Here is a 115,343-nt window from a genome sequence, read left to right as displayed (position 1 = left end):
GCGTTGATGAAACTAACAAACGTTTCGATGATATAGGATATAAATACATAGATTGGAATGGACTAATTGGAGATGCTGAAGGAAAGCCTAAATCTAAAGAACAACTGCTTAATAGATATAGAGAAACCTTTAAGAATCAGCAAAAATTAGTGCTACTAATGCACGATACATATGGAAAAGAAAATACTGCTGAGGTTCTCCCTGAGATAATAGCAGATTTAAAAAATAAAGGATATGAGTTTAGAACATTAAAATAATGTACAAGCTATAAGTAGGGAGCGCAGTATTGTGCATCTCTACTTTTCTAGTTTTATATATAGGGTTCATATACCAAAACTTAATTCATACTCAATCTATATTAAAAGCTCTGATAATTTTCAGGAACGTACAAATTAAGATGAGAGATGGGAACCCTTTAAGATGTACTGCTTCAATTTGAGATTTATTTTTAAAGCTCATAGATCTTGATGATTAAATTTTAAGATATAAATTCTAGTACGAGATGGACATCTATATGTTATAATCACACTAACATATATTGTATTTAGATTATGCTTTTTTGAATTAAGTGGTTATGCAGGAGATGCTATATGAGCAGTTATTAGAATTAAATGATTTTGTTTGAATTTAATTGCATATATGTTTATTTATAGTCACTTATTATTTATATAGGATGGTGTAGGTATGTCAAAAATATTATTGGTTGAGGACGAAGATAGCATAAGAGGTTTTCTTAAGATAAACTTTGAAAGAAATGATTATAAGGTAATAGAAGCTAATAACGGTGAAGAAGGAATAAGATTGGCACTTTTAGAGAAGCCTGATGTAGCCATATTAGATGTTATGCTTCCAGGAATTGATGGGTTTAAGGTATGTGAGAGACTTAGAAAAGAATACCCTAATATGGGAATAATTATGCTCACTGCAAAAGGGCAAGACATGGATAGAATTATGGGACTAGAATTTGGCGCTGATGATTATGTAGTTAAGCCATTCAATCCTATGGAAGTAACATTAAGAGTTAGAGCACTACTAAGAAGAATGGATGAAAAAGTAGACAAGAGTGATGGAGATAAATTGATTTTAGAACCTTTTGAAATGAATCTATACTCGCAAAAACTTTCTAAAAAACAGATAGAAATCGATGTTACCCCTAAGGAATTTTTACTTATGAAGATATTCCTTGAAAACCCAGGTAAGGCATTTAGTAGAGATGAACTTTTAAATTTAGTATGGGGTGTGAACTTTTTCGGTGATCCTAAAATAGTTGATGTAAATATAAGAAGACTTAGATCAAAGATAGAAGATTCGGCATCTACCCCAAGATATATAGAAACAGTATGGGGAACTGGATACAGGTGGAAGAAATAGGAGATGAAATATGACTAGTATTAAGACCAAAATTACTATAAACTTTCTTGTAGCAGTTTTCGTTACTGTAACTCTTTTAGAAGTACTATTCATATTCTTTCTAAGAAAGTATTACTATGATAATACTGAAGCTTTGTTATCAAATCAAGTAAAGACTTCTGCTGACTTTTACAATAAGTATTTTTCTTCTTCATCATTAGTTGAAAATATTTATGATAATGTAGATGTTTTTTGGAAACAAACTAATGCTCAAGTTCAAATACTCGACGATAAAGGAAAGTTACTAATGGACTCCTTAGGAGTTAAAGAAGGAGATGTAATTGATACTGCAGATGTAAGAAAAGCTACTAAGGCAGGTCAACAAGGTAGATGGATAGGTAAGGTTTTTTATGACAAAAATGAAGTAATGGCAGTTTCATATCCTTTAACCTCGGGGGAAAAAGTAGTTGGTGTTCTGCGGTTTTTAACTTCACTTAAGGAAGTGAATAAATCTATAAGAGGTATTTCTATAATTTTTATATCTATTGGGGTAATGGTCTTTATTATAGGTGTAATTGTAAGTTACGTGTTGGCTAATAGTATAGTCAATCCAATAAAGGAAGTTACTAAAGTGGCTGAGAAAATGGCTATAGGTGATTTAATGGTTAGAAGTGATAGCAAAAGATTAGATGAAATAGGTAGCCTAGCAAATACCTTAGATTATATGGCCGAAGAGCTAAAAAAAAGGGATGAGCTAAAGAATGATTTCATATCTTCTGTATCACATGAACTTAGGACACCTTTAACGGCTATTAAAGGCTGGGCAATAGTACTTAATAATGAAGAAACTGATAGAGCTATGCTTGATACTGGGTTCAAAATAATCGAAAAGGAATCAGATAGACTAGCGGCTATGGTAGAAGAACTGCTAGACTTTTCAAGATTTGTGTCTGGAAAAGTAGACTTAAACATAGAAAGTGTTGATATAGGTCAGCTTGTTGACTATGTTAATGTATATCTAAGGCCAAGAGCTGAGAGAGAAGGTATAAACTTTATCGTTGATTGTGAGCAAGGTTTGCCATCAATCAATGCTGATTCAGGCAGGCTAAAACAGGTTCTTATTAATTTGTTGGATAATGCTTTCAAATTTACAGCTTCCCATGGTCAAGTATTGTTAAGAGTATATAAAGAAGATAATTCACTGAAATTTTTAGTTAAAGATGACGGCTGTGGCATAAGCAAGGAAGATCTTCCTAGAGTTAAAGAAAAATTCTTTAAAGGTAAGAATTCTAAATCTCAAAATGGGATAGGTTTATCTATTTGTGATGAGATAATAAGTATGCATTCAGGAACTTTTCAAATAGAAAGTGAAGAAAATAAAGGAACAGAGGTAATGGTTACCATTCCTTTTGAAGCTTAATGGGGTGTGTATGAGAAATAAAATTAAGATTTTAATAATTTTATTATTAACAATGGGTTTAATAGGTTGCACAAATATATCTGAAAACTCGGGAACCAAGGAGCAAGGAGAGATAATAGTAGCGCCTACAGTAAGTAAGTTGGATATAAATGGAAGTTGGAAAGCGACTAATTATAGGATTATGGGTGAGGCTATAAGCGATAAAAATGAAGCAGAAGACCTATTGACTAAGCGTATATCCTTTAATTCAGAATTAGCAGCAATTGGACATAATTATCTTGGGAATCCTAGATATAAATTGAAGGTAGTTAATCGCAGGGATTTTTTAGTCAATGAGTATAATTGGACGGAAAATATATTCTCAGATAATAAAGATGTAGAAATTACGTCAGTATCAGATGATAATAATGTATTTTGTGATTTTATAAAGCTTGATAATAATAATGGGTTATTAATATATAAGGGGGTTTTATATAACTTAACCAAAACTGATGATAGTACTTTACGTCAATGGGATGTAGGAGTTAATGTACGATCAGAAGACTCAATGGCAAATCTGAATGAAAATTATAATGATCCCATAGGAGTTCTTATAGGATTAAAATCGTCAAGGGAAAAGTTAAGTACTGGACAGTATGGTCCAGCAGAATATAGAACTTTATGGGTATCTTTTAAAGATGATAAGCTTAGCGAGCCTAAGGAGATTAAGGACTTGCTAGTGCCTCGTATGAAAGGGTTTTGGTCTATAAAAGTTAAACATACAGAAAATAAAGGGTATATAGATGAGGAATTTGAAGTGGCTCAAATTAATGAGAAAGAGCAGGTGAGTAAAGTTAGACCTATATCTCTAGGAAGTGATTTATATAGAGATATATCTTTTGTAGGTAATGATTATATTGCGACGCAGTACTATAAGGGGACTAATTTTAAAGGTAACTATTTTGCTGAGCAAATACTGCCTGTAGATAATACTAAAACTCTAAAGGGAGTAGATATTAATACTTTGCTTGGTGAAGAAGCAAAGAAATCTTTTTCTCTTGCATGGGAGGACCAGGTATCTAAATTATCAAAAGAAGCAAAAGGAAAGCTGAATGTAGGAACTCCTAATTATGAAAACTATACAATGATAAGAAAAAATGGACATTGGGGGCTTCAAGGTAAAATCAGCGCAAAAGACCAAGATAATTTTAATGGTATCTCTTTTAATATAAATTATCCACCAACTAAAAAACTTGTAAATCACGATAAACTCTTTGTTTCATGGAATTCAATAAAAGAAGAAGTACCAGCAGCGGTGGATGCCTATACAGCTTATAACGGCAGGCTGGTATTTATTCTAACTAAGGATAAGATAGATATATATCAGATAAAAAACGGAAGTATAGTTAATAATATCATAGGAACTATAAACCTTAAGAACAATGAAAGCGTCATTATGTGTGAATGGGTTGTAACAGCTCAAAGTGTTGATAAGTGGGATAGACAAGTAAATTTAATAAAAGATAGTGATAAAAAACCATAATGCTATGCATTATGGTTTTTTTATAACAAGTTCAGTTTATTTATTTTTAAAGTAATTACTTTTTATCATTTTATCTGAAATTTCTAAAGACTTTGTAGCTTGTTCCTTGTCTTTGTCGGTGGTGTTACCTGTGCTTTTAAATGTTTTATTTGTCAGTATTGAAAAACTCTTATCTGTATTTAGTAAGTTTCTACCTAAAGCTGAATTTATATACTTTTTCTCATCAATACCTAATACATAGGCTAGAGTAGGCATTATATCTATTTGACCACCATAAGTATCGAATTTTACAGGTTCTTTAAAGTTCTTCTGATAAATGATGAATGGAACAGTATGATTACCATTATCCAAATACCAAGGCTCAGGATTTTTTAATGTATTAACCTTATCATCGTAATATTTATGAACTCCAGTATGATCTCCGACGATTACAACTACTGTATTATCAAGTAAACCTTCTTTGTCTAAATTATTTAGGAAGATGCCTATATGCTTATCTGTGTAATGAACACTTTGGAAATAACTACCCATAATGTTATCTTTGAGTTCACCTTTGATATTAAGTTCCTTATATTTGTCAGGAAGGTCAAAAGGTCCATGACTTGTTAAAGTTACAACAAAAGAGTAAAAAGGTTGTTTTAAACTTTTTATTTTAGGAACAACTTGTCTTAAATATGTTCCGTCACTTAACCCTAAGCCTATCTGTTCATCATCTTCATATGAATAATAGTCAAAGAATTTCTTGAAACCTATTCCCTTAAGACCAGCAGCATAATTCCAAAAAGAACCTTTATCAGCATGAATTGCTGCTGTATCGTATCCCATTTCTTCAAGTAACTTAGGTAATGAATGGTAAGTAGTATTAGGATACTTAAAAAATGTACTTCCACTTCTTAATGGTAACATAGAGGTATTTACCATTAAGTCTGAATCTGAGCTTGTCCCTTCATTAACCTGTTCAAAGGTGTTAGGAAAATATATTGAGTTATTCATAAGCTTATTTAAACTAGGGGTAATCTCCTGACCATCAACCTTCTGGTTAATAACAAAATCTTCTAAGGATTCAACTTGAATTACTAAAAGATTTTTATTTGCAAAAATACTTTTATATTTGTTATCAGGAAGATTTTCCTTTTTATTATTAAAATAGTCTTCTATTTGTTTATTTTCTGATGCAGTTAGAGTATATGGTTTTGAATCTTTATATACATTGTAAATATCTAAAACATGATATCCTACAGGTGAAAAATATCTAGCTGAATCCATTGGGTCATAACCACTAAATATGTAACTGCCACTTACTTCTCTATGAAGTACATATAGATTAAAAGGAATATATCCTATATAAATGATTGAAATAGCAAAAACTATGACAAAGGATTTTACACTTCTTTTTACTTTTTTAAAATATTTTGATGCAAAAAATAAATATACAGCTAATATAATAAAGTCAATTAAAAATACTACATCATATCTACTTACTAGTGAGAAGATTGTTCCTGACATATTATCTAAATTAGCAGTTTGAGTAGTAACTAATATAGATGGAACTGTCAAAAATCCTCTAAAGTAAAACAAATCTACAATCATAAGTAAGGTTAAAAATATATTTATTACAAGCATGTACACATATTTTCCAACACCTTTGAATAAAAAACCAAAGCTAAGGAATGTAGCTGTAAAGGTTAAGTAATATTTGAAAAAAGGATGTGCTTTGTTAAACCCTGTGAAAAAGTTGAAGGAGTAAGGGTCTTTATTTTCAGCAAAACCTAGAAAAAAGGCTCCCTTTATAGATATAGAATAAAGTATTAGTATATAAAAAATTATCCTAATTATTTTGTCTTTGGTAAGTCTATTAAATAATTTCTTTATGGATGAAATATTTAATTTTTCTATATTCATTAAAACACCTCATTAAAATAGTATTCTTAACTCAAAAATTATATTATAAGTGAATAGATAAATCAATTGCTTTGGATAAATTCTTTACTTTTTATAGATTGATTTTATGTGGAAAATTGTATAAAAAATCACAAAAAACAAATTAAATCCAAGTGTAGACATAAATTTGTTGAAGATATCACTTATTAATTATATTATATTACTTAGATAATAGGCTATATTATAATATAATTTAAAGAAAATAAATTAAAGTTGAAAAAAATGTATAAATTAAATATTTGGAAAATAACACAATGAGATATATATTGAATTTTGTTATATACTTTTAATTTTCTATATATTAATGAAATACCATAATTGTACGATAATATAAGTGGTTAAATAATATTAATAATCATTATACTAATTTTATGGTCACGTATTTAATTAAATATTATGATAGAGAGGTACTAGATTAAAATGCTTACTGCTGGAAAGATAGTTAGGTTCATAGGAGAAGTAAGTGGACTTTCTACAGAGATGATTTTTAGGAATGTTGGTAAATGTGCATATAAATTAGGTCATAAAATTGAAAATGAGCAGATTGAAAGTCTAGGATCAAAAAGTATTAGCCTAGGGGAAGCTGCTAGTGATAAAATATGCGAAGCATCGAAAAAAGGGGAAAGGGGAATTGATGAGCTGGCAAAAAGCTCTTCACTCTTAGTAAAAAGCTTGAAGCAGAATGCTTTTAATAAAAAAGTAAAGATCTACGGAGAAGCTAAAGAAATCTATGGAGAAAAAAACTTTGTTGAGGGACATTATGAAGAAAGAGACTAAAGGTAATACTGAAGCAGACTGGAGTATGCGTATAAAAAGAACATTTGAAGCTCTTTTAGTACTAGCTAATTTGTTTTGCTTATATATGGCTATAACTTATAGAATTCTATGGGTAATGGCTATTATAATTTTAAATATGTTATATTACATAAATAACTTAAAGATTACGAGATATAAAGATGAGAATTATAAAATAAAAGTTTTAGAACAAAAACTTTTAGAGGAAGAATCTCATACTATATTTAATACTTTAAATATAATTTCTTATTTTACAAGAAATGATGATACCTTAGCAAGAAAATTAATTGTGGAACTCAGTACTTATCTAAGAGACGTATCAAAAAATGATAAAGATATTGTAAAAATTGAGGAAGAGATAAAAACATTAAATTCTTATATATATATTCAAAAGATAAGATTTGAGCAGGACTTTGACTTAGCAATTAATATTAATGATGTAGAATATGTACCTAAGTTGCTTTTGCTTAGATTAGTAAAATTGTCTTGTAAGATTAATACAATCAATCAAAGAGGGGCAATTTCAAGTTTAAATATTTATTCAAGTAATAATACGAATAATTATGTCGTAAGTTGCAAGAAATTTAAAGAGGCAGATATAGTTTATGAAAACTTTAATGATGAATTTATTAAACTTTTTAAAGAGGAATTGATGATTAAATATGATGGGAACCTAACTATAGATATAAGCTCAGAAGAAGCTAAAATAAGTATTTATATAGATAAATCGAACTTGGGAGAAGCTTATGTTTAAAATATTGGTGGTTGATGATGAGAGATATAGCAGGAAGTTACTTATAGAAATAATAGAGGAATTTATAGATGATGTTTTTATGTTTGAAGCTCATGATGTGAAAGAAGCGATAGAGTTAATAGAAAATAATACTATCGATTTGTTAATCACAGATTATAAATTGAGTGGATCTAATGGAATAGATATATGTAAAAGAATAAGGACTGATAGGAATTACGAACATATAAAGACTATACTGCTGACTGGAGTTATGTACGAGGATATTGAAGCAGATGCTTGGTGTTTAGATTATTACATGGCTAAACCGTATGATGAAGATAATTTAATAAACGTGATAAATACATTAAGGGATGTAAGGGGATAGAAGAATGCTTAAAATATTAATAATAGACGATGAAAAAATCGCTATTGAAGAACTGGCATTTGTATTGTCTAAGGATGAAGATGTTGAGATAGTTGGAAAGTATACTGATGTAAAACAAGGAATAGAAAGCATAAGTGCTTTAAAACCTGATGCAGTGTTTCTAGATATATCAATGCCTGGTATAAATGGATTTATAGCTGCAGAGGAGTTTAAAAAAATCGTGGATGATATACAAGTTGTCTTTGTTACAGCTCATGATAAATATGCTATTAAGGCCTTTGAGTTAGATGCATCAGATTATATACTTAAACCTTTTTCTGAGGATCGAATACTCCTGGCTATAAATAGATTAAAAGGACGCAAGGAAATTGAGAAAGATCACAGTCATAAGACACTAAAAAAGCTTCCTGTATGGAAAAAAGATTCACTTATACTTATAAATATAGAGGAAATACTTTTTTGCTATATAAAAGAAGGAAGTGTTTATATAGTTACAGAAAACCAAATATATACTAGTGAAGAGACCTTATCGCAGGTGGAAACTAGACTTAAACAATTTAATTTTATAAAGTGCCATAGAAATTACGTAGTTAACCTGGAATCTATAACAAATATAGTTCCATGGATAAATGGAACTTTTATATTAAAGCTTAATGGGACAGAAGAAGAGATTCCTGTAAGCAGAAATTATAATAAGGCAATTAGAGGTGTATTTAATATTTAGGGACAAAATTAATATATTACATTTAAAGAGGGTACATACCCTCTTTAAATTTATTTAAATTTTGAAATCTCTAGGGTCAAGATCCTTAGCTTTAGGTTCACCGAATACTGATGTGGTACTTTCTTTCCTAGGATTGTGGCTTACATGTACTTTTTTATGTTTTGTTTCATCTTTTTGATGTTGTTTAGATGCTTTAGTCATAAATACTCACTTCTCCTCTCAGATTTTAATTGCTACTAAGTAATAGTGTACTCATTTTTTTATTTAGTATGTGTGCACAATTATCTATAAATAAAAAAAGAGTTATGATAAAATTAATATGTTTAAATAGATTATTACACTCAGAAGAGGTGAATTTATATATGGATCAATATGACTTAGTTGTAGTTGGTGGTGGCACTGCAGGTATAGCTGCAGCTATTTCTGCTAGTGAAAAAGGTGTAAAGAATATACTGATTTTAGAAAGAGAATCAACACTCGGCGGTACTTTAAATATCTGTATACATAATGGATTTGGAAAAAAGGTATTAAGTAAAGAAGTTACTGGACCAGAGTATGCTCAATTTTTAAAGGATAAAGTTCATGAATTAAAAATTGAATATAAGCTCGATACTCTAGTGATTGATCTAAATAGGGATAAAGTTCTTAGCTATGTTAATCCTGAGGAAGGTGTTGTTGACATTAAAGCTAAGAGCATAATTTTAGCTACTGGAAGTAGAGAAAAGTTTACTGGTAATATTAATATACCTACTCATAAATTTGCAGGTATATATACAATTGGAGCAGCGCAAAGATTCGTCAATATAAATGGTTTTTTACCAGGTAAAGAAGTAGTAATTCTAGGCTCTTCAGATATTACTTTAGTAATCGCAAGAAGACTTCTAGTGGAAGGTGCTAAGATTAAGGCATTAGTTGAAAAAAAATCGGATGTGATTGCTAAAAGAGATAATGTAAGAAGAATAGTAGATGAATTCGATATTCCACTATTGTTATCTAGAGCAGTTATTGATGTTGATGGTAGTGACAGAATTGAATCAGTAACTATAGCAAAAGTCGATAAAAGAGGTAACATAATGTATGATGAGAAAGAAAAAATTGAATGTGATTGCTTGCTTTTATCAGTAGGATGGATGCCTGAAAGTGAACTAGCAGAAAAAGCTATGATAAATATTGAGTCAAAAGCAAAACATCCAGTGGTAAACGAGAAATTTGAAACCTCTATAGGCGGCATATTTGCATGTGGAAACTTAATTCATTCTTATGGCTATGCAGACAATACAACTATTGAAGGATATGAAGTTGGCCGACAAGTAGTGGAGTATTTAAATACATATTACAAAAGCATTTTTTAATTTTTATATAAATACTTAAAAGCTTAATTTATGTAATCTCACGAGGTATAAAAGGTAGTATGAGTTTTGTTAAAGGAAGTTAAATTGATTTGCAGCTTTATTATAGATGTACCACTTCGAACTGCAATTTATTTTTAAAACTCTCACGGCTTCTGGTGAGAGAATTTAAAAATAATAGATTTTATTACGAAGTGGTACATCCATAATGTAAACACCAATTAAATCCGTGTTTACATTATGGAGACATATCAATTTAACTTCCTTTAGTATCTTAATGTACTAAGAGAGTTTATTAAGGTGACCTTCAAAATCTGATGATAATCTATTAAAAATCATCTCGTTTCCAAGAGCAGTAAGGTGGATTCCATCTATGTAGTATTCTTCGTATAGAGGAATCAGTTTGTTGATACAAATTATTGATATATCCTTAAAATTATCAGTTAATAAATCTTCCATTTCATATAGCATATCATTTACATAATTATAATCTATGGAAGAGTACCAACTTATTTCTGCAACTCTTGGAAGTGTAAGGGGAGGTATTAGTACAACAGGAGTAATATTGTTATTTAAACATTCTTTAACCATATAAATAATATTATCTACAACAGTATCTATACTTCTTCCAGTAAGTAAATCATTAGTACCAGCCATTATGACAGCAATATTTGGTTTTAAGTCTATACAATCTCTAGAAAAACGACTTAGTATACCAACAGTGGTATCACCATTGACACCTTTATTAATTACATCACACTTTGTTGAAGTTCTTAAAAGACTAACCCATTTCTTAGAAGGTGGTACGCCATAACCATAGGTTAAGCTGTCTCCAATACATACGATCTTCATTTTAGAATCCTCTCCCTAGACAAGATTTGCATATTATAGTTGTTCCTTTATTAGCAGTTATATAGTCATTACCCTTTATTTTTTTCCCACATATTGAGCAGATATTTGCAGAGAATGTTTCCTCTTTCTTCTTTGAATTATTAATTAGTGTTCTAGCTTTATTAGATGGAGGAGAGTAGCTAACCTTTTCTACAGGCACTTTTCTTTTCTCAATCTTATATTCCATATCAAATTCGCTTTCACCAAAAAGCTCAAGTTCAAAGCGAGGATTATCTTTATCATAAAATTCTTCAATTATTATACGTCTTATCTGAGCATCATTTATTATTAAACCGCTTTTTTCAATTCCATCAAATATACTTTTAGTTATATTATTGGTATCAGGATGGCGTTTAAAGCTTTTATAATATACTTTTAAAACAGCTATTACAGCTTCTTCGATAACAATATTAGGATTTTGAGATCTGGCCTGATAAGCTATCTCTTCCTCATATAATGCATATCTATCATGGTACTTTCCACTATTATAAGGTAATATAGCTCTACCATTGGCATTAAAAAGTTTAAAGTTTGACTTTGTTATTGGTGAACCTAGTACCATAACTTTTGCGTACGAACTATTCATTAAATTAAATCTCCTTTTGTTATCAAGTGTACATATAGATAAACTACTTCATATTAGAATCTATCCAAATAAAGATTCGTAGAAGCGCCGAAATCTTTATTTGGAGTCCAAGGACTGAAGTAGTTTATCTATAATATATTTTAAGCTATAAAGTAACTTATTACAAACTAATAAAAGAACGTTAGTTTGCTATTTTGAGCATATTAATTAAAAATTTCTGAAGAAATTCTTAATTAATAGTTTTCCATTAGTAATTCGTTGATAATCATTTGTCAATCAAGTATAATACTTAATGAATTTATTAATAAAAGAGGTAAAAAACATGAGTAGAACATTAATTTTAGCTATAGAAAGTAGTTGTGATGAAACTTCAGCAGCAGTAGTTGCAGATGGTAGAGAAGTTCTTTCTAATATAATTTCATCACAAATTGATATACATACAAAGTTTGGTGGAGTAGTTCCAGAAGTTGCTTCAAGAAAGCATATAGAAGCTATAAATTCAGTTGTAGAAGAAGCTTTAGAAGTTGCAAAGGTTAGTCTTGATGATATAGATGCAATAGGGGTTACCTATGGACCAGGACTGGTTGGAGCGTTACTCGTAGGGGTACAATATGCAAAAGGCTTGGCATACTCATTGAATAAGCCATTGATAGGGGTAAACCATATAGAAGGTCATATTTGTGCTAATTTTATAGAGCATAAGGACTTAAAGCCACCTTTTGTATGCTTGGTGGTATCAGGAGGTCATACTTTTATTGTTCATGTTCAGGATTTTGGTAAGTTTGAAGTTATAGGACAAACAAGAGATGACGCAGCTGGAGAGGCTTATGATAAGGTAGCAAGAGCAATTGGGCTTGGATATCCAGGAGGCCCTAAAATTGATAAGCTGGCAAAGGAAGGTAATCCGAAGGCTATAAGCTTTCCGAGAGCAAATTTTCACGACAATAGCTTAGATTTTTCTTTCAGTGGAGTAAAATCCGCAGTACTTAATTATCTTAATAAGATGGATATGACAGGTCAAGAAGTAAATAGGGCTGATGTAGCAGCGTCCTTCCAACAAGCAGTAATAGATGTTTTAACAGAAAACGTAATAGAGACTTGTAGAAGAAAAGATGTTGATAAAATAGCAATTGCTGGTGGGGTTGCATCTAACAGCGCCTTAAGAAGAGAGCTTACTGAGAATGCTGGCAGAAAAGGAATTAAGGTATTATTCCCCGCACCAGTTTTATGTACTGATAATGCTGCAATGATTGGGAGCGCAGCATATTTTGATTATGTCAAAGGAAATACTTCAGCTTTAGATCTAAATGTAAAACCAAACCTTAAACTTGGCGAAAGGTAATCAGAGGTGGCCTTACATGAGTTTTATTCCTTATTCAAACAGTTTTCATAAGATAAATTTAAAGGATCCTATAAAGCCATTTAAAGTATTTAAGATATTCATTTATTTGCTTTTGGCCATGGTGCTTTTTGGATTCATATACAAAACAATCGATACAAAGATAATGGATTCTAAGATAAAGCCTAAAGGAAAATATGTAAGAATAGACGGCAAAAAGTTTAGTTACGATGTTTATGGCAGTGGAGAATATACTGTTATTTTAGATGGAGATGTAGGGCTTGGCATGTCACAGTGGAGAAATGTCATTAATGGGTTAAAAGATGGATTTGATGGAAGTATATTCATGTATGATAGAGAAGGGTATGGATTTAATGATTCAAGTTCTAAAAAAACCATAGAGGATCAAGCAAGGGATCTTAAATTGGTTTTAAAGAGGGCTGGTGTAAGTGGTCCATACATATTAGTGGGAGAAGGATATGGAAGTCTTGTTATGACTAACTTTGCAAAGATTTTTCCTCAAAATGTAGCTGGAATGGTATTAATAGATCCAATTAATGAAAAGACTCTTTCAGATGAAAAAAGTATTAAAAAATATAGTAGTCTTCTTACAAAAGAAAAGATTTTGCATGTAGGTTCGTATGTTGGATTAACTGATCTTTTAAAAAAGTTTGATTTACTAAAAGATAATAAGAATTTTTTGGACGGGCTAAATAGTTATGATAAAGAGGAGTTTGAATATCATATGCTGGGACGTAACTATAATGGTGCCTATGAAAATGAACTTAATAATCTTGTAAAGGGCAAAAGTAATTCTCAGGACCAGGGTCTTATACAAGATAAGCCTCTTTCATTAATAATCAATGAAAATAATGATGTGAATATGCAAAAGGAATTATCAAAGTTATCAAAGCCTGAGTTGATTGATATAAAAACTGTTAATAATAAGGATAAAGTAACTTCCCAAAATGATAGTGAAATAGTAATTAATCAGATAAAGGCTGTAGCAAAGAAATATAAGCAGACAAAAAAGCTTCAAGATCAAAATAAGAATAAGTAAGGTGCTGTTAAAGCACTGGGTTAAAAAATTAAGCAGTTATTCATCCTAGGCTTTAATTCTAATAGCTCGCTCATAGAGCATCTCCTGTATAACTGTTTAATTTTAATAATACTATATAAGTTCTAATAAGTTTTAATCATAAAAATTATTGAAATAATAATATTTTATATGATTAATTGATGAAGCAAATTAAATAAAACTTATATATTAAATATAATAAAAAAGTTTTAGTTGTCATTAAATTGTCACAGAGAAGCCTTATTATAAAAACATAGAGATGAGATAAATTTACATCAGGAGGGATAATAGATGGATAACTTTAATGATGATTTTAATAATGAAAACAAAAACAAGTTTACAGACGATTTAAATAATACTAACAGTTATAATAGCTTTGAAAATAGCTCAAATAATATATCTGATAACAACTATAATAATACAAATGAGCAAAGTTTTGTTTTCGTAAACAATGATACTCAAAACCAAATCAATAAGCCTGTTACAAATTGGCAGACAGTAGAATATACTCAGCCTATGAATGACAATGAACCAAAGAAGAAAAAAAGAAGAGGAAAAGTAGCTGCTTTGGTTGCAGGAGCACTAGTTTGTGCAGTGATAGGTGGTGGAGTAGGTGCAGGAACGCTTTATTACTTAGAAAAAGGGAACGGTGGTTTAACTGCTTCAGGTAGCGGAAGTACTGCTATAAAAAATGTAACGTATGATCCACCTAAGTTTTCAAGTTCAACTACGGCTATGAGCGTAACAGATGTAGTAAAGAAAGTATCTCCTGCAGTTGTAACAGTATCTACTAAGAGTGTAGTAAGCTCTCAAAACTTCTTTGGACAGCAACAACAGCAACAACAAGAAGGTGTTGGTACTGGTTTCATAATCAACGAACAAGGATATATATTGACTAACTATCATGTTGTATCTGGTGCTGCACAAGTTAAAGTAACGCTTAGCGATGGAAAAGAGCTAAATGCAAAAGTTTTAAATTATGATCAAAATCAAGATTTAGCAGTGGTTAAGGTTACAGACAACTTTAAAGTACCTGCAATTGCTGAACTTGGAGATTCAGATGCTCTTCAATCTGGTGAAGAAGTTATAGCAATAGGAAACCCGCTAGGAAAAGAATTTGTTGGAACAGTTACAAAGGGAATTATAAGTTCTACTGCAAGAACTATTGATATAAGTGGAACTAAAGCAACTTACCTTCAAACTGATGCTGCAATAAACCCAGGTAACAGCGGAGGTCCATTGATTAACTCTAAGGGACAGGTAATAGGAATAAACACAGCTAAGACATCAGAGACAGGTGTAGAAGGTATAGGATTTGCAATTCCTATAAATCATGCTAAAGATAGTTTGGACTCACTTTCTAAACCTAAAATAGTTATAGGAATAGGCGTTAAAAATGTGACTGAGGATGATTCAAAGGCTTATAATCTTCCAGTAGGTGTTTATGTTACTAGTATTTCTGATTTCTCTTCTGCACAAAAAGCAGGAATACAAACTGGTGACATTATAACAAAGTTTGAAGGAAAGCAAGTTAAAACAATTGATGAACTTAACAAGCTAAGAGATACTCACAAAGCTGGAGATAAGGTTAGTATTACTGTGGTTAGAGACGGAAAAGAAGTAAACCTACAGTTAACATTACAAACTCAATAATTATTTGAGGTTTAAGAACTTATACAGTAATCTGAGAGTATAAGAACAAAGAATTAGATTTATGACAATAGATTAAGTTAATATATTTAAATAGAAGCACTGATACTATTAAATTATCCCCCTTTTTTAATAGTGTCAGTGCTTTATTTTCAAAATAAGAAAATAATTCATGACAACAATTACAGATAAAGTATTGCTAAAGTGATTTTAGAAATATATCATATAAGTAAGAGGATTTTTCAGAATATTTTTTAATTCGATCTGGTACATACATCTATACAGGTGAGTATTAGAAATTAGCGTAAAATGTTTTTTAAAATTCATACTTACTGGTTATATTAATAAAATATCGGAAGACAAAGAGTATATATTAATGGATAAATATATTTATAGAATAATATTATATTAAAAACTTATAACGTATAAAGTTTATTTTGGTTAATGGGGAGTGAGTTTATGAAGTATGTTATTGGAGTTGATGGAGGAGGCACTAAAACAGAAGCTATTGCCTTCGATATGCAAGGAAATATAATAAAGTCAACAGTAAAAGGTTTTGGTAATCTTTTAAACGATAGAGTACAAGCTTTAAACAACATTGAAGCTTCAATTAAAGACATAACAGATGTTTTTGGCACTGAAGATTTAGTATATATATATTTAGGATTAGCAGGTTCTGAATTTGGTAATAATGCGAAACTTGTAGAGGATGCCTTAGAAACTAGCTTCAAGGTTCCATGTGAGGTTATGAATGATGGAGAATTAGCATTAAAAGCATTATTAAAAGGGGAAGATGGGATTCTAACTATAGCTGGTACTGGTTCAATATGCTTTGGGATAAACAATAAAATAAGCGAAAGAGCTGGAGGCTGGGGAAACCTGTTAGGTGATGAAGGAAGTGCTTATAAAATTGCTATTGAAGCACTTAAGCTCATGATTAATGAAAAAGATTATAAATTGCCATTCAGTAATTTAAGTTTAAGCATTTTAAATTATTTGAATATAAATGAAGCAGAACAAATAGTAGAATTTGTATACTCCAAAACAAAAGATGAAATTGCTGCACTTGCTGCCGTGGTTTCAGAGGAAGCTGAAAAAGGAAATGAAGTAGCTAGAAATATATTAGTAACCGAAGGGATAAGCCTTGCAAAGACTACAGAATGTGTGTACAAAAAACTTAACTTTGATAACTGTAGTATTGGGCTCGTAGGTGGAGCTATAAGAAAGTCAAGAATACTAAGAAGTGCCTTCGAAGAATATTTAAAACAAAGATTAAACATTATAAGCTTTATAGATGAGGATATGTCACCTGCAAAAGGTGCTTATTATATATATAGAAAATCATTTGAATAAAGGAGAAAATAAAATGAGAAGATTAGGCATATCAGTTTATCCAGGTCATCAAAGTACTGAAGAAATAATAGAATATATAAATTTAGCTGGTAAATACGGTTATAAAAGAATTTTTACATGTCTTATCTCAACAGATAAAGAGATAGATGAGACAGTAAGAGAATTTAAACAAGTTGTAGCAGCTGCTAAGAATAATGATATGGAAGTAATTGCAGATTTAGATCCAACTGTATTTAAAAGATTAAACGCAACAATACATGACTTAGGAATATTTAAAGAAATGGGACTTGATGGTATAAGACTAGATATGGGCTTTAGCGGTATGGAAGAAACCTTAATGACCTACAACAAATATGGTCTTAAAATAGAACTAAATATGAGTAATGGTACTAAATATGTAGATAATATAGTATCTTATAAACCTAATTTAGAAAATCTATATGGATGTCATAATTTCTATCCACATGTTTATACAGGTTTATCTTATGAACATTTCTTAAAATGTTCAATACAATTTAGAGAGTTTGGTCTTAAAACAGCAGCCTTTGTAAACTCTGAAACTGCAGATCATGGTCCATGGCCAGTATCAGAAGGACTTTGCACATTAGAAGAACATAGAACACTTCCTATAACAGTACAAGCTAAGCATTTGTTTGCAACTGGACTTATAGATGATGTTATAATAGCAAATGCCTTTGCTTCAGAAGAAGAACTAAAAGCTTTAAGTGAAGTTAATAAGGAAATGTTAGAATTTGATGTTGAGCTTGAAGAAAATATATCTGACATAGAGAAAAAGATAGTTTTAGAAGAATATCACTTTAATCGTGGAGATGTATCAGAATATATGGTGAGAAGTACTCAAAGTAGAGTAAAGTATAAAGGATACGGTTTCCCTCCATACAACACTCCAGACATGAAAAAAGGAGATATACTAATAGATTCAGACCTTTATTCTAGATATGCAGGTGAACTTCAAGTTGCATTAAAACCTATGAAGAACTATGGCAAAACTAATGTGGTAGGCCATATTGTAGAAGAAGAGTTATTCTTACTTGACTACTTAGAACCATGGAGAACCTTTGGATTTAGATTAAAGAAGTAATATATATTTAATTTGAACAAGGATTTTAAGTGTATTATTACTAAAGATGTACCAGTTAGACCCGAAATCTATTTTTAAAACTCGCACAGTTTCTAGTGAGGGAATTAAAAAATGAACTTTATTACTTAACGGTACATTCATATATATAATTAAAACTAGTTAGTATTGAAGAACTACTTTACTGTGAGATAGCTGTAGACTCTAAGTCATATTAGAGTTTTAAGGCTATACTTTAGGAAAGTAGTTCTTTTAGTTATAGAAGCTGCACGTGTGGGGGATATGTTATTTATAAAATATATCATGGTAAGTGTGATAAAATATAGATTTATAGTTCTAAAAATGCAAAATGGTGCATACATATAAAAAAAGGGCTTAATGGAGGTAATTATGCCTTTACTTGCACGTTTTAAATTAAATAATGTAGAGAATGTATTTAACGATTTTATAGAGCTGGAAACAGAAGAGTATAAATTAAGAAAGCCTAGTAAAATGGATACTAGAGATATTATAGATATATACGAGAATAAAGATATAATGACATACGATAGAGCGCTATTCATAAAAAATGAGAGTAGCGCAAAAAAGTTTATTGAACAACTTAATGATATGTATGAGGAAAGAGAAAGAATAGACTGGGCTATAGAAGATAAAAAGCTAGGCAAAGTAATAGGCCTTATTGCACTTTTCAATATAAGTGTGTTAGATTCTAGAGCAGAAGTAGGATACGTACTAAATAAAGATTATACAAACAAAGGAATAATGCAGTATATTTTAAAATGGATGGTAGATTTCTCTTTTAATTTTCTTTGTATACACAAGTTAGAAGCCAACGTCAATGCACAGAATACTCCGTCTATAAAGCTATGTGAGAAGATAGGTTTTGAAAGAGAAGGACATAGAAAAAAGCAGGATTTTGATAGACGAACTGGTGAATATAATGATAACTATACTTATGGGCTCATTAATGATAATTGGCAGATCATTTTAGAAAAAATAGAATAGAAAGAATATTTTATATAAAATTTAAAAATACTGTTGCAAAAATAAGAAAAAGTGGTACAATATTACTTGTACCTGGCCCGTTGGTCAAGTGGCTAAGACGCCACCCTCTCACGGTGGAATCAGGGGTTCGATCCCCCTACGGGCTACCATATAAGATAAATCCAAGGTTTGAAATAAATTTAAACCTTGGATTTTTTTATTTTCCCACATACTTCCCACATAAGACACGAAAAGTGATAATAAGATATGAAAAAAAGTGTGGAGTAACTACCTATAAGCTTTTAAACATATAATTAAGTTTTTCCACAGCATCAACCTTTTGTTTAGGAATAACATGTGTATAAATATTGGCAGTTATTTCTATATTGCTATGACCTAGTAGTTGAGAGACAGTTTTTAATGGAATCCCTTGCTCAAATAGTTTCGTAGCATATGTATGCCTTAGTGCATGGAACTTTTTATGTTTGATGTTAAGCTTTTTTAGAAGTGATGCGTAGCTATTATATAAGTTGCCAACATCAATAAGATTTCCTATTGCAGTCGTAAAGATATAATCACTATTAACATATAGCTCTCCAGCAGCTAATTTATCTTTCTTTTGTTTAATTTCTAATTCTTTAAATAATGGGAGTAAGGATTCAGGAAAAGGAATGGTTCTTATAGAGTGAGAATTTTTTGGAGTTTGGATAATAGTCTGTTTTTTTCTTGAACCATCCTCATCAATTAAATATGTCTTTGATAATGATCTTTTGATACAGATCTCTTTACTTTGAAAGTTAATATCATCCCATTGGAGGGCGAGTAATTCACCTCGTCTCATTCCAGTACCAAGATTAATCAAAATAATATGCTTTAAACTATGTTTACTTAAGCCGTCTACTAAAATTTTAACCTCTTCATCTGTAAAGTATTCTACTTCTTCGTCTTGGGGTCCAACTATTTCATCGGAAGGAATAACTATCCTTTTTCCAGAGCATGGGTTCTTTAGCATATAACCTTCATCAACACAGTAATTAAAAAACTGTTTTAGAAGTTTATTAAGATATTTTATTGAATTACTACTTTTACCTATGCTTTTTAAATTATTATAGTATCTTTGAATTTGAATTGACTTTAGATCACTCAATTTAATATTATAGATTAAGCTATTTTCGATATAATTTCTAAATACGCCCTCGTACCTAGAGAAACTGGCTGGTTTTATATTAGAGGATATTCTAACAATCTCAAACAACCAACTTCTCATTAAGTTTCCAAGAATAACATTAGAGAAATCAATATTCAGACCTTCATTAATTCCATTTAGATACTGGTCTTTTTTTTCTTCAGCGTCTTTTTTATTCTTTCCATAGAATTCTTTGCGAATTAATTTACCATTACAATCTCTACCTAAGGTTACTGTTACTCTGTAGTATTTAACTCCATTTTTCTCATAATTGGTTTTAGGTTCTCTGGCCAAAGTTCCACCTCCTTATATGTTAATTGTGAGGTATCTATATTAGTTTCTCCAGTTGAAATATTTTCCCTTGTCGACATATCGTCAGTTTCTTTTTCTTTTAATATATCACCGTTTAGTATTAAGAGTTGTATACCTAAGTTATTTAATTTCTCTATTATAAGTCTTTCGTCTCCCACACCATCAATCCTTTCACACTCATAAAATCATTGACTACAAAAAGCTTATTGACTACAGTCCACGGAACGTATGTTCTCATATCTATTGATATATTATCATAACTATTCACATTTGACAAATTCATGGAAATTGGGCAGGTATAGGAGTATATTTACAAAAAATATATGTAGAATGTTGCAATATCAATGGATGAAAGTATATTGTTATACGATTACGACTTTAATTTCACATAATTACGACAAAAGATTACAATGTAAATAATTTGTTAATAATTATTAAGAGGAATAAAAAAAGAGATGCCATATTTGACATCTCATAATTACTTCTTATTTCTAATCTTATCTAATTCTTTTGCAAGTCTGTAAGCTTCTTCAAGTTCTTCTTTGGTGAGTCCATCTGGTTTTACATCTTTATTTAAAATAAACTCTATCTTATCATTGTTCTTCTTATATTCAATTATTTCATAGCTATTTTTTAGGTTCTTAGCTATTTCATTTAAATTTGTAATAGCTTCATTTGGAAGGTCTTTCGTATTCTCAAATAGTTCCTTTAATTTTGGATCGACTATTACAATTTCTTCTTCCTTAGGTTCCACTTTTTCATATATAGGGGTATTAGTTTTGCCTAGGAGGTAATCGGTAGAAACATTAAAATATTCAGCAACCTTAATAACAAAATCTATTTTAGGTTCTCTTAAGTCATTTTCATATCTACTTAAAGTTGCTTTGGTTGTATTTAAGTCCTCAGCCATAGTATCTAAAGTAACATCTTTAGCGTTTCTTAATTCTCTTAAAATTTGTCCAAAGCTATACATCTTATCACCTCCAACTCTAATTATAAGAAAAGTTACCAAAAATAAAATACAAGTTACCAAAAATATAATATTTATTAAGAAATTTATTGACTAGTTACCAAAAGTATAATATTATAAAGTTACCAAATGGATAACGAAGGCGGTGCATTGAATGAATAAATATAATTCAGAACTAAAGTATTTAAGAACTAAATTTGGTTATAGCCAAAAGCATATGGCAGATATAATAGGAACTACGCCAGCAACATATAATCGAAAAGAGAATGGGTTAAGAAATTTTACAGTATCTGAGGCTATTGCAATAGCAACTATTTTTAATGAAGCAATAGAAAAAATTTTTTGCAATGAAGTTACCAAAAATGCAACAAAATCTTGAATTAGTTTATGGAATTATCTTTAAACGTAAACTAGGAGACTTATGGAGGATAACAAGAGGAGTGATATTCGTTGATAGGTAAAAAATTGAAAGAACTTAGAAAAGTAAAAGGTTACTCAATTTCAAAACTTTCACTGAAAAGCGGTGTCTCAAGAACCTTTTTAGGTGATCTAGAGAAAGGTAAGTACAGTAATCCAACTTTGAAAGTGATTTGTTCTTTATGTCTAGCATTAAATATAACTCCAAATGATTTAATACCTAAAGAGTATTATGAGGTGAGAAAATGGAAGAGTTAAAGATGATAATCAAGCAAGCATTGGAAGAAGTAAAGCCAACAATAAGGGAAGAGCAAAAATTAACATTAACAATCGATGAAGCAGCGAAGCTTAGCGGAATAGGGAAGCATAAGATATCTGAATTTGTTTATCAACAAGATTTTCCATGTGTAAAAATCGGCAATAAAACGCTTATAAACAGAAAGTTATTTATAGATTGGCTAGATAGGGCCAGTGAAGAGAGGAGAGCTTTATAGTGGGAAGGTTAGAAGAAATAATGGTTGAGCATTTCAGAATTTCAGATGAAACCTCAAAACTTATTCATGGGAGAATATCTTTTAAAAGTGAAGAGGAAGCTCGGAATTTTGCTAAGGTTATTGAGGATAATATGCAGAAAATAGAGAATCTCGGAGAAGAGATAGATGTATTAATAAACAATTTTATTAGTTGAAAAGCCGTATAATACAAATTTATTATAGATTGACTAGATAGGGCCAGTGAAGAGAGGAGAGCTTTATAATGTGCAGGTTAGAAGAAATAGTAGTTGATCATTGCAGAATTGCAAATGAAACTTCAATCCTTATTAAGCAGAGATTATTTTCAAAAAGTGAAGAAGAAGGTCATAATTTCACTAAGCTCATAGAGAGCAATATTAAGAAATTAGATGAGTTAAGAAAAGAAATACCGTTTTTAATAAAGACTTAGAATAGCTGAAAGGTTATATACATCTGTCAAGTATAGAGAGCAGCAGGACGTATTATGAGTAGAATATTAAGATTGTAAGGGAGTTGGAGAAGTGAGTAACTTAATAAAAATCAATAATCAGCAACTAGAAGTAAAGGAGTTTAAAGGACAAAAAGTAGTGACTTTTAAGGATATTGACAGATTACATGAAAGAGCTGAAGGAACTGCAAAGAGGAACTTTAATGCTAATGCCAAACATTTTGTGGAAGGTGTAGATTTCTATTTTGTAAAACCTGCCGATGTTAAGAAGTATGAAATTCGTACATCTGAAATTAATAATGCAGGGTCTTATTTAATAACCGAAAGTGGATATCTTATGTTGGTTAAGTCACTTACAGATAATTTAGCATGGAAAGTTCAAAAAGAATTCGTTAGTAACTATTTCAGACTTAAAGAAATAGTTAGGGCTGATGGAATCAAGGTAATATCGCTATTACATGCTGAGGTTGGAGAGCTTATAGCAGCAACAAGCCAAATTGAAAACAGAGTTGAGAATTTAGAAAACACAATGACAATTGATTATTCTCAACAACTCATACTCCAAGAGTTAGCAAGATCAACAGCTATTGAAGCTATGAGAGGGAAAGAGAATAAAGCCTACAAGGATAGTAGTCTTAGGAGTAAAGTATTTTCACAAGTCTGGAAGGATTATAAGGAATATTTCAATGTGAATTCTTATAGAAACACATCAAGGGTAGAATTTATGAAAGCAAAGGAATATTTGAGAAACTGGAAACCACAGGGCAAACTCCTTAGGTCCATTGAAGACTTGAATAATGATGTTGAAAAAATTGAAGAAGGATTTATATGCTAGATATAAATTTATTGTATTTGATAGTAGATAACAATCTAGGCTATGCCTAGATTGTTCCGAAGAGGAGAAGACAAACTATTGGATTTGTATGTAATTCATATGAATAAATAGCTTATTTTTGGAGGTAGTAAATTGGATATTAGAATACTTCAAAATTATATAAAGCGTTGCAAAATGAATGGAATAAAGCCTACTTGGACCGGGTTTAACAATTACAGATGTTTTACTATTGAGAATAAGGAGAGATGTGGGTATGACTTATAGAATTCTATACGTAGACTTTTGGAAGGATCCTAAGATAATGGAAGAGATGACTCCTGAAGATAGATACTTTTATTTATATCTTTTAACTAACCCTAATACTACAAGTACAGGAATTTATACCATAAGTAAAAAACAGATGGCATTAGAGCTTGGATATACTACTGAGACTGTAAATGCATTGATGGATAGATTTATAAATCATCATAAACTCATAAAGTATAACTGTGAAACTAGGGAAATAGCATTAAAAAACTGGGGGAAGTACAACCTAGGTAAAGGAGGCAAGCCTGTAATGGATTGTCTTACAAAAGAGTTAGGCTTGGTTAAGGACAAAGCTTTGATTTGCTATGTGGCAGAAAGCATTAAGAGTGAAGTAATACTAAGCCTTTATGAAAAATTTTACGATACGTCAACGACTCGTGAACGTATCGTACCACGACAGGTTGTCAATACAGAAACAGAAGAAGAAACAGAAACAGAAGAAGAAACAGGAACAGAAAAAGAAAACTATACAGAAAAAGAGATAAAGACAGGAAACATTATAAAAAAAGAAAATCAAGTAGTAAAACAAAAGCAAATCAAAACTATATTTTATGATACTTCTGTTAGTTGCACAGTAAATCATGAAGATGAGGTTGCTTTGTCTCTCTCTAATCATTACAAGAGTATTAGCGGAGATACAGAAGGACTTAACTTAGGTGCTCTAAGAGTAGCAATAAAGCAGCATGAATCTATAAATGTAAAAAGAGCCATAGATAAAGCTGTAGCAGCTAATAAACCTTCAATGAGGTATATCAATGGAATACTGAAAAATTGGGAGAAAGAAGGTTACCCAAAGGATGAAGCGGGATTTGATGGTACTAAAACTCCTAAACAAAGTAGTAAGATACTAAAGTTTACTGACTATCCTCAACGGGAATATGACTATGGGGAGCTTGAGAAGAAACTACTAAAATGGGACTAAAACTAGGTTATGTGGGAAGTAAATCATGAAGAATTGAAAGGGTGATTTGAAATGGAAGAGAGTGTTGATAGCGAGCTTCAATCTTTAAAACAAAATTTAGCAGAGAAAGAAGAGCGAATAAAAAGGCTTGTTGGAGAGAATATCACTCTAGTTACCGAGAATATGAAGCTTGCTTATGATGTTAAGTGGCTAAGAAATAGAGTAGAATTCTTAGAGCTTTACGGTAAAGGATATATGATTAATGGGTTGATGGAGAGTCAGGGGGAATATATGGTGGTTCTTATAAAGAAAGGGAAATCTTTTGAGAAAAACTAAGGAAAGGTTTGATAATTAAACTAGATAAAAGTATATAAAACCAATAAGCATACATTATTTTTGTATCTTTATAATTTTTATTAAGCATATGTAATTCAACTTCGATTATCTGAAGCTAAATTACATATGATTTCGTTTAAAAACACGTGGAGACACTTGAGAAGATAGTAAAGAATTAGCCTGATATCGAGGGTCATAGAGGATTTTGAGTAAATATTGAAGTAAGTTTTGTTTTCCCTCAGACTGATGTCCGAGGGAATTTTTTATTTAGGGGGATGCACCTTTATGCAGAAAAAAGAAATTTGACGTATGGTATAGGTTTTGCATTGAAATCTAGTCTTACTGCCTTATTGTTATTTGTAGATAGAATTGGTCTCATTATATTATATTTCAGTTTAAAACATTGCAACTATAAAACAAATGATTTATAATTGTTATTATATATTTTATGGGGGTATAATATGACTACATCAGAACAAATCAAAGTCTTGTGCGTCAGAATGGAAATTAGTATATCAGAACTTGCACGGCGTATTGGACAGTCTCCACAAAATTTTAATGCTAAATTGAAACGGGGAACAATAACCGAAAAAGAATTGATAAAAATAGCTGACTCTATGAATATTAAATATGAGCAGTCTTTTACTCTGCCTAACGGTGAAAAAGTAGAATTACGCAATGAGTAAAACAATAAAGAATTGTACTGGAGGGAAATAAGATGGCAGTTAAAAAGACAGAATTATATAGTTCGCTTTGGGCAAGTTGTGATGAATTACGAGGCGGAATGGATGCCTCACAATATAAAGACTACATTCTAACTTTATTATTTATAAAGTATGTAACAGATAAGTATAAAGGGCAAAAATATGCAGATATTAAAGTTTTTGATAAGGAAAACGACCCTGAAAGTGACTCTAAGAAAAGAACAGGCTGTAGCTTTGATGATTTTATAGCACTTAAAAATAGCAATAATATTGGTGAAGGGATGGATAAGATTATTGCTAGACTTGCAGACGTTAATCCACGTCTAAAAGGAGTAATTGATAATGCTCACTTTAATGATGAATCTAAAATTGGTAAAGGAAAAGAGATGGTGGACAAATTGTCTAATCTCATTTCTATTTTTCAACGACCAGAATTAAATTTTAAAAATAACAATGCTGAAGGCGATGATATTATTGGAGATGCCTATGAATACTTAATGAGAAACTTTGCTACTGAAAGTGGTAAAAGCAAGGGACAATTTTATACCCCTGCAGAAGTATCTCGAATTTTAGCTAAGGTAATCGGTATTGATAAATGTGATAATCGAGATGCTGAAGTGTGTGATCCAGCCTGTGGTTCTGGTTCTTTATTAATTCGTGCATTGGAAGAAGTTCCCTTTGAAATTGCTGGATATGGGCAAGAAAAAGAAGGAACAACAGCAGGTCTAGCTATGATGAATGCTGTACTTCATAACAAAGCAGCTGTTGTAGTAAAGTCAGGTAATACTTTTTCAGATCCACAGTATTTTAAAGACAATGATGAAACTGAGTTGCGTAGATTTGATTATATTGTAGCAAATCCGCCTTTCTCAACAAAAAATTGGACTAATGGCATAAAAGAATATGGTCGATTTGAAGGTTATGGAGATAGGCCACCAGAAACTAATGGAGATTATGCTTGGCTACTTCATATTTTAAAAACCCTTAAATCTAATGGTAAGGCTGCAGTTATTTTGCCACATGGGGTTCTTTTTAGAGGCAATGCAGAAGCAACTATTCGTAAAACAATTATTGACAAAGGCTTTATTAAAGGAATTATCAGCCTGCCTGCCAACTTATTTTACGGCACAGGAATACCGGCTTGTATACTAATAATAGATAAAGAGGATGCCGCTAATAGACAGGGCATATTTATGATTGATGCAAGTAAAGATTTTATAAAAGATGGCAATAAAAACAGGCTTCGTGAACGTGATGTGTATAAGATTGTAACTACTTTTAATAATCAAATTGAAACTAATCCCAAATACTCCCGTTTTGTTCCGATGATTGAGATAAAAGAAAAGAACGAATACAACCTTAATATTTCAAGATACATTGATACAAGCGAAGCTGAGGATTTACAAAATATAAAGGCTCATATACATGGAGGTATTCCTGCGTTGGATGTGGATAGCTTAGATAGATATTGGGCTGAGTTTTTGAATCTTAAAGATACTTTGTTTACAGAATATGATGAAGGGTTTTATAAACTAAATATTTCAAAAGATAGAATACGACAAACAATTTATTCAAATGACGAGTTTGCAATTTATGGTAGAAAGGTAGATGCAGCTTTTGAAAGTTGGAAAAACTATGCTAATGAATTACTACTATCATTAAATACAGAAACTTCTCCGAAACAGCTGATTTTCAATTTGGCTGAAAAAATCCTAGTACAGTTTGAAGCATTAAATCTTATAGATAAATATGATGTTTATCAAGTGTTGTTAGGCTACTGGCTAGAGGTTATGGGGGATGATGTTTTCTTAATTATTAATGACTCAAAAGGTTACTCTCTTGCAAGAGAAACCGAAAGTATTATAGGCAAATTTACATCTGGTAAGAAAAAAGGTCAAGAAAAAGTTATCGGATGGGATGGAAAGCTTATTCCTAAAACAGTAATGATTGACGCATTTTTCCCTACTGAGAAAGCCACAATTCAAGATGCTGAAAATGTTCTTGCTGAAACAGATGGGAGATTAACAGAAATAATAGAAAACACAAAAGAAGATTCTATACTTAATGATATAAGCTCAGATGATGGTAAAGTAAAAATAAAAGATATAGAGTCTGAAATTGAAAAGATACACAGTCACATAAAAACGGAAGAATCAATAGAATTAGAGGTATTACTTTCACTTTTTCCAATGAAGAAAAATGAGTACGTTGCGTATGTGTCATCTCATCAACTATGTAAAAATGCTTATACTGATAAAGGAACTATTACAAAAGCATCTATAACCGAGCGTTTACAAAAAATAAGATCTACTGGACAGATGCCAGAAATTTATTTAAATGATTATGAGGAATTAAAGGCCGCATATGAACTTTCAATTAAAGCTGACGAGTTTTCTAAACTAATTAAAGAATTAAAAGTACAACTAGATGAAAAATGCAAAGAACGCTATTCAACGCTTACCGATGAAGAAATCAAAGACCTTTTAATCAATCGTAAGTGGTATTACTCCATTGGAAATGGAATAGAAAGCCTTTACTCTGCAATATCACATAGAATTGCCAATCGTGTTACAGAATTGGCTGAACGATACGAGCAAACTTTGCCGCAATTAAGCAAAGAGGTTTCTATATTAGAAGATAAGGTTAAAATCCATCTTGAAAGGATGGGTTTTGTATGGTAGTTCCAAAGGAATGGGAGATATTAAAAATAGAGGATTGCTTGAATATTGAAACAGGAGATAAAAACACAGAGAATAAAGTTGACGGCGGTAGATATCCTTTTTTTGTACGTTCACAACAAGTAGAAAGGATAAATAGCTATAGTTATGATTGTGAGGCGGTATTAACTGCTGGTGATGGTGTCGGAACAGGAAAAGTATTTCATTATATATCTGGTAAATTTGATGCACACCAAAGAGTTTATGTAATGACAAATTTCAAACAAATAAGTGGTAGGTACTTTTATTACTACTTTTCATATAACTTCTATTCAGAAGTATTAAAATATACTGCAAAGTCATCGGTTGATTCTGTTAGAAGAGATATGATATCTCAAATGGAAATACCAATACCTCCATTAGAAGAACAAGTAGCCATAGCTACTGCACTATCTGACGTTGATGACCTTATTACTTTATTTGATAAGCTAATTTTAAAGAAACAGTCGATTAAACAAGGCGCAATGCAGGAGCTGCTAACAGGCAAGAAAAGACTTGATGGATTTGGTGGCGAGTGGGAAGAAAAAACTTTAGGAACTTGTTGTAATATTTTAAATGGAGATAGGGGTGTTAACTATCCTTCTGGAAATGAATTCATAGATATAGGGGTTCCTTTTATAAACGCAGGACATATTAAAGAACGAAAAATAAGTTTTGATAATATGGATTATATTTCTGATGAGCATTATCAAAAATTAAGTGGAGCAAAGATTGAAAGTGGAGACGTGTTGTTCTGCTTACGTGGCTCGCTAGGAAAACACGCAAAGGTTGAATTTGACTATGCAGCACCTGCTTCCTCATTATGTGTAATTAGATGTAAAAATAATTTAATCAACAATAATTTTTTATTTCATTTAATGGGGTGTAGCATAATTAAAAATCAAATAGAAAATTGTAATACAGGTTCTTCACAACCTAATTTATCTGCTAAAAACATTGATGATTTCTATATACCACTTCCTTCAATTGAAGAGCAAGTAGCGATAGCTACTATCCTATCGGATATGGATAGTGAGATTGGTGAGTTAAAAACAAAACTTGAAAAGTTTAAACAAATTAAACAAGGTATGATGAGTGAACTGCTTACAGGCAGAATGAGGTTTATTTAGGCAAAGGGGGCAAATCTATGAGTATTAGTTCACCAGAAATAATAACCCAAGATAAAGTTGTTACTTTCTTTAGAAAGGTACTAGATTATAATTATTTAGGTAATCTTAAAAATATTGAGAATAAAAATATTAAAGAGGATAAGCTCATAGCGTTCTTGCGTCTAAAGGGCTATAATGATGCTTTGATAAATGGTGCCGTTGCTGAACTTAGAAGAACTGCTACAAATATGCAGCATGGTGTTTATGATGCCAATAAAAGTGTATATTCATTATTGAAATACGGAGCAAAAGTAAAAGTAAATGCAGACACAGCACCTCAAACAGTATATTTTATTGATTTTGATGACCCATCAAAAAATGATTTTGCCATTGCGGAAGAAGTTACTATTATTTATAAACAAGAAAAACGACCAGACTTGGTTGTTTTTCTAAATGGTATTGCTGTCGCTGTTATTGAATTGAAGAAAAGCTGTATATCTGTATCTAATGGTATCAGACAAAATTTAACAAATCAAAAGGAACTCTTTATTGAACCATTTTTTACTACAATCCAGTTCTGTATGGCAGCTAATGAAATTGAAGGTTTACGTTATGGTACTCTTAAAACTGGCGAAAAGTACTACATGGAGTGGAAACAAGATGGTTTCAAAGAAAATCAGGACGAGCGTGACGATGTTGATATTCGTATTGAAGAACGCATAAAAAGCATAAATGAGTTGTTGTTAAAACAGTTGTATTCAATGTACGATAAGCAACGTCTTCTTGATTTAATACAAAACTTTGTTGTGTTTGATAAGGGTAGAAAAAAAGTGTGTCGTTATAACCAATATTATGGAATAAAACGTACACAGAATAGACTAGCTAAAAAGCAAAGTGGTATTATATGGCACACACAAGGTAGCGGTAAAACCCTTACAATGGTTTGGTTATCAAAGTGGATATTATCAAACAATTCAAATGCAAGGGTGTTGATTGTAACCGATAGAGATGAGTTGGATGAGCAAATTGAAAAGAATTATATTGGTGTTGATGAAAAGATTGTTAGAACTAAAAGCGGAGCAGATTTAATAAATAGACTTAATTCCTTTGATGATAGTTTAATATGTTCACTTGTTCATAAATTTGGAAGACGAGGCGGGGAAGTAACAGAGACTGACTATGATAGATATATTGAAGAACTAAAAAACTCCCTCCCATCAAATTTTGAAGCTAAGGGTGAAATATGTGTATTTGTAGATGAATGTCATAGAACTCAATCTGGAAAATTACACAACGCAATGAAATCAATTATGCCAAATGCTATTTTCATAGGTTTTACAGGAACACCACTATTAAAGAAGGATAAAGCTACAAGTATTGAGGTTTTTGGTACGTACATTCATACTTATAAATACGATGAGGCCGTTGAAGATGGTGTTGTACTTGACTTGCGCTATGAGGCAAGAGATGTACCACAAGACATCTCATCTCAAGATAAAATTGATAAGTGGTTTGAGGCAAAAACAGCGGGGCTTATGCCAAGAGCAAAGGCTAAACTTAAAGAAAAATGGGGCAATATGCAAAAGGTATTCAGCTCTCGATCTCGTTTGGATAAGATTGTATGTGATATTATATTTGACTTTGATACCAAATCTAGGCTTATGAATGGAAATGGCAATGCCATTTTAGTAGCTGGTTCTATCTATTCTGCATGTAAGTATTATGAAATATTTCAATCTAAAGGCTTTAGAAAATGTGCAATTATTTCTTCATATACTCCACAGTCGGCAGATTTAAGAACAGACACAGTAAGCGATGATGAAAACACTGAAACCTTTGAAAAGTATGAAACATATTTGAAAATGATAGGGTTAGATCTCGGTAACTTGCCTGAAAAAGCCTCAATACAAAAGAAAGTTGAGAATTTTGAAACAGAGGCAAAGCGTAAGTTTGTTGATGAACCTGCAAATATGAAAGTATTAATAGTTGTTGATAAGTTATTAACTGGTTTTGATGCTCCTCCTTGTACTTATTTGTACATCGATAAAAAGATGCATGACCATGCATTGTTCCAAGCAATCTGTCGTGTTAATAGACTTGATGGTGAAACAAAGGATTTTGGATTTATCATTGACTATAAACAGCTGTTTGGTAATTTAACCAATGCAGTAAACAAGTATACTTCAAGTGCCTTTGAGGATTTTGACGAAGAAGATGTCAAGGACTTAATCAAAGACAGAAGTAAAGAGTCTATTAACCACTTCCTGCGTATATTTGAAGAAATAGAAGAACTTTGCGAAGGAGTTGATTTGCCAAGAGAAGAACTACAATATCTCCACTATTTTTGTGGAGAAAGTGGAAAAAATCAAAATATAGATGAGGTGTTTACAAGGCTTAGGGAAAAGTTTTATAAACTTGTTAGTAGCTTAATTCGTTCTTTTGCAGAGTCAAAACCATATATAGAAAATCAATTTTCATCCACAAAAATTAATGAATATGCTAATAAAGTTAAATTCTATGTTGAACTAAAACAAGTTATTGGGCTTAAAAGTGGTGATTTTATTGACCTAAAGGTATATGAACCAGGTATGCGCTACTTAATTGATAACTATATTGTAGCTTCGGATAGCGAACAGCTTGGTGAGTTTGATGATTTTACCCTACTTGATTTTATTGTTGAACAAGGAAAAGATTTAACAAGTGCTACTGGTGAATCAACAAAGGAAAGTGCAGCTGAGGCTATAGAAAATAATATTAGAAGAAAAGTTGTTGAAAAAGTCATAATAAACCCTAAGTATTATGAAAAAATGTCAGCCATTTTAGAAGAGTTAATTATTGAAAGAAAAAAAGGTGTTGAAGATTATCAAAAACTTCTTGAAAAGTATATTAACTTAGCAAAAAATGTAGATATCCCAGAAGAGAACAGTGATTATCCAGAAACCATAAGGAAAAGTCGCGCTTTACAGGCGATTTACGATAATATTGGTTGCGATGAATGTCTTGCTATAAAGTTGCACCAAGCAGTATTAAATAGTAAAATTAGCGGTTTTAGAGGTGATGTAACAAAGGAAAATAGAATCAAGCGAGAACTTTCTAAATACCTTGCAGTGGATTCTGAAATTGAACGCATCTTTAAAATTATAGAAAGACAAGAGGAATACTAATATGCAAATAAATATTTCTGGCATTTCAATAGAGGTTCAAAAAAAGGATATAAAGAATTTGCATCTATATGTAAAACCACCTAATGGCAATGTCATAGTATCTGCACCATTAGAAATGAGCAATGCAGCTATAGAAGTATTTATAAGAACAAAATTGGGATGGATTAGAAACCAAATTACCAAATATGAAAATCAAGCACGTTTTTCTGAGAGACAGTATGTATCCGGTGAAACAATATATATTTGGGGAAAACAGTATTATCTTATTTTTAAGCCAAGTACTAAGAATAATTCCTTTGAGATTCAAGGAAACAAAGTTATATTATCAATGAAAGCTGAGAGTACAGTTAAACAAAGAGAAGGGTATGTTAGGGAACAATTTCGATCTATTCTTAAAAAAGAAATAGAAACTTTCCTTCCTAAGTGGGAACAAATAACTAATTTAAATTGCGAATGTTGGCAAACAAAATATATGACTACTCGTTGGGGGACTTGTAATAATATTAAGAAAAAATTATGGTTTAATCTTCAGTTAGTACAAAAACCTATAGAGTGTCTTGAGTATGTAATATTGCATGAATTAGCGCACTTAAAAGAGAAAACACATGGTGAAGGTTTTATTGCTATAATGGACAATTATATGCCTCATTGGAGAGAGGTTCGGAAGTTGCTGAATGAGCAAACATTAGATTACTATGAACCAAAGGTTTAAATAATACTTTCTATTAATATAAACTAGTTGATTATTTCGCATTAGATAATTACAAGAGGAATGAGAACTAATTTTTTGAAGGATTTTAACTACCACGCTTCGCCTCCACCATAGAAGGACCTAAACAGAAATGTCTATGGTGGTTGCATTTGTTAGTAAGTTTAGGATCATAATGCCCTTTCTCCAATAAACTAGACACACAAAACTCTCTATTTATAGATTTTGGGTAGCATAGCTAACTATTTCACTTTTTATGCAACTTTAGGGCTGTTATTAGAGATATATAATATTACACTGGTGTTAGCTATTTGCTGCATGGATTCTAGAATATCTCAATATATTCAAAAGCAGCTGCACCAGCTTCCAGGCGAGTTTTGAAGTGCTTGTTGTAGAGCCATTCACACTTCATTACCCCAAAATGATTCCATCGGTGCATTGTCCTAACAATTACCTTTGCGGGATATGATGCAAACAAATTGACATTTTGTAAAAAATCAGTAATCGGTGAATCGGTATTGAGACCCTCTATACGAGTGTAAAATGACCCCTAACGGCTTTCCAGTTCGTTGATACGCATCGGTTAACGCATTAATAACTAAATCATTTGTTATCATTTCATTCATAGATAAACCTACGATTTTTTGTCCACGTAAATCCATAACTGCTGAAATATATAGCATACCTTCATCTGTCTGCAGGTATGCTATGTCACTTACCATTTTTCTGTTAGGCTTGACAGTATAGAAGTCACTATCTAAGATATTTTTGGATACTGGAAGTTTATGATTAAGATTAGTTGTAGCCTTAAATTTCTTTGAAACCTTTGAACTTATGTCATTTTGTTGCATTAATAGTTCTATACGTTTGTGATTAACAGGATGATTATTCCCGCTGTTCGCTCTATTCTTTTAACAGCTTCTAGCTTAAATTCTACACTATATTGTTTATTCATTAGTATCATTCCCTTCCCATTTAGTGTATCACGAGTTTATCGTGTATAACAAAGAGGGTAAGGTTCATAAATAATGAACCTTACCCAATAGTAGTGAAAGGCTGCTTTTATATTTAGTTCTCAATTGATCGCAATTACTGTAAGTAATATCAACCATAAAGCCTGAATTACTTATTATAATTGTTAAAGTCAAATAACGCAAAAAAACGTACTGAATTATTTCAGTGCGTTTTTTGATTAACTATTACAGATCAAATTTTGTAGTTTGTCTTTGAGTCAGCTGAGCACCATACTTTGAAGCTAAAGAAACACCTTTATTTTCAAAAACATCCTTAGCTATTATGGTATCCATAAGGATGTTTACTTCATCCTTAGTTATATCAGGTTTAACACCTGCTATGCTTAGAGACACCTTGTCCCCAGCAGCGTTAACGAAAGTTAAAGATAATGTATATTCCATGATTTTTCTCCTTTCACTTAATTAGATTTAGTAGTTAAAAATTACTAAGCATTTACTATCTTTGATGCTTCATTTAAGTAGTAGTCTCTAGTACCAGCACTTAAAACAGCTTTGATAGCATCAGCGACAGCGTATACATTTTCAGGAGATGCACTATTCTTTACTCCTGAGAATATCTTCTTTCTGTAGATCTTTGCACCGGTCTTATCTGTGCCGCTTTCAACCTCGATTGCAAATGAAGTTGTGTCTAAAACTTTATTTACTGCCATAATGTTTTCCTCCTTTTAAAGTTTAGTTTTGAAGCTTAAAGCTCTGTGTCTTTAGCTTTCAATTAGTATATATGCATTTTCAAAAAAGTTTTGTGGAAATGTGAATAGATTTTGCTTAATAAAAGAATATTTTTTAAACAGATGAGTTATTTAAAGTAAAAAGGTTGATAAAGATGTAATACTCAGATCCCAAAACTATTTAATGTTAATATAGATATAAAAAATAATAAATATTTAATTAATTTTTGGTTGGCGATAACAAAAAGTTGATTTTTAAGCCATGAGATTCTACAAAGTGCATAATTGTGAAGATTAATGAGAAAAATCATGCGCATTTAGAAAAAAATCTATTTACGCATGATTTTGTTATACATATTAATTATGTGCATTTTTCTATTTCATTGAATAATTATTTATATACTTCAGTTAAGAACTTGTCTAATTGTATGACTTCGTGGAAAATGTAGTCAGGGTTTTGTGATTTGACTTTAGATATATCGGTAGCTCCCCAAGTTACAGCAACACTAATTACACCTGCGCACTTTGAAGCTATAATATCATTTGGTTCATCACCTATTGAAATTACCTGACTAGGATTAACCCCAAGTAATTCAACACCTTTTAAAATTGGATCAGGATAAGGTTTATGTTTGTATGTATCATGATAACATACTGTTTTTAAGCCTGTCCATTTATAGTAATCTAAAATTTTTTTACAATAAGAAGATGGACTTGATGTTACTATGCAAACAGGGATATTTTTAGTAGCTAATTTTTGTAGTATTTCATTAATACCTTCAAAAGGCACTAATGAAGGTATTAATCTATATACATTTTGCCAGTCCCTTTTTCTTCTTAAATCAAGAGCTATTGACGAATTAATCAATGTTTGGTCCAAATCAAATATTATGCCCATATCCATGCCCCTTTAATTACAGCAATTTTAGTTGATCAAATCTTTGTTCACAATAAAAATTGGGTTTATTATAATCACCTTTAATTATTTTATTTTTTAGATTTTCAATATCAGTCTCATTTGCGAGTGGTATGGCATCACCATTAGCTATTAGCATTTGATTACCTTGACTTTGCTTATCATTCAAATACTGATCAGGATGCTTGTAGCATACTAATATTTTCTTTTGTAGTATGGCATCACTTACAGTATGAAGTGTGCCTCCTTTTACATCTGTTTCAACTACAATGACTGCAGCACTCAAGCCACTTTGTAATCTGTCTCTCTCAACAAATGAACTCTTAAAAGGTCTTACTCCAATCGGATATTCGCTTATTAAACACCCATCTGTGTCTAAAATTAATTTCGCCAGATCCTTATTTTTGGATGGATATACTGTATCTAATCCTCCAGCCATAACTGCAACAGTTTGCCCCTTTGATTTGATACAACCTTTATGACCGAATTCATCACAGCCATATGCTAACCCACTTACTACTGTAAATCCATCTTTTCCGAATGTCATACCTAATTTTTCAGCAACTCCAATTCCATGAGTAGTTGGTGTTCTGGTTCCAATTATTGCAACAGAATGATTATTTAAAACGCTGTTATAGTTACCCTTATAGTATAATAGAACAGGCGAATCTGGTATATTTCTTAATGATTCTGGGAATGCTTCATCTAATATACTTATAAGATTGATATTTTGTTGTTCACTTTTGTCTATAATTAGATAAGTTTTTTCTATTGCTTTGCTAATATCATCATAAGAGGGAATAGGGATTCTTTTGTTTCGTTGATGAAAATGAGCAAATAGATCAACAATATCATTTTTTGTCTTAGGTATATATGTAGTATTTGAAAAAATGAATCTTACTGTATTTCTGCTTACTTTTGGAATGTTCAATAAAGTAAGTATAACTTTTGAATTCATGCCAATGTTCTCCTTTGATATTATGTACATATAAATAATTATATAATATATATTCTAATCATGCACAGTTTTTGTTAATGATAAACATATAACTTCGCTAGTATCCTTTTTTTCAAATAATTCCTTACTGGCTAACAATGAATTTCCGGATGTGGTCACATCATCAAGTAATAATATTACCTTATTTTTCACTAATTGAGGATTATTTATTCGCAAAGAATTGAAATGTACTTCCTTATGCCTATCTCCTCCTTGTGCAAGTTTAGGAATATCTACAGTTCGTTCTAAACAATTATTTAAGTAACGTATATTATTATAGGTAGCCAATCTTTCAGACAAGGTAAGTAATGAACTACTAACTTGTCCGGATTTTGATGAAGGTATAGGAATTATAATAGTATCAGATGTATTTCTAAAATTAATTAGTTCATCTTTCATGAGATTATAGTAGTGTTCGATGGCATGAGCGTCACCTTGTTTAAATTGATATAGGATTTTTGTATGTGCTGGATTTAATACCTTTTCACCATATGCGTCATACATCCAATATGTATGGTAATCGTGTAAATACCATATTTCTGTTATTTTATCTTGGAACATTTTTATCACCTCTTCATAAAAAAATATAATTGTATATTATACAATATTTTACCATAAGATGTGGTTGATTTACATAAGACATAAAAATATATGTGTGCAAAAATGACAAATTAATATATAAAATATTTTTTAAATAAGGTGATTATTGCCTTACGACTAAATTTATTAATGCGGTATAAAATTTGTTTTTTACAAGTTTTATACTGGCAATGGCTCAATGCCAGTATGTTTGTTTAGCAGGTTAATAGAACGTCTAAATTTAGTAAAATTTTATTTACATAGTGAATTATATTTTCTTGAGAAAAAGAGCTATTATTGATAATTTCTGTTTTGCAATGTATTACTTTAAATATAATTTAGTAGATATAGCTTTTATACTTTATGCTGGCACTTATGTGTTGGTAAGTTATTGGTGCTATTTACTTAATGCAAAGTAAAGTTTATTGGATTGAGCCAAATTTATATGTGGAGTAGTTAGATATATTAAATATAGTAGCTTTAATATTTTAATTTTTATCTGAATAATCAATAACAACTCCAAGTTTGGTTGAGATTATAGTATTGAGCTTATTGATTGAAGCAGTTAACCCAATGATTTGTTTCTCAAGTCTTATAAGAAGATATCCACTTATAGCAACTGGAAATCCTACATTGGCGATTAAGTTTACTAAATCATTAACCTCCATATTGAAATCACCTCCATTCATAAGGTATATATGCCTGTGAGTGAAAGATTAAAGAAAAGTTCCACCTTCATTGAAAATATAATCATGATATTTTCTTATAGCAGCATCGATTATTGTACTTAGGTAAGCATTAGGATCATGATGAGCTGCTTTGATTTCATTTAGAAGTCTTGCGGTAGATACTCTAAACTTAAAAGTACGAGTTATTACAAAAGCTTCTCCATCAATATGAGGGGTTACTCCATTTGGTTGGGACTTTAAGGTTCTGTTATCTATAATAGTGTTATTATCATTTACATTATAAGAATTGGCTTTAGTTAAGATGGTATTAGTAATACTTGAGTCAATCTTATTAGTATTGTTATACTTATTGATAGAATCAAGATCTCTATTAGCTGGTGTAGCACTCGAAGCCTCTTCACAAAAATTAAAAGTAGCAACAGGTGTACCAACAACAGTATCTTCAATAAAACCATTCATCTCTACCTCTTCTTCATAAGCTAAATCATCTTTATCTATAGTGAAGCTCTTTGATTTTTTCTTAGCCATTTATAATTCCTCCAATTTATTTTCTATATAAATTCTTATATGCCTAAAGTATATAAAATTTAGAAAAATAAGTGCCTGAAAGTGAAGTTAAAACCTAGTGAACCCGCATGTTTCCTATATATTTATATAATTTTTTAAATATTTAAATTTATGTTTATATGAATTTTTAAATATATCTTTATATGAAGATATATTTTTTTGTTTAAATAATTATTTAAATAAACCCTAAAAGTCAGCCTTTGAGGCATATAAGCTAATTAGAAGAGTAATAAATTGTTCAATTAATTAGTAAGGGAAGGAATGATTTTATGATTAAAGATTCTATTTCAATTAATTCAGAAGAGGTGCAGAGCTTTGATAAGATGCAGATTGCATTGGCAATAAGAGATTCTACCTATGGAGATGAACTTAGCTGCTCATTATTAGAGAATGAAGTGATAAAAAATTGTGAAGGCTGCTCATTAAAATACATCTGTGGCAGACTTGATGAGCTAGCTGATGACTATACTGAAAGAACTACAAAGGTTGTAAGTAGCTTCTGCTTTGAAGAAGAATTTGGTGAGGCAGAGTAGTCCTCAAAAGTTAGGAGAGTATCTAAAGCTTTGAACACTAAAGCTATGAGAGGAGGTGACAAGGATGGCAACAGCAATATTAAGCGGCAACGCAATGATATTAAAGTATAAGACTGGAACAAATGATAAAGGAGACGATACATTTGGCAGTCAAAGATTTTCTAATGTGAGACTAGATTTAACTGATGATGACATATATGCAGTAGGAAAGGCTTTAGAAGGTTTAATGAGATCAGATGTGGTTTATATAAGAAAGCAGCAGGACTATTTAGTGGAAGATATATAAACTTAGAATTATTATTTAGTACAAATAGTAAGATGAAGATCTTTATAGGAAGGAGGGAAAGAGTGTGGAAACAAAATACTTAGTTCTTACCTTTAAGAATGAAAGTGGAGATAAAATCAATCTATCGATAAAAGGTATCAAGGATACTTTAACTGCAGCTGAAATATCAAATGCTATGGATATAATAATAAGTAAAGATGCATTCTTTAGTTCTGGTGGGAAGCTTACTCAGAAATCTGGAGCTCAGATTATAACTAAAAATGTTGATGAATATAAGGTTGGATAGTTAATAAGATAAGCTAAATCAAAATTTAATAGAATATAAATAGAAAAAGATTCTTAGGGCATTAATTTGTATTTAGTATAGGTAGAATAATATATACTACATTTGCTTGATAGTCTAAGATAAAACTCTATTTTAAATAAAGGTAGGTTATGGAAACCTATCTTTATTTTTTATAACTATAATTGAATTTTATGGGAAATAATTCATACTTAATATATAATATAAATATTGTCTTAAAAATTATTCAGATGAGAGGTAATTCAAATGAAAGGGTATGAGTACTTTATAATAATAATTGGAATAGTTGTAGTAGTATCAGTGATTAATCTAATAAGAAATATTAGCATTAAAAAGGCTCCTGATGTTATACAAAATATAAAGGAAATAGAAAAGTTTTTCAAAGAAATTGAAGTTGCAAAAGAAGATTATTTTACATACATAATAAGAGACAAATTATTAAAAGGCTATAAAACAATTTTTGAGTTTTTTACTAAGAAACCATATTGTAATATAAAGAATTCAAAGGTGCTTGAATTTAAGCGTATTTATTGTAATTTTGATCATTTTATAAAACAGTGGAATGAAGAGTATGTAACAAATGAATTGGAGAGAAATATAGATTTATTTGATAATCTAGATGGAAAATCACTTGACGGTCAGCAACGAAGAGCAGTAGTTGTTGACGAGATGAATAACTTAGTATTAGCAGGAGCAGGAAGTGGAAAAACGCTAACCATATCTGCAAAAGTAAAATATTTGATAGATAGAAAAAATGTATTATCAGATGAAATTTTGTTGATTTCATTCACTAGAAAAGCAGCAGAAGAGATGTATCAAAGAATATCTCAGAAGTTGGGAATTGAAGTGGAAGCTAAGACATTCCATAAGCTAGGACTTGATATCATAACAAAACAAAGAAAAAATAGACCAGATATATCAGAAGAGTTAAACAGTATCGTAGAATCTTATTTCAAAGATAGTATATATAATGATAAAGATCAGATAAAGTCATTAATTATATTTTTTAGTTACTATTTAAACATACCTAATGATTTTCAGAAATTTGACAACTTAGGTGAATGTTATGACTATTATAGAAATGTTGACTTTGAAACACTTAAAGGCAAAGTTGATATGAACAGAGATATTCAAGAGAAATTAGATGAATTAAAGAGTAATAAACACACCTTACAAGGCGAGACTGTTAAGAGCTTAGAGGAGTTAATGATAGCTAATTACTTATTCCTTAATGGGATTAAGTATACATATGAACGAAAATACCCATATGAATCTGATGATAAATATAGAAAACATTATAGACCAGATTTTTATTTAAATGATTACGATATATACTTAGAGCATTTTGGTATAACAAAAGACAATAAAGTTCCATGGTTAAGTAAAATTGAAGAACAAAAGTACCTAGATGGAATCAACTGGAAGAGGGAGACGCATAGGAAAAATAGAACTATACTGTTGGAAACTTATTCTTACTATAATAATGAGGGCATTCTACTTTCTAAATTAGAGGAAGTACTGAAGCAGAATAAAGTAGAATTTAAACAACCTGATTTACAAGAAATTTATGTAAAAGTATTTAATGATTTTGATGATAAGTACTTTAGAGAATTTAAAAAACTTATAGCTACATTTATTGCTCTTTTTAAATCAAATGGATATTCATTAGAAAGCTTTACTGAACTACAAAAGAGTTCCGATAAGATTGATAATATATTTTTACGTAATCGAAGCTGTAGATTTTTGGATATAGTGAAACCTATTTATGTCAAGTATCAAGAGTATCTTGATGAGAATGGATTAATTGATTTTAATGATATGATTAATGAAGCTACAAATATCGTAAAGGAAAATAAACAAGAGTTTAAATATAAATATATAATTATTGATGAGTACCAAGACATTTCAATGAGTAGATTTAATCTTATTAAAGAAATAAGAAATAAAACAAATGCAAAGATTATGTGTGTAGGGGATGATTGGCAATCTATTTATAGATTCGCCGGAAGTGATATCGATTTATTCACAAACTTTAAAACATATTTGGGAAATTATGAGTTGTTAAAGATTGAAAATACATATAGAAATTCTCAAGAGTTAGTCAATATTGCAGGTAATTTTATTATGAAAAATCCAAAACAGTTGAAAAAAGACCTTAAATCTAATAAACATCATAGCAATCCAATTAGGATGATAAACTATGAAAATGATATATATCCTGCATTTAGAAAAGTTATAGATGAAATAGTAAATAACTTTGGTGAAGATGCACAAATAACAATACTAGGCAGAAATAATTTCGATATTGATGTAATAGAAATGGATAAAGGTGAATTAGGTAAAGAGTTTAAGTTAAATAAATCAAATGGCCAGGTTTTAGTTAAATGCAAGCAATATCCTAAATTGAAGATGAATTTTCTAACAATGCATCGTTCAAAAGGGTTGGAAGCAGATAATGTTATTATAATTAATCTTATGAACAAGTTGACTGGACTTCCAAATAAAATAGCTGATGATCCGGTATTATCACTAGTATTAACAGATTTGGATAGATTCGATTTTGCTGAAGAAAGAAGACTATTTTATGTAGCACTTACAAGAACAAAGAATTCTACTTATCTTTTAGTTCCAATCAATCGACAATCTACTTTTACAGAAGAATTGGCAAAAAAGTTTGATGTGCAATACGAGCATTCAACACATGTCGAAGTAGTTGAGAAAGCTCCAAATTGCCCAAGATGTCAGAAAGGTTTCCTTATAATAAGAGAAAACTCAAAGGATAATAGTAGATTTTTGGGGTGTAGTAATTATCCATTTTGTGATTTAAGCTCTAAACATGTAGAGATTTTAGATAATCATATAAAGTGTAGTGTTTGTGGTGGATATATGGTTAAACGGCCTGGGCGATATGGTGAGTTTTATGGATGTACTAACTATCCATATTGTAACCATACTTTAAAAATAGATAAAACTAATGGTGTAAAAAAGCAAAAAACGTAATTAGGTGTAATGCTGAAGGGTGTACTAGATAGAAGTCTTAGTACACTTTATTTTTTAGAGCAATAAGTTATAGTTTAGTAATGACACTTTTTTCTATGACAATCATCATAACATCCAAACAGCTCCTAAACTAAAACTCACCCCTAAAAAAATAATCTAAAGACTAAACTCTCATCGTAAGATTATTTTTTTACAAGTGAGTCCTACTAACTCTATATGCAACTAAACTAATTTGTCCTACAAAAAAGTCTTAAATTAATGCCCACTACCTTTACTATATGTAAATAACCTATCTATGCTTTCCCTCCCTTATTCCACACAATTTCATAGATTTATAGATGTATTGCTCCAGAAACCATCACTTGGTTTTAAGCTTGCACACTTCGCCAAACATGTTGTTTTGTAGCAATGACATAGGACAGGCGCTTTTAAGCAGATTATTAGGTCAATGCCAGTCCTATTTACAAGCTGCTCTTAAGCATTCCTCTTAGGTCCAGCTTGTACACTGCACAAAACAATGTTTAGCGGCTACGCCCAAATGCACAAGCTTGTATTAGGAGCTTTAAAAATTCGAAAAATCCAACTATAACGTCACCTTTTTTTGTATAATTAAATCAGCAGTTTAGAATCATAATTCACAATTAATTAACGCTAATACAGTTAGCGGTTTATGAATATAAGGTCAATATAACGCATATATATCAGCATATAAAGCGATTTGTCTGTGAATGATAAATTTTATCAAAAGGTAAATAATATTTTATATAACAGAACGTTTTTTTCTAATTTATCTAAAAAATAAAAGCTAAAAAAGAAAAAAACGTCTTTACATAATAGTAAAATTATAGTATTATATAAGTGAAAGATAATTAAAAATTATTTTTCAATAACATTATAAAGGGGGATGATATTTATGAGAAAAAGATATTGGGTTGAAATTACAAATGTATATCCACATGGGGGAGCAAATTGGGAGTATGGTAACTATTTATGGAGTCCTACTAAAGATACAGAAGGTAAGAAGATTTATGAGAATATGACCGAGGTAAGTGTTGGGGATATTATCGTTCATTTTGCTAGAGATATTGATGGCAAGACATTCGTTGATGGAGAGTCTCAAATTGCAACAAAGACTGCGATTGTTAGTTCTCCTCCACCTAAACCAGAGGATTGGGGAGGAAGAGAAGAATATTATAAAGTTGAATTAAAAAATTTCACTAAATACACAGGAAATAGGAGAAGAGAAGTCAAGGAGTTTTCAATGATTAATTGGGACTTAATTGAAAATGAGAGGGGGAAAATTCTTAAATTTTATCCTTTCGACATAAATGGTAGACTTAATCAAGGAAAATATTTATGTGAGATTACTGAAGATATATATAATAGTATATAGATAATAAATAAACTTGGTATTTAGTGTAGTGGTGGTAATAATTTATTTTAAACTAACTAAATGCCAATTTTTTATAAAATTAAAACGAATCAAAAGTGTAATTATAGTAGATTCTTATCTGTTACTTGGATAAATAATACTACAAATTTTTTGACAATAGGAGATATTTCATAATGTTACAATAATACGTTAATCTATGAAATGTACAAAAATGACTTATATATGAAAATAAATGATTGTAAAAAGAATTAAAGTATTAGCTAACAATTAAAATTTGATGGTTAATAAACTTGGATATTAAGATGAAAAAATAAGATTTATGTTTAAGAGGTGTTTTATGGAAATAGGGAGAGAAATTAAAAAAATTAGATTAGAAAAAAAAATATCAATTCAAGAAGTAAGTATGCATTTGAATTGGCCAGTTTCAAAGCTTAGTAAGATTGAAAGAGGTGAGCAAGGAATCAATATAGATGATTTAATGGAAGTTGCAAGGACCTTGGAAGTTGATATCAGTGATATTGTTTATTCAGATGGAAGTAATAACGTAAAAAAAACAAGTGAATCTGCGAATGATTCTGTTTCAATATATTTTAAAAATATAGCTAAAAATTATTTAATTGAGGCAAAAAATGATTTTTCAAATAATCCTATAGCAAAAATGATAGTTAGGGAACTACCAAAGTTAATATTAAATAGGGCAAATATCAATTCCTCAAATTATTTAGTTTCAGGATCAGCTGGTAAGGGGCAGTTTGCAGAAATTCCATGGATAGCAGTTTTAAAGAAAAGTATAACAGAAACTGCAACAAAAGGAGTTTATTTAGTTTACTTATTTACTGCTGACATGAAAGGATTGTATTTGAGTTTAAATCAAGGCTTTACATACTTTAAGAATGAAATTGGTTCAAAAGGAGCAAAAACTGAAATTGAAAAAGTATCAAAATATTTGCTGGATATATGTAATACAATACCTAGTAATTACAGAAATTCAATAGATCTAAAAGCAGTTGGCCCTTTAGGCAAAGGGTACATGGCAGGCCATATAGCAGGTGTATATTATGATTTAAACAAAATACCAGATGATAATAAGTTAATGGATGATCTTAGAAATATGATGTCTGTGTATGAGGAGATTTCAGGCATAATTGGAAATAGAAGCATTGAGGAATTCTATAGATATGTTAGGGCATTTAATCAAGGAAAATTAATAGATGAGAATAGTGTAAACGAAAAAATCAACGATATAATTAAAGATAATAATATTGCTGATGAAGATTATGACTATGATAAAAAACCTAAAGATAAGAAAAATTCAATAAAAGATAAAAATGGTACAGAAAGATACCCTAGAGATGCAGCAGTTTCAGCAAGAGCATTAAAATTAGCTGGATATGCATGTGAAATTGATAGTATGCATTTAACTTTTACCAGAAAGAGTAGTAAGAAAAAATATACTGAACCACACCACCTTATTCCTATTAGTGCTTATAATGATTTTCAATATTCATTGGATGTAGAAGAAAATATATGTAGCTTGTGCAGCAATTGTCACAATTGTCTTCATTATGGAATAGATTCGGAGAGAGAGCCAATTTTAAGAAGGCTTTATGATGACAGAAAGGAATTATTAGAAAAGGCAGGTATTCAAGTTGAATTTGAAGAATTAAAGAACTACTATGGGATTAGTTAGTCTTTGAAACTTTACGAAGTGAAAATTATTTAGAATTTGTGAGTATAGAAACAATATAATGATTTTTAGTGGATTATTAACATGAGCCTTAGAATATAATTTGTAAACCCTGAGAGTTCAGGGTTCTCTTTTTTTAAAATTTTAACTAATTTATAGTGTATGTTCAATATAATAAGTCCTCCAATTGCTTTTATTTAAGATAGATGACTTTCAGTAAGTAAATTTTTTATTTTATTAAGTATAGTTACTTTTTTTTCAACTACTTTAAAATAGGGGATTTTCTTAAATTCAGCATACTTTTTCATAGAATAGCCATTATAAAAAAAGTGTTTTATAAAATCTACTTCATCTCTATCAAGAGTATTAATAACAGAGTTTATCTTTGCTTTCAATTGATTTTGACAAATAATATCTTCAACAAAATTCATATCACTTCTAAGGATGTTTTCCGTTTCATTATCTAATACCACTACATTAGATCCGTCAGTTCTTTGTCTTCTTATAGACTTTCTAATAAGGCAATTAACTGAATTTTTCATGGCATTAGTAGCATAAGCAACAAATCTATGCTTTTCTGGATTATAGAGTTTAATACAATTAAATAAAGTTCTATAACATTCATTTTTTATATCATCAAATTCATATCCACTTATAAAAGATTTCTTAGAAAGATTTATTATAAGCGGATTGAACTCTGAAACCAATGTCTCTTTAGCCTCTTCATTATTTGCCTTACAAAGCAGTACTAGATTTTCAATGTGTTTATAATCCATAAATATCACCTCTCAACTAAGATATATGCCAGTCGGCATATATCTTAGGAAAAGGAGGTAGATATTCATGAAAATATCAAAACTAGCTATAGATATAGGCCACAATGTGCAGTTTGATGGGGGAGCAGTAGGTATAAGATCAGAAAATGAGCTTAATTATGAGGTAGGAACAAAGCTTATAGAAAAATGCAGAGCTGCAGGTTTGACTGTTATTAACTGTACTCCAAGTAGAGCAATAAGCTTATATGACTCTTTAAATAAGAGAGTTGAAGCAGCAAATAATAACAATGCTGATTTCTTTATTTCCATTCATCATAATTTATGTACTGGAGGTCATGGATCAGAGATATTGTGTATCCCAGGAGGGAGAGCTGAAGAAGTTGCTAAAATAATTCTTCCTGAGATTGCAAAGTTAGGTTTTACGAATAGGGGAGTTAAGTCAAGAAATGATTTGTTTGTTCTAAAAAACACTAATATGTCTGCGATACTTATAGAATGTGCTTTTTGTGATAGCCCTATTGATATGAATAATTATAATCCAGAGAGTATGGCAGAAGCAATATTTAAAGGGATTTGTAATGCCTTTGAATTAAATTCATCGGAGCGTAATAATCCTGCTGAGCAACCTAATTATTACACAGTGGTAAGAGGTGATACCTTATGTTCAATTGCTAAAAGGTATGGCACTACTGTTCAAAAAATAACTTCACTTAATAATATATCAAATGCTGATATTATCTATATAGGACAGAAAATTTTAATCAAATAGAATATTTCAAGTATATATATAAGTAAGTGCTGTAATAGAAATAGATAATATTACTTATTAAACCAACCCCTTATAAGATGTAATTTTAATTGCATCTTATAAGGGGTTATATAATTAGGTTAAATTTTATTTATAGATTTCAGAATGATTAATTTATAAGTATGCTGGAAAGCACAATTATAGAAATTATATGAATGGTATTTATTATTACATATAATAATAATCCTAAATGTATAAATTTTTTGCCCAATATAAGTTGAGACTCATTTGCTTTTTGCATGGATTTATATAGGAAAAACAAAAGAAATAATGGTAAAACAACCTTTATAATTGTGCATAAAAAAGGATTATTTATTATATTACATAGAAGCAGGTTTGCTTCAAAAAAGTATCCTGAATTGACAAGAATTAATGTAAATAGAATGTCAGTGATATTTAATATATATAAAATAATAAACTTTTTTTTAACGCTTTCTAAATCATATGACCTTAACAGTGATAGCAAACAATATCAAACTCCTTTCATAAAAAGATTATTTACCAATATTAACCTTTTTATTCAAAGTTAAGTCTACCTAAGCCTTTACAAACCTTCCAAAAGAAAAAAAGGTGTAGTTTTTTAATGAAGTGTTTATGTATTTTATACTAAAAGCGTCCTATTTGCATATTCTATATTATAAGTAATATGCAGGGGGAACTATGATGGCAATGATCAAGAATAAAAATAAAAGGGTTGCACTGAAGCCTAAAAAAAAGACAATTATTAATATAAAGTCAAAAACACATGAAGAAATAGAGTATTGGGCAAGTCTCATCAAAGAAGCTATGATGTACAAAGAATATTGAAACTCTCTGCAATATAAAACCTATATAGTATTAAGATATGATTTGACTGGGCACATAAAAATATAAATGTGCTAAGAAATATTCAGATATAAATGTTGAAACCTTATTATAAATTTGAGTTTTTCTTAATTTATTCATTAGCCGTTTTAATTACTTCTAATTTAAAATAAATTTATTAAAAGAGTTTGTGCAAGCTTTGGGAGCCTGTAATAATATGACCATTGAAGGAGATTATGGAGGGCTAGTGGAGCTTGTACAAACTTTCCTATTTGGCTTAAATGAAAATATAAAGTTTAATAAGTGTCAGCAATAGGAGAAGCTGGACCAGCTAAGTAATGCTTGTACTAGATAAATGGACATGCGTTGTTGCTAGTATAGCTTCTCTTTTTGCTGATTTTGTTTATAAGAAATTGAAGTGAATAGAATGTGTCTTCAGCATCTTATTTATATGAAGCTTCTAGGAAGAACGGGAGGGAAAGCAATAAAGATTAAAGAACAAAAGAGGCAGGTAGGGGAGTCATAGTATCATTTATACCCACAGTACATACGCTTGTCCATTTGGGAGTAGCCGCTAAACATTCTTTTGTGAAGTGTACAAGCAAGGACCACAGAGGAAGTCTTAAGAGCTTGCTTGTAAATAGGACTGGCATTGACCTTAGATACCTGCTCAAGAGCTGCCTGTCCTATGGCATTTTCACAAAAGAGGGTGTTTAGCGAAGTGGACAAGCCAAGTATAGTTTTAGAATTAGTTATTATATGAGACTTACTGATTTTGAGTATAAGGAATAAAAAAGATCTTAATTTGAATTTGTGGTACAATGGGATTATATTACAAATATATTGTGAAAATGATTTTAATTATGACAATAAGATAAATATGTTGCTTACTCTGGATAGGCTTATTATATCTACAACGTGAATTTGAAATGATTTAGTTATAGTATAAAAAACATAATTATAAACTATCAAACTAGCTTAAATAACAATTAATAATATAAGGTTGGTGAAACGCATGAAAATTGGGGAAAATATATATAAATTAATTTTACTAGACACTAATGCTCTAAGAGAAATAGTTACTAATACGAATTTATCTGGAGAAGGATTTTTTTCTAAGTTTTTTAAAGGAAAAGATTTATATGCTCCTTGTTTCTCCATTTATAATGTAATTGAGTTAATGCCTTATGAAGATATCTATGAGAAGTTTTTAGATTTTTTCAGTAAAGTGCCTAGCCTTATGATTTATCCAGCTAAGACGATCATCCAAGAGGAGTATCAGAAATACTTAAATGGACAGACGCTGCAAATAACAAATAAAATTGCAAATGTCTTTAGTCCTCTTGTTAACAATGAAAGTTATAATTGTAAAAAATTTTTTGAAAAAATAAAGTGTAATACAAAGCTAATGAAAACCATTCAAGATGAAATTGCACAGTTATCATCTGTGGCAAAGTCATGGGAGCAACAACGATTGGATAGTAGAAAGATATTGAATAATATGAAATTGTCATCGGAAATAATTGATGAAAAATTTTATAAGATGCAGGAGAGGGAAACTATTATCAAGGATTTGAGTAATTGGGGCATTAAACCACAAAAAACAATAGATATAACTGCACTAAACTCTCTTAGAATCATGGAGTATTCTCAATTTAATCGGGTATATATGACCAATAAGAAAGTACTTCCTAACGATGTAATGGATATAAAGATAAGTTGCATTATTCCATACATAGATGCGGTAATTACAGAAAATTTCCAAGCAAATATATATATAAAAGCACGTAAGCTGATACCAAGACTCAACAAATTAGAAATATATACACTAAGGGATATTAGGATGAATGAAAGACAATTAAGGGAGGTATTGAAGTGAACTGCCTAAATTATTGTAATACGAAATACTATTCTGAAGATAAGTCCGATATTATACTCACTCAAGTTCAGAATAAAATTAATAAAGATATCAATAACATCGCACATGAAATGTTATTCATTTTTTCTAATGTAATAAATAAAGAACCAAGCTGTTATTTTAACAAAGATGTATATAATCAAACATTTAGAAGAATGGAAGCGCTTCTTGATGAACATTCTACTTCCATTAAGTTTAATGATGAAATAATGGAGCATTTTTTAATTGGGTATCATACATATAGGCAGATTACTGACATTATTAATAATTTAGGTAAATTAAATGATAACCCTGAGATCAAAAATCGTCTTTATCGCATTCCAACTTATATATCTATTGTAGAAGGATGTCTTACTAATTTATTCCGAGTAATCACTTTAATACTCAATCAGACATCTCAAAAGGATTTTGCGTCTATTAAAAAATTAAAACCTATATGTGATGTTTTGAGAAGCAATGGATTTGATCTACTCGTTACAGATATAGATGTGAATGTTAGGAATGCAATAAATCATGGAGGTATAATTTTTAAGCAAAATGGGAGGACAATAGATTTTCAATTTACCGAAAATAGGATATCAGTTGTTCATTCAATGAGTATATACCAATTCGATGATCTAATTAATAAAGTATATGATATTGCAAGCGGTGTTTTACTTGGATTATGTAGTTTTATGAATAACCATATTGATTTAGTAGCAGTAGATAGGAGCCAAAAATTATTTATTCCTTTTTGCCTTTTGTCTATGGAGTTAAGTATTCCTGGGATATATATCAGTAGTATTAGTGGACTTCTTGATTATAAACAACTAAATGTTGATATTGAAATTGAGAATACAGATAAAACATATATTATGCAAATTGCAATTTTATTAGCAATACTAGTTTACGATAGATATTGTGATTATCAACAATATATGTTTTTCTTTAGTAGCGAAAGGCTACAAGGAAGTTGGGTACGATTTACTAATCAAGAGATAAAAGATATGATAAAGGGTATTAGAGCTTTTGATGATGTAATTAAATCAGTGATGGAAAGAGGTGATTGCATTATTTTTGATGTATCAACAGAACAAATTGATATGCAAGAAATAAAATATTACCGGTTTCCTAATCATTCAGAGGAAGATTATAAAGTAAATAACATTGAGGATGCAAGTGGTGTAGATAGAAAGCGATTAAAAGCTCATTTATTTATTGGAGATATTTCGGAAAAGGAGGAGATATTATCGATAATCCATAGAAGCATACATTGGTTAAAAAGCGTCAGAAATGTACCTTCTCCAACTCTACCACACAAATATGGAACTATGGATGCAGATGCTCTTTACATTAATGTATATAGAAATGACACGAGAGCAAACAAAGAACTACTTCCAAATAATAAGAATTTTGTTTGCTTCATAGACTACAATATTAGTGGTGAGACGACACTGGAACATGGTGGATTACCGGTAATTATTTGGAATAAATTGTATCACGAAAAGTTAGAAAAGATTCAGATTGCATGGCGTGATGGTATATTTGCAATAAAGAAATCGACTAAGATAGGAAGAAATGACCTTTGTCCTTGTAAAAGCGGTAAAAAGTATAAAAAGTGCTGTGGTAGCAAATTATAGAGAATTTAATTAGTTCGCTAAAAATTCATTTGGTAAACATTCCATTATTATTGATATAAGAATTTTATATTAGGTATAAGTGAGTATATGCAGATTTGAATTACATATACCCACTATATCCTATCTAAAACTATTATTAGAAGACTCCTTTATTCGTTAACCTCAATACATCTCATAAGACAATCCAATCCCCCACTAACTAACCTCTTAAGGGTAGAATTACATACGCACAGTAACTTACAACAATCCTCATAAGTATATTTCTTTTTCTTTTTACACCTCTAATCCTCTCACCTGGCTCATTAAAATAGAAATAATAATACTTATGAAAGTACTCAAGTGGTAAATTAAATTTTTCACATACTTTCCTTATACTTTCAGGCTTAGGAATAACATCATGAGTCTCACAATGAAGTACCGTATCAAAATGCTGATCTATAATCTTAGCAAACTCCTTTTGATTTAAGTTATGTACTTTTCTTAGTTTAATTATTTTTCACCAATAGTTTTTTCTTCTAAATACTTATACATCTCAGCATATAAATTTAATTGATAGGAAGAAAAGATATTCTTAAATGTTGCACCTGAGTTCAGCTTGGTAGGGAAAATTGCTTAGATGCAAGAAATTGTAATTGTAAGACACAAAGTGCAAAATTATTTAATTATAAAATAAAGCAAATAATTCTATGGCTCTATTTATCTTTTATAAATACGAATAAAGTCGTTTTTTATTTTGAGGTACGGGAATAAATATCACCACTATAGTTATTGTAGAGTTAACGAAGAGGTTTGATGCATTAAACACAATTTAATGGAAATTAGTGTTATTGAAGGTTATTATTTTAGGAGGATATCAATTATGGAGTTTATATTACAAGATACTGACATTTTTGATGAAATAATAGATGATAAGTTTAGGAGAATTGTATCCAAGAATATTGATAATTTTATAAAGAACAAGGTTTACGTATTTGTAGTAAGTTTCCACATGAATCTATTGGGTGATGTTAGGTTTAAGAGTTTTGACGTAATAAACAATAAGATTAATAAAAGATTAAACAATTCAACAACTAATCAGGTGCTGAGACATCAGCTAGAAAGAATGAAGCATGTTCTTGCTGAAAATAATATAGACATATATTTTTCTACAATCCAAGGGGATAGCTTAGAAAAGGAAAATATGATAAAGATAGAATTATATGAAGATACAACAACCCCATCTGGAGCTGTGAGAAGAAAAAAGGAAAAACAAATAAAAGTTACATATGTAATGCCAAACTTGCCTTACATTAAAAATTATGTTATTGATTTTAGAGCAGAAAGAATAAGCAAAAAATTTTATGACTTTATGGAAGTAATTAAAGATAAAAGAATAATGTCAGAAATATTGCAAATAGAACATACTGAAGATGATAACAAATTATTAGTGGCTTTTGCAGATCAATATGGAGTTTTATGGTTTTCTACAAAGGAAATAGAAAAGGAATTATCAGAACAAATTAAGGAAAGAACTTTAGCTGCAATGGTAAGTGTAAATAGAAAGTTATAACATGTAAGTAGAAATCTTAACATTATTATAAACACTAATGAAAATTAGTATTAATCATAGAATGAGTCTAGAAAAAGGTGATTTAGAGCAATTGCAAAACAGTTATAATAGACATATACTTATCTACCTTGTAAATTCATTTTTCTATCTCAAAATCAATGGCTCTAGCAGGTTATTCTAGAGCCATTTTAGTGAGTTTTTTTGGGAAGATAGCGCTTGTTCGCCACGGTTGACGGAGGAATAGGAATAACTAAATACGATCCGGTGAAATTTATATTTTTGTGACATTACAATAACAGCATTATGTTTGAAAAAAAGATTATTTTTATGGTTGAACAACTGAAAAATGTATTAATTAGTATTGGTTATTTAATTGTAACTTCTCCTTCGCCTAGGTTTATATCATTAGATGAATCAGATAAACGTGTGAGGACGATTTTGTATTTTCCTGGGTTTGTTAATTTTATGGGGATTGCAAATGTATTCCAATCTTGATTTACTTGTTCATCCTTACTATCAACGATACTTTCAGTAGTACCATTTTCGTAATAGATAGCTATTTTAATTTTTGTAGTTTTAAATGTAGCAGGTGTTACAAACTTAACGTAGACTTGTCCTGCTGAAAAAGTTGTTGATGAGTTTATTGGATTAAGATTGTTATCGATTTTTTCACAAAAAATAACCTGACCTGACAAATTGGACTTTGATATTGTGTTGAAACTTGAAGTTGTATTGGAACTTCTATTGACAGTGCCATTTGCTCCCTTATATGCTCCAATGGAAGCATTTATAACTGTTCCTAATAATCCAATTATGCATAATATTATTCCTGTAATAGCGAGTCCTTTATTTTTACTATTTCTTTTTTTAATACCTAAGATTAATCCTACAATTGTTATAGGTGCACCGATAATAGGTATAATCCATGCTATTAAACCTATTATTCCAAGAATGAATGATACAACAGCTCCACTTCCATAATTATTTTCCTTTACATTTTGCATATAAGGGCCTCCTTCTAAATTTAGGTTGAAAAGTTATTTGTATAAGAGTAAGAATTTTGCTTTCAATAACAAAGGATTTTTTTATGAAAAGGCCTCTGCCTGAGCTTCTGCTTTCTCTCTATCCCATCCTCTTCTTACCATTTCTTCGATTGCTTCTTGTTTCATTTTTTTAAGTTTTTCAATAATTTCTTCTGAGAGTTCTTGATTATTAAGTTCCATATTTTCACCTCCTTTCAAAATAACTATTTTTTACTATCCACATATGACCATCTTCTCCGATTAATAAATTTTCGGTTTCATAATTATAAGATTTAATAACATGGTTATTTTTCCCCAGTATAGCGTTTATTTCGTGAATATACTGTGCAAAGTGTTCCTCAAATTCATCAACAAGTTGATTAATCTTTATTTGTTCAATAATAAGAATATCTTGAAGTTCTCTAAGTTCAGTAGCAACTTTTAATGGAAGTGCCCCTATATATTTTCCTTTCTTGCTTGCTAATTCATCATTTTCTTTATAATCATTTCCACCTAGATGATTACGAGATTTTAAATTTATAACTTTAGCCATATTAATCCTCCTATTAACATTTCATCATTATTAATATACATAGGCATGTTTAAATTCTGCACGGATTAAAATTATCATAATAAATAAACCAATGGAGCTGTGAGCTATGCTAAAAGTTCAACAAGTTATCCTATTGGAGAAAGTAAACAAATACTTAATAGGAGAGTTAAAACAGCAAGCATAAGTATGTAGATAATATTACAATTAAAAAATTTGGACTAGCTTCTTGCAGACTTTACAGGTTCTACTTCTACAATGATTAGTTTCAAAGAAGTTATAAAGGCTGCATGGTCGCTTGTCCAAACTTTCCTTTAGTGCATAGTATAAAAGTAGTTTAAATATCAAAAGAGCTTTATATATATGAAGAAACTAACTTAGCGAAAGAATGTAGTTAAGTTGGTTCGGAATATATAAGAAGCTCTTTTTTAGTACAGGAATATAGCAGTGCATGAATAGAGCTTTAGCAAAGTAAGTAGAAGTTCAATTTGAGTTAATAATATCAATGGCTTTTAGTAGTTTTGATGAATAGCTTTCACGGAGTGTGGGTGGTAGAGTGAAAGGTTATACATCAAAACAAAAGCAAAAAGGCCGGTAAATTTTTCTGTGGGTGGGTGGGGGAGAAAAATTTATCGAGCGATAGTTAAAGAATAATTGAAAAAGATTACATTATAAAAAGCCATAGCAATAGTAGATCCAATATTGGAAAGGTCACTTTTAGTAGAATTAACATATGGAGTATTGACTATAAATAGTGCGTTTAGTGTAGTTATAGGAAATATGTTACGCAAAAATAGCGCTTTAGCACATGATTGTCACGCCAGCTTGCTGGATTAGCGTGCATAACGAGTATATATAGGAATAGCTATAGCAATATATATGTACTATGAAAATAAGGTTTTAGAAATATGAAATGATTTAAGTATGAAATGAAAGCAATGTAAAGGTAGCATGGAAGATTTGCGGAACAATAATGGGAGTTAAAATAAGCAAATATACGGGGAGGGTTGTGGGTAGATAAAAGTTAGCTTGTATCTAAGAGAATATAAAATAAAGAGTTTGGATATGCGCTTTCTAGTCTTAAGTTAGTGAGTGATAGTTAGCTAAGGATATTAAAGACTAGGTAGTGCATATCCAAACTTTCCTCATATAAGGACCACATAGGAATGCTGATGAGAAAGACATATATAATGCTGTGGGTGGAGGAAATAGGCAGAGTTTATTAGCAAAAATACAGGGTGGGATAGTTTAATGAAAGGTGATTTTCAGCCATCTTTGCTCGCTGGAGAGGAATACAGGATTAGGGAGAGCAATTGTGGAGGGAAATCACTTCTTTAAAAACTTAAGATTTATATAGTTCGCAATGAATACAGTTATTCATATATAGTATAATAAGTAGCGTTCGATATATTGTAACCACAAAATATATTAGTTAATTGAAGCTATCTGTGTGACATGTTGAATTGCATAATGAAAATTACGTGCAAGTCAATACTCACAAGTATTAAGAAGTTCTTTCAATAGATTTTCTGACTGAGAAGTTTCTAAATTAATTATTTCTAATAAAGATGGTATTGTTTTAGATAAAAACCATATTGGTATTCTATTAGAAAGTATATTTAAGCAATCTAGATCAACTTCTACTATTGATGTACATGCATAACCATTTTTATCTTCGCTGATACATATAACGCTATCTTTTTTACTAGAAAGATTCCATACCTTAGCAAGATTTACATTTCCTAAATTTGTATACAGATAACTTGTGTTTTCATAGTAACCTAATTCATTTACCCATATATAAGGAATGTGATTTGGAGTAATATTTAGTAGATTAAGCACTTTTTTATCTAAAAGCTTTGAAAAAATTGTTATATACATTTCTTCAGTAATGTTAATAGCAAATTGCTGCTCAATACTTTTGAAAATTCGATACGAAGATCTAATGATTTCTAGTTTTATTTGTAAAATTTCTTCTGTAGTCTTCTTACGGCTAGATGAGTCGAATAACTTTTTATAATCGACGCTAGAACAAGATGTGTTTTTCTTATGACAAAAGTGAGTCTTTTCTTGAGAGTTTTCAGCTCTCAAAAATAAATTATTTCTACAAAATGGACACATGATTATTTGAGGTTCTTTATTTGTTTTTTTTAACAGGCAGTACTGATCAACAGTATAAATTTTATTATTTGAATCGATACAAGTATACATTTATTTTACCTATATAGAATTATCAATTATATTATATGAAAGAATAGTGACCTTAATGCTAAAACATAAATGCAATTTGATGATATCATCGTAATTTTAATAATATATTTAAATATATTAGAGTAAGATGTGAACTGCTCTATGAAAATTTAACAGTAGATTTAGTTAAAGTTTTGATTGAATAAAAGAAACACTCATGGATAAAATAACCATAAACAGAGAGGTGGTGATTTTTCATGAGGAAGATAGGTATAGTAATTTCTATTATATTAGTTTTATTAAGTATAGCTACTTTTACTAACCCAACTAAGGGAGATTATATAAACTGGGTTAAAGAGTCATCTCAAAAGAGCCATTCTTTATTAGAAAAAGGATTTATAATTTTACTTGGTGATACTGTAGTAAATAATACAACTACATCTAATAATTTTGTAATTTTCAGTAGTTATAATACTAAAATCGGAAGTGAAAAAATAAAAACAATCGGTGCATTCAATAACTTCCTTACAATAAGCGATGTAGATACAGAGCAAGCATCTAAGTAATTTTTGTTCCACATAGTTCCCACACCTTTCCCACAAAAGCCTTGAAATGCTATGAAAAAATATGATAGAATATAGAAATTAAGACTAGTAGAATCCTTAGATATGAATGGATTTGGACGGATAAATTAAGTGTGGTTTGGAATCAGGGGTTCGATCCCCCTACGGGCTACCATAGTAAATAAATCTAAGGTTTACACGATTGTGGATCTTAGATTTTTTTTGTTTTTACGAACTTTTCATGCTGTAGGTATGGGAAGAAACCTTGAGAGTTTTAAAGGTAGATTTCTGTTCGAAGAAGTATATCTCTGTATAGATTAATAGGAACGAAAAGATATATACAATAATGTAATTACATGATATATTTATGAAGAAAAGTGCAATTGTATAATATTTTTACAAAAAGTGATGTTGCATAAGGTAACTTATAACGGAGTATTTAGGGGGAAATGTTTTAAAATGTCAAATAAAAACAGAGTAATTGGATTAGAAATTCTTAGAATAGTTGCATGCTTTTTAGTTATCTTAAGACATGTAACAGATAGTTATGGTTCGATTATTGCAAAAGATAATTTTAGGACAATTTCAATTCTTAGAAGCATATCATATACTGCACTACCTTTTTTCTTTTTAATAACTGGATATTTTTTATTTAACTATAAGGATAAGGGGTATAAAGCTTTTTTTTCTAAGAAATTTAATAGAGTTCTAATTCCATATTTATTTTGGGGTATTATTTATATTTTATATTTAAACATGTTTACTACAATGAAAATTGGATATGATATAGTGAAGTTATTTCTAACTAATAGCATATACACTCATTTCTGGTATGTATATTATGTTATAGGGGTATATATATGCACCCCATTTTTAAGGAAATTTGTGGACAAACTAAGCAATAAAGATTTATTATATATAATTTCTGTGTGGTTTGTTCTTTGTATCATAAATCCTATACTTAGGAATTTTAACTATGGAATTCCTATAACATTTGTATTTTCTGATTGGTGGGGATATATAATTATAGGCTATGCTATGAGAAGAGTACCTTTCTCAAAGGACATTTTTAAGAAGGTGCTGGCAATATTAGCTTCTACAGTAATAGTACTTACAATGATAAATAGTTCAATGTTTTTGACAAGTGCACTAATTAAAATACCTCTTATTAGTGAGATGTCAATAACGCAGCTAATTATTACAGTAAGTATATTTTATATTTCTATATATGTAAACAATTTTATTCAAGATAGGATTACTGATAAAGCATATATTTTAATTGTAAACATATCAAGCTTAACTTATGGTATTTTTTTAATACATAACCTGATACTGTATAGCTTTGTCATTAAAATGTTCGGTATTAATATAACTCCAACATTTATCCACCCTTTACTCGGATCGCCAGTGCAAGCACTTTTGATTTTTATGATATCGTTAATTACAGTATTTTTAGTAAGTAAGATACCTTTACTAAAGAAAGTATGTATATAATAAGTATATAAAAGACAAAAAGGTAAATACTAGGCTTAGTTAAGTAAAAAGTAAAGATATAATTTTAACATGGTACTTTAAGGAGATATTATGATAGTAGGAACTGCTGAAGTAACGATAAGAATACCATGGGCTAAATCTTTAAAGGAAAAAAGAATGGTAGCTAAAAGCTTAATTCAAAGAGTGAAAAACAAGTTTAATGTTTCTATAAGCGAAGTTGAGCACCAGGACAATCATAAGCTTTTGGTTTTAGGAATAGCAACGGTAAGTAATAGCTCAAGTCATGCAAACAATTCCTTAAATGAGGTCGTAGACTTTATATATGATAATACTGAAGCGGAGGTAGAAGATATCAATATTGAAATACTTTAAAAAAAGATACCACCTCTACTTGAAAAGTATTTTCAAAACCTCAACGATCTTCAGTGAGAGAACTTGAAGATATTTTTTTCAATAGGAAGTGGTAAATTTATAAAGTATTCCTGTATCTAAACCTAATGTATACTTGTTTAAAAATATCGGTTCTGAGTAGCATCTAGCACGTATAACTCGATAGTTGAGCTAGTAACTCTATATTTTATAAGTGTTTAAATATAATATAAAAAAACAGTCTGTTATTATAATGAATACATACTCAATAATTGTTCATCACTAGAAGATAATGGGGTGCTGAATTTAGCTACTATCTGATTTTTATAGGAAGAGTTATCATTCATACCTTGTATAAAATCAGCTATAGCAACTATTTCATCATTTCCTGCATAGACTACACACTTATTAAGAACTTTTAAGTTAACTGGGGTTTTATTGCATATTACAACTGCCTTACAGTTGCAAGCTTCAACAATTGAAAGTGGGTAGCTGTTATAATTAGAAAAATCAACTACACACAAAGCTCCGCTGTAGAGGATTGGAAGATGAGTGTATTTAACTAGTCCGAGGAATATCACATCATCATCTAATCCGTACTTATTTATAAGTTTTTTTAATTTATTTAAATACCCAGATCGCTTACCAGAACCGTCACCGGCTATTACAAGCTTTATTTTATTTTCTTTTGTTTTAACCTGCTTCAAGATTTCAATTATAAGCTCTAAATTCTTTCTTTCTGTTATGCTACCAACATAGAGCATGTAAGGGTAATCAATCTTATAATTTCTCTTTAGAAAGTTCTTGCATAGGACTTTTTCCATAGGTTTAAATATTTCACTACACTTAGGATATACAACATTAATTTTATCTTTGTCTACCTCAAAATAATTAATTAGTTCATCTTTACTAAACTCAGAATTGACTATTATTGAATCACTTATGGACAAGGCTGCTGGAACCATCTTAATAAACTTATTTAGGTATTTTTCATCTATGTTCTTCTTGTCTGCCATTGGATAAAGAGTGTGTATAGTTGTTATATATTTGCAAACCTTTTTTTCAGGCATACTAAAACCATTGTTAGGTGAATGATATATACTTATATCATTTTCTGTAAGAAAATCTACTAATTTAGAGTAATCATTTTTAGTTCTATCTATAGTGAGTGGAACGAAGTCTATATTTTTAAGCCTTTCCCAATAAAAGCTTAGTGGAAAGTGATCCCAAATTGCGTGCATTTCATCAAAGGTAGTTGAAGAGTTAAGTAGACTTATAATCTCTCGAGAATAAGAAAACATATCTGTTCCTTGCATCTTAGATGCAGCTAATCCATCAATACAATAATTCATACTGTACCTCCTATAAAAATTCTTCTTCTATATCAAATTTACTGCTATCGATAACTATATTTTCCTCTGGGATACTTATTTTGTCTGCTATCTTATCTAGTGAAGGAACTTCTACATTTTCTTCAAATGATGGAGGTGGTTCAACTTTACTACTTGTAGAACTTACAGGATTATTATTAACAATGATTGGTGGGACTTCGGATAGTCCATCTCCATCAAAAGCAAGTAAGTAAGAAGTTTGTGCTAGTACTACCTCTTGATTTAGCATTTGAATAGTAGCGTCTATGATGTATAAGTTAATATTTTTATATGTTGAGTTAGCAGTCTTTAAAAGTATAGTTTTAGTAAACGGTAAGCTTCTTGTTATAACTGAGCGCCTTTTTCTATCGTCTCTGTATTCTAAAGTAAATTGTTTTATTCCTTGCATAAGTAGTATGGATTGTTTTTTTAATTCTAATTTCTGATTGTTAGATATGTCTACTGCTAAGTTTGTTGATATTAATTGGTTTAAAGGATGCTTTCGCCTATTTATATATATATAATCAGAGTGAGAAAAGGTTATTATATGTTCACAAGCAATTCTGCTAAGTTGGTCAGCATCACATATGCCAGTTATATTGACTCCATTCTTTATCATATTCTTCCTCAAAAAAATTACTTCATAAGATTATATGCTAAGAATATTGAATTCTTGATATTAATTATTTATATATTTTTGGTTATGGTTAAGAATACTGTTGAAATTAAGGGAAGATGAAGGAACTGATATATAAGTGAAATGTTAGAATTAAATGATTTTTTCAGATGGAAGCTCTATGGTTATAATCTAAAGGTAGAACATAATGGAAATGATGGTTTTAGTTCCGAAATTGTAATTGGATATGATATAATATATTAGAAAATGGTTTTAAGATTTCCTTAAGTAGTATAAAGTAGGTAAAGTCTACTGGAACTTTATGTAGAGGAAATGTTGTGTATAGTATATTTGAGGTGAAATTATGCGAAGATGCATTGCAATATTAATGGTTGTTTTATATACAAGTTTTTTATTGTCCGGATGTAAGCAAGAGTCAGAAGTAAAAGTGGTCAGTGAAGTAAGCTATGAGTACAATATCTTGAGTTATGCTCCATATACAGATTACTTAAAGAATCAAGTTACAGAATTTAATAAAAAATATCCTAAAGTAAAGATCAATGTGAATGATATAAAGCAAGATTCCTATATAAAAAGTGTTAATAATAGTATAGAGACTGTGGATAAAAAAACAGATTTGGTGCTTTTAACTGGTCAAGAACTGAACGACATGTTGCTTTCTAATAAAAACATAGTAACTGCAATTACTAGTGATGTAAGTTCTAGAGCAAAGAGCTATTCTCAAGGAAGAATAGATGAAATAACTGTGAACAATCAGATATATGGATTTCCATGGGATACAAAACCTATAGTGATGTTTTGTAATAAGGAACTATTACATAAATATAATGTGAATTTAGATGGTGTGAATACTTGGAGCATGCTAATAGATGCTGGTAAAAAGTATTATGAAGCTAGCGGGAAAAAAGAAAGTATTATGTTAATGAATGAAGAAAATGAAAAAACATTGGTAAAGATGCTATTATATCAGCTGGGAGTACCGTCAGAAAATCTAGATATGACTTCAGGTAATAAAAATCTCACCAAGGTAATTGACTTAGTATCGGACCTAAAGAAAAATAATATACTTAGGATAGATAATAACTTTGATTGCTTTAAATCGCCAATATTATTTGGTTCAAGCAATACTTATATGAATTTAGAAAAGATATATAAAGAAGGAAGTTTATTTGTTAAGGATTTGCCAGCTTTTGAACCAGGTGGAAATACTTCTGTGATTATGGAAGGTGTTAATGCTGTATTTTTAAATAATAAAAAAGATATAGAGCTACTAAAGCAATTTATAGCTGGTGCTCTAACAGATAAAAAAAGTCTTATAAAGTATATGTCAACTGATGGAGTATTTCCAAGTTATATCGATAGCTATGCTAATTCAGAGATTGATAAGAAGATACAGTTCTTAGATTATGATAGACTATGGGCGAGGATGACTATTATCGAAACAAATTCTAAGAGGAAAAAATATTACTATGATATGAGTAAGATGATAGACTCTTACATAGAACAAAGCAATAAGCTTGATGTACAAGTAAATGGAAATGTAGTGCATTAATTTAAACTATGAAATTGAGTTGTCCTACATCCGATACTTGATGAGCTCCGCAAAGAATTAATATGATTTTCTCATATTCCATAGCTAAACCTGTAAACTCACTTCGTTCAGACAATACAGGTTTTTAACGCTATTACATATGAAAAAATCATTTAATTCTAATAGCTTGCTCATATAGTATCTCCTGTAGAACAACTCAATTTTAATAATATCTAATAAGCTCTATTCATAAGAATACTAAAGAAATGCTACTTTAAATTATTAATTTATGAAGGAAGTTAAATATAATTTATATACAACAAAAAAATCAACCAGCACATTTAAGATTATAAATGTTGCTGGTTTTGCTTTTAATTAGTTCTGTAATAAAATTTTATTGTAAGCCTCTAGAGTATCTTCAGAGGTTTTTTTCCAGTTAAATGATTTACTTCTTTCATAACCTTTTAAAGCTAATTCATCTCTAAGTTGTTTAGAAGATATAAGTTTTGACATTGCGTTATAAAGTTCCTCAGAACTTAGTGGATCGATAAGTAGTGCTGTGTCTGAAACCACTTCAGGAATAGAAGTTACGTTTGAGGTTATCACAGGTGTCTTGCAGCTCATTGCTTCTAATGGAGGAAGTCCAAAACCTTCATATAATGAAGGATATACAAAAAATTCGCAACCATTGTAGAGTATCGGTAGGAAATCATCTTCTACAAAGTTAGTAAAGACAACTCTTTTATCTAAATGAAGCTCTTTGCATATATCCATTAATTTTATACCTTCATCTCTTAAAGAGCCTACAATCACTAAACTAAGGTCAGTATCAAGCTTCATTTTATTAAATGCCTGTATGATACCTAAAACATTTTTTCTAGAACTAAAGCCACCGATATATAATATAAAATTATTAGCGAAATTGAATCTTTTATTCACAATAGCTGTACATTCTTCTTTATCCAAAGGTTTAAAAGAAGTATCTGCAGCTAAAGGAGTAACAAAGATTTTATCTTGATCTATAATAGGAAAGAACTTCAAGATATCTTTCTTTGAATACTCAGAAACTGTGAGTATTCCGTCGCAACTATCAATTATTTTTGGCATATCAGTTAAGAATTTTTTCAAATATCCCTTGCCAACGGTCTCAGGCATAATATATGGAATTAAATCATGTATAGTAACTACTTTTTTGCAGTCAATCTGGTCGTTTAGACCTATCCCATTTTGAGGGACATGATATAAATCCACTTTTTTGTCGTACAAATAGTTTGGAAAATATATATTTTCAAAAAATCGCTGATGTCTTCTAGAGGCCATGATAACTTCAGTTTTTTCATCAGTGAATTCTTTAGAATTAGGGCCAGACCAAAAGAGGCTGTACTTATCTTCTAAATCTATATTCAGTAAGTTTTTTAAGACATTATAGGTATAAGTACCGATCCCAGTTCCTTTATACCAATTGATACCTCTGGCATCAACAGCAATCCTCATGTAAATCTCTCCTAAAATTCCTATAATATATAGATATTCTACAAAAGTATTTTGGTGCATTGTTATATCCATATATTGGAACAACGTCTAAGGATAGTACATATAATAATATGAAATATTTGCTGGAGGTTTCATTGTGAATATAGATGAAATAAAAGCTAGTATAAAAGAGCAGTACGGAATAGATGTAACAGAATGTATCAAGATTAAAAATATATACAGATTAAAATCAAACCATGGGGAGTATTGTTTGAAATTAATTAAATATCAATATCCTCATTTTTATTTTATCTTGTCAGCTATACTACATCTTCAAAAGCAAGGCTTTAATAAAGTGCCAGAGATAATAGATACAGTGAAAGGGGAAAAATATGTAAAGCTAGGGGATTTACATGCTTATCTTACACCTTGGGTTATTTCTAGAGAAAGTAACTATGATAATCCAATAGACCTGATGAGGGCTGCAGAGAAGTTGTCTGAATTGCATGTATGTAGCGAAGGATTTACATTGACAAATGAAATGAGACCAAGAATAGGGTGGTTTACTTGGACAAATGTGTTTAGTACAAGAATAGATGAAATAATGGATTTTAAAAAAAGAATTGGACAAAAAGCAGTAAAATCTGAGTTTGATAGGTTATACCTTTCATTAATAGAAGAAGAGGTAAGACGAGCTGTAGCTTCTATTGAAAATCTTAAGGACAGTAACTATGTTGAAATAATGGAGAAAGAAGTTTTGAAAAGAGGTTTCTGCCATCATGATTATGCGCATCATAATGTATTAGTTGAAGCGAGTAGTGATATATCAATAATAGATTTTGATTATTGCATATTAGACACCCATTTGCATGACTTAAGCTCTCTTATGATTAGGGCCATGAAGGACGGAAAATGGGAGATGGAAAAAGCAGATTTTATAATAAAATCCTATGAAGCTAATAAAAAAGTGTTACCAGAAGAAATAGCTATTATGGCTGCTTTTATTGAATTTCCTCAGCAATTTTGGCAGATAGGACTTCAATACTATTGGGAACAACAGCCTTGGGGCGAGGAGTTTTTCATTAAAAAGTTAAATAAGTATAGTGAGGATAGAAGGGAAAGACAGGAATTTGTTGATGATTTAAGAATTTATTTATAGAAAAACACACATCACTTGTTTTAGGAGGAAAGAACATGGATTCCTTGAAAGATTACCTGGAGAAAAGAGATATAATTATTTCTCCTAATCAAACGGAAAGAATTCTACAAACAAATTATAATGAATACAATATTTTAGAACAGATAGATTTAATATGTGATTTTCATAACCGAGTAAAAGACGGAGAGGGAATATATTTGTTGAGACTCCAAAGTAATATCGGTAAGGAAATGGAAGAATGTAAAGTTAATATAAAAAAGCTAAGAAAAATGCTCTTAAGTATAGAAAAAAAAGGCATTAAAGACGCTTTTGAAAACGAACTATCAAGCAGTGGGTACCAAATGCTTATTAAAGCTGAAGCGTGTGTAAAATATTTAGGAGAAGCTGAATATATAGAACTCATAAAAAGAAGTATGAGAAGTAATGAACTAAGTCTTGTAAACTGTGAAAACACAAACCTGTGGAGACGTAAAAATTATATTTGCATTTTTGACACATCAAAGCTTTGCTTTAACATGGTTGAATGGGATTGCATAACATACCTAAGTAAAATCAAAAGAAGAGGGATACACATAGATTACGGAAAAGTTATTGAAAGCTTTGTTTTAAAATCAGGTCTTGATAAAGTCAGTGAAGCTTATATAAAAGCTATGGTTTCTTATCCTTATGACTATATGAAGGTATGTGCAAGAAAAAGAGAAGGTAAGAAGAAATGGAGCGCAGAGGAATATGGAGAAAAATTATCTGTTGCAAAATTGAAAGATGGAGATTGTTTAGTATAACATCTATATAACTATCAATTTATATATTGCAAAAAAATCTCTATGGATTTATAACTTCAATCTAAATAAATTTTATTATGAAGTGGTACGTACAGAGCTACAGAGTTTTTAAGTATATATAAATTAAGTTTTAGTAAAGTAATTTATAAAGGGTGAAAAGGATGTTAAAGTTAAAATATGGAGATAAAAAATATCTTTGCGAATATGATCTTAACATTGAACTTTTTAATAAGTTCTCTATAGAGGTAGAGGATTTAGTTCCTGTAAGAAGCGTATTTATACTGGAAACTTCCAAAGGCAAAAAGATATTAAAGAAAATTGATTACTCAATCGACAGGTTGAATTTTATTTCACAAAACTTAGATTTTATAAAGAACACATTCCATAGAGCACTTACTATAGACATAGCTGAGGATGGAAATAGGTATGTTCTATGGGAAGGGGGAGTATATACCTTACTAGACCTAATTGAAGGTAGAGAGTGTGCATTTTCAAATATAGTAGACTTATCTATTTCGGCAAGAGATTTGGCTGTGATGCATAAAAGTTCAATAGGTATAATTAAGACCATTAATGGAAAAGTTAATACTAGCTATTCTTTAGAGCAAAAAGATATTACCCTTGGTAACCTGGAGGAATATTTTAAGTATTCTCTCACAGATATGAAAAAACTTAAAGAGCAAGTTATAAGTTACAGGCATAAAAATGAGTTCGACAAACTATTTTTAAATGAAGTTGATTATTATATAGAAGAAGTAAAAGAATGTATAGAACTGTTAAGAGATTCGAAATACAATGATATCTGTAAAGAAGAAGATAAAGTAGTGCTATGCCATGGAGATCTAGCACATCATAATATTTTAATTAAGGATGAAGAGGCATATTTCATAGATTTTGATTATTGTAGTATAGACTTAAGGGTTAAGGATATAGCTCAACTTATAACAAAAGCTATAAAGAACTTTGCTTATGATATGGATAAATTTAATACTATAATTGAGGCATATACAAGTGTTCTTAATTTAAGTAAAGAGGAATATACGCTTTTATATATTCTACTAAAATTCCCTTCAGACTTCTATACTGCTGTATCAGATTATTATTATAAAAATAAAGATTGGGATGAAGATGTATTTCTTGCAAGATTTATAAATAAATTGGAGTTTAGAGAAGACAGAGAAGAATTTTTAAAAGAACTTAATAATGAAAAGCTATAAAGTGGCAACTTTATAATAAAAGGACACTAATATTCAATAAATATTAGTGTCCTTTTTGTTATATATTGCGTTGTTATGGTAATGAAATTAATTAGTTATTCATCCATACAACGCTCTTTATAGATGTACCACTTCATAATATAAAACTTATTGTTGAGTGGTACATCTTTAATGAGCTTACGCAAAGAATTAATATGATTTTACAAAGATTTGTATGCGTCCAAAGTATCATACGCAGTCTTTTTCCAATTGAAGGTAGCAGAGTGAACGAGCCCTTTGGTTATTAAAGTCTTCGTCAGATCATTATCATCTAGAATTGAAAGTATTTTTAGACAAATATCTTCAGTACTCGAAGGATTACTCAATAATGCTGAGTCGCCACAAATTTCAGGTATGGAAGTTTCAGTTGAAGCCACCACAGGAGTTCCACAAGCCATAGCTTCTAGAGGTGGTAGTCCAAAGCCTTCATAATAAGAAGGATAAACAAAAATCTTCGCACCATTATAAAATATAGGCATATCTTCTAAAGGAATAAAGTCTGTAAATAAAACCTTTGAGCTTATCCCAAGCTTTTGAGCCTTATCTCTATAAAGGTCATAAGATATACCTTTCTTTCCTGTTATAACTAAAGATAAATCTTTGTTATATTTATGAAGCAAAAGTTCATAAGCTTCCATAAGACCTATTATATTCTTTCTAGGACTAAAACCACCAACGTATAGAAGAAAATCACCTTCAATTCCATACTTTTTGCTTAAGTAAGATTTGCATTGCTTTTTGTTTAGAGGTTTATAAATGTCTTCTGCAGCAAGATGAGTTACAAAAATCTTTTCTTTTGGAAAATTGAATTCTTTGTATATATCTTCTTTAGAAAAATTAGAAACTGTAATTATACCATCACATTTTTCGATTATCCCTGGCATATCTTCATTAAATATCTTAAGATACCTTTCGCTACAGGTTTCAGGCATTCTTAAAGGGATGATATCATGTAAGGTTATTACTTTTTTACAATCAATATTACTGGATAGTCCAACGCCATTTTGAGGGATATGATATAAATCTATATCATTTTCATTCAATACATTTGGAACTCTAATCTCCTCCCAAAAATTAAATGATTCATTTTGCTTAGCTACGCCAGTTTTAAAGTTGCTTCTGAAATCTTTCTCAAAATGAAATTCTTCAGGTAAGAAGATTAAATAATTATTTAAAAAATCTATTTGATTTAAATTATTTATAAGTTGATAGGTATAAGTGCCAATACCAGTTCCTCTATACCAATTAGCTGCTCTTCCGTCTATAGCTATCTTCATATATAAGTCCTTTCGCATTTCTATATTTTATTATATTAAGCAATTACAAAAAGTGTTAATAAAAGGATACGCCTGTACATATAAATATATAGGAGGTGAGCACTATGATGAGGGAATTTGAAATTGAAAGACAGTTTGATATAAAAATTGAGACACTAAGGCCGAATAAAGGAATATACTATTTGAAATCTAATAAGGGAGAAAAATGCTTAAAGAGGATAAACTATGGTGCACAGAAGCTATTGTTTGTATATGGTGCTAAAGAACATCTTATAGAAAATGGCTTTAACAAGGTTGATAGGTACGAGCTTAATATCGATGGAGAACCATTTGCCTTAGTAAATGAAGACTTATACACTCTCTCACAGTGGATACCAGGAAGAGAGTGCGACTTCCACAATTTAGACGAAGTTAAGATAGCGGCAAAGACCCTTGCATTGCTCCACGAAGCTACAAAAGGATACGATCCTCCAGAAAACTCTAAACTGAAAAGTGATCTAGGAAGATGGCCACATCTAATGGAAAAACGAATGAAATCTCTAGATAAAATGAGAGATATGACTAGGAAAAAATCTCAGAAAAGCGACTTCGACTTAAATTATATTAAATCAATGGAGTTCTATAAAGAACTATCTAAGAGAGCGCATAATGTTATGCAGACCTCCTCTTACCTTGATTTATGTGACATTGCAGAAAATGATAAATCTTTTTGTCATCATGACTTTACCTATCATAATATAATATTAGGTGATGATAATGAAGTTTATGTGATAGACTTTGATTACTGCAAAAGAGAGATTAGGGCATACGACATAGCTAATTTTATGATAAAAGTGCTGAAAAGAGTAGATTGGAACATAGAATATGCTAAAGCTATATTAGAATCATATAGCTCAGTTGGAAATCTCAAGGATGAAGAATATAGAGTTATATTTGCATTCTTGCTATTTCCTCAAAGATACTGGAGACTTGCTAATAGATACTACTATAACGAAGTCAACTGGGGACAGAACACCTTTAACAATAAGCTAGAGGGAATCATCAATGAAAAAGAGATATATCTAAAATTCATTGATGAGTTTAAGGAAATGTATGACCAAAAAGAATAGGAATAAAAAAAATAAGCTGCCGTTATGGTAGCTTATTTTTTGTGATTTATAACTATATAAAATTGAAATGCTCACACCTCCAATGCTTTGATGAGCTTCGCAGAGAATTAATATGATTTATGCCTATCATAGGAGGGGAAGAAAATTTATCTAAGACTTTAACAAAAAGTGGGTTGTTACATACTATATAATGTGAAATCATAGCTGCGAGGAGAAGTTTATGAAAGTCGGTGACTTAGTTGTAAGAAAGTCATATAGTAAGGATATAACTTTTAAGATTATAGATATAAGAGAAGATGATGATGGAGTTTATTATGTTTTAAAAGGTATTAATATAAGAATAATAGCAGATGCGAAAATAGATGATCTAGAAGAGGTTGATGAGCAATTTATAGCGGAAAAAGATAAAATCTTTAATGCTAGAGTAAATGAAACTATTAAAAGAGTAATGGTATCAAGGGAGGTGGTTGGACATAAAAATATAACGAGAGTAACCAAGTCTCCCAAAATTATACCGGAAAAAGAGTTAACCTTTGGACGACCAGGGCGAATACTCCATGTTGATGGTGATTCTCAATACTTAGATGCTTGTATGAAGGTTTATAAACAACTTAATCTCAATGCTACAGGAAAAGCTATTGTAGAAAAAGATCAACCTTCGCAGATAGTTAATTTAGTAAAGGAAATAAAACCAGATATAGTAGTACTTACTGGACACGATGGATTAATTAAGAATGCTACAAACTACCTAGACCTGAATAATTATAGAAACTCAAAGTATTTTATTCAATCGGTTCAGAATTTAAGAAATTATAATTCCAGTTATGATGAATTAGTGATTTTCGCTGGTGCATGTCAATCTTGTTATGAGGATATATTGGATGCTGGTGCAAACTTCGCCTCAAGTCCAAATCGGGTCCTAATCCACTGCCTAGATCCTGTATTCGTATGTGAGAAGATAGCTTATACAAGGATAGATCAAGTGGTTTCTATAACTGATGTCATTGAGAATACCATAACAGGTATAAAGGGTATTGGAGGACTACAGACTAGAGGAAAGTATAGGGAAGGGTATCCTAAGTCACCTTATGTTTAATGGTGTTTAAGTAGGTAGATTAAGCAAAAGAAAGAACCTCAATCTTCAATGAAATTTAAGATTGAGGTTCTTTTTAAGTTATCTATACATGCTATGAAAATTCTGATTAAGGATCAAACTTAGTAGTCTGTCTTTGAGTAAGCTGAGCACCATACTTTGAAGCTAAAGAAACTAAGGGTTTAGGCATAAGTTCATATTATTATATTACATTTTTACTTGTTATTTCGATATATGCCATTTATGACTTTGTAAAAAAGTACTAAGTAAGATATTTAAAAGTTTTATTGTTAATAAATATAATTGTTTTTTCAATAATTCTTTATTTATTAGTTAAATATGATGTAAAAGAGTATAGGGTAAAGTAAGGTTGCTTGTTTATAATCTTAGTATGTATATTTATGATGTTAAGAGCTAAACATGATAATCGTGGTAAAAATATCAGTGCTATAATTAGCAATAATAGCCTATGGAGAAAAAAGCATATATATTTCTTTCCACAAGAATTCAATAATGAAGAATTAGAGATAATTGAAGAAAAAGTGCAAAAAGTCTTTGGTATACTTGAAGGGCAAAGATTTGAAAAGAAGGTTGGAGATATATTTATTTGGATAAAAAAAAGACGAGGTAAAACAACTATAAGGTTAGTAAATCAACTGGATTATTCATGTGATGATATTGTTTATGATATTATTAATATGTATAAAGATATAAAAAAGTATATAATTGTGAAGAGTTTAATATTCAACGAGAAGAAATTAAGAAAAGTATTTTTCAGCAAAAATATGGGAATGGCATTTAATATAGAATTTAAATTCATAGGAGGAATTCATGACTTGGAGTAAAATGAAGCAAAGTTTAGATAGTTTTCTTTGTCCTGCATTATATGGTAGGGTAGAATATTGTGCCACCAGCTATCGATATTTATCTGACAAAGTGGGACGATGTCATATTAAAGTGGATAAAAAGAATATATTCAATATGAACGATACAAGCACCTTAATCAGATGGTATCAGACAGAGCATGAAATAAAGAATGATCCAAATATTCAAATTTCTATCAATAGTGAGGAAATTGAAGCGGTTAGAAAAGGTACTAAGGGGACAGTCCCAGAAGATCGATTAAAAGTAATTGCAAGAGATAGAAAAATATCAGAATATGCAAAGGAAATGTTATACTTACAGTCAGTACTAAGCAAATCAAATTTTAATATTGTAGCAAATAGATTTTTAGCTATTTCTATAGAGGAAAGTCTAGAGAGTAATGATATCTTATTAAATATATTAGCCTTAGTGGACAGAAGAGTTGGGAAAAAGCGACTTTTAAAGATGGCAGAGAAAATGAAGTTGAAGCACCCAATTGTACAGTATTTTTATGAGCTGCGGCTTAGTACTTTTGATATGGGGAACTAATTAGATTATGGATACTTATTCCTAATCTATGTTCGATAAAAGGTAGGGTAAATTTAATTTAATAGTTCGTTTATAAAATAAATAGCCTAAAGTAGAAATATTTTAAAACAAATTCTACTTTAGGCTATTTTATTCTTTAGGAATTTATACTTCTACTTCTTTAGCTTCTTTTTTCTTATTCATATAAATAGAGAATATTACGCTAAGACCAAGTATTCCTATAATGATTAATATTGATGCGAGTATTGGTATATGTAGCTTGAAAGAAAGAGCAAGTTTTAAACCAGTAAATAATAATACAAATCCTACACCATACTTAACATATTCAAAGGTACTTTGAAGTCTTTCAAGAAGGAAGTAAAGATTTCTAAGTCCTAATATAGCTAATATATTTGAAGTGTAAATTATAAATGGATCTGTAGTTATTGAGAAAACTGCTGGTATTGAGTCAATAGCAAATAATATATCGGAACCTTCAATCAAAAATAATATTGCAAATAATGGTGTTGCATGAAGTACTTTATCTATTCGTACAAAAAACTTTTCTTCATGGAGTTCTTTAGTAACTGGAATAAATCTCTTAAGAAGCTTAAGCATTTTGCTATCTTCAAATGAAGCATCATCATCTTCTTTATTAGCTAAAATTTTATAGCCGCTGGCAATTAGAACGATACCAAAAATATATAAAATCCATTGGAATCTGCTTACTACAGCAACTCCTAATAATATAAATATCAGACGTAAAACTATTGCTCCAAAAATTCCGTATTTAAGCACTCTTTCTTGGTATTTTGCTTTAATTCCAAAACTAGAGAATACTAAAAGAAATAAAAATAGGTTGTCCACACTAAGGCTAAGTTCAATTACATATCCACCAAGAAATTCAAGGGATTTTGTTGGTCCCTTATCAAACCATAGAAATGCAAAAAATAGCATAGCAATAGAAGTTATTAGTAAAAAGTTTTTAAGTGCTTTTTTCGTTGACATTGTTATCCTCCTAAAAATAAAATTCGTCCTAAGTAGCGTGGTATAGATTATTTTTTTCTTTTGATGAAATATAGTTATCCAGTGGCTTATTATTAGAATAAGTTTTTTACTGTATAGCTATAAAAAACTTGTTAATCCATTGAAATAGCTAGGTGTAGCTAACAAGTAAATTTAAAACTTTTCTAGACAGTAAAAAAAAGATACTCTGAAACAATGTACATATAAAAAGCTAGATGTACATTGTTTCAGAGTATCGCAATTCAAACGCAAAACCGGGATTATATCCGTGCTGACGATTTTTGCCACTGTATTTCAGCTTGCTACTACCTCTGAACTATATAATATAGTATTTTACACTATGTTTATGTTCATTGCAAGAAAAGATTTACTTAGTTGTAAGCTGTATACGTTTTGAAAATTAAGTGTTTTGTATGGGGCTAGTATAAACTACAAACTGCCTAGTCCTTCCCATATTATAAGCTAGCTTTATTATTGTTTTCTCTTCAGAAGACATTTCTCGGTTATACATCTTTTCAAATTGTTTTATTAAGGACACAGTGTCAATCTTTTCTTTAGGTTCTTTAGATTTTCTGGAAGTATTTGGAGAGTAAATACTGGGCTTAATATTAGTGTTATCATAGATGGTCTTAAAAATTTCAGAAGTGTAGTAAGCATCATTAAAAGCATCATGAAACTCATTGTCAGATTTTAAATTTAAAAGTTCTATAGCTGTTTTTAAACCAACCTTTGAGTTATTAGGAGATTTAAGATATAATGAAGCGGTTTTTTGAACGTCTATATAATACTTAGAAATTGAGGAAGATGATAAGTTATAGAATTCTATATTTCTAAGAAGCTCTTTAATATCCACTGTGCCCCAAACGCATAAAATCACCTGGTCGTCACCGATAAATTCCAAAAACTCTTTATAAACAGATACAAAGTCTTTACTGGAGCTAACGGTATTATTATTTATCCTAGTTAACTTTTCCACGTAAGGATGAATATTAGGATATACTTCAGGTTTAATTAGAGCATTAAAGCTAGAGAGTGTTTCAAATCTTTCATTAAGTTTTAATGCTCCAATTTGAATAATTTCAAAGGGCAAACGAGAACTACTACTAGGATTTTCTTCTGGAAAGTCAATATACTTCTGATTAAACTCTAAATCATATATTACATAATTCATATTTCACCTACTTTCTACATTGTGAAGTTATCCTGATTTATAGGGCGCCTAGCTCAACTATTAATTTATACATGCTAGAAAATCCCCAGAAGCCGAGATTTTTGAACGAGTATAAATTAAGTTTTGTCACAGCAACCCTTTAAATATGTACAATATAATGTTTCTTATATAAAGGAAAAACAATCTCAATAATATCATTTTTGGGGAGGTGTAACAAAGGCTTTCATTTCTTTAATGGTCATAGGACCGATCTTCTTTGAAACTAAATTGCCTTCAGAATCAATGAAAATTGATGTTGGGATAGAAACAATGCTATATTTTGTAGTCACATCTTGGTCTAAATCTAGAGCGACAGTAAAGTTATATTTATTTTTATCCATGAAAGATTTTATAGTAGAGGCATCTTCGCCTAGGTTAATTGTTATAATAACTAAATCAGAATCTTTAGATTCTTGATAAAGTTTCTCTAGCTCAGGCATTTCTTCTCTGCAAGGTGGACACCAGGTAGCCCAAAAATTGAGAAAAACTTTTTTTCCTTTAAAATCACTCAAAGAAATCTCCGTGCCTTCTAGGGTTTTTAATTTAAAATCGATGGCTTTGTTATCTGATGTGTTTTTAAATATTTCATTTTTAGAAATACTGGAATTTGTAGGTTTTGACTGATTAATTTGATTTGTAGCTTTTGTATTATCAGCATCGACGGATGCATTGACTTTTATAGCTTTATTCTTATTGTATCTTATTACTGTATAGAAGCTTAAACTAAATAACACTACTACCGCTAATATAAAAAATAATTTTTTCATGATTGAGTCTCCTTTTTAATGTTTTCTATATAAAAGTTATCAAAAGTTAATAAAGTTTACATATCTACTCAAAGTATTTAAGTTGTTTGTAAATACTAAAATCCCCATAATTATGAGAAGTAGGCCGCTTACAATAGATATGCTTTGAGAAAACTTTAAAACATTACTTTTAAATTTCATGAAGCTATCAATGGCCATAGCTGTTAATATAAAGGGAATTGATAAACCAAGAGAATAAATGCTTAATAAAAATATTCCCTGATAGACTGTAGTAAGATTACTTGAATAAATTAATATAGAAGACAATATAGGTCCAACACAAGGAGTCCATCCAGCTGCAAAAGCCATGCCTATTAATATAGGACTAAAGCTTTTACTGAAGTTTATAACAGATAAAAGCCTCTTTTCACGATAGAACATTTTAATTTTAATTATTCCTATAGTGTGTAATCCAAAAACTATCATCAAGGAGCCGCCTATTTTTCTGAATAAGGTTTGATTACTGATTATTAATTTTCCAAGTGTTGTAGCCGAGGCCCCCATTATAATAAATATTAATGAAAAACCAAATACGAAACCAAGTACTTTATATAAATTTATTATTTTATCTTTATTAGCATGGTTATTGTTCATAGAGGAACCAGTCATATAACCAATATATGCCGGTACTAGGGGCAACACGCAGGGAGATAAGAAAGAAAGCAATCCTGCAGAAAATGCCAACAAAAATGGTACTCCATCCAAGTATATCAACTCCTTTTATATTTATAGACGAAAAACTCTATAATTAAACTTATATTCTAAAAATAGCCTTAGGTTTATTCATCCTTAGTTATAGCAATCTATTATACCAAAGTTCTATGAAGATTATGTAAAGAACTTACTTAATAAATTGTATAAATGTTTTTTCATAAATATTACCTATAACTATATTATAGTCATTATTAAGTGATAATTATACTTAAAGTGGAATGGAAACTTACTAAAAACATCCTATTCAATTAGCTATTTAGTATAGGAATTTCACAAGGTATATAAGGAAAACACCGAACAAATAAGTTCAAGCTTTTCTATGATCAAAAACAAGTATTTCCAAGTATAACAAAAGGAGCCCATTAAGAGCTCCTAGGTTTTCTGGTATATATTTATATCTTAGAAATGAAGTTATTTATTAATAAATTTAACTAGTTCCTTGTTGAATCTTTCACGTTCGTCATAAAAAGTAGCATGACCGCTGTCTTCGAAAGGGATAAACTTTGCTTTCTTGATGGTCTTGCTTTGTATTTTTCCTAAAGAGAAAGGCACAACCTTGTCGTGAACACCATGAATAATCAGAGTTGGAACATGGATAGCCTCTAAATCAGAAAATAGCACTTCATCTAACCAAGTATTTGATATGGCGGCAGTTGCCCAACCTGCTGCTTGTAAGCCAAGCTGCAAAAACCAGTTTGCAAATTCTTCTGTTATGTGTTTATGGAAAAAGATATCTCCAAAGCCTTGAAGCATTTTAGGACGATCAGTATATGTTCCTTCAATAAGTTGTAAAACAGTTTCCTTATCAAGACCGTAAGGAAAATTAGGACGTTTTATAAGACTAGGTGCGGCAGCAGCAAAAAGAGCTAGTTTTGAAACACCATAACCTTTATGACGAGCCATATATCTAACTGCTATGGCGCCCCCCGTTGAATGGCCGGCTAAGGTGATGTTCTCTAATTTAAGTGTTTCAATAACTGTTTTCACATCATCAGCTAAAGTATTATAGTCATATCCATCCCAAGGCTTATCTGAGTTTCCAAAGCCCCTAGTATCTATACCTATACATCTATAACCAAGTTCAGGAAGTTTGTCAAATTGATATTCAAATAATCTATTACTTCCAGGCCAACCATGAAGAAATAATATTGTCTTTTCCCCACAAGGGTTAAGATCTTCTACATAAATCTTTACATTAGGTTCTACTTTAATATAGTACCCCATTTATAGCCTCCGCTAGAAATACTCATATTGATAGGGTATTCAGAGTGTGATAGATTTGTGAATTAATATTTGTTCGGATTCAATTTTAAAATTCAAGCTCAATTTCTGGTGCATCATTAACTTGTAAATACCATATTTTATAGTTATTCTCTTCAGTTGCATTTGGATTGTCTGTGGGATCTTTGGTTTGTACAAGATGAGAGCATTTAAAAATATAGGTGGTTTTCTTTAAATTAAAGGTTAGGCAAATATTATCTTGCTCGGTATATCTCTCATCAAGTAGGCTTTTCCCACCATTGGTATTTGATATAAAATCTTTTGTTACTTTTACTACATCCTTGCATTGGTCTAGAGTCATATTAGAAGATGGATTAAAATCAAACCGTACTCTGCCTTGCTTATCGTAAATGTTTATGTCTTTGAGCATAGGAAAGTTAGAGCTTATAGAAGTCTTATATTGATTAACCCAGGGTAATTTTATAGAGTGGGCACCACTAGCTGAAATCATTCCTATAGCGAACCAAATGTAAAAAAATGCGATTGTAAATGGTACAAGAAGGACTATGGCGATAAAAGAAATAATTAAGGGTTTCTTCATTTTATTCACCTCCCTTTATAAGTATAGATAGGTAATATGAAAATGATTTTATTATAGTATACAATAAATTACCAATTTATAGTGTGGTTGAGGATCAACATATGCGTATTTTTATCTATGGGAAAAATCCACTTAAGAATATATTGGTATCGATGGCAGTAATAAAGGGTTTTAATTTGTCCACTAGTATATTAAGATATGGTTGAGCGTAAGCACAGATACATTCCCCCTAGGAATATATACTTTTTATGAAAAAGGGACATACAATTAAGATACTTGTAATCGATCGCATATGAAAATGCAGATGCGCAAAAAAACACTGAAGAAAGTCGCTTCAGCGATTTTTCATAGAAAAGGAGTAGATATGATGAAATTACGTAAAAAGCTGATTACATTTTTGTTTGCATTTAGTGTAGTCTGTTATATAAGTAGTGTAAGCAATATGAAAACTGCCTTTGCGATAACTCTTCCTGAAAAAGCTTTGATAGTAAATGAAAGAACAGGTCTTCAGCTACATATGGATGGTAACAATGGAATAGGGGCATGGAATGATCCAAGGAATACAGCAAATCAATGGATTCTTAAACCTATAGGAGATTATTATAATATAGTAAATGTTAGATCAAATCTTCAGTTACATATGGATGGTAACAATAAATTAGCTGCTTATAATGATAGTGAAAACAAGTCAAATATGTGGAGTATAACTGACGCTGGTAATGGTTATTATGTTGTAACAAATGTTAGGACAGGCGGTCAGCTTCATCTAAGTGGTGATAATAAAGTAGTTTCTTGGAATGATTCACAGAATCAATCTAATCATTGGAGATTAGAAGAGGATTTTAATAAAAATATTGAAATTAAGAATGTTGAAAAGCCTGTTGCAGTAGATAATACCAGTAATGGTGATAAAGTTGTAGCATATGCTAGAAACTTTTTAGGAACTCCATATGCTTGGGGAGGAACAACTCCAAAAGGATTTGATTGTTCTGGTTTTACTCAATATGTTTACAATAATTTTGGGACAAGCATTGGAAGGACAACCCATAATCAAATGAATTCAGGAGCAGCAGTTTCAAGAGAGAATCTTAAAGTTGGAGATTTAGTTTTTACTGACCCAGGGCATGTTGGAATATATGTTGGAGATAATCAAATGATACATGCACCATATTCAGGAGCTAAAGTAAGAGTTGAAGGTATCTGGAAGTTTTATGCTGCAAGAAGAATAATGAATTAAATTTATAATATTTATAGAGCATAGCTAAGTAGTTATAACTATTTAGTTGTGCTTTTTTGATATATAAAGGCATGGATTTTTTCAAGCTTACAATTTCAATTATTAAGCTGAACTTTTTATGTTATATAGTAAAGATAAAACTTATTAGATTGTAATGCTTTTTTATATACGCTTAGAAAAACACATGTATAGTAATTATTTTTAGATTAGGTAGATTCATAAAAAAATCGCTAACTTAAAGAGTAAATTAGCGATTTTTATAAAAGTAGGAGGATATAACAATTATATACGGATATAGTACTTCATAGTAAAACCTATTATTTTAAAATTCTCTCCCCAGAATACGTGAGAGTTTTAAAAATAGAATTACAAAAAATATTACTTAAGAGCTAATGTAACTTCCACCATTTACATGAAGTACTTCACCAGTAACAAAAGTCGAGTCGTCTGAAGCAAGATAAACATAAGTTGGCGCTAGTTCTACTGGCTGCGCAGCTCTCTTCATTTCTGTATCTAAGCCAAAAGATGTCAAGTATTCTGCATGGTTGCTTGATGGTTGGAGAGGGGTCCAAACTGGACCTGGGGCAACTGCATTTACACGAATACCTTTTTCTACAAGTGAAAGTGCAAGTGAACGAGTGAAACTCACAATAGCTCCTTTTGTACTTGAGTAATCTATAAGGCGTTTTTCTCCTTTATAAGCAGTGACAGAAGTAGTATTTATGATTACACTTCCACTGCTTAGGTAAGGTAGGGTAGCTTTGGTTAAATAAAACATAGGATATACGTTTGTACGAAAAGTATCATCAAGCTGCTTTGCACTAATGTCTTCAATACTCTCCTGAGGAAATTGGACTCCTGCATTATTGATTAATATATCTATTTTACCTAATGTATTAATAGTAATATCTACAATTTTTTTAGAAAATTCTTCATCTCTTAAATCTCCAGGAATTAAAATACATTTGCGTCCTTTAGATTCAATAAGTGTTTTTGTTTCGTTTGCATCTTTATGTTCATTTAAATATACAATGACTATATCTGCCCCTTCTTTAGCAAAGGCTAGGGATACAGCTCTTCCTATACCGCTATCTCCACCTGTAATAATAGCCACCTTGTTCTTTAGTTTGTCACTTCCATTGTAATCTGGGTTATCAAATATTGGCCTTGGATGCATGAGATACTCAAGTCCAGGTTGTACAGGTTGATGTTGAGCTGGAAAGGTTGTTGGAACTCTCTTGCACTCGATTTTATGACCCATATATGGGTAATAAAGAATCAAATCTTTACCTCCAAAAAATTGCTCAATTTAATATATGCAAAAAGCTTGAAATTGCAAAAGAAAGTTTAAAACTTCATATAATTGATTAAAATATATAAAAAAATAAAAGCATAAGTTGTAATAAATAAACCAGTAATTTAAGCTATACATGCGGGTTTATTACTCTAGAAAGTCGCGTTTATAACATAAACGCGACTAATTAAGTATTATTTATCAAATTCCCTAAAGATGATTATAAACAAAAGTAACAATAAAGCTATATTAAAATGATTTTATACGGCTATGATCATGAGTTTGGGCATAGTCAATACTTGGTTCACTATATGAATTAGATGAACCTGAATTTGTTCCCATGTTAGAACTTCCTTGTGAGCTTTGGCTAGAGTACTGGTTATTTTGTCCACCTTGACCAGAACTTGATCCTTGGCCACTGAACTGACTATTTTGCTGTGAACCAGAGCTTTGACTCATCTGATTTAATTGTTGCTGAGTTTGCTCTATAAGTTGACTCATTTGTGCAAGAGTTTGATTTGATTGAAGGAATTGACTAGCTTTACTTAAATCATTCATAGCACTTGTTATTGATGATTGTAGTTGTTGTTGGGTTTGTTGCTGTTGTTGTTGAGTTTGCTGCTTAAAATTTGTAATTTGTTGTTGCAGGTCTGTCATAACTCTATTTCCTTGAGCATTTACTTGACTACCTTGATTTTGTGAGCCTTGAGAGCTATTCATTGAACTTTGGTTTAGTTGATTTAATGTGCTTTCCATAGCACTCAATTGGTCTCTTAAACCAGTAATTTCAGCACCAATTTCAACATCATTTTTTTTAGAATCTATAAATGATTCTACAACCTTTTTACTTTTTTCGTCCATAACCAATCACTCCTTTTAATGTTTTTGTTACGAGAGTATCTTATCCACTCTAAAATTCTAATATACTGGTGTTATTTTTACTAAATCACCTATGATGTTGCCAAAGTTGAGAAAATATTAATTAACTCATAAGACTTTTAGAGGCTTTGTTAGAATTAGAATGGAGTATATTTACAAGTGATCCTAAGAAGGTTTTTGTAAAGTATGGAAGATTTGAAAAAAACAAAATTTGTTTATGGATGTATAAAAAAAATTCACTGAAGAATGCCTCTCCAATGAATTTTTTGGTTTTGTATTAAACTTCACATTTACCATCAGAACAAGTATTAGAATTAGAATCCTCCTCATCTAACTTTTTTGTAAGAAATTCTATAGATGGAGATGAGAGTTCTTCGTTTCTAACCTTTTTTAAAACATCTAGGAATAAGTCTGGTGATTGAGCTCCAGATACAGCATATTTATTATTAAAAACAAAGAATGGAACACCACTTATTCTTAGTGCTGAAGCTCTTTCTTCATCTTTTCTAACCTCTAAGGAATATTGATCTGTAGATAATATCTCTAAGGCTTTTTTGCTATCCAGACCAACTTCACCTGCTAGCTTAGCCAATATTTCATGATTAGATAAATCTAAGGAATCCGTAAAGTAAGCTTTAAGGAGTCGCTCAGATAATTCATTCATTTTACCTTCAGCTTTTCCATAATGAGATAGTCTATGTGCATCAAAAGTATTTGTTGGAATTAGTGTATCAAAGTTATATTCTAGTCTAAGAGTCTTAGCTTGGTCTATTAGTTGGTCATTAGATGCTTTTGCTTGTTCTACAGGTATTCCATATTTTTTTGCAATAAGTTGATGAATATTATCATCATATTTTTTTTGAGCAGATGGATCTAACTCAAAACTTCTGAAAATAAGTTCTACTTCATCTTTATATTCGAATTTATCTAATGCTAGTTCTAATCGTCTCTTTCCAATATAACAAAATGGACATACGAAATCGGACCATATTTCTATTTTCATACAAGTATCCTCCTAAAACCCTCTAATACTAATCTTATGAAATTTTATTTTATTATAGATGCATTAAGAGTTGAATTTTAGTGTTTTTTAAAAAATATAGGCAACTATAACTTACAGTTAAGAATTAGTATGGGTTAATAATAATTTAATGTTATTATAGTCAATAAAAATGTAATATTCAATGGTATACTTTAGATATATTTTATTGTAGAAAGGATACTTTAATAGATGGGGCAAAATGAAATTAAGATTGTAAATACAGTGTGTTCTAAAAACTGCTTTGCTACCTGCCCACTTAGGGTTTATGTTAAGGATGATAAGGTAATAAAGGTAGAAGGAAATGATAACAACCCAATAACGAGAGGAAAGATATGTGCAAAGGGGAGAGTTTATCCTGAAATTGTAAACAGTGAAGAGAGAATATTGTACCCTCTAAAAAGAACTGGCGCTAGAGGTGAAGGAAAGTACGAAAAGATATCTTGGGACGAAGCCATAGATTTGATATATATAAATTTTGATAAGATCAGAAGAGAAGATGGACCAGAAGCCGTGCTTTATTATCAAGGCAGTGGAAACTTTGGTGTTATGAGAAAGTATGCTTATAGCTTTTGGCATCAATTTGGAGGTTATACAGGAACTATAGGGGATTTATGCGATCCAGCTGCAGAAGAAGGCATGAAATATACTTATGGATGGAGAACACAAAATTCTTTAGCAGATCTTTTAAATAGTAAACTTATAATTTTATGGGGTGGTAATCCAGCTCATACAAATATACATGCAATGAATTTTATTAACGAAGCGATAAAAAAAGGATGTAAGCTTGTAACCATTGATCCAAGAAGAAATGAATCTAGTAGTAAAAGCATCCTTCATATATATCCAAGAGGTGGTACCGATGGATTGCTAGCAATTGGTGTAGCGAAGCTTCTTGTGGAAAATCATATAGTAGATAATGATTTTATAGAGCAGTATACCTTAGGTTTTGAAAGATATAAAGAGTTTCTAAAAGAATATACAATAGAAGAGGTATGTAGATTAACAGAGGTTCCACTAGAAGAGTTAAGTAAATTGGTAGAGCTTATAAAAGAAAATCCTAAGTATGCTATGATTTTAGGTTATGGATTTCAGCGATATACTAATGGTGGACAAACTATTAGATCCGTCTCACTTTTACCTGCTATAACTGGAAGTATTGGAGAAAAAGGCTGTGGAATATACGCTGGAGAAAGTCAAGGAGCAATGCTTAAGTGGCCGTACCTTCCTAAAGAACCAGCAAGAGTAAGACTAAGCATACCTAAAGGAATATTAGCTAGTGAAATAGAAAAAATAGATTTTCCTAAAATTAAAGCTATGTGGGTGGAAAAAGCAAATCCGCTTAATAGTAATCCTAATGTAGGAAAGTTAAAAACTACTTTAGATAAGGTGGATTTTATTGTAGTTACTGACAGCTTTTTAACTGATACTGCTAAATATGCAGATTTAGTGCTTCCAGTAGCTTCATTTTTAGAAGAAGATGATTTAGTAGCAGCATACGGACATCCGTATATTCAACTAAAGCAGAAAACTGTTAGTTCTCCAGGTCAGTGCAAAAAGGATAGAGAAATATATAGATTACTAGGTGAAAAGTTTAAATTTGATATGAGGTACTTACCAAAAGATGATATAGAGATATTAAATAATGTCATAAAATATAGTGGACTGAATATCACCCTTGAAGAGATGAAAGATAAGCCATATATTACTGAAGATTATGATGAAATTGCCTTTAAGAATAAGGATTTTAAAACATCCAGTGGGAAGATAGAATTTTATTCAGAAGATATCTTTAAAGACTGGGGGGTAAATCAGCTTCCAGTATATGAAGAGCCTTTTGAAAGTAAGTATTCTTTTAAAGAAAACTATTTGAAATATCCACTTCAATTAATAACTGCTCATGCTTTAGAGAGAATAAATTCTCAATTTACTGAAAGTAAGAGACTTAACGATATATTTACTCCGACTATCCACATACATCCAGAAGATGCTAAGTTAAGAGATATAGCTAATGGAGATATGGTGAAGGTATATAATCATAGGGGAGAGGTATTTGTAAAGGCTAAAATCATTGAAGGCATAAAACCAGGAGCTGTAAATATTTTTGAAGGTTTGTCAGAAAAAACAAAGATATCTGTTAACCATTTAATTGACGATATGATTACTGACATGGGATTTGGAGCATCTTATCATACTTGTCTTGTAGAAGTTCAAAAACTTGACCAATGAAGTAGTGTATTAATTGTTTAATTAAATGTTAAGCGTTTAGGATATAACAAAAGGAGAAAGCCATTAAAAACTTTCTCCTTTAGTATACCTATGTTCTATTGCTATTGAATCTATCAACTAGATCTTGAAGAGTTCGTGAAGTTGATTCTAGCTTCTCAGAGATTTCAAACATCTGCTCTAGGTATTGATTTTGCTGCACTATAGAGTGAGCAGTTTCCTGTGTCTTATTAGAATTGTTATCTGCATGTTCTGCAACTTGTTCTATGGAACTTGTAACTTGCTCTGCAGCAGCAGATACATCTTGTGATACCCTAGCAACCTTAGAAACATCATCTCTAACTACATCTATAGCTTGAAGAATGTTGTTAAAGGTTCTTCCGGTTTCATTAACTACATCTATACCAGTACGAACATCCTTGATACCTATGTTCATTGCTTTATTTGCATTATTAATATTTTCTTGTACGCTCTTAATCATATCAGAGATTTTTATTGCTGATTCTTGAGATTCTTCAGCAAGTTTTCTAACTTCATCAGCAACTACAGCAAAGCCTTTTCCGCTTTCCCCAGCTCTAGCAGCTTCTATTGCTGCATTAAGTGCTAATAGGTTAGTTTGTTCTGCAATAGCACTTATTACCTGAACTACCTGATCAATGTCCTTGGACTGTTTACTAAACACTTCTATTATCTCAGCTACATTGCCAACTGAATTATCTATTGAGTTCATTTGATTAACTACTTGTTTTATTGCTTTTTCGCCATTTTCAGCTTCTTTTACTGTTTCAACAGTCTTTAATGAAGCTCTGTCAGAAGCAGTGGCTATATCAAATATTCCTTGTGATACTTCAGCTAAAGCTTTTGAACTCTCAGAAGTATAGTTAAATTGATTTAAGCTAGCATCTTCTATATGTTTCATAGCAAAGTTTATGTCATTTGAAAGACTTAAGCTGTTTTTAACACTGCCAGAAAGGTTTTCTGAGTAGTTAGTCAAATTATTAATGGTACTAGATATGTTCTTAAGTATTTCTTCAATTTCATCCTTTTTATTGGATCTTTCCTCATTAAGTGAAGCTTCATTTTTCTGGTTAGTAGAAATCATAAGTATAGTAGCTGCACTAGTTAATATTAAAAATATTGCATGAAGCATTAACATTTGGAAGGGATAATTGTGCGTTCCGCATAAAAGCTCAGGGAACAAAAAATATCCTGCAATATGGTGAACTGCAAAAATTAATGTGCTTATCAATATGTTTTTTATACTATCAAAGTAAGCAATGATAGCAATTATCATAAATATTGAAAAATGATATTCAACCAAACCATTTCCAACCGCAATAATGGCAATACTTGAAAAAGTCAATGTTAATGTTAAAAGTAAGGGAATACTTTCGTGTTCCGGATTTTTGAATTTGTATAAGTAAAAAGCTGAAACTAGTAGTATAACAGGAATAAGTCCTACTAGGTAAGATGCTGAAATCATACTTGCAGAAATTTGTTCCATGTTATCCATCTTACCTTGCATATCTAAAAAGGTAAAAAATCTACCTAATATAGCAACTAGTAAAATTAATAACACTACACCAAAAGAAAGCTTTAGCATCAAGTTGTTTTTTAAAGATTTTGTCATTTGTTTAACCCCCAAGTAAATATAGTATATATAAATAATTATCGACCTTAATTAATATGGACTAAAGAAAAGAGCGGGCTAATTTTAATAGGTATTAAGGCAGATTTTAGTGCGAATATGTAATTGCATAAACTATTGGAATTATATAACGAATATAATAAAATGTAGATAAATATAATAAGGATAAATTTACCTGTAATAAAGTTCGTCATTAAATATATAAAAACTATGAATGATATCAATAAATTAATTGAGGTAGGGTATATGGTTAATATAGGAATTGATTTAGGTACAACCAATAGTTTAGTGTCTTATTGGACCGAGAAGGGTCCTGTAATTATTCCTAATTCTTTTGGAGAAAGCTTAACTCCATCAGTAGTAAGCGTAGATGATAATGGAGAAATCCTAATAGGGAAGATAGCTAAGGAAAGACAGATAACTCATCCAGAGGCTAGTGCATCTGTATTTAAGCGGAATATGGGGAGTAAAAAGATATATAAACTATATGATAAAGAGTTTTTGCCAGAAGAATTATCTGCTTTAATACTAAAATCTTTAAAAGAAGATGCTGAAAGATTCCTTGGGGTACCAGTGACTGAAGCTGTAGTAAGTGTTCCTGCTTATTTTAGTGATAGTCAGAGGAAGGCTACTCAAAGAGCAGGAGAATTGGCAGGACTTAGAGTAGAAAGACTAGTGACTGAACCAACTGCAGCAGCTCTAGCTTATGGACTTCACCACGCCAAGTCAGATACAAAGTTCTTGGTGTTTGATCTTGGGGGAGGAACCTTTGATGTATCTATACTAGAACTATTTGATAATATCATGGAAGTTAGAGCAGTTGCTGGGGATAATTATCTAGGTGGAGAAGATTTTACAGAAGCATTGGTAGCTATGTTTTTAAAACATAACAACAAGAAAAGAGATGAAATCAGTGAAAAGGATTATTCTTTCTTAAAGAAGGAAGCTGAAGTTGGTAAAAGAGCTTTTGGTGAGGCTAAGGTTATAACATTAAGCTCTAAGATCGATGAGGAGTTATTATCTTGCGATATACTCTTAGAAGATTATGAAAAGAATGTGAAGAATCTATTAACTAGATTAAGGAACCCCGTTGAAAGAGCACTCAGTGATGCATCTCTTAAAGTAAATGATATTGATTCAATACTTTTAGTAGGAGGAGCCACAAAGCTTCCTATCATAAGAACCTTTGTTAGTAAGTTATTTGGTAAGTTAGCTTATGTAAATATAAATCCTGATGAGGTAGTGGCTTTAGGTGCTGGAGTACAAGCTGCACTGAAGGGAAAAGATGCTGCATTTAAGGAAATTATACTTACAGATGTTTGTCCTTATACGTTAGGAACTACGGTATCTGTGAAAAAGTCTCATGGCCAATATGAAAGCGGACATTTCCTACCAATAATAGAGAGAAATACAACAATACCTGTAAGCAAAGTTGAGAGATTATGTACAGTTTATGATAATCAAAAGATTATAAATGTGGAGATATTACAGGGAGAGTCCCGTCTTTCAAAAGATAATATATATCTTGGTGAGCTAAATGCTGTAGTACCAGCTGCATTAGGTGGTGAAGAAGCCGTAGATGTAAGATATACTTACGACATAAATGGAATATTAGAAGTTGAGGTAATGGTAGTATCTACTGGAGTGAAGAAAACAGTAATAATTGAAAAAAATCCTGGATATATGACTAAACAAGAAGTAGCCAGTAGAATGGAGAGTTTAGCTAGTTTAAAGATACATCCAAGGGAAAACCATGAAAATAAACTCATAATAACTAGGGGAGAGAGGCTTTTTGAAGAAAATCTAGGATTAGTAAGACAAGAAATAGGAAGACTTATAAGTGAGTTTGAAGAGGTGCTTGAAAGGCAAGATTTAAGAGAAATAAAAGACTTTAGAAATAAAATAAAAGAAATATTTGATAGTATAGATACTAAGGGGGACTTTTAGATGGATTGTTTTGAGGCTCTAGGTATTTCTAAAACTGATGATTTAAACGCCATAAGGAAGGCTTATTCAAAGCTCTTAACAAAGTATTCACCTGAACAAGATCCAGAAGGTTTTCAAAATTTAAGAGTTGCCTATGAAGAGGCTTGTAGAATAGCTAAAGAAAAAGATACAAAAGTCGAAGAAGAGTTATCTCCAGCAGACGAATTTATGAAAGAATTTAAAGTATGTTATGAAAACTTTGAAAGAAGACTTAATGCTGAAGAGTGGACGAAACTTCTAGAGAAGGATGTTTGTTATAACATAGATACGGCGTCAGAGATTAGTGGGAAAATCTTAACTTTTATTATGGATAATTTTAATTTTCCAAATGATGTTTGGAAGATATTTGATAGTTATTTTTCCTGGAGCACTAAAAAAGATAGTTTATATAAAAACTTTCCTAAGAATTTCATTGACTTTGTGTTATATAGGATTGATAAAGGAAGCGCATTCCGTTATGAATATTTAAAAGATTGTGTTTTAGGAAAAGAGGATGAATTTATATCAGCCTATAATAAGATATCCAGTGCTTTAGATGACTATGATTTGTATACAGCTCATAAATATATAGATTTAGCAAAAGCGATTTGTGAAGTACATCCTGACTTACTTATACTAGAAGCAAGGTATCTTATTTGCAGGGGTAAGCTTGACGAAGCTAAAGCAATACTTACAGATATAATAGTTAAATATACTGAAGATATTGATGCCTATTTTTACAGAGGTGAATTGTATTCGAGATTAGGGGAGCTTGATAACGCTTATAATGATTATAATAAAGTTTTGGATATAAAGTTTGATGATGCTGGAGCTTTACTTGCTCAAGGTAAATGTTGCATCAGTTTAGGAAGGTATGATCAAGCAGTAAAGTGCATGGAAATATTAAATGATATGTATCACTATAGAAATGATTTCAATATAATACTTACTTCAGCCTATAATTTTTATATTGATGATATTTTATGTGATTTAGATAAGGATAGTGCTGACAAGAAATTGAAATATAAGCTTGCTGAAGCTTACTTTAAAACTTCAAAGGCAGAAGAAAGTTATAATATATTAAAAGAGCTTAGAGAAGAAACGGATTTTACAGACAATATGTATTGTCTTCTTTGTCATGTACTACTTAAATTAAAAAATGATAATTTAGCATATAAAACAGTTTGTGAAGCTTTAGAAGTATATGAAAATAATTATGAATTAAACTTTTTTAAAGCAGATATGTTGGATAGGTTAGGTAAATATGACGAGGCAATAGAACAATATGATAGAGTAATAAGCATAAATGACAAAAGTTCCTCAGCTCATAACAATAAGGCCTATATCTTTAATATAATGAAAAAATACAGTGAGGCACTGGTATGTGCGGATAAAGCAATTGAATTAGATTCTAGTATGGCTCACGCTTATAAGAACAAAGCAGAAGCATTTTTAGGTTTAGAACTTTATGAAGATTGTTTGGAAGCATGTAATATTGCACTTAATAAATATCAGTATTTACTTGATGCTTATATAATAAAGATTAAGGCACTTACTGCTGTAAGTCTATATGATGAAGCCCTTGATATTTATAATAAAGCCATTGATTTAGGGTTTAAGGATGGCAGATTATATTATTGCAAGACAAGGGTATTAATGAGGCTTCGTAGATACGAGGAAGCTATCGAGTATTGTGATTATTCGTTAGAATTTGATGAAAATAATGATGAATACTACTATCTAAAGGGATTGTGTTACTATTATGTTGAAAAATATAATGAAGCTGTGGATTGTTTTGATTCTGCAATTAAAATAAATATAAACAATGGAGGAGCATATTATTATAAGGTGCAATCTCTTTTAAGCACGTCTAAAGAAGAGGACGCTTTAAAATTATTAGATGATGTCATTGACTTAGAAGGAATTAAGTATAAAGATAGTTTCTATGATTTAAAAGGAACTATTATGGAAAGAAGAAACAATTTTGAAGAAGCACTTTCCTTATACAAACAAGCAATAGATTGTGATTCTAATTATGCACCCTATTATTACTCAGCTGGTCATATATTTAATGAATTAGAAAAGTATGAAGAGGCGCTTAAATACTTTTTTAAATCTATAGAACTAGATCCAAAGCAAAGAAATTGCTATGTAAATATAAGTTATTCATTATACTGTCTTAAAAGATATGAAGAATGCATAAAGTATTGTGATAAAGCTATAGAGCTAGATCCAAAGTATATATTAGCTCATCAAAACAAAGGTTGGTCCTTCTATCAATTAGAAAGAATTCCTGAGGCAGAAAAAGAATGTAATATAGCGTTGAAGATTGATGGAAATAATCTGGATGTATTACTCTTAAAACTTAGGTTGCTATATTATAAGGGGTTATATCAAGAAGCTTTAATTGTTTGTGATAGAATGCTAGAGATAGACTTTAACAACAGTACTGCAAATGAGATGAAGATTAAACTAATAGAAAAGCTTAATAGTAGAAAAACTGAGAAAAAAGGTTTGTTCAAAGCTTTGTTTAAGTAAAATTTGTAATAATGCAATTTGCTTATGATTATGTTTTAAAATAGGTTGTAGCAATAATAATGTAATGGCTACCTGAAGGATAGACAATCCATCAGGTAGCCATTTTTGTATTTTGCGCTGTTAAAGTATCGTGTTGAAATTAACCGATTAATTTCAGCAATATTCTTAAACACAGCCTATATTTTAAATAAAAAGCACTTTTATTGTGAGGAATGCTAAATTTATAGCATTTAGAGGTAAAGGGAAAAATTTTAAAAAACTACTTTACATTATGAAGTAGTTTACTTTATAATAAATACAAGTACTTTATATTATGAAGTACTTTAATATGTGAATAGGTTGAGAGATAGGAGGAGAACTGTGGATTTTGATAAAGAGATATTAAAAGGGTATATTGACATGATGATATTATCAGTGCTTAAGGAAAAAGATCTATATGGATACGAAATAGCCAAAAGGATAAAGGATAAATCAAGTATAGATTATGAGATAAAGGAAGCGACGCTTTATGTTTCACTAAAAAGATTAGAAAAAAAGAACTGTCTTGAAGGTTATTGGAATGACAGCGAAGGAACTGGTGGGGGAAGAAGAAGATATTATAGACTTACGGAAGAAGGAAATGATTTTCTTAAAGATAGAATAAAGGAATGGGATATACTAAAAAAGCTTGTGGATAATTTTATAAAAGGGGATGAGTAGTTTGAACATAGAGAGTTATGTAGAGAAGGTATACAAAAACTTTGATGGTAACAATGAAGAGGTTAAAGTTTTAAAAGAAGAGATGAAGGGTCATCTTTACGACAGTGTAAGAGATCTAATGTCACAGGGACATAGTGAAAAAGAAAGTATAAAGATAGCAATAAGGAATTTTGGAGATGAAGATGTATTTACAAATGAACTAGAAGAAATAGTAAGTAGACAAAAGAAATACACAAATATTCTTCTTAAGATTGCTATAGTGGTATTTGTAATTGGAGGGATTGTAAGAATAGCGGGCGTTATAGCACAAGAGAAATTTCAAAAAGAATACTATGAAAGTTTGCCGATGACTCAATCGAAGATGGAGCAGAAAATAGAGGATGTTATTAAAGATAAAGTTGAACTAAGTGAAAGTGATAAAACTATGATTACCAAGATGCTTAATGAATACAATGATATTAATGATAATGGCTTATACTTTGTAGAAATAAATAAAAATGGGCAAAGCTATTATAAATATGAAAGAACAGCATCTCAAGAACTTATAAAGAATTCAGGTGAAGGAGAAACAGGTCAAGATAAAAGTGGATGGTCTATTCATAGGAAACATACTGATACAGATTCATATAGATCCGATTCAATTGAGCGAGGGGTGTCTGAAGTTCAATATTATTCAAATACCGTACATTTTCTTCTTAAAAATGTAGGATTCCTGCTGATTACACTTTCTTGGATGCTTGTCTTAATTTATTATACGCAAAAGTTTATTTTAGAAAAAAGAAATATGAAAATATTGATAGCTATGCTTTCCGTTGAAACAATAATAAGCTTTGCAGCTTTTACTTCTGATAAAGAAATAATTGTTCCAGTTGTATTAATATTTATTGTTTTAAATAGATATCTATTTAGAATAAAGAGAGATAAAGATAATACAGCACTATCTCCACAAGGAGCTAACTAAATAATATGACAAAAGCACCTTCAGAAATGAAGGTGCTTTTATATGTGCTAAAGTTTCAATACTGTAACACTAGTGTAACAAAGATAAGTATAAGAAAATTCTACAGTATACTAGAATATTAAATATAAACTTAAACCTATCAAAATAAAGATGTACAAATTAAATCATACTAGGAGTGGAAAAATGAAAAAAGCAATCAATTTTGTATTGAAAAATGGATTTGTTATTTTTTTAGTAATTGTAATGTTAATAGGTGGGGGCATATATTCTGCACAAAGCATCAAGATGGAAGCAATGCCTAATATTAATATTCCAGTGGTTACTGCAGTTACAGTATATCCTGGTGCATCACCAGAAGATATTTCAGAAAAAATAACAAGTCCAATGCAGAAGGCTATATCTGGTTTACAGGGAATATCAGATGTAAAAACTATAAATAATGAAAATGTAGGAATTATCGTAGCAGAATTCAGCTATAGCAAAGATATGGACAAGGCTGAAAAGGAAGTAAATGACGCTGTAAATAAGGTAACTATGCCTGATAATGCACAAAAACCAACGGTTTCTAGGATAGGTTTTGGAAGTATGCCAATCATGACTTATACTGTTACTGGAGAAAAAGATAAACAAAAGCTTACAGAATATCTTAATGATAAGGTAAATCCTAAATTAAGCGGAATTAATGGAGTTTCAAGTATATCTGCTCAAGGAACTTCTAGTAATAATCTTTATATTAAGGTTAATAAGGATAAACTTAAGGATAAAGGGGTAAGCATTGATGATGTAAAAAATGCACTAACTGGAAATAACATATCTTTCCCAGTAGGTGAAGCTGATATTGATGGATTAACTATGCCTATAAGATCAGAAGCGAAGATAAATAACATCGATGAGTTGAAAGCTATTCCAATAGTAGTGCCTATAAATGCAAATGCTGTTATGGCGGATACTATGGGTTCTGCCTTAGGTCAAGTAAGCCAAGGCATGGAACAAATGGCACAAGGGTTTACTCAAGGAATGACACAATTAGGACAAGGTGTGGGCCAAATGGGAACCCTTGTTGGAGGAAATACTCAAGCTATAGCTATGCTTAATGGAATGCAAAAGATTCAGATGGGAATATTAGCTCAGCAAAGCATACTTCAAAATCCTAAGGCAACTCAAGCGGAAAAGGCACAAGCTCAAGCAGTCATTGGAAGTCTTCAGACTTCACTTAAGCAAACTCAAGATGCTTTGGATAAATCAATAAATGATACTATTGATAAGTCAAAGTCTATGGCTTCAAGTTCAGCTCAAAGTCAAAGTGGTAGTAAGAGCAATTCAAATAAGAGTACAAAAGCAACTACTACAAAAACACCTGAGATTAATGTTAAGGTTGTATTCTTAAGTGATGTAGCTGAAATTACTACAACTTCAGCTGAAAATCAGATGAGAACTCGTTCAAATCAAAAGGACGCAATAATATTAAACATCTACAAAACTGATGATGCAAATACGGTTCAAGTTGCTAATGATATTAAGTCATCAATTAAAGATTTAGAAAGTCAAAATTCAGGAGTTAAATTCAATTTAATAAGTGATAGTTCTACAAGCATTAAAAATTCCGTGAATGGAATGGTAAGAGAAGGACTATTAGGTGCACTATTTGCAATTATAGTTATAGCTTTTTTCTTAAGAGATTTAAGAGCTACACTTATAGCAGTAGTATCTATACCACTTTCGATATTAATAGCATTAATATTACTGCCAAGGTTCGGAATAAGCTTAAATATAATGTCTCTTGGTGGAATGGCAGTGGCAGTTGGCCGTATAGTGGATGACTCCATAGTTGTAATAGAGAATATCTATAGAAGATTCTCAAAGGAAGAGCATAGGGATTCAAATCTTATAACTGATGCAGTTTCTGAAGTATCATCTGCTATAACTTCATCAACTATTACAACAATAGCGGTATTTTTACCATTAACCTTTATATCAGGTATGGTTGGTAAGATCTTCTTCCCATTTGCTATAACTGTTGTAGTATGTATTTTAGCATCACTTTTGGTTTCTATAACGGTTGTTCCAGTTTTGACTAAAGTAATGCTGCTTAATAAGAAGATAAAGCATGTTGAACATGAAAGTAAGATCACTTTAGTTTATAAAAATATACTAGCTTTAGCACTTAACCATAGAGTGGTAACTCTTATAATTTCTCTAGTGGTTTTAGTTGGAACTTTAAGCTTTGCTTCAAAGCTTCCTGTACAGTTTTTACCATCAGAGAGTACAAATATTGTAAATGGAACGTTAACAATGAAGCCTGGAGCTTCAACTCAAAAAACTGATGAAGTTGCTATGAAGTTTGAAAAATATCTGTCTGAAAGAAAAGATATAGAAACTTTTGAAAGCTCCGTTGGAGATAGTAGTTCTTCAAGTAGAGCCATGTCAATGCAGGGAAGTAATTCTGCTAAGTTTACAATTGTTATTAAAGATGGAGAAAATTTTGAGAAGGTTACAAGTGAGCTACAGGAAGAGGCTAAAAAACTATCTAGCGAGGGTGGAAAACTTGTAGTAAGCTCTCAATCGTTAGCAGGTCAATCAGATAATGCGGAAGTTTTAGTTTATAGTGATAAGGTTGAAGATTTAGAAAAGGCATCAAAGCTCATCACTGGTAAACTAAGAGACTTTAAAGATCTTGGTAACGTAACTAGTTCTATAGAAGAAAAGAAACCTGAAATTAATGTTAAGGTTGACGAAAAGAAAGCAGCTGATAATGGATTAAGCTCAATTATGGTTGCTGGAACAGTTAGAAATACCTTAAGTTCAAACAAAGTTACAACTATCAAAAACAATGGAACCGACACTGATATCTATTTGGGATATGAAGAGGTTAAGCTTGATAGTGTAGATAAGGTTAAGAACATGGACATAACTGGTATGAAGGGAACTATAAAGCTTTCTGATGTTGCGGAAGTTACTCAAAGTTATGGACCATCTAGTGTCTCTACTCTTGATGGAAAACAATATATTTCAATAACAGGAGAGATAAAAACAAAAGATACAAGTAAGGTATCAAGGGAAGTAATGGCTGCAGTTGACAGCATAAAAGATCAATTGCCTGAAGGTGTAACTTATAATAGTGGTGGAAGCAGTAAGCAAATAAATGAAAGCTTTAGCCAAATGGGAATGGCAATGGCTATTGCAATAGGTCTTGTATACCTTGTTATGGTTCTTGCCTTTGGAGAAGGAAAAACTCCATTTGCAATTTTGTTCTCATTGCCATTTGCAGCAGTTGGAGCACTACTTGGACTTTTAATTACTGGTCAGTCGCTATCAGTATCAGGAATGATAGGAATGTTGATGCTTATAGGTATAGTTGTTACTAATGCCATTGTACTTTTAGATAGAGTGAAGCATAACAGAGAAAATGGGATGAAGGTAAAAGAAGCATTAATGGAAGCTGGATCTATTAGACTTAGACCAATTTTCATGACTGCAATTGCAACTATAATGGCACTTATTCCTTTAGCTTTAGGTTTCTCAGAAGGTGCACTTATATCTCAAGGACTGGGAATAGTTGTTATAAGTGGACTGTTAGTTTCAACACTCCTTACTTTAATTGTTGTTCCAGTAATGTATAGCATACTTCAAAGAGAAAAGTTATAATAATATAGATAAACTACTTCGTAATAAAACTTATTATTTTTAAATTTTCTCACCAAAACCCGTGAGAGTTTTAAAAATAGATTTTGGATCGAAGTGGTTCATCTTTAAAACCGTAGGCTTTGGCCTACGGTTTTAAAGATGTATTACTTCAATTTTCATAGTATTCATAAACAGAAGTTAAATTAATAATGAAGTGGTACATACATAAATCTTAAATAAGATATTGGAGTAAGCAATATGAAAAAGATACTAATTATAGAAGATGATATAAAACTTAATAATCTTATAAAAACTTTTATAGAAAAGTATGGCTATGAGTGCATTACAATAAGGGATTATGAAAATATAGAAAATGAATATAGGGAAGTAAAGCCAGATCTTGTACTGCTTGATATTAATCTGCCGTATTCGGATGGATTTCAGCTATGTAGAAGTTTTCGAAGAGAGTCAAATATACCTATTATTTTTATTTCAGCTAGAAGTAGTGAATTTGAACAGATTAGAGGTATTGAAATGGGAGCAGATGATTACATAGTTAAACCCTTCAGTTTTGAATTGTTACTTGTTAAGATTCAGGCAGCCTTTAGAAGAATGATGGATTATTCTCAGGATAAGAGAGTATTAATAGCCTCGGATGGATTGATATTAAATAAAAATAACTTTGAGATAAGTTTTAAAGACAAGACTGCAGAGTTATCAAAAAAGGAATTTCAACTTCTTAGTAAGCTCATAGAAAAAGAGAATTCAGTGGTTTCAAGAGAAGAACTTTTAGAAGAGCTTTGGGATGAAAGCTTCTTCGTAGATGACCATACTTTAACTGTAAATGTTACAAGAGTAAAGAATAAATTAGCTTTTCTTGGAATAAATGATGTGATTAAAAATAAAAGAGGCTTTGGTTATATATATAGCGGCAGTATAAAAGATGAAAAAGAAATTAATAATTGATTTTTTAAAAGATAATATAGGTTATACGGTAACCTTTTATATAAGTATAGGAGTAGTATTACTATATTATTTTATAACCGGAGATATAAGAGATATAACTTACCCAATTTTAATCACATCCATTATTTTTATAATCTTTTTATCAATACAATTTGTTAAGTTTTACAGTTTTAATATAAATATTAAAGACTCAATTAATTCAGAGAAAAATAAAATGTTTGAAGGAACTAATGAACAAAAGTATTTTTTAAGTATATTAAAAGATCTTCAAGAAGAATATTTAAAAGAGATTAGTAGAATGAGTTCAGATAGTAGTACTTATAAATATTTCATATCTCAATGGATACATAATATGAAAACACCAGTATCGATTATTAGTCTTGTCCTTCAAAAGGCGAAATATGAAAGAGAAAACTTAGAAGAAGAAAAAAATGATATGGATAAAGCTCTTGAGGAGATAGGCGAAGAGAATTCTAAGCTTCAAAATGGTCTAGAGCAACTATTAAACCTGCTTCGAATGGAGCAATTTGTTAAAGATTATGAGCCTGAGGAGGTAAATCTTTTAAACTCAATAAAGGAACTTATTAATTCAAAAAAATCCTTATTTATTTATAATAATGTATTTCCTCAAATTCAGTGTGAAGATGCTTCAATTACAGTACTTACTGATGAAAAGTGGAATAAGTTTTTAATTGAACAAATTATAAGCAATGCGGTTAAGTACTCAAGTGAAGAAGGAAAAAAGAAATTTATTAAATTTAAGATTGATAAATTTGATAATAAAGTGAAACTAGATGTGATTGATCAAGGAATAGGAATTTCCAAAATAGATTTAAATAGAGTTTTTGAACCTTTTTTTACAGGCGAAAATGGAAGGAAGTTTAAGGCGGCAACAGGTATTGGGCTTTATGTCTGCGACCAGCTTTCAAAAAACTTAAACCATAAATTGATGATTGAATCTGAAAAAGGGAAGGGTACTAAAGTATCAATAATCTATTATTTAAATGCCACAGGAGGAGTTGTAGATGGAGGTACTAAAAGCTAGTAATTTAATTAAAAATTATAGTGGCTTGTTTAATTATAATTCACAAAATATCATTAATGGATTAAATATAACCATTAATGAAGGTGAATTCACTGCTATCATGGGCTCTTCTGGGAGTGGTAAGACAACACTCTTAAATATGTTTAGTGGCGTGGATAAGCCTACAATTGGTGATGTCGAAATTATGGGATTAAACATATCAAAGCTAACTGACGATGAAAGAGCAGTTTTTAGAAGAGAAAATCTTGGAATGATTTTTCAAAACTTTAACCTCCTTGATGATTTAACCTTAAAGGAAAATGCAGCCTTGCCTTTAGTTATACAAGGGAAGAAAAGAGAAGAGATAGAAGGAAAGGTTGAGGAATTATTTAAACTTTTAAATATATATGATGTAAAAGATAAATATCCAACTAGTGTTTCAAAAGGACAAGGACAGAGAGCAGCTTGCTGTAGAGCTTTAATAACAAACCCTAAGATAATACTAGCAGATGAACCTACTGGAAATCTTGATTCTAAGGCAGCAAAAAAATTTATGAGCTATATGAAGCTTATAAATGAAGAAAAAAAGATAACTATACTACTTGCAACTCATGATTCCATTGCTGCTAGCTACTCCTCAAGAGTTATTTTTATTAAGGACGGAAACTTATTTGCTGAAATATATAATAAAGAGGACGATAAGAAGTTTCACAATAGAATCTTAGATTGCCTTGCAATAATGGGTGGTGAAGACTAGTGGATTATACTGGTATAGCAATGAAAAATTTAAGCAAGAATATAGGGAAATACACCACTTTTTTTATAGCTTGTATTTCTTCACTAGCCTTAAATTTTATCCATTCAACCTTAGTTTATAATGATATAGTTTTGATTTCTAAGAATAATGTATTAATAATGATATTAAAGTTATCTATGGTAATTATAATTGGTATGCTTAGTTATTTCTTAATATATGCATACATAAATTATATGAAACTTAGAGAAAAAGAGTTTAGACTTTTAATGCTTATTGGAATGACAAAAAAAGAACTTTTTAGAGTGCTTTTATTAGAAAATGCAATTTTGCTTTTGATCTGCTTAATTTTTGGAATATTTCTTGGTGCAGTGTTTTCAAAAATATTTTTTATGAGCCTTCTAAAATATCTTGGATTAAACAGTATTAATCTAAAGTTGATTAAAATTAATTATATTTCAATCATATCCTTTGGAGTTATTCTTTATGTGATTATTGGTAGGATGGCTAAAAAAGTATTAACTGATATTACTACCTTAGAAAAAAGTCAAAGTGAAAAATTAAAGCTTAAAGTTAAAAATATAGGGAAAATAGTTTCTCTTATTGCATTGATTATACTTAACCTTTGGTTATGGATTTATAGCTCTTCTAATAAGAATTATATACCAGCTAGTAAATGGGTAAATTGTGTAACCTTTTTATATATACTTGTTTTTTATGTAAGTAAGCTAATCCTTAATTTATTTAATAAAAAGAAGTATTTCTACAATGGTAAATTGTTATCCTTTCAGGCAACTATAAAAAATCTTTATAAAGGAGATACCTTTTTATTTAGAATAACCTTTTTCAGCTTTCTTTTTATAACGATTAATAGCATCTATAAAATTTATATCCATGATACTGCAAAGGTGAGTTTAAACGAAATAAAAATCATAAACTTAATAGATTCCTTTACTAATATAACTTTCTTTTTTATATTAGCAAGTATATTATATTTTAAGTCTCAAATTGAATTAGAGTATATGAAAAATTACTTTTCTAGATTATATTTAGTTGGACTTACAAAAAACGAACTAAGGGCTGCAGCTAAAAGATTACTTACAAGTATATTTTTTACCAGCTGTACTTTAAATTGTTTTATGACAATTTTTTATTTATTATGGGTTAGATTAGAGCTCAGGTATTTTAAATCCAATCTAGTACTTCTTTTGTTATCTTATATTTTTAATTTTATTGCTTACTCAAAAGCTAGAGATAAATATGATTTAATTATTGATGCTTTATAGAAAGTTAACCAATTATTAGCAAAGTTGAAATAATATGTTCATACTTGTGTTTTATAATAATAACTGTAGTAGTAATGATATTACAGATCCCTAACTTCTATCAGTTGAATTAAAAATTCAGCTGATTTTTTTGTCTTTATTTATAATATAAAATTAATAAAGATATTTGTCTGAATTTAAAGACTGCTATTAAGAAGACTTTTTGAAAATATTGTGATTTTTATGATTTCACTATTGATGATATTTCTTGATTGTTATAAAATTACAATGTTGCCCTAAAATAAGCTCCTTATATATATAATATAAATAAGAATGGAGGGATAGAAGGTTGATAGAATTAAAAAATATCTCTAAATCTTTTAAGGTCTTTAGACGTAATCCTGGGTTTAGTAAAGCCTTAAAATCGCTTTTTAGAAGAGAGTACGATTTAGTAAATGCCCTTGAAGATATTTCTTTCAATATATCTGAAGGAGAGATGGTTGCTTATATAGGACCTAATGGTGCTGGTAAGAGTACTACAATTAAGATAATGAGTGGTATATTAAATCCTGATAGTGGAAGTTGTGTTATAAATGGAAAGGTTCCTTGGAAAAATAGGGTTGAGTATGTGAAAGACATAGGTGTGGTTTTTGGGCAGAGATCTCAGTTATGGTGGGATGTACCTGTAGTTGATTCCTTTGAACTCTTAAAGGATATATATAAAATTCCATATGGCGAGTATAAAAGTAATAAAGATATGCTTACAGAACTTTTAGATCTTAAAGATATAATCAAAACTCCAACCAGGCAGCTAAGCCTAGGCCAAAGAATGCGCTGTGAGATAGCAGCATCACTTCTTCATAGCCCCAAGATATTATTTCTAGATGAGCCAACCATAGGTTTGGACGCAGTTTCAAAAATCGCAGTAAGAGATTTCATAAAAGAAATAAATAAAGAAAAGAAGACTACCGTTATACTAACTACCCATGATACTCAGGATATTGAGGCTTTAACTAAAAGAATGATACTTATAGGGAAAGGGCGAGTTCTTTTAGACGGAAAGCTTCAGGATTTAAAAGATAGATTTAATAATGACGGAGAACTTAATATAGATGAAGTTGTAGTTAAGATGTACAAGGAGTACAACATATGAGAGGATATATATCTTTCTTTAGGATAAGGTTTATAAACGGATTACAGTATAGATCAGCAGCTTTTGCAGGAATTATAACTCAGTTTGCCTGGGGCTTAATGTATATAATGCTATATCAAGCCTTCTACAGAAGTGGTGCCAAAAACCTACCTATGAATTTTACTCAGCTTTCAAGTTATATATGGTTGCAGCAAGCCTTTCTAGCTCTATTTATGACTTGGTTTCTTGAAAATGATATATTCGATCTAATAACTAGTGGAAATGTTGCGTATGAACTAGTGAGACCGCTAGATTTATATAATCTCTGGTTTAGTAGAAGCTGTGCTAATAGATTATCAAAAGCTATACTTAGGTGTTTTCCGATTATCATTTTTGCTATGATTTTACCTGAACCATATAGATTTCATTTACCAGTTTCAATTATTTCAGGAGTACTATTTATTATATCTATGTTAGTTGCTTTTTTATTAGTAGTAGCATACTGCATGCTCATATATATTTTTACCATGTATACTGTATCTCCTATGGGAATTAGGATGGTTTTAGTGATGCTGGCTGATTTTCTTTCAGGTGGTTTAGTTCCGTTGCCCCTTCTTCCAGATTGGTTTACAAAGTATATAAATTTTTTACCCTTTGCATCTATGCAAAACACTCCTTTTAGAATATATAGTGGTAGTGTTTCAGCAGTTGATGCCATATACAGACTAATACTTCAGCTTATTTGGCTTACAGTGCTTGTTGGATCAGGAAAGCTAATGATCAATAAAGCATTAAAAAACGTAGTAGTTCAAGGAGGGTAGAGAAATGAAATTATATTATAAGTATTTTTTAATGCATTTAAAGTCTGTGATGCAGTATAAGACCTCTTTCTTCTTAACAACTATAGGTCAAGGAATGGCTACTTTCTTTTCATTTCTAAGTATGTATTTTCTTTTTGATAGGTTTGGAAATATTGAAGGATATACTTTTAAAGAAGTGCTTTTATGCTTTAGCACTATATTCATGTCTTATTCTTTAGCAGAGTGTTTTGCAAGAGGTTTTGATTCTTTTTCTTCAATAATTTCTAATGGTGAATTTGATAGAATAATGGTTAGACCAAGAAATGAGATCCTGCAAGTGTTAGGTTCAAGAATTGAGTTTACTAGAGTAGGGAGACTTATACAAGCGATAGCGGTATTTTCATATGCTATTATAAGTGGTGCAGTTCACTGGGATGCATCTAAGATAATTACAATAATATTGATGGTTCTAGGGGGAGTGTGTATATTCTCAGGGCTTTTTATGATATATGCAGCTATATGTTTTTTTACTTTAGAAGGACTTGAAATTATGAATATACTTACTGATGGAGGAAGAGAATTAGCACAGTATCCACTTAATATTTATAATAAGTGGGTGATTAAGTTCTTTACTTTTATAGTTCCATTAGCATTTATCAATTACTATCCGTTTCTATATATCATAGGAAAATCCAAAGGACATGAAATTTTATATATGATTTCCCCTTTGACTGCTACTTTATTTTGGATTCCGAGCTATATGTTATGGAAATTTGGAGTTAAACACTATAAATCCACTGGATCATAACTTATGGTTTTTGTGCACAGCAAGTGTGGATTATAAGTTGTAAAAGAGTATTTTTTTGTGATAATTTTATAAATTAAAGGTATATAGTTTTATGGACTTAAGTTTATTTAAAACAGGTATTAATAAATTTATATTGAGATAAGACCATGCATATATAGGAAAATAATATTCCTAATAGGTGTGGTTTTATTTTTTATGCACATTTCTAGTGTGTATTGTAATAACAAATCTCTTATTGCTTTTAAAAATAAAATGAGTATTAGTAATAGGGTAATTCATATACAATAATTTACCATAAATATTTGTCTATTATAAGGATAAACTAAAAGTAATATTCAGGTAGGAGGCGATATCATGGACCTTCAAAATACCATTAACCAGTTGAAAGAGAGACTAGGACATCCAGAAGAGTTTATCACGAAGAAACTCTTGCTAGGAAAGCAGAATATGATTGAAGCGTATCTACTATATCTTACTGGAACTGTGGATAAAAATATAATAGATAGAGATATATTAAATCCATTATTACTTCACATTAATGAGGATATCTCTAGCAATAACAATATAGAAGATTATATAGCAAGTAGATATATAGTAGTTAGTAGCACAGCTATAGAAACTGATATAAACAATGTAGTAAATGGAATAAAAAGAGGTAAATCAGTATTGATATTAGTAAACTCAAGCAAGTTTTTAATGATTGATACTGTCTCAGAGAAATATAGAGATATACAAGAGCCTCCTAATGAGACATCTTTAAATGGACCAAGAGATGGATTTGTTGAAAGTGCTCAAACTAATATATCTATTATAAAGAGAAGAATTAAAGACAAGCATCTAAAGACTGAAATGTTTACTTTAGGAAGAAGAGGGCAAACTGATTTAACGATTGTGTATATAGATGATATTGTTGATAAAGAGTATTTAGAAAGACTAAGAAAAAAGATAACAGATATAGATGTAGATTATATGTCAGCTAATGGGATTATGGAGCAGTTTATAGAGGATCGTACTTTCAGCATCTTTCCACAAACATTTGGTTCTGAAAGACCAGATATAATTCAATCTCACATAATGGAAGGGAGAATTGCTTTTATATTAGATGGTACTCCATATATCACTACTTACCCTACTACTTTTATAGAGTTCTTTCAAACCCCTGAAGACTATTACGGTAGGACTTTGATTTCAAGCTTTGTAAGATTGTTAAGATTTGGGGCTGCGTTTGTGGTTATAACCTTTCCTGCTATTTATATAACCTTAATAAAATTTAATGCAGAAATGATACCTTTAAAGTTTATAAAGACTTTAGTTGAATCAAGAAGAGACTTGGCACTTACTCCTTTTATGTCTATGGTTGCGATGCAAATAACTATTGAACTACTTAGAGAAGGTGGACTTAGACTACCAACCAAGATAGGGCAGACCTTAAGCGTAGTTGGAGGTATTATTATCGGAGATGCAGCTCTTAAGGCAAAGTTTGTGAGTTCTGCAACTCTCCTAGTAGCTGGAACTACTACAATAGCATCTTTTGCTATCTCAAATTATAAGATGACCCTTGCAATTAGGTTGATATCTTATCCTATGACAATAATGGCAAATTGGTTAGGAGTGCTTGGAATAGCGGTTGGGTGGTATTTCCTTCTAGCTTATTTATGCACCTTAGAAAACCTAGGTGTTCCATATTTTACTTTTTATAAAAAGGATATAAAAGATACTTTAATAAGAGCGCCACATACTAAGTTAAATGAAAGGCCTCAATCTATTCCAAATAATAATTCTATAAGAGAAGGTAAGGTAGGAAGTGAAGATAGTGAATAAAGAGCGAGGTGCATTTTTAACTCCTAGTGAGTTTATTCTAACCTTAGTATCATCAATGCTCGGAGTAGGTATATTATATATTCCAAATGGCCTGATAAAATACGCAAAGCAGGATGCATGGATAAGCTGCATAATTGGAGCTGTCTATCCAATATATATGCTGCTAATTGCAAAGTATCTAAGCAGTAAGTTCCCAGAAGATAACATATTGAATATAAGCAAAAAATGCTTTGGTAGGTTCTTTGGAACCATATTTAATATTTTATTTGTTTCTTACTTCTTATTTATACTTAGCTCAGAGATGGCTGGTTTCGCCAATGTATTCAAAACCTATGTTACTAATTTTCTAAATCTTTTTAAGATAATATCTATATCTTTACTGGCTACAGCTTATATAGCTTACAAGGGGATAAAACCTATGGGAAGATTAAATGTAGTTTTATTCTATCTAACAGCTATTTTGATATTAATTCCATCTGGGTCTTTGGTAAATGGAACAATACTTAATATTATGCCAATATTTAAAGTGAAAATAATGGATCTTTTAAAAGCATCAAGAGAAACAGCTTTCTTTTATACAGGATTTGAAGTTGTTTTTCTTATATATCCGTTTTTGAGGAAGAAAGAGGGATTTCTTAAATATGGACTTATAAGCATAATATTTTTAATGCTTCTTTATGTATGGACGGTATTTCTTACAATATGTTATTTGGGTATAGAGATATCACCTAAATATCTATGGCCTGTATTAGGCTTAACTGATGCAATAAATATACCAGTTGTAAACAGCTTCAGATTTATATTTATGTCTTTGTGGGCTCTTATAATACTTAAGTGTATGTCAACTTATTACTATTCTATAATACAGGGAACAAGTCAAATAATAACTAAAGTGTCTAAGGAGAGAATCACAGTAGTGCTGTATCCTATAATTTTAGGGTTGGCATTGTTATACGGAAACACCACTGAGAGAAGAGAAATTACAGGTAAACTTATACCTATATATGTTTTATTTAATTTGTTTTTTATAACTATAACAGCATTTGCAGTGAAAATGAAACGATTGGATGTGAGGGAAAAGAGGGAGTGTAAATGAAGAAAGGTAAAATATTTGTTGGCATAGTTAGCTCTATAATAATTATAATGTCTTTTATAAACTCTAGAGGAGAACTAGTGGAGAACCTAGAACTTCCAGTGGGGTTAGGTGCTGATATAGATAGAAGTTCTGGACAACTTCAGTATAGTGTACCACTTCTAACTTATTCAATTGGAGGAAGTGAGGAGCTAACTAAGAAGATCTTAGTTGGAAAAGGTGCTACTCTTGGTCAAACTAGAGAGAGTAGACAGTTGCAGTCCGATAAAAAGCTTACCTTAGGAGTAATGCGTGTTTATGCATTTAGTGAAGAAACAGCAAGATATGGTCTAAGAGAATGGATTGATATAAACTTCAATAATGCTTTTTTTAATGATAGGGTTATTTGTATAGTGTGTAAAGGAACAGCAGAAGAATTATTTAATTTCGACATACCAGGTTATAAAAGTTCAGTAGAGTACATTGAGAATATGGTTAAAAATCTTAAGGAGTACAACTTCTTTAAAATGCAGTATTCACTTAATGATCTTATAGTAAGAGTGGATGCTGAAGGTAGAAATGCACTGTTACCATATATTGAAACCTGTGGAGATAAGGTGAAAGTCACAGGACTTGCCATATTTAAAGATGATAAGATGATAGGTAAAGCTGATATCAGAGAAACCAGAATGATTAATATGTTAAAAGAAAATAATGTTAAAGGAGTACTTACTCTACAAAAAAGTGCAGATGAATATGTAAATATGATGGCTAACACAAATAGAAAAATTAAATGCACCAAAGAAGGGGGAAAGTATAAATTCATAATCAATTTGAACATAAAAGGTGAGATTATGTCAAATGAGGTTTATAAAAAAATGTATGAAAAGGAGAAAAACATAAAACTGTTTGAGAAGGATATGAAAGCTTTAATAGAAAAACAATCTAATGACTTAATTAATGATATAAAAAGTAAGTATCAAGCAGATATCTTAGACTTGGGGAGAGTAGCTGCTTCTAAGTATGGAAGAGATAATGGTAATGATTGGGATAAGATTGTAACACAATCGGAAGTTGTAGTTAATGTAAAAGTAAAATTGACTGGACTCGGCAGAGGGGATTATTAAAGATGTACCAGTTCGAACATAAATCTATTTTTAAAACTCTCACGGCTTCTGGTGAGAGAATTTAAAAATATAAATTTTATTACGAAGTGGTACATCAATAAGACAAAAGAAGGAAATAAAAGATATGACTAAACTAAGTAATCATCAGTTGTTTACGCTTATGTTTATATTCGAAATAGGAAGTACTACGATTTTTGCATTAGGAATCGGAGCAAAACAGGATGCATGGATTGTTATACTTATAGCACTTATAATAGGTTTAGTTTATATGTGGATTTATACAGAAATACAGAGTAAGTTTCCAGATAAAAATTATGTAGAAATAATAAAATTGATATTAGGAAATAAGCTGGGGATAATAGTGTCAATAATGTATATTTCCCCATTCTTCAGGCATGCATCACGTAATGCAAGGGAATTTGGAGAGTTAATAATTATAACATTACTTCCGGAAACACCCTTAATAATAATAGTTTTTTTATTTATAGCTATTAGTATATTTATAATTCTTAAAGGTGTAGATACAATGGCTAGATTAGCTGAGATATTTTTCTATGTGATTATGTTCTTTATGTTATTTATATATATTTTTACATATATATCTGGGAATGTGGATTTTAAGGAACTATTGCCGGTTTTAGGAGATGGGATTAAGCCGGTTTTGAAGGAATTACCCCCAATAATAATGTTTCCTTTTGGAGAGACCTATGTGTTCTTTATGTATTGGAGTTATGCTATAGAGAAGGATAAAGTGAGAAAAACAGGAATGAAGGTTATATTTTATTCAGGATTGCTATTATGCGGCTCTGTTATGATGGATATTTGTGTAATGGGGGCTGGATATACATCTATCGCTACAATACCTTTTATTGAGGCAATAAAGCTTATAAATATAGAAGGTATCATAACAAATATTGATGCAATAGGAGTAGTTCTAATCTTCATAGGCGGTTTTTTTAAAATGACTATCTATTTAAACGCTATAAACAACATAATCTGTATCATTTTTAAGATTAAAAATCGAAGAGTTCCTTTAATTTTACTAGGTTGTTATCAGTTGTGGTTTGTACTTACTTTTGAGCCTAATTATGCATATCATAAGTGGCTCACTAGTTTTGAAACTACATACTTCATGCTTATATACTCCAATATAATTCCATTAATATTATTACTAGTTTATTGGATAAAGCAAAAACGGATCGAGTTCAATTAAGAAAATGATATAAGGATTGTAAAAGTAATACTTGGTTATTATAAGGAGAAGAGATGTATTTTTTGGATAAGTTGATAAAGTTTTTTGAGGGAAGAGACTGGTATATAACTTTTTTTACAATTGCAACTTGGATTTTATTGTTGTTATTAGTTATTTACACAATTGCAGAATTGATTCTCTTAATCTTTAAGGTTAAGTATAAAGATGAGAGTTTCATACTTGAAGTAAAACAGTTAAAGTGTAAAAAAAGTGATAAATGAGTAAAGTTTATAGTATAGAGTGATTGTTATTTCAGTAAAATCATCACTAATAGTTAGTAAGGTATTAATTTACTTTTCAATGTTAAAATAAGGAGTAAATTTATGTTTAAACAAATTGCAAGGGTTATTAAAGGTAACCTAAAAACTCACTTTATGCAAAGTGAAGAGGTATATGATATGCCTCCGTCTAAAGATCAAGCTAGTGAAAGCGATAAGACTAAATTATCCAACAGTCTAACGGATAATTTAAATAATTTAAAGAATATATTAGGAGATAGTTCAGATATTATATATAGACAATTTTCATTTGGAGATAATGGGCAATTTAATGCGGCAGTAATCTATGTTGAAGGACTTAATGAGAATTTTATTATAAATGATACAATAATGAAAACATTTATGTATGACAGTAAGATTGCCAACATGAAAAATATACAGCTAAATATAGATTTTATAGAGAAAAATATGATTTCAGTGGCTCACTTAAAGAGAACAAGTTTTGTAGAAGAAATAGTTGATGCGTGCTTGTCTGGAGAAACCGTATTTATCCTAGATACTTCATCGGAAGCTCTCATGATTCATTCGGAAGGCTGGGAAAATCGTGGGGTAGAAGAATCAAAGACTGAGGCCGTAGTAAGAGGACCAAGAGAAGGATTTACAGAAAGTATTGCTACAAATATGGCTTTGTTAAGACGTAGAATAAAAAGCCCTAACCTAATGTTTGAATTAAGAAGGATAGGAAAGCAAACTAGAACTAGCGTATGTATAGCGTATTTGAAGGATATTGTGGATCAAAATTTAGTAGAGGAAGTAAAGAAAAGACTTAGTGGGATAGATATTGATGCAATTTTAGAGTCAGGATATATAGAACAATTGATAGAAGATAAGCCAAAGACTATTTTTCCAACAATAGGAAATTCGGAGAAGTCAGATACTGCTGCTGCGAAGATATTGGAAGGTAGGGTGTGCATTTTGGTAGATGGAACTCCATTTGTGCTTACCGTACCAATGTTATTTGTTGAAGGATTTCAAAGTGCTGAAGACTATTACTCTAGGCCTTATATGGCAACAATGTTAAGAATGCTAAGATATGCGTGCTTTTACATAAGTATTTTTGCTCCGGTAAGTTATGTGGTGCTATCTACCTTTCACCAGGAGCTGATTCCAACAACTCTTTTGTTTACTATGGCAGCAGGAAGAGAGGGAGTACCTTTTCCAGCTGCGGTAGAAGCGGGACTTATGATAATAACCTTTGAAATTTTAAGAGAAGCTGGTGTAAGGCTACCTAGACCTGTAGGTCAGGCCGTTAGTATAGTTGGAGCTTTAGTAATTGGAGAAGCGGCTGTAACTGCTGGACTTGTTGGGGGATTGTTAGTAATAGTTATAGCTCTTACTGCAGTGTCAAGTTTTGTAATTCCTGTGTATACAGATGTTGTTTCTATACTGAGAGTTATATTTTTGATATTAGGTGCAGTTCTGGGCATATTTGGAATAGGAATAGGTATACTGATAGTATTTGCACATGCAGTATCGTTAAAGTCTTTTGGTGCTCCATATTTCTCCCCACTTGCTCCAAGGGTTAAAGATGATATTAAAGATACTTTCATAAGGGAACCTATCTATAAGATGAATAAGAGACCCAAGGAAATTGGCTCTAAAAATGTTTTTAGGCAGGGGAAAAATATGAAACCTCAATTTAATGATAAAAAAGATAACTGATTTAGACATTTGTTTTATGCAGAGGTGAAGTTATGAAGTATGTGAAAAATTTAATCATTTTATTCATATGTATCTTACTGTCACTGAGTCTTACCGCTTGTTGGAGTTCGATAGAATTAAATAAGATGGGAATTGTTACTGGTATTGCACTTAGTAGATATAGTAAAGAAGAAGACTTAAATATAATAGCACAGGTGGGGGTGCCACGGCCTGAGAAATCTAGTTCAGGGGTTGGGGGGAACGAAGAGTATGTAAACATTAAACAAAAAGGTAATACAGTGGCGGTAGCTCTAAGAAATATAAGCAGAGAATATAATAGAACGCTTTTTTTTGCTCACAACCAGGTGGTTGTATTTGGAAGAGACTTAGCGCATCAGGGGATAGGAGAACAAATAGATTTTTTTCTGAGAAATAGAGAAACGCGCCCGCTGACCTGGATGTTAGTAAGCAATGATGATATAGATAATATATTAGAAAATAATACAAGAGTTAAGGAGAACCCTGGTATTAGTATTGGAAAGCTAATAAAGAACGAAGAGAATGTTTCCCAGCTCCCTATAGTAACTTTTAGAGATTTTACTTCTAAATTAATGAGCAAAACCACTGCGCCGGTAATGCCAATAATTGAACTAAAGACGAATGAGGATAAGAGTAAAACACCATTTATTGCAAAAACTGCAGTTTTTGCAAAAGATAAGATGATAGGGGAGCTTAATGAGGCTGAATCCATGGGATTATTGTGGGGAACAAATAAGATAAAGAGAGCAACTATTTCAGTAAAGTCTCCTGATGAAAATGAAAAAGTAACTATACGAATAAATAGAGCTAAATCTAAGTTAAAGCCTAGAATACAAGGTGATACCATTTATATGAGTTTAGAGGTACATACTGAAGGCGATATAATGGAGCAGACCACTTCAAAGGACTTATCAGATCCCCAAATAATTAAGGTTATAGAGGATACTGCTAGTAAGCAGATAGAAAAAGAAGTTATAAATGCGTTTAGTAAATCGAAAGAATTAGGCGCTGATATCTTTGGATTTGGAGATACTATATATAAATATAAACCTAAGGTGTGGAAACAAATTGAAACGAAGTGGGATAAAGAATTACAGAGCATAAGGTTTGAGGTTAAGGTAGATGCTAGAGTAAGAAGAATGGGAAAGATTACAAAGCCGGCAACTTTTGAAGGAAAGTAGTTATTACATATTATAAGGAGAGATCATGGTTTTAGTAGCAGTATTTTTTATTTCAATAATACTTATTGAGGTACCAGAGATGTTAAAAGAAAGAAGATTTAAAGAGTTAAGGATTTTCTCAATATTAACCTTTTTAGGTCTGATTCTTTGGATATTTTATGTTCTAAGAATTTCTATTTTTAATCCAGCAAAGATAATAGAATATATAGTAAAGGATACACTGCACATTAGTTATAAATAGATGAAGTGATGTTTTTAGGAGTAGATATATCTATGAAAATAGAAAAGGGTGTTATATCAAGTACACAATTAATGTTTTTAATAATTGGACTAATTCAAGGCTCAACATTGACCATAGCATTTGTAAATGAGTCAACAGAACAGAATACTTGGATAGCTGTAGTTGTGAGTTTTATTATCATGTGCTTCTTATTATTGATCTATAATAAACTGTTTGATAAGTTTCCAGAAAAAAACATAATCGAAATAAATGATATTATTTATGGTAAATATTTGGGGAAGATCATATCAGTTATTTACATATATTACTTCTGGCTTGTGATACCATCAAATATACGAATTTTAGGTGATTTTTTTAACAGTTTTCTTATGCAGGAAACTGACATATTAGTATTTATTATTGTTATTGGAGTAGCTTGTATTTATGTAGTTAGAAAAGGGCTAGAAGTAATTGCAAATATGGTTCCAATGTTTGCTGTAATCACCATTATAGTTGCAGTATCTTTATCAATTATGTTAGTAAATGAAATGGATGTAAAGAACCTCATGCCTTTCTTGCAACTAAAAGCCATAGAATTTATTCAAGGAGTGAATATAATTGTAGCAATTCCTTTTGGTGAACTTATAGTTTTTTTTATGTTTTATCCTAGTGTGAAAGATAAAAATAATATAAGAAGATACTCATTTTGGGGCTTTTATATAGGTGCAGGTACTCTACTACTTGTAAGTTTAAGAAACATACTTGTGCTGGGGAGTATAGGAGGACTACAAGTTCAAGCTTCGTACCAAGTAGCTAAGATAATAAATATTGGAGAGATTATAACCAGGATGGAGGTTTTAATTGCAGCTCTTTTATTAACAAATGTTTTTATAAAAATTGCTATATTTTGTTATGCAACTTCATTAAGTATAGCTCAAATCTTTAATATGGGTACTTATAAACATGTTGTTTCTCCCATAATGATATTAAGTATGTTATTTTCTGTAACTATGTTTGATTCTACTATGCGAGAGTACGAGTTTGCAGCTAATTTATATCCGATATTTGGGCTGATCCCTCAAGTGGTATTTCCAATAATATCCTTAATAATAGCGAAGGCTAAAAATGTTAAGGTAGAAAAGTTTAGTTAATAGCATTTACAAATGGAAGTATTAGGGTTATAATCATCTTGTAAAACTAGTAAAAACTAAATAAACCAGATATTTGCTGGGGGTGCCTCAAGGCTGAGAGGGATAGTTTATCCTAACTCCATGAACCTGATATGGTTAGAACCATCGTAGGGAAGCAAAGGCTTTATTCGTATATAAGCTTGCTTTTGGCAAGTTTTTTTATTTGGATAAATATGCTTTTAAGCAGTCTTTTGTATTCTTTACAATTGACTGCTTTTTTGTTTTCTTTATCAAGAAATACTATTTTTAATTTAAATATATTTTCTAAACTGTCAAAGAGTGCATTGTGATAATTTGAGAATGAACATTTTATCTAGAAGTAGTTTTGGAATATCTTGTTGTATAAGGTTCTAAAAGAAAAAGTGTAATAACTTATTAATTAACTTAAACAAATTATATTTAAGGAGAGATTATTTTATGAATTACACAACACAAATGGATGCTGCTAATAAAGGAATCATAACTAAGGAGATGGAGGTAGTTGCTGAAAAGGAAAAGATAGACGTAGAGGTACTAAGAGAGCTTATCGCTGAAGGTAAAGTAGTTATTCCAGCTAACAAAAACCATAAATCTTTAAGTGCTGAAGGAGTAGGAGAAGGACTTCGTACAAAGATAAATGTAAATCTAGGGATATCAAAGGATTGTTGTGACCTTGATGTTGAATTGGAAAAAGTAAGAACTGCAATAAATATGAAGGCTGAAGCAATAATGGATTTATCTAACTATGGAAAAACTGAACACCTAAGAAAAAGGATTGTGGATATGTCAACTGCAATGCTTGGAACAGTTCCAATGTATGATGCTATAGGTTTCTATGATAAGGATCTTAAGGACATAACTGTGGATGAATTTTTTAGAGTAGTGGAAAAACATGGAGAAGATGGAGTGGATTTTGTCACAATTCACGCTGGACTAAACAAAGAAACGGCTAAGATAGTAAAAAATAATCCTAGACTCACAAACATAGTTTCAAGAGGAGGATCATTACTTTTTGCTTGGATGGAGCTTAACAAAGCTGAAAATCCTTTTTATGAGTATTACGACAGGCTTCTAGATATTTGCGAAAAATATGATATTACGATTTCTTTAGGGGATGCTTGTAGACCAGGATCTATAAAGGATGCTACGGATCCAGCACAAATAAAGGAACTGATTACTTTAGGAGAACTTACAAAGCGAGCTTGGGAAAGAAATGTACAAGTTATGATTGAAGGACCTGGACATATGCCTCTAAATGAAATACAAGCTAATATGCTTTTAGAAAAAAAATTATGTCATGGAGCACCTTTCTATGTACTTGGACCTTTAGTAACAGATGTAGCTCCAGGTTATGACCATATAACTTCTGCTATAGGTGGAGCAATTGCTGCTTCTAGTGGTGCAGACTTCTTGTGTTATGTAACTCCTGCGGAACATTTAAGATTGCCTACATTAGAAGATATGAAAGAAGGAATAATAGCAGCGAAGATAGCAGCTCATGCTGGAGATATTGCAAAAGGAGTAAAAGGTGCGATGGATTGGGACAATGCAATGAGTAAGGCAAGAGCAGATCTAGACTGGGAGAAAATGTTTGAGCTTTCTATTGATGAGGAAAAAGCAAGAAGATACAGAAAAGAATCCTCACCTGAAAATCCAGACAGCTGTACAATGTGCGGAAAGATGTGTTCCATGAGAACCATGAAGAAGATATTAAATAATGAAGATTTGAATATTTAAAAGAAATATGCTTCTTAATGATGAACATAGTAATATTCAAAATGGCTATAACCGTTGATATTGCTATATATTTATATGATTTTATAAATATAAGAATTTATAAATATTTAATTGAAGCTATATAAGCTCTAATAAGTTTTATTCATAAAAGTATTGAAGCAAAGACTCTTT

At 30.6% G+C, this 115,343-nt stretch carries 111 protein-coding genes, 1 tRNA gene and 1 riboswitch (1 of these 113 running past the window's edge); of the genes, 76 read left to right on the top strand and 36 right to left on the bottom strand.

Features of this window, described 5'->3' with window-relative positions; translation table 11 throughout:
- The 4 genes from JHL18_RS13280 to JHL18_RS13265 form a co-directional block, all read left to right on the top strand.
- Positions 1 to 257: the final stretch of a polysaccharide deacetylase family protein gene (locus tag JHL18_RS13280; RefSeq protein WP_200269921.1), read on the top strand. It extends 685 nt beyond the left edge of the window; only the last 257 of its 942 coding nucleotides appear in the window; its start codon lies off the left edge, out of view; the stop codon is at positions 255 to 257.
- A 427-nt stretch (positions 258 to 684) separates the two neighbouring features.
- Positions 685 to 1,371, top strand: a complete 687-nt coding sequence (locus JHL18_RS13275; protein WP_200269918.1) for a response regulator transcription factor — start codon at positions 685 to 687, stop codon at positions 1,369 to 1,371.
- 10 nt (positions 1,372 to 1,381) lie between these two features.
- Entirely contained in the window at positions 1,382 to 2,770 is a 1,389-nt protein-coding gene (locus JHL18_RS13270) for a sensor histidine kinase (RefSeq protein WP_200269916.1), read from the top strand.
- 10 nt (positions 2,771 to 2,780) lie between these two features.
- On the top strand, positions 2,781 to 4,292 hold the full coding sequence (locus JHL18_RS13265) for a hypothetical protein (protein WP_200269914.1): 1,512 nt from the start codon (positions 2,781 to 2,783) through the stop codon (positions 4,290 to 4,292).
- 36 nt (positions 4,293 to 4,328) lie between these two features.
- Here JHL18_RS13265 and JHL18_RS13260 read toward each other — a convergent pair whose 3' ends face one another.
- Positions 4,329 to 6,194, bottom strand: a complete 1,866-nt coding sequence (locus JHL18_RS13260) for an LTA synthase family protein (protein ID WP_200269912.1) — start codon at positions 6,192 to 6,194, stop codon at positions 4,329 to 4,331.
- Positions 6,195 to 6,653: 459 nt separating this feature from the next.
- Here JHL18_RS13260 and JHL18_RS13255 point away from each other — a divergent pair, with 459 nt between their 5' ends.
- From JHL18_RS13255 to JHL18_RS13240, 4 genes are read left to right on the top strand one after another with little or no spacing between them, the layout of a single operon-like run.
- Positions 6,654 to 7,010: a hypothetical protein gene (locus JHL18_RS13255; protein ID WP_200269910.1), complete on the top strand. Its 357-nt coding sequence runs from the start codon at positions 6,654 to 6,656 to the stop codon at positions 7,008 to 7,010.
- A complete protein-coding gene (locus JHL18_RS13250; protein ID WP_200269908.1) occupies positions 6,994 to 7,782 on the top strand; it encodes a histidine kinase in 789 nt (262 codons plus the stop codon). Before JHL18_RS13255 ends, JHL18_RS13250 begins: the two co-directional genes overlap by 17 nt.
- Complete coding sequence (locus JHL18_RS13245; protein WP_200269906.1) at positions 7,775 to 8,146, top strand: response regulator; 372 nt, start codon at positions 7,775 to 7,777, stop codon at positions 8,144 to 8,146. The genes JHL18_RS13250 and JHL18_RS13245 overlap by 8 nt, the downstream gene beginning before the upstream one ends.
- Positions 8,147 to 8,150: 4 nt before the next feature.
- Positions 8,151 to 8,870, top strand: coding sequence for a LytR/AlgR family response regulator transcription factor (locus JHL18_RS13240; protein ID WP_200269904.1), 720 nt, complete (start codon positions 8,151 to 8,153; stop codon positions 8,868 to 8,870).
- Between the two features lie 54 nt (positions 8,871 to 8,924).
- On the opposite strand, the gene JHL18_RS13235 is transcribed toward JHL18_RS13240, so the two are convergent.
- Entirely contained in the window at positions 8,925 to 9,071 is a 147-nt protein-coding gene (locus JHL18_RS13235; RefSeq protein WP_200269902.1) for a CPC_1213 family protein, read from the bottom strand.
- 161 nt (positions 9,072 to 9,232) lie between these two features.
- Between JHL18_RS13235 and JHL18_RS13230 the strand changes: the two genes are divergently transcribed.
- On the top strand, positions 9,233 to 10,222 hold the full coding sequence (locus tag JHL18_RS13230) for an NAD(P)/FAD-dependent oxidoreductase (RefSeq protein WP_200269900.1): 990 nt from the start codon (positions 9,233 to 9,235) through the stop codon (positions 10,220 to 10,222).
- A 279-nt stretch (positions 10,223 to 10,501) separates the two neighbouring features.
- Here the strand turns inward: JHL18_RS13230 and JHL18_RS13225 are convergent, their stop codons facing one another.
- Together JHL18_RS13225 and JHL18_RS13220 are read right to left on the bottom strand one after the other, a co-directional pair.
- Positions 10,502 to 11,071 (bottom strand): GDSL-type esterase/lipase family protein, encoded by a 570-nt coding sequence (locus JHL18_RS13225; protein ID WP_200269898.1) that lies wholly within the window; start codon positions 11,069 to 11,071, stop codon positions 10,502 to 10,504.
- Position 11,072: 1 nt separating this feature from the next.
- Positions 11,073 to 11,696 carry a RusA family crossover junction endodeoxyribonuclease gene (locus JHL18_RS13220; protein WP_200269896.1) on the bottom strand — a complete coding sequence of 208 codons (624 nt, stop codon included), beginning with the start codon at positions 11,694 to 11,696 and terminating at the stop codon, positions 11,073 to 11,075.
- A gap of 322 nt (positions 11,697 to 12,018) precedes the next feature.
- On the opposite strand from JHL18_RS13220, the gene tsaD reads away from it, so the two are divergent.
- The 7 genes from tsaD to JHL18_RS13185 all read left to right on the top strand — a co-directional run bounded on the left by tsaD (position 12,019) and on the right by JHL18_RS13185 (position 19,369).
- A complete protein-coding gene (gene tsaD / locus JHL18_RS13215; protein ID WP_200269894.1) occupies positions 12,019 to 13,038 on the top strand; it encodes a tRNA (adenosine(37)-N6)-threonylcarbamoyltransferase complex transferase subunit TsaD in 1,020 nt (339 codons plus the stop codon).
- Between the two features lie 16 nt (positions 13,039 to 13,054).
- Positions 13,055 to 14,095, top strand: coding sequence for an alpha/beta fold hydrolase (locus tag JHL18_RS13210; RefSeq protein ID WP_200269892.1), 1,041 nt, complete (start codon positions 13,055 to 13,057; stop codon positions 14,093 to 14,095).
- A gap of 309 nt (positions 14,096 to 14,404) precedes the next feature.
- Positions 14,405 to 15,766: a S1C family serine protease gene (locus JHL18_RS13205; RefSeq protein ID WP_200269890.1), complete on the top strand. Its 1,362-nt coding sequence runs from the start codon at positions 14,405 to 14,407 to the stop codon at positions 15,764 to 15,766.
- A 456-nt stretch (positions 15,767 to 16,222) separates the two neighbouring features.
- Entirely contained in the window at positions 16,223 to 17,116 is an 894-nt protein-coding gene (locus tag JHL18_RS13200; RefSeq protein WP_200269888.1) for an N-acetylglucosamine kinase, read from the top strand.
- A gap of 13 nt (positions 17,117 to 17,129) precedes the next feature.
- Positions 17,130 to 18,218 carry a DUF871 domain-containing protein gene (locus JHL18_RS13195; protein WP_200269885.1) on the top strand — a complete coding sequence of 363 codons (1,089 nt, stop codon included), beginning with the start codon at positions 17,130 to 17,132 and terminating at the stop codon, positions 18,216 to 18,218.
- Between the two features lie 387 nt (positions 18,219 to 18,605).
- On the top strand, positions 18,606 to 19,220 hold the full coding sequence (locus JHL18_RS13190) for a GNAT family N-acetyltransferase (protein ID WP_200269883.1): 615 nt from the start codon (positions 18,606 to 18,608) through the stop codon (positions 19,218 to 19,220).
- Between the two features lie 74 nt (positions 19,221 to 19,294).
- A tRNA-Glu gene (locus JHL18_RS13185) sits at positions 19,295 to 19,369 on the top strand.
- A 122-nt stretch (positions 19,370 to 19,491) separates the two neighbouring features.
- Here JHL18_RS13185 and JHL18_RS13180 read toward each other — a convergent pair.
- The 3 genes from JHL18_RS13180 to JHL18_RS13170 form a co-directional block, all read right to left on the bottom strand.
- Positions 19,492 to 20,679, bottom strand: coding sequence for a tyrosine-type recombinase/integrase (locus tag JHL18_RS13180; RefSeq protein ID WP_200269881.1), 1,188 nt, complete (start codon positions 20,677 to 20,679; stop codon positions 19,492 to 19,494).
- Entirely contained in the window at positions 20,622 to 20,855 is a 234-nt protein-coding gene (locus JHL18_RS13175) for a hypothetical protein (RefSeq protein ID WP_200269879.1), read from the bottom strand. Before JHL18_RS13175 ends, JHL18_RS13180 begins: the two co-directional genes overlap by 58 nt.
- A 320-nt stretch (positions 20,856 to 21,175) precedes the next feature.
- On the bottom strand, positions 21,176 to 21,670 hold the full coding sequence (locus tag JHL18_RS13170; protein WP_200269877.1) for a helix-turn-helix domain-containing protein: 495 nt from the start codon (positions 21,668 to 21,670) through the stop codon (positions 21,176 to 21,178).
- 151 nt (positions 21,671 to 21,821) lie between these two features.
- Between JHL18_RS13170 and JHL18_RS13165 the strand changes: the two genes are divergently transcribed.
- From JHL18_RS13165 to JHL18_RS13105, 14 genes are all read left to right on the top strand, one after another.
- Positions 21,822 to 22,046 (top strand): helix-turn-helix transcriptional regulator, encoded by a 225-nt coding sequence (locus tag JHL18_RS13165; protein ID WP_200269875.1) that lies wholly within the window; start codon positions 21,822 to 21,824, stop codon positions 22,044 to 22,046.
- A 71-nt stretch (positions 22,047 to 22,117) separates the two neighbouring features.
- Positions 22,118 to 22,342 carry a helix-turn-helix domain-containing protein gene (locus JHL18_RS13160; RefSeq protein ID WP_200269873.1) on the top strand — a complete coding sequence of 75 codons (225 nt, stop codon included), beginning with the start codon at positions 22,118 to 22,120 and terminating at the stop codon, positions 22,340 to 22,342.
- Positions 22,330 to 22,578, top strand: a complete 249-nt coding sequence (locus JHL18_RS13155; protein ID WP_200269871.1) for a helix-turn-helix domain-containing protein — start codon at positions 22,330 to 22,332, stop codon at positions 22,576 to 22,578. The genes JHL18_RS13160 and JHL18_RS13155 overlap by 13 nt, the downstream gene beginning before the upstream one ends.
- Positions 22,578 to 22,772 carry a hypothetical protein gene (locus tag JHL18_RS13150; protein ID WP_200269868.1) on the top strand — a complete coding sequence of 65 codons (195 nt, stop codon included), beginning with the start codon at positions 22,578 to 22,580 and terminating at the stop codon, positions 22,770 to 22,772. The genes JHL18_RS13155 and JHL18_RS13150 overlap by 1 nt, the downstream gene beginning before the upstream one ends.
- A 68-nt stretch (positions 22,773 to 22,840) precedes the next feature.
- On the top strand, positions 22,841 to 23,026 hold the full coding sequence (locus tag JHL18_RS13145) for a hypothetical protein (protein WP_200269866.1): 186 nt from the start codon (positions 22,841 to 22,843) through the stop codon (positions 23,024 to 23,026).
- Positions 23,027 to 23,117: 91 nt separating this feature from the next.
- Entirely contained in the window at positions 23,118 to 23,879 is a 762-nt protein-coding gene (locus JHL18_RS13140) for an ORF6C domain-containing protein (protein ID WP_200269864.1), read from the top strand.
- Between the two features lie 132 nt (positions 23,880 to 24,011).
- Positions 24,012 to 24,143: a hypothetical protein gene (locus JHL18_RS26250; RefSeq protein WP_274600957.1), complete on the top strand. Its 132-nt coding sequence runs from the start codon at positions 24,012 to 24,014 to the stop codon at positions 24,141 to 24,143.
- Positions 24,133 to 25,107 carry a DnaD domain protein gene (locus tag JHL18_RS13135; RefSeq protein ID WP_200269862.1) on the top strand — a complete coding sequence of 325 codons (975 nt, stop codon included), beginning with the start codon at positions 24,133 to 24,135 and terminating at the stop codon, positions 25,105 to 25,107. The genes JHL18_RS26250 and JHL18_RS13135 overlap by 11 nt, the downstream gene beginning before the upstream one ends.
- A 51-nt stretch (positions 25,108 to 25,158) precedes the next feature.
- Positions 25,159 to 25,422, top strand: coding sequence for a hypothetical protein (locus JHL18_RS13130; protein ID WP_200269860.1), 264 nt, complete (start codon positions 25,159 to 25,161; stop codon positions 25,420 to 25,422).
- A gap of 461 nt (positions 25,423 to 25,883) precedes the next feature.
- A complete protein-coding gene (locus tag JHL18_RS13125) occupies positions 25,884 to 26,108 on the top strand; it encodes a helix-turn-helix domain-containing protein (protein ID WP_200269858.1) in 225 nt (74 codons plus the stop codon).
- A 32-nt stretch (positions 26,109 to 26,140) separates the two neighbouring features.
- Entirely contained in the window at positions 26,141 to 28,807 is a 2,667-nt protein-coding gene (locus JHL18_RS13120; protein ID WP_200269856.1) for a type I restriction-modification system subunit M, read from the top strand.
- A complete protein-coding gene (locus tag JHL18_RS13115) occupies positions 28,801 to 29,952 on the top strand; it encodes a restriction endonuclease subunit S (RefSeq protein WP_200269854.1) in 1,152 nt (383 codons plus the stop codon). The genes JHL18_RS13120 and JHL18_RS13115 overlap by 7 nt, the downstream gene beginning before the upstream one ends.
- A gap of 17 nt (positions 29,953 to 29,969) precedes the next feature.
- A complete protein-coding gene (locus tag JHL18_RS13110) occupies positions 29,970 to 33,095 on the top strand; it encodes a type I restriction endonuclease subunit R (protein WP_200269852.1) in 3,126 nt (1,041 codons plus the stop codon).
- Position 33,096: 1 nt separating this feature from the next.
- Complete coding sequence (locus tag JHL18_RS13105; protein WP_200269850.1) at positions 33,097 to 33,807, top strand: M48 family metallopeptidase; 711 nt, start codon at positions 33,097 to 33,099, stop codon at positions 33,805 to 33,807.
- 322 nt (positions 33,808 to 34,129) lie between these two features.
- Here the strand turns inward: JHL18_RS13105 and JHL18_RS26600 are convergent, their stop codons facing one another.
- The 9 genes from JHL18_RS26600 to JHL18_RS13060 all read right to left on the bottom strand — a co-directional run bounded on the left by JHL18_RS26600 (position 34,130) and on the right by JHL18_RS13060 (position 39,215).
- Positions 34,130 to 34,243, bottom strand: coding sequence for an IS3 family transposase (locus JHL18_RS26600; RefSeq protein WP_200269848.1), 114 nt, complete (start codon positions 34,241 to 34,243; stop codon positions 34,130 to 34,132).
- A gap of 58 nt (positions 34,244 to 34,301) precedes the next feature.
- Complete coding sequence (locus tag JHL18_RS13095; protein ID WP_200269845.1) at positions 34,302 to 34,655, bottom strand: DDE-type integrase/transposase/recombinase; 354 nt, start codon at positions 34,653 to 34,655, stop codon at positions 34,302 to 34,304.
- Positions 34,656 to 35,003: 348 nt separating this feature from the next.
- Positions 35,004 to 35,219 carry a DUF2922 domain-containing protein gene (locus tag JHL18_RS13090; protein ID WP_200269842.1) on the bottom strand — a complete coding sequence of 72 codons (216 nt, stop codon included), beginning with the start codon at positions 35,217 to 35,219 and terminating at the stop codon, positions 35,004 to 35,006.
- A gap of 44 nt (positions 35,220 to 35,263) precedes the next feature.
- Positions 35,264 to 35,488, bottom strand: a complete 225-nt coding sequence (locus JHL18_RS13085) for a DUF1659 domain-containing protein (RefSeq protein WP_200269840.1) — start codon at positions 35,486 to 35,488, stop codon at positions 35,264 to 35,266.
- Positions 35,489 to 35,897: 409 nt separating this feature from the next.
- Positions 35,898 to 36,404 carry an HAD family hydrolase gene (locus JHL18_RS13080; RefSeq protein WP_200269838.1) on the bottom strand — a complete coding sequence of 169 codons (507 nt, stop codon included), beginning with the start codon at positions 36,402 to 36,404 and terminating at the stop codon, positions 35,898 to 35,900.
- Between the two features lie 16 nt (positions 36,405 to 36,420).
- Positions 36,421 to 37,380 (bottom strand): DNA-processing protein DprA, encoded by a 960-nt coding sequence (locus tag JHL18_RS13075; protein WP_200269836.1) that lies wholly within the window; start codon positions 37,378 to 37,380, stop codon positions 36,421 to 36,423.
- Between the two features lie 54 nt (positions 37,381 to 37,434).
- Positions 37,435 to 37,980: a ComF family protein gene (locus JHL18_RS13070; RefSeq protein WP_200269834.1), complete on the bottom strand. Its 546-nt coding sequence runs from the start codon at positions 37,978 to 37,980 to the stop codon at positions 37,435 to 37,437.
- Positions 37,981 to 38,486: 506 nt separating this feature from the next.
- The gene (locus JHL18_RS13065; protein WP_200269832.1) at positions 38,487 to 38,666 is read right to left on the bottom strand and encodes a YvrJ family protein; all 180 of its coding nucleotides are present in this window, start codon (positions 38,664 to 38,666) and stop codon (positions 38,487 to 38,489) included.
- Between the two features lie 48 nt (positions 38,667 to 38,714).
- Positions 38,715 to 39,215, bottom strand: a complete 501-nt coding sequence (locus JHL18_RS13060) for a hypothetical protein (RefSeq protein ID WP_200269830.1) — start codon at positions 39,213 to 39,215, stop codon at positions 38,715 to 38,717.
- Positions 39,216 to 39,523: 308 nt separating this feature from the next.
- Here JHL18_RS13060 and JHL18_RS13055 point away from each other — a divergent pair, with 308 nt between their 5' ends.
- The 6 genes from JHL18_RS13055 to JHL18_RS13030 all read left to right on the top strand — a co-directional run bounded on the left by JHL18_RS13055 (position 39,524) and on the right by JHL18_RS13030 (position 46,460).
- Positions 39,524 to 39,787 carry a hypothetical protein gene (locus JHL18_RS13055; RefSeq protein WP_200269828.1) on the top strand — a complete coding sequence of 88 codons (264 nt, stop codon included), beginning with the start codon at positions 39,524 to 39,526 and terminating at the stop codon, positions 39,785 to 39,787.
- 64 nt (positions 39,788 to 39,851) lie between these two features.
- A complete protein-coding gene (locus JHL18_RS13050; RefSeq protein WP_200269826.1) occupies positions 39,852 to 40,073 on the top strand; it encodes a DUF1659 domain-containing protein in 222 nt (73 codons plus the stop codon).
- A gap of 64 nt (positions 40,074 to 40,137) precedes the next feature.
- On the top strand, positions 40,138 to 40,359 hold the full coding sequence (locus tag JHL18_RS13045; protein ID WP_200269824.1) for a DUF2922 family protein: 222 nt from the start codon (positions 40,138 to 40,140) through the stop codon (positions 40,357 to 40,359).
- Positions 40,360 to 40,623: 264 nt separating this feature from the next.
- A complete protein-coding gene (locus tag JHL18_RS13040; protein WP_200269823.1) occupies positions 40,624 to 43,377 on the top strand; it encodes a UvrD-helicase domain-containing protein in 2,754 nt (917 codons plus the stop codon).
- A gap of 913 nt (positions 43,378 to 44,290) precedes the next feature.
- Positions 44,291 to 44,770 (top strand): hypothetical protein, encoded by a 480-nt coding sequence (locus JHL18_RS13035; protein ID WP_200269821.1) that lies wholly within the window; start codon positions 44,291 to 44,293, stop codon positions 44,768 to 44,770.
- A 337-nt stretch (positions 44,771 to 45,107) separates the two neighbouring features.
- Positions 45,108 to 46,460 (top strand): MrcB family domain-containing protein, encoded by a 1,353-nt coding sequence (locus tag JHL18_RS13030; RefSeq protein ID WP_200269819.1) that lies wholly within the window; start codon positions 45,108 to 45,110, stop codon positions 46,458 to 46,460.
- Positions 46,461 to 46,654: 194 nt separating this feature from the next.
- Here JHL18_RS13030 and JHL18_RS13025 read toward each other — a convergent pair whose 3' ends face one another.
- Positions 46,655 to 47,233: a sigma-70 family RNA polymerase sigma factor gene (locus JHL18_RS13025; RefSeq protein WP_200269817.1), complete on the bottom strand. Its 579-nt coding sequence runs from the start codon at positions 47,231 to 47,233 to the stop codon at positions 46,655 to 46,657.
- A 67-nt stretch (positions 47,234 to 47,300) separates the two neighbouring features.
- Between JHL18_RS13025 and JHL18_RS13020 the strand changes: the two genes are divergently transcribed.
- Positions 47,301 to 48,002, top strand: coding sequence for an N-acetylmuramoyl-L-alanine amidase (locus JHL18_RS13020; protein WP_200269815.1), 702 nt, complete (start codon positions 47,301 to 47,303; stop codon positions 48,000 to 48,002).
- Between the two features lie 148 nt (positions 48,003 to 48,150).
- Here the strand turns inward: JHL18_RS13020 and JHL18_RS26595 are convergent, their stop codons facing one another.
- On the bottom strand, positions 48,151 to 48,507 hold the full coding sequence (locus JHL18_RS26595; RefSeq protein WP_420839225.1) for a DUF5658 family protein: 357 nt from the start codon (positions 48,505 to 48,507) through the stop codon (positions 48,151 to 48,153).
- Between the two features lie 197 nt (positions 48,508 to 48,704).
- On the opposite strand from JHL18_RS26595, the gene JHL18_RS13015 reads away from it, so the two are divergent.
- From JHL18_RS13015 to JHL18_RS13000, 4 genes are all read left to right on the top strand, one after another.
- The gene (locus JHL18_RS13015) at positions 48,705 to 48,848 is read left to right on the top strand and encodes a hypothetical protein (protein ID WP_200269813.1); all 144 of its coding nucleotides are present in this window, start codon (positions 48,705 to 48,707) and stop codon (positions 48,846 to 48,848) included.
- 1,012 nt (positions 48,849 to 49,860) lie between these two features.
- On the top strand, positions 49,861 to 50,724 hold the full coding sequence (locus JHL18_RS13010; RefSeq protein WP_200269811.1) for a hypothetical protein: 864 nt from the start codon (positions 49,861 to 49,863) through the stop codon (positions 50,722 to 50,724).
- Entirely contained in the window at positions 50,721 to 52,382 is a 1,662-nt protein-coding gene (locus JHL18_RS26470; protein ID WP_338025467.1) for a YecA family protein, read from the top strand. Before JHL18_RS13010 ends, JHL18_RS26470 begins: the two co-directional genes overlap by 4 nt.
- Positions 52,383 to 53,241: 859 nt before the next feature.
- Positions 53,242 to 53,931: a hypothetical protein gene (locus JHL18_RS13000; RefSeq protein ID WP_200269809.1), complete on the top strand. Its 690-nt coding sequence runs from the start codon at positions 53,242 to 53,244 to the stop codon at positions 53,929 to 53,931.
- Between the two features lie 365 nt (positions 53,932 to 54,296).
- On the opposite strand, the gene JHL18_RS12995 is transcribed toward JHL18_RS13000, so the two are convergent.
- The 4 genes from JHL18_RS12995 to JHL18_RS12980 form a co-directional block, all read right to left on the bottom strand.
- Complete coding sequence (locus tag JHL18_RS12995; protein WP_200269807.1) at positions 54,297 to 54,935, bottom strand: DUF4190 domain-containing protein; 639 nt, start codon at positions 54,933 to 54,935, stop codon at positions 54,297 to 54,299.
- 81 nt (positions 54,936 to 55,016) lie between these two features.
- Positions 55,017 to 55,154 (bottom strand): hypothetical protein, encoded by a 138-nt coding sequence (locus tag JHL18_RS12990; RefSeq protein WP_200269805.1) that lies wholly within the window; start codon positions 55,152 to 55,154, stop codon positions 55,017 to 55,019.
- A 4-nt stretch (positions 55,155 to 55,158) separates the two neighbouring features.
- Positions 55,159 to 55,506: a hypothetical protein gene (locus JHL18_RS12985; RefSeq protein ID WP_200269803.1), complete on the bottom strand. Its 348-nt coding sequence runs from the start codon at positions 55,504 to 55,506 to the stop codon at positions 55,159 to 55,161.
- Positions 55,507 to 56,991: 1,485 nt separating this feature from the next.
- Complete coding sequence (locus tag JHL18_RS12980; RefSeq protein ID WP_200269801.1) at positions 56,992 to 57,594, bottom strand: hypothetical protein; 603 nt, start codon at positions 57,592 to 57,594, stop codon at positions 56,992 to 56,994.
- A gap of 356 nt (positions 57,595 to 57,950) precedes the next feature.
- Here JHL18_RS12980 and JHL18_RS12975 point away from each other — a divergent pair, with 356 nt between their 5' ends.
- From JHL18_RS12975 to JHL18_RS12965, 3 genes are all read left to right on the top strand, one after another.
- Positions 57,951 to 58,259: a DUF4359 domain-containing protein gene (locus tag JHL18_RS12975; protein WP_200269799.1), complete on the top strand. Its 309-nt coding sequence runs from the start codon at positions 57,951 to 57,953 to the stop codon at positions 58,257 to 58,259.
- Between the two features lie 456 nt (positions 58,260 to 58,715).
- Positions 58,716 to 59,750, top strand: coding sequence for an acyltransferase (locus JHL18_RS12970; RefSeq protein WP_200269797.1), 1,035 nt, complete (start codon positions 58,716 to 58,718; stop codon positions 59,748 to 59,750).
- A 90-nt stretch (positions 59,751 to 59,840) separates the two neighbouring features.
- Positions 59,841 to 60,122, top strand: coding sequence for a DUF503 domain-containing protein (locus tag JHL18_RS12965; RefSeq protein WP_200269795.1), 282 nt, complete (start codon positions 59,841 to 59,843; stop codon positions 60,120 to 60,122).
- Positions 60,123 to 60,367: 245 nt separating this feature from the next.
- Here JHL18_RS12965 and JHL18_RS12960 read toward each other — a convergent pair whose 3' ends face one another.
- Together JHL18_RS12960 and JHL18_RS12955 are read right to left on the bottom strand one after the other, a co-directional pair.
- A complete protein-coding gene (locus tag JHL18_RS12960; protein ID WP_200269793.1) occupies positions 60,368 to 61,471 on the bottom strand; it encodes a glycosyltransferase family 4 protein in 1,104 nt (367 codons plus the stop codon).
- Positions 61,472 to 61,481: 10 nt separating this feature from the next.
- On the bottom strand, positions 61,482 to 62,108 hold the full coding sequence (locus tag JHL18_RS12955) for a hypothetical protein (protein WP_200269791.1): 627 nt from the start codon (positions 62,106 to 62,108) through the stop codon (positions 61,482 to 61,484).
- A 361-nt stretch (positions 62,109 to 62,469) separates the two neighbouring features.
- Here JHL18_RS12955 and JHL18_RS12950 point away from each other — a divergent pair, with 361 nt between their 5' ends.
- The gene (locus tag JHL18_RS12950; RefSeq protein WP_200269789.1) at positions 62,470 to 63,678 is read left to right on the top strand and encodes an ABC transporter substrate-binding protein; all 1,209 of its coding nucleotides are present in this window, start codon (positions 62,470 to 62,472) and stop codon (positions 63,676 to 63,678) included.
- A gap of 354 nt (positions 63,679 to 64,032) precedes the next feature.
- On the opposite strand, the gene JHL18_RS12945 is transcribed toward JHL18_RS12950, so the two are convergent.
- A complete protein-coding gene (locus tag JHL18_RS12945) occupies positions 64,033 to 65,151 on the bottom strand; it encodes a glycosyltransferase family 4 protein (RefSeq protein WP_200269787.1) in 1,119 nt (372 codons plus the stop codon).
- A gap of 136 nt (positions 65,152 to 65,287) precedes the next feature.
- Here JHL18_RS12945 and JHL18_RS12940 point away from each other — a divergent pair, with 136 nt between their 5' ends.
- From JHL18_RS12940 to JHL18_RS12930, 3 genes are all read left to right on the top strand, one after another.
- Entirely contained in the window at positions 65,288 to 66,289 is a 1,002-nt protein-coding gene (locus JHL18_RS12940) for a CotS family spore coat protein (protein ID WP_200269785.1), read from the top strand.
- 35 nt (positions 66,290 to 66,324) lie between these two features.
- Positions 66,325 to 67,071, top strand: coding sequence for a hypothetical protein (locus JHL18_RS12935; RefSeq protein ID WP_200269783.1), 747 nt, complete (start codon positions 66,325 to 66,327; stop codon positions 67,069 to 67,071).
- A 161-nt stretch (positions 67,072 to 67,232) separates the two neighbouring features.
- A complete protein-coding gene (locus JHL18_RS12930; protein ID WP_200269781.1) occupies positions 67,233 to 68,288 on the top strand; it encodes a CotS family spore coat protein in 1,056 nt (351 codons plus the stop codon).
- 200 nt (positions 68,289 to 68,488) lie between these two features.
- On the opposite strand, the gene JHL18_RS12925 is transcribed toward JHL18_RS12930, so the two are convergent.
- Complete coding sequence (locus JHL18_RS12925; protein ID WP_200269779.1) at positions 68,489 to 69,604, bottom strand: glycosyltransferase family 4 protein; 1,116 nt, start codon at positions 69,602 to 69,604, stop codon at positions 68,489 to 68,491.
- A gap of 104 nt (positions 69,605 to 69,708) precedes the next feature.
- On the opposite strand from JHL18_RS12925, the gene JHL18_RS12920 reads away from it, so the two are divergent.
- The 4 genes from JHL18_RS12920 to JHL18_RS12905 all read left to right on the top strand — a co-directional run bounded on the left by JHL18_RS12920 (position 69,709) and on the right by JHL18_RS12905 (position 73,219).
- Positions 69,709 to 70,713, top strand: coding sequence for a CotS family spore coat protein (locus tag JHL18_RS12920; RefSeq protein WP_200269777.1), 1,005 nt, complete (start codon positions 69,709 to 69,711; stop codon positions 70,711 to 70,713).
- A gap of 220 nt (positions 70,714 to 70,933) precedes the next feature.
- The gene (gene yabG, locus JHL18_RS12915) at positions 70,934 to 71,809 is read left to right on the top strand and encodes a sporulation peptidase YabG (protein ID WP_200269775.1); all 876 of its coding nucleotides are present in this window, start codon (positions 70,934 to 70,936) and stop codon (positions 71,807 to 71,809) included.
- 371 nt (positions 71,810 to 72,180) lie between these two features.
- A complete protein-coding gene (locus tag JHL18_RS12910; protein ID WP_207753017.1) occupies positions 72,181 to 72,651 on the top strand; it encodes a hypothetical protein in 471 nt (156 codons plus the stop codon).
- A complete protein-coding gene (locus JHL18_RS12905) occupies positions 72,638 to 73,219 on the top strand; it encodes an SF0329 family protein (RefSeq protein ID WP_200269771.1) in 582 nt (193 codons plus the stop codon). The genes JHL18_RS12910 and JHL18_RS12905 overlap by 14 nt, the downstream gene beginning before the upstream one ends.
- A gap of 144 nt (positions 73,220 to 73,363) precedes the next feature.
- On the opposite strand, the gene JHL18_RS12900 is transcribed toward JHL18_RS12905, so the two are convergent.
- From JHL18_RS12900 to JHL18_RS12875, 6 genes are all read right to left on the bottom strand, one after another.
- Positions 73,364 to 74,206, bottom strand: a complete 843-nt coding sequence (locus JHL18_RS12900) for a TerC/Alx family metal homeostasis membrane protein (RefSeq protein ID WP_200269769.1) — start codon at positions 74,204 to 74,206, stop codon at positions 73,364 to 73,366.
- A gap of 418 nt (positions 74,207 to 74,624) precedes the next feature.
- Positions 74,625 to 75,395 (bottom strand): 3'-5' exonuclease, encoded by a 771-nt coding sequence (locus tag JHL18_RS12895; RefSeq protein ID WP_200269767.1) that lies wholly within the window; start codon positions 75,393 to 75,395, stop codon positions 74,625 to 74,627.
- A 194-nt stretch (positions 75,396 to 75,589) separates the two neighbouring features.
- Positions 75,590 to 76,201 (bottom strand): TlpA family protein disulfide reductase, encoded by a 612-nt coding sequence (locus JHL18_RS12890; protein ID WP_200269765.1) that lies wholly within the window; start codon positions 76,199 to 76,201, stop codon positions 75,590 to 75,592.
- 39 nt (positions 76,202 to 76,240) lie between these two features.
- Positions 76,241 to 76,945, bottom strand: coding sequence for a cytochrome c biogenesis CcdA family protein (locus JHL18_RS12885; protein WP_200269763.1), 705 nt, complete (start codon positions 76,943 to 76,945; stop codon positions 76,241 to 76,243).
- Positions 76,946 to 77,365: 420 nt separating this feature from the next.
- Positions 77,366 to 78,178: an alpha/beta fold hydrolase gene (locus tag JHL18_RS12880; RefSeq protein ID WP_200269762.1), complete on the bottom strand. Its 813-nt coding sequence runs from the start codon at positions 78,176 to 78,178 to the stop codon at positions 77,366 to 77,368.
- A gap of 85 nt (positions 78,179 to 78,263) precedes the next feature.
- Positions 78,264 to 78,776 (bottom strand): hypothetical protein, encoded by a 513-nt coding sequence (locus JHL18_RS12875; protein ID WP_200269760.1) that lies wholly within the window; start codon positions 78,774 to 78,776, stop codon positions 78,264 to 78,266.
- A 367-nt stretch (positions 78,777 to 79,143) separates the two neighbouring features.
- Between JHL18_RS12875 and JHL18_RS12870 the strand changes: the two genes are divergently transcribed.
- Positions 79,144 to 80,013 (top strand): NlpC/P60 family protein, encoded by an 870-nt coding sequence (locus JHL18_RS12870; protein WP_200269758.1) that lies wholly within the window; start codon positions 79,144 to 79,146, stop codon positions 80,011 to 80,013.
- A gap of 382 nt (positions 80,014 to 80,395) precedes the next feature.
- Here JHL18_RS12870 and JHL18_RS12865 read toward each other — a convergent pair whose 3' ends face one another.
- The 3 genes from JHL18_RS12865 to JHL18_RS12855 form a co-directional block, all read right to left on the bottom strand.
- A complete protein-coding gene (locus JHL18_RS12865) occupies positions 80,396 to 81,295 on the bottom strand; it encodes an SDR family oxidoreductase (protein WP_200269756.1) in 900 nt (299 codons plus the stop codon).
- Positions 81,296 to 81,556: 261 nt separating this feature from the next.
- Positions 81,557 to 82,168: a hypothetical protein gene (locus JHL18_RS12860; protein ID WP_200269754.1), complete on the bottom strand. Its 612-nt coding sequence runs from the start codon at positions 82,166 to 82,168 to the stop codon at positions 81,557 to 81,559.
- Positions 82,169 to 82,463: 295 nt separating this feature from the next.
- On the bottom strand, positions 82,464 to 83,189 hold the full coding sequence (locus tag JHL18_RS12855) for a DsbA family oxidoreductase (RefSeq protein WP_200269752.1): 726 nt from the start codon (positions 83,187 to 83,189) through the stop codon (positions 82,464 to 82,466).
- 228 nt (positions 83,190 to 83,417) lie between these two features.
- On the opposite strand from JHL18_RS12855, the gene JHL18_RS12850 reads away from it, so the two are divergent.
- Positions 83,418 to 85,454, top strand: a complete 2,037-nt coding sequence (locus JHL18_RS12850; RefSeq protein WP_200269750.1) for a molybdopterin-containing oxidoreductase family protein — start codon at positions 83,418 to 83,420, stop codon at positions 85,452 to 85,454.
- 88 nt (positions 85,455 to 85,542) lie between these two features.
- On the opposite strand, the gene JHL18_RS12845 is transcribed toward JHL18_RS12850, so the two are convergent.
- The gene (locus JHL18_RS12845; RefSeq protein WP_200269748.1) at positions 85,543 to 87,081 is read right to left on the bottom strand and encodes a methyl-accepting chemotaxis protein; all 1,539 of its coding nucleotides are present in this window, start codon (positions 87,079 to 87,081) and stop codon (positions 85,543 to 85,545) included.
- 228 nt (positions 87,082 to 87,309) lie between these two features.
- Between JHL18_RS12845 and JHL18_RS12840 the strand changes: the two genes are divergently transcribed.
- The 22 genes from JHL18_RS12840 (at position 87,310) to thiC (ending at position 115,172) form a co-directional block, all read left to right on the top strand.
- A complete protein-coding gene (locus tag JHL18_RS12840) occupies positions 87,310 to 89,046 on the top strand; it encodes an Hsp70 family protein (RefSeq protein WP_476728537.1) in 1,737 nt (578 codons plus the stop codon).
- Positions 89,047 to 91,602, top strand: a complete 2,556-nt coding sequence (locus JHL18_RS12835; protein WP_200269746.1) for a J domain-containing protein — start codon at positions 89,047 to 89,049, stop codon at positions 91,600 to 91,602.
- A 360-nt stretch (positions 91,603 to 91,962) separates the two neighbouring features.
- Positions 91,963 to 92,301 (top strand): helix-turn-helix transcriptional regulator, encoded by a 339-nt coding sequence (locus JHL18_RS12830; protein ID WP_200269744.1) that lies wholly within the window; start codon positions 91,963 to 91,965, stop codon positions 92,299 to 92,301.
- Between the two features lies 1 nt (position 92,302).
- Entirely contained in the window at positions 92,303 to 93,262 is a 960-nt protein-coding gene (locus JHL18_RS12825) for a permease prefix domain 1-containing protein (RefSeq protein WP_200269742.1), read from the top strand.
- 183 nt (positions 93,263 to 93,445) lie between these two features.
- Entirely contained in the window at positions 93,446 to 96,907 is a 3,462-nt protein-coding gene (locus JHL18_RS12820) for an efflux RND transporter permease subunit (protein ID WP_200269740.1), read from the top strand.
- Between the two features lie 237 nt (positions 96,908 to 97,144).
- Positions 97,145 to 97,852, top strand: a complete 708-nt coding sequence (locus tag JHL18_RS12815) for a response regulator transcription factor (RefSeq protein WP_200269738.1) — start codon at positions 97,145 to 97,147, stop codon at positions 97,850 to 97,852.
- Positions 97,830 to 98,897, top strand: a complete 1,068-nt coding sequence (locus JHL18_RS12810) for a sensor histidine kinase (RefSeq protein WP_200269736.1) — start codon at positions 97,830 to 97,832, stop codon at positions 98,895 to 98,897. Before JHL18_RS12815 ends, JHL18_RS12810 begins: the two co-directional genes overlap by 23 nt.
- Positions 98,878 to 99,633 carry an ABC transporter ATP-binding protein gene (locus JHL18_RS12805; protein ID WP_200269735.1) on the top strand — a complete coding sequence of 252 codons (756 nt, stop codon included), beginning with the start codon at positions 98,878 to 98,880 and terminating at the stop codon, positions 99,631 to 99,633. Before JHL18_RS12810 ends, JHL18_RS12805 begins: the two co-directional genes overlap by 20 nt.
- A complete protein-coding gene (locus JHL18_RS12800; RefSeq protein ID WP_200269733.1) occupies positions 99,633 to 100,916 on the top strand; it encodes an FtsX-like permease family protein in 1,284 nt (427 codons plus the stop codon). The genes JHL18_RS12805 and JHL18_RS12800 overlap by 1 nt, the downstream gene beginning before the upstream one ends.
- Before the next feature lie 328 nt (positions 100,917 to 101,244).
- Positions 101,245 to 102,048, top strand: a complete 804-nt coding sequence (locus JHL18_RS12795; protein WP_200269730.1) for an ABC transporter ATP-binding protein — start codon at positions 101,245 to 101,247, stop codon at positions 102,046 to 102,048.
- Positions 102,045 to 102,848, top strand: coding sequence for an ABC transporter permease (locus JHL18_RS12790; protein WP_200269728.1), 804 nt, complete (start codon positions 102,045 to 102,047; stop codon positions 102,846 to 102,848). Before JHL18_RS12795 ends, JHL18_RS12790 begins: the two co-directional genes overlap by 4 nt.
- A gap of 4 nt (positions 102,849 to 102,852) precedes the next feature.
- Positions 102,853 to 103,635 (top strand): ABC transporter permease, encoded by a 783-nt coding sequence (locus tag JHL18_RS12785; RefSeq protein ID WP_200269726.1) that lies wholly within the window; start codon positions 102,853 to 102,855, stop codon positions 103,633 to 103,635.
- A 354-nt stretch (positions 103,636 to 103,989) separates the two neighbouring features.
- Entirely contained in the window at positions 103,990 to 105,456 is a 1,467-nt protein-coding gene (locus JHL18_RS12780; protein WP_200269724.1) for a spore germination protein, read from the top strand.
- Positions 105,449 to 106,552, top strand: coding sequence for a GerAB/ArcD/ProY family transporter (locus tag JHL18_RS12775; RefSeq protein ID WP_200269722.1), 1,104 nt, complete (start codon positions 105,449 to 105,451; stop codon positions 106,550 to 106,552). The genes JHL18_RS12780 and JHL18_RS12775 overlap by 8 nt, the downstream gene beginning before the upstream one ends.
- On the top strand, positions 106,549 to 107,655 hold the full coding sequence (locus JHL18_RS12770) for a Ger(x)C family spore germination protein (RefSeq protein WP_200269720.1): 1,107 nt from the start codon (positions 106,549 to 106,551) through the stop codon (positions 107,653 to 107,655). Before JHL18_RS12775 ends, JHL18_RS12770 begins: the two co-directional genes overlap by 4 nt.
- 124 nt (positions 107,656 to 107,779) lie before the next feature.
- Positions 107,780 to 108,868 (top strand): GerAB/ArcD/ProY family transporter, encoded by a 1,089-nt coding sequence (locus tag JHL18_RS12765; protein ID WP_200269718.1) that lies wholly within the window; start codon positions 107,780 to 107,782, stop codon positions 108,866 to 108,868.
- 53 nt (positions 108,869 to 108,921) lie between these two features.
- Positions 108,922 to 109,128, top strand: coding sequence for a hypothetical protein (locus JHL18_RS12760; RefSeq protein ID WP_200269716.1), 207 nt, complete (start codon positions 108,922 to 108,924; stop codon positions 109,126 to 109,128).
- Positions 109,129 to 109,230: 102 nt separating this feature from the next.
- On the top strand, positions 109,231 to 110,847 hold the full coding sequence (locus tag JHL18_RS12755) for a spore germination protein (protein ID WP_243277868.1): 1,617 nt from the start codon (positions 109,231 to 109,233) through the stop codon (positions 110,845 to 110,847).
- A 32-nt stretch (positions 110,848 to 110,879) separates the two neighbouring features.
- Positions 110,880 to 112,046: a Ger(x)C family spore germination protein gene (locus tag JHL18_RS12750; RefSeq protein WP_200269714.1), complete on the top strand. Its 1,167-nt coding sequence runs from the start codon at positions 110,880 to 110,882 to the stop codon at positions 112,044 to 112,046.
- A gap of 25 nt (positions 112,047 to 112,071) precedes the next feature.
- Positions 112,072 to 112,287 carry a hypothetical protein gene (locus tag JHL18_RS12745; RefSeq protein ID WP_200269712.1) on the top strand — a complete coding sequence of 72 codons (216 nt, stop codon included), beginning with the start codon at positions 112,072 to 112,074 and terminating at the stop codon, positions 112,285 to 112,287.
- 32 nt (positions 112,288 to 112,319) lie between these two features.
- Positions 112,320 to 113,417 carry a GerAB/ArcD/ProY family transporter gene (locus JHL18_RS12740; RefSeq protein ID WP_200269710.1) on the top strand — a complete coding sequence of 366 codons (1,098 nt, stop codon included), beginning with the start codon at positions 112,320 to 112,322 and terminating at the stop codon, positions 113,415 to 113,417.
- Positions 113,418 to 113,485: 68 nt separating this feature from the next.
- A riboswitch (TPP riboswitch) is annotated at positions 113,486 to 113,587 on the top strand.
- 286 nt (positions 113,588 to 113,873) lie between these two features.
- Positions 113,874 to 115,172 carry a phosphomethylpyrimidine synthase ThiC gene (gene thiC, locus JHL18_RS12735; RefSeq protein ID WP_200269708.1) on the top strand — a complete coding sequence of 433 codons (1,299 nt, stop codon included), beginning with the start codon at positions 113,874 to 113,876 and terminating at the stop codon, positions 115,170 to 115,172.
- The last annotated feature ends 171 nt before the right edge of the window (positions 115,173 to 115,343 follow it).

It is taken from the genome of Clostridium yunnanense, assembly GCF_016595795.1.
Classification (GTDB): Bacteria; Bacillota; Clostridia; order Clostridiales; family Clostridiaceae; genus Clostridium_AR; species Clostridium_AR yunnanense.
Note: the sequence above shows the minus strand (reverse complement) of the source record. Positions and strands in the feature narration are given on the sequence as shown.

Bases quoted from the DNA above. Each gene is read 5' to 3' on its own strand.
- JHL18_RS13075 (WP_200269836.1), bottom strand. From the start codon at position 37,380: ATGAATTCAAAAGTTATACTTACTTTATTGAACATTCCAAAAGTAAGC.
- JHL18_RS12970 (WP_200269797.1), top strand. From the start codon at position 58,716: ATGTCAAATAAAAACAGAGTAATTGGATTAGAAATTCTTAGAATAGTT.
- JHL18_RS13115 (WP_200269854.1), top strand. From the start codon at position 28,801: ATGGTAGTTCCAAAGGAATGGGAGATATTAAAAATAGAGGATTGCTTG.
- JHL18_RS12845 (WP_200269748.1), bottom strand. From the start codon at position 87,081: ATGACAAAATCTTTAAAAAACAACTTGATGCTAAAGCTTTCTTTTGGT.
- JHL18_RS13255 (WP_200269910.1), top strand. From the start codon at position 6,654: ATGCTTACTGCTGGAAAGATAGTTAGGTTCATAGGAGAAGTAAGTGGA.
- JHL18_RS12935 (WP_200269783.1), top strand. From the start codon at position 66,325: ATGGATTCCTTGAAAGATTACCTGGAGAAAAGAGATATAATTATTTCT.
- JHL18_RS12995 (WP_200269807.1), bottom strand. From the start codon at position 54,935: ATGCAAAATGTAAAGGAAAATAATTATGGAAGTGGAGCTGTTGTATCA.
- JHL18_RS12740 (WP_200269710.1), top strand. From the start codon at position 112,320: ATGAAAATAGAAAAGGGTGTTATATCAAGTACACAATTAATGTTTTTA.
- JHL18_RS13225 (WP_200269898.1), bottom strand. From the start codon at position 11,071: ATGAAGATCGTATGTATTGGAGACAGCTTAACCTATGGTTATGGCGTA.
- JHL18_RS13230 (WP_200269900.1), top strand. From the start codon at position 9,233: ATGGATCAATATGACTTAGTTGTAGTTGGTGGTGGCACTGCAGGTATA.
- JHL18_RS13085 (WP_200269840.1), bottom strand. From the start codon at position 35,488: ATGGCAGTAAATAAAGTTTTAGACACAACTTCATTTGCAATCGAGGTT.
- JHL18_RS13015 (WP_200269813.1), top strand. From the start codon at position 48,705: ATGGCAATGATCAAGAATAAAAATAAAAGGGTTGCACTGAAGCCTAAA.
- JHL18_RS12750 (WP_200269714.1), top strand. From the start codon at position 110,880: ATGAAGTATGTGAAAAATTTAATCATTTTATTCATATGTATCTTACTG.
- JHL18_RS12850 (WP_200269750.1), top strand. From the start codon at position 83,418: ATGGGGCAAAATGAAATTAAGATTGTAAATACAGTGTGTTCTAAAAAC.
- JHL18_RS13245 (WP_200269906.1), top strand. From the start codon at position 7,775: ATGTTTAAAATATTGGTGGTTGATGATGAGAGATATAGCAGGAAGTTA.
- JHL18_RS12950 (WP_200269789.1), top strand. From the start codon at position 62,470: ATGCGAAGATGCATTGCAATATTAATGGTTGTTTTATATACAAGTTTT.
- JHL18_RS13210 (WP_200269892.1), top strand. From the start codon at position 13,055: ATGAGTTTTATTCCTTATTCAAACAGTTTTCATAAGATAAATTTAAAG.
- JHL18_RS13165 (WP_200269875.1), top strand. From the start codon at position 21,822: ATGAATAAATATAATTCAGAACTAAAGTATTTAAGAACTAAATTTGGT.
- JHL18_RS13065 (WP_200269832.1), bottom strand. From the start codon at position 38,666: ATGGAGGTTAATGATTTAGTAAACTTAATCGCCAATGTAGGATTTCCA.
- JHL18_RS12965 (WP_200269795.1), top strand. From the start codon at position 59,841: ATGATAGTAGGAACTGCTGAAGTAACGATAAGAATACCATGGGCTAAA.
- JHL18_RS13070 (WP_200269834.1), bottom strand. From the start codon at position 37,980: ATGTTCCAAGATAAAATAACAGAAATATGGTATTTACACGATTACCAT.
- JHL18_RS12745 (WP_200269712.1), top strand. From the start codon at position 112,072: ATGGTTTTAGTAGCAGTATTTTTTATTTCAATAATACTTATTGAGGTA.
- JHL18_RS12985 (WP_200269803.1), bottom strand. From the start codon at position 55,506: ATGGCTAAAGTTATAAATTTAAAATCTCGTAATCATCTAGGTGGAAAT.
- JHL18_RS13040 (WP_200269823.1), top strand. From the start codon at position 40,624: ATGAAAGGGTATGAGTACTTTATAATAATAATTGGAATAGTTGTAGTA.
- JHL18_RS12855 (WP_200269752.1), bottom strand. From the start codon at position 83,189: ATGAAAATAGAAATATGGTCCGATTTCGTATGTCCATTTTGTTATATT.
- JHL18_RS12785 (WP_200269726.1), top strand. From the start codon at position 102,853: ATGAAATTATATTATAAGTATTTTTTAATGCATTTAAAGTCTGTGATG.
- JHL18_RS12755 (WP_243277868.1), top strand. From the start codon at position 109,231: ATGTTTAAACAAATTGCAAGGGTTATTAAAGGTAACCTAAAAACTCAC.
- yabG (WP_200269775.1), top strand. From the start codon at position 70,934: ATGAAAGTCGGTGACTTAGTTGTAAGAAAGTCATATAGTAAGGATATA.
- JHL18_RS12920 (WP_200269777.1), top strand. From the start codon at position 69,709: ATGATGAGGGAATTTGAAATTGAAAGACAGTTTGATATAAAAATTGAG.
- JHL18_RS13110 (WP_200269852.1), top strand. From the start codon at position 29,970: ATGAGTATTAGTTCACCAGAAATAATAACCCAAGATAAAGTTGTTACT.
- JHL18_RS12770 (WP_200269720.1), top strand. From the start codon at position 106,549: ATGAAGAAAGGTAAAATATTTGTTGGCATAGTTAGCTCTATAATAATT.
- JHL18_RS13105 (WP_200269850.1), top strand. From the start codon at position 33,097: ATGCAAATAAATATTTCTGGCATTTCAATAGAGGTTCAAAAAAAGGAT.
- JHL18_RS13235 (WP_200269902.1), bottom strand. From the start codon at position 9,071: ATGACTAAAGCATCTAAACAACATCAAAAAGATGAAACAAAACATAAA.
- JHL18_RS12900 (WP_200269769.1), bottom strand. From the start codon at position 74,206: ATGTCAACGAAAAAAGCACTTAAAAACTTTTTACTAATAACTTCTATT.
- JHL18_RS12860 (WP_200269754.1), bottom strand. From the start codon at position 82,168: ATGGACGAAAAAAGTAAAAAGGTTGTAGAATCATTTATAGATTCTAAA.
- JHL18_RS12790 (WP_200269728.1), top strand. From the start codon at position 102,045: ATGAGAGGATATATATCTTTCTTTAGGATAAGGTTTATAAACGGATTA.
- JHL18_RS13030 (WP_200269819.1), top strand. From the start codon at position 45,108: ATGGAAATAGGGAGAGAAATTAAAAAAATTAGATTAGAAAAAAAAATA.
- JHL18_RS13220 (WP_200269896.1), bottom strand. From the start codon at position 11,696: ATGAATAGTTCGTACGCAAAAGTTATGGTACTAGGTTCACCAATAACA.
- JHL18_RS12905 (WP_200269771.1), top strand. From the start codon at position 72,638: ATGACTTGGAGTAAAATGAAGCAAAGTTTAGATAGTTTTCTTTGTCCT.
- JHL18_RS12930 (WP_200269781.1), top strand. From the start codon at position 67,233: ATGTTAAAGTTAAAATATGGAGATAAAAAATATCTTTGCGAATATGAT.
- JHL18_RS13195 (WP_200269885.1), top strand. From the start codon at position 17,130: ATGAGAAGATTAGGCATATCAGTTTATCCAGGTCATCAAAGTACTGAA.
- JHL18_RS13270 (WP_200269916.1), top strand. From the start codon at position 1,382: ATGACTAGTATTAAGACCAAAATTACTATAAACTTTCTTGTAGCAGTT.
- JHL18_RS12975 (WP_200269799.1), top strand. From the start codon at position 57,951: ATGAGGAAGATAGGTATAGTAATTTCTATTATATTAGTTTTATTAAGT.
- JHL18_RS12945 (WP_200269787.1), bottom strand. From the start codon at position 65,151: ATGAGGATTGCTGTTGATGCCAGAGGTATCAATTGGTATAAAGGAACT.
- JHL18_RS12765 (WP_200269718.1), top strand. From the start codon at position 107,780: ATGACTAAACTAAGTAATCATCAGTTGTTTACGCTTATGTTTATATTC.
- JHL18_RS13035 (WP_200269821.1), top strand. From the start codon at position 44,291: ATGAGAAAAAGATATTGGGTTGAAATTACAAATGTATATCCACATGGG.
- JHL18_RS13025 (WP_200269817.1), bottom strand. From the start codon at position 47,233: ATGGATTATAAACACATTGAAAATCTAGTACTGCTTTGTAAGGCAAAT.
- JHL18_RS13020 (WP_200269815.1), top strand. From the start codon at position 47,301: ATGAAAATATCAAAACTAGCTATAGATATAGGCCACAATGTGCAGTTT.
- JHL18_RS13275 (WP_200269918.1), top strand. From the start codon at position 685: ATGTCAAAAATATTATTGGTTGAGGACGAAGATAGCATAAGAGGTTTT.
- JHL18_RS12805 (WP_200269735.1), top strand. From the start codon at position 98,878: ATGGAGGTACTAAAAGCTAGTAATTTAATTAAAAATTATAGTGGCTTG.
- JHL18_RS12990 (WP_200269805.1), bottom strand. From the start codon at position 55,154: ATGGAACTTAATAATCAAGAACTCTCAGAAGAAATTATTGAAAAACTT.
- JHL18_RS13000 (WP_200269809.1), top strand. From the start codon at position 53,242: ATGGAGTTTATATTACAAGATACTGACATTTTTGATGAAATAATAGAT.
- JHL18_RS13145 (WP_200269866.1), top strand. From the start codon at position 22,841: ATGTGCAGGTTAGAAGAAATAGTAGTTGATCATTGCAGAATTGCAAAT.
- JHL18_RS12870 (WP_200269758.1), top strand. From the start codon at position 79,144: ATGAAATTACGTAAAAAGCTGATTACATTTTTGTTTGCATTTAGTGTA.
- JHL18_RS13265 (WP_200269914.1), top strand. From the start codon at position 2,781: ATGAGAAATAAAATTAAGATTTTAATAATTTTATTATTAACAATGGGT.
- JHL18_RS12875 (WP_200269760.1), bottom strand. From the start codon at position 78,776: ATGAAGAAACCCTTAATTATTTCTTTTATCGCCATAGTCCTTCTTGTA.
- JHL18_RS12820 (WP_200269740.1), top strand. From the start codon at position 93,446: ATGAAAAAAGCAATCAATTTTGTATTGAAAAATGGATTTGTTATTTTT.
- JHL18_RS13155 (WP_200269871.1), top strand. From the start codon at position 22,330: ATGGAAGAGTTAAAGATGATAATCAAGCAAGCATTGGAAGAAGTAAAG.
- JHL18_RS26600 (WP_200269848.1), bottom strand. From the start codon at position 34,243: ATGCACCGATGGAATCATTTTGGGGTAATGAAGTGTGAATGGCTCTAC.
- JHL18_RS12960 (WP_200269793.1), bottom strand. From the start codon at position 61,471: ATGAATTATTGTATTGATGGATTAGCTGCATCTAAGATGCAAGGAACA.
- JHL18_RS13205 (WP_200269890.1), top strand. From the start codon at position 14,405: ATGGATAACTTTAATGATGATTTTAATAATGAAAACAAAAACAAGTTT.
- JHL18_RS12925 (WP_200269779.1), bottom strand. From the start codon at position 69,604: ATGAAGATAGCTATAGACGGAAGAGCAGCTAATTGGTATAGAGGAACT.
- JHL18_RS13170 (WP_200269877.1), bottom strand. From the start codon at position 21,670: ATGTATAGCTTTGGACAAATTTTAAGAGAATTAAGAAACGCTAAAGAT.
- JHL18_RS13055 (WP_200269828.1), top strand. From the start codon at position 39,524: ATGATTAAAGATTCTATTTCAATTAATTCAGAAGAGGTGCAGAGCTTT.
- JHL18_RS13060 (WP_200269830.1), bottom strand. From the start codon at position 39,215: ATGGCTAAGAAAAAATCAAAGAGCTTCACTATAGATAAAGATGATTTA.
- JHL18_RS13090 (WP_200269842.1), bottom strand. From the start codon at position 35,219: ATGGAATATACATTATCTTTAACTTTCGTTAACGCTGCTGGGGACAAG.
- JHL18_RS13190 (WP_200269883.1), top strand. From the start codon at position 18,606: ATGCCTTTACTTGCACGTTTTAAATTAAATAATGTAGAGAATGTATTT.
- JHL18_RS12810 (WP_200269736.1), top strand. From the start codon at position 97,830: ATGAAAAAGAAATTAATAATTGATTTTTTAAAAGATAATATAGGTTAT.
- JHL18_RS13250 (WP_200269908.1), top strand. From the start codon at position 6,994: ATGAAGAAAGAGACTAAAGGTAATACTGAAGCAGACTGGAGTATGCGT.
- JHL18_RS13260 (WP_200269912.1), bottom strand. From the start codon at position 6,194: ATGAATATAGAAAAATTAAATATTTCATCCATAAAGAAATTATTTAAT.
- JHL18_RS12835 (WP_200269746.1), top strand. From the start codon at position 89,047: ATGGATTGTTTTGAGGCTCTAGGTATTTCTAAAACTGATGATTTAAAC.
- JHL18_RS12840 (WP_476728537.1), top strand. From the start codon at position 87,310: ATGAATGATATCAATAAATTAATTGAGGTAGGGTATATGGTTAATATA.
- JHL18_RS13120 (WP_200269856.1), top strand. From the start codon at position 26,141: ATGGCAGTTAAAAAGACAGAATTATATAGTTCGCTTTGGGCAAGTTGT.
- JHL18_RS13200 (WP_200269888.1), top strand. From the start codon at position 16,223: ATGAAGTATGTTATTGGAGTTGATGGAGGAGGCACTAAAACAGAAGCT.
- JHL18_RS13050 (WP_200269826.1), top strand. From the start codon at position 39,852: ATGGCAACAGCAATATTAAGCGGCAACGCAATGATATTAAAGTATAAG.
- JHL18_RS12895 (WP_200269767.1), bottom strand. From the start codon at position 75,395: ATGAATTATGTAATATATGATTTAGAGTTTAATCAGAAGTATATTGAC.
- JHL18_RS13125 (WP_200269858.1), top strand. From the start codon at position 25,884: ATGACTACATCAGAACAAATCAAAGTCTTGTGCGTCAGAATGGAAATT.
- JHL18_RS12815 (WP_200269738.1), top strand. From the start codon at position 97,145: ATGAAAAAGATACTAATTATAGAAGATGATATAAAACTTAATAATCTT.
- JHL18_RS13135 (WP_200269862.1), top strand. From the start codon at position 24,133: ATGACTTATAGAATTCTATACGTAGACTTTTGGAAGGATCCTAAGATA.
- JHL18_RS12780 (WP_200269724.1), top strand. From the start codon at position 103,990: ATGGACCTTCAAAATACCATTAACCAGTTGAAAGAGAGACTAGGACAT.
- JHL18_RS13240 (WP_200269904.1), top strand. From the start codon at position 8,151: ATGCTTAAAATATTAATAATAGACGATGAAAAAATCGCTATTGAAGAA.
- JHL18_RS13130 (WP_200269860.1), top strand. From the start codon at position 25,159: ATGGAAGAGAGTGTTGATAGCGAGCTTCAATCTTTAAAACAAAATTTA.
- JHL18_RS13080 (WP_200269838.1), bottom strand. From the start codon at position 36,404: ATGGGCATAATATTTGATTTGGACCAAACATTGATTAATTCGTCAATA.
- JHL18_RS13010 (WP_200269811.1), top strand. From the start codon at position 49,861: ATGAAAATTGGGGAAAATATATATAAATTAATTTTACTAGACACTAAT.
- JHL18_RS13095 (WP_200269845.1), bottom strand. From the start codon at position 34,655: ATGCAACAAAATGACATAAGTTCAAAGGTTTCAAAGAAATTTAAGGCT.
- JHL18_RS12760 (WP_200269716.1), top strand. From the start codon at position 108,922: ATGTATTTTTTGGATAAGTTGATAAAGTTTTTTGAGGGAAGAGACTGG.
- JHL18_RS12880 (WP_200269762.1), bottom strand. From the start codon at position 78,178: ATGGGGTACTATATTAAAGTAGAACCTAATGTAAAGATTTATGTAGAA.
- JHL18_RS12890 (WP_200269765.1), bottom strand. From the start codon at position 76,201: ATGAAAAAATTATTTTTTATATTAGCGGTAGTAGTGTTATTTAGTTTA.
- JHL18_RS12955 (WP_200269791.1), bottom strand. From the start codon at position 62,108: ATGATAAAGAATGGAGTCAATATAACTGGCATATGTGATGCTGACCAA.
- tsaD (WP_200269894.1), top strand. From the start codon at position 12,019: ATGAGTAGAACATTAATTTTAGCTATAGAAAGTAGTTGTGATGAAACT.
- thiC (WP_200269708.1), top strand. From the start codon at position 113,874: ATGAATTACACAACACAAATGGATGCTGCTAATAAAGGAATCATAACT.